A 115,343-nucleotide genomic window follows, 5' to 3' on the forward strand; every position below is an offset into this window, starting at 1 on the left:
CTTGTCAACATGGTCCTGAAAGAACCAAAGAAGAATTGGACAGCATTGTTGCTAAGGGTGGAATTGTGGTTGATGTTGAAGTTGAACATCCTGTTTATGGTATGTTAACAGCGCCGCTCGATATAAGAAGTAACGAAGATATTGCCAATTTTATGGATAAGGTTGAACATTCTAATGCGACACTTTTATCTTCGCTAACACATGGGATTCACACACATACACTTTCTTGTCATTCAAAAGATGATTTTGAAGATATCAAGGAGATGTTATTAGATAAAGGCTTACTTTTGAAGTCTAACTAAACAGTTACAGGTGTCTTGACACCTGTGCTTTTTTTATTTATAATAGGCAAGACTGATTAGTGGCTCTGGGACGGTTGTTCTTGGGGAAATTGGTCAAAATAATGTCAATAGGCTTTTTTTATCGGTAACATTTAAGAAGCTGATAGTGCCTTGGTTGGTAAATCAAGGTTTTGATAGATATCATAAAGGAGTTATTATGAGACGAAATCAGACAAAATCTCTTGCTTTTACAGCAATTTTGGTTGCGTTTGGGATTCTGATTCCAATGGTTATGCCAGTTAAAGTGGTTATTGGACCTGCTTCGTTTACACTAGCAAGTCACGTACCTATTTTTATGGCAATGTTTATTTCACCGCAAGTTGCGGTTTTAGTTGCTTTAGGAACAAGCTTAGGTTTTTTATTGGCGGGTTTTCCGATTGTCATCGTTTTGCGTGCTGTTTCTCATTTGTTATTTGCTGTTGTGGGAGCTATCTTGGTTCAAAAACGTCCAAGTTTGCTTGAGAAACCTTTATCAACATTTCTTTTGGCTTTGTTCTTGAATTTCTTGCATGGCTTGGCAGAATTCATCGTTGTTTTAGTTTTGACTGCAGGGGCACATACGGGTGCAGCTTATGTTTGGTCATTAGTTGGACTGATTGGCTTTGGTTCTCTTGTTCATGGTTGTATTGATTTTTACATTGCTTACTACCTTTGGAAATTCCTACGAGACAAAGTCGGTGTTGATTTTTCAGTCACATCAAAAGAAGATTGAGATGAACCTTGGTTCATCTTTTTCTTTATTTTCAAGGGTTTTGTGGTAGGGAATTTTTCAAAATAAAAAAGGTCAAAGTTTTACAGGTTGTGTCACTCTCTTTTAAGCAAATTGTGATAAAATATAATTCAGAGCTTTTAATTGTGAGGAAAGAATGTCATTTAAGAAGAGATTGAGCAAATTAAAATTTGCCAAAAAAACAACTAAGACAAGCAAAACAACCGAAAAAAACGAAAAAAAAGTACGTAAGTTTAAAATTGTTAAAAAGCCGACTAGTATGACGAAACGTATTTATTTGATTTTTTCAATCATCGTTGTCCTTTTTTCAATTATCATTTTGAGATTGGCTCAGATGCAAATTTTGAATAAATCGTTTTATGATGAGAAATTAAATTCGTCAACAACTTATACGGTAACAACATCAAACCCTCGTGGGGAAATTTACGATGCTGCGGGTAATTTATTAGTTTCTAATACTGTCAAGCAAGTAGTTGCTTTTACTCGTAGCAATACGATTACAGCTGAAGAGATGAAAGAATTGGCGGCGAAATTGTCAACTCTAGTGACTCTTACAGAGACAGATGTTACGACACGTCAGAAAAAAGATTATTATTTGGCGGATTCAGATACTTATGCAGCGGTAGTCAAGAGTTTGCCTGATGATGAAAAATATGATAGTTACGGTAACAATTTGACCGAATCAGAAATTTACGCAAATGCGATTAATGCGGTAACTGATGATGAAATTAATTACTCTGAAGATGAACTAAAATTGGTTTATATTTTTAGTCAAATGAATGCCGCATCAACATTTAGCACGGTTAACTTGACGACTGGCGACTTAACGGAAGAACAAATTGCTTATATCACGGCTAATCAGTCTAAATTGTCAGGAATTTCAATCGCAACTGACTGGGACCGTGAAACGCCAACAAGTTCCCTTGCTTCAATTATTGGTACGGTTTCATCGAAAGATTCTGGTCTGCCAGCAGAAGAGGCAGATGATTACTTGGCAAAAGGTTATTCTTTGAACGACCGTGTCGGAACGTCTTATCTTGAAAAAGAATATGAAGAATACCTTCAAGGAACACACACCGTTCGTGAAATCACAACTGATAAAAATGGCAATGTGGTTTCAGATGAAGTGACAAGCGAAGGAAAAGCAGGGCAAAATCTGAAATTAACGGTCAATTCAGATTTCCAAGCAGGTGTTGAAAGTATTTTAAATCAGTATTATAGTGCTGATATTGCTGACGGTTATGCAACCTATTCAGAAGGAGCTTATGCAGTTGCCTTGAATCCGCAGACAGGTGCCATTTTAGCAATGGCTGGACTCTCTCATGAAACAGGTTCGTCAACAACTACTCTTGATGCCCTTGGTACTATTAATGATATTTTTGTTCCAGGGTCAGTCGTGAAAGCAGCAACATTGACAGCTGGTTGGGAATCAGGTGCCATTTCAGGAAACCAAGTTATCGCTGACCAATCCATTAATATTGCTGGTTCCTCAGCGATTACATCATGGTTTACAGGTAGCGGCTCAACAAACATCACAGCTGTTCAAGCGCTTGAATACTCATCAAATACCTACATGGTACAAGTTGCTCTTAAAATGATGGGACAAGAATACTACTCAGGCATGTCTCTAGCAACCACAGGTATGAAAGAAGCCATGGAAGAATTGCGTGCTGCCTATGCCGAATACGGAATGGGAACAAGCACAGGAATTGACCTTCCAGAAAATACTACTGGTTACATTTCAGATGACTATTCTGCTGGTAATGTCCTAACCGAAGCATTTGGTCAGTATGACTCATACACACCAATGCAGTTGGCACAATATGCGGCGACAGTTGCTAATGGTGGTAAACGTATTGCACCACATTTGGTTGATAGTATCTATGACAATGATGGCACAGATGGCATTGGAACTTTAGCTAAAACAATTGAAACAAATGTGCTTAATGAAATCAACATTTCAGACGATGATATGGACCTTTTGCAACAAGGGTTCTATCAAGTGGTAAATAGTAGTAGTGGTTATGCAACAGGTACTTACATGAAGAGTTCAACAGTCACTATCGCTGGTAAAACAGGTACAGCCGAAACTTATGCTGTTGACGCTAACGGTAATGCTGTAACAACGGTTAACTTGAGTGTCCTTGCCTATGACTATTCAACAAGTGATGATTCAAATATCGCTGTTGCAGTTATCATTCCGCATTTGACAAGTTCAGATAATCATACCAACCAATACATTGCACGTGATATTATTAATTTGTACATGTCAACTTATGTTAATCAATAATTGATAATGAAAGCGAGTCGGCCGAGGAAGTAGTCGGCTCGTCACTTTGTTAAAGGAGAATGACAATGCTTTATCCAACACCTATCGCAAAGCTGATTGATAGTTTTACAAAATTGCCAGGAATTGGTATAAAAACAGCAACACGTTTGGCTTTCTACACGATTGGAATGTCAGATGAAGATGTGAATGAATTCGCCAAAAATTTATTGGCAGCTAAGCGTGAATTGACTTATTGTTCCGTTTGTGGGAATTTAACAGATGAAGACCCTTGTAATATCTGTACAGATGAAACTCGTGATCATTCCGTTATTTTAGTGGTTGAAGATTCAAAAGATGTATCTGCCATGGAAAAAATTCAAGAGTATCGTGGCTTGTACCATGTCTTGCATGGCTTGATTTCACCAATGAACGGTGTCGGACCAGATGATATTAATTTGAAATCATTGATTACACGTTTAATGGATAGTGAGGTCAACGAAGTGATTATTGCAACCAATGCAACCGCAGACGGTGAAGCAACATCTATGTATATCTCACGTGTCCTAAAACCAGCAGGAATCAAGGTAACACGTTTAGCACGTGGACTGGCTGTTGGATCAGACATCGAATACGCCGACGAAGTCACCCTACTTCGTGCCATAGAAAACCGAACAGAATTGTAGGATGTAAGAAAAGCAGCGTGAAGCTGCTTTTTTGCTTGTATATTTTTTAAAAACATAGTAAAATTTTGTTAAGTTGCTTAACAAAAGAGATGAGGAAAATTTTGGAAAATATTAATAAACATCTGTCTGCTTTTATTAAAAGTTATAACCGTTTAGAAAAAAGACAGCACAAAATGGAAAAGTATCCAGAACTATCTATAACTGAGGTTCATTTTTTGGTATTTATTGCTAAAGAAAAGCCAAAATATCTATCCGAGATAGCTAGAAAAAAGAAAATTTCTAGAAGTGCAGTTACTCAGATGGTTAATAAACTAAGTGAAAAAGGTTTTTTAATGAAAGAAACGAAAAATAAAACTTCCAATACTCATTCACTATATTTAACGAATACTGGGTGTGACGTCGTCCAACAACATGATTTGCAACAAAGCTACTTAGAAAAAGAAATTTATAGTATTTTAACCTCCTATTCAGCAGAATTTTTAAATGAGGTTTTAGAATTGATGAAAACTATTGAAAATGTATGGGAAAGTACAAATAATCATGATTACTGGAAGGGAGATGAGGAAGTTAGTGAAGAAAACGATCAAAATAAATTTGAAGAGTGAAAGTCTATTAGCTGATGATAAATTCGATATTATGATTAATCAATTAAAACCAAATCAGATTATTGATGTTCATATGACCTTACTGGATTATTATAATATTAATGCGCCGATGAGAATAGGTTCTGAAACACCTTGGTATGCTTGGGCAAAATATCAAGCTGACGATAATGGGGTAGTTTCTGTTAATAATTGTATATCTCTAGAAGGAGATTATGTAGGTAAAATTGATATGGGATTATTTTTTTCTTGTAGACCTTTAAAATCAAAGAAAAATCATTTGTTGGAAGACGTTAGGGATATTCCTGTTTATGACAGTTTTTATGTAAAAATTGAAATTTTTTCTAAAAGTAAAAAAATAGCTGAAAAAATCTTCAAACGCTATTATCAGTTACCAGAGATTTCGCATGAAACGATTATTTCTTCAAGATATCAAGCAAGATTATTTTATCCTAGCAATGCTCAAAATTTACCAGCAATCATTGTATTTAGTGGTAGTGATGGTCGAATAGAAAAAGCACAAAATATAGCTCAGTTGTTGGCAAGTAGAGGTTTTGTAACTTTAGCGGTTGCTTATTTTGGTCTTAGGGGAATAAGCAGGTATTTGGATCGAATACCTTTGGAAATTGTAAAGGAGAATTTAGATTATTTAGCCAATTTAGAAATTGTAGATGAAAATAGAATTGGTTTATATGGTCGTTCTAAAGGTGCGGAGTTATCTTTGGTTGCAGCAAGTCTTTTTTCACAAATTAGGTGCCTTGTTGTCAATTCCCCCTCTTGTGCCATATTAGAAGGTTTAAAAGGTAGGATAAATTCTAAACACTCTTCTTGGACATATCAGAATAAAGAACTACCTTATACAAAATTTAGTATCAGAGAATTTTTTAAAGAAAAATTTTTAGGACAAAAGTTTAGTGATTATGAACTCAGTAGCTTGATTAAGGCGAAAGAGATAGGAGCTAATGTATTAATGATAGGTGAGAAATCTGATGAAATTTGGAATACAGAGTTTTCAATAAAACTATTAGAGAAGCAGTTGCAGAAGAGAAAAAATGGATTGGTAAAGTCTATTTTATTGAACAATGGAGGTCATATGCTAACAATTGCTTATCAACCTAATCAGCGATACACTAAGATTTTAAAAGAGAATTTGTTATCAGATTCTGTTATTTCTTGGAAAGCAACAATAGATTTTTTTAAGAATTATTTGTAAAAGTATCTTATTTACATCCCCTCATCCTTTGTCATCTTTTCTTCCATCTTATGGCTGTAGGTGTTTGAAAGGAAGCTTCTTTTGTGGTATGATAGGTAGGAAATTGTAATAGAAAAGGAATTGAACTTGAGTTGGGTTTGGGGCTGTTTTTGGTTCATGCTCGGCTTGTTGAAAAATGTATTAAGTGACCTTAACTTGGTATCTTTTTTCTGTTCAGGTAATTAAAGTTTATGGCAAAAGAAACGCTTGTTTTACTTTATGGTGGACGTTCTGCGGAGCGTGAAGTATCTGTTTTATCAGCTGAGAGTGTCATGCGTGCGATTAATTATGACAAATTCTTTGTGAAAACTTACTTCATCACACAATCTGGTGATTTTATTAAGACACAAGAATTTTCAAGCAAACCAGCCGATGATGAAAAATTAATGACTAACGCTACTGTCGTTGAAAGTCAAAAAATTAAACCAAGTGATATTTATGAAGAAGGAGCGGTTGTTTTCCCTGTTCTTCATGGACCAATGGGAGAAGATGGTTCAATCCAAGGCTTCCTTGAAATTCTTAAAATGCCTTACGTTGGAACTAACATCTTGTCATCAAGTGTTGCCATGGATAAAATTTCAACAAAACACGTTCTTGAGTCTGCAGGTGTACCACTTGTTGCTTACGTGACTTATATTGAAGGGGCTGATCTTGAAAAAGCGGTTGCTGAAGTAAATGAAAAATTGACTTACCCAGTCTTTGTTAAACCAGCCAACATGGGGTCTTCAGTAGGAATTTCAAAAGCTGATGATGAAGAGGGGCTCCGCTCAGCTATTGATCTCGCCCTTAAATACGATAGCCGTATTCTTATCGAAACTGGTGTCAATGCGCGTGAAATCGAAGTTGGGATTTTGGGAAATGCTGATGTGCAAACAACATTACCTGGTGAAGTTGTTAAAGACGTTGCTTTCTATGATTACGATGCTAAATATATCGACAATAAAATTACTATGGATATTCCAGCGCATATCGATAGCAGCATTATGGAAGAAATGCGTGGCTATGCAACAACAGCTTTCCGTGCTATCGGTGGATGTGGTTTGTCACGTTGTGATTTCTTCTTGACAGAAGATGGTCATGTTTACCTTAACGAATTGAATACAATGCCAGGTTTCACACAATGGTCAATGTATCCACTTCTTTGGGAAAACATGGGACTTGCTTATTCTGATTTGATTGAAAAATTGGTTGAATTAGCTAAAGAAATGTTTGAAAAACGCGAAAGCCATTTGATTTAAAAAAGAAGTTGCACTCCAAAAGTTAGACAATAAATCTAACAATTGGGGTGCTTTTTAGATATGAATAACCTCAGAGATGGGATAACTCTCTGAGGTTTTTTAGTTATAGATTTGCAAGCTTGCGTAATTCGGGTATCTTTTGTAACCTCGGAATGACAAGCATGGTAATAATGATTCGTACTGGAATTTCAAAGATTTTTAACCAACGTCCTACCAGATATTGTGCCCAGAATGGCACACCAAAGTATATCTGAATCAGAAGTGGTGTGAGGATAAAGGTGCCAATTAGCATGATAACCACAGTTGCGATTGTTACGTGTAGCCAGTCTTTTTTGCTTGACCAGCTTAGTGGTTTACCATAAAAGAAAAGACCATAGAAAAAGCCCTGAATTGCTTCCATAAGTGTCCACCAAATGATGAAATTACCAGCACTACTTGATGATAAGGTATCAACCACATCAAGAATACCTAGGCTGATAAAGCCCCAAATAGGACCGCCAATCATTCCGATAATCGTGTTGACAATGAACGTCAAACTGATAACTAATTGTTGTGGAATGACGGGAATTGAAAATTTCCCAACGATGAAAGCAAGCGCGATTAGCATAGCTAGGCTAACCAAACGCTTAAGGGTGAGTTTGGGTGTTTTGAAAAATAAATTCATTTTCTGCTCCTTTTAAAACATAAAACTGGAGCTGTTAAAAAAATTTAACAGCGGATGCAATGATTCACCGCGCAAATTGCTTCGTTGTGTGACAACATCCCATTCACACACACTTAACGCGAATCATCTACTCTGTGCAAAACAAGCTTTGCAATTACATTGTACCATAAAAATTCCTGCATGATTGCTAAAATGTGGTATAATAAAAGGCGTTAACACTAGATTTTTAATGAAGGATTCAATATGAAATTAACATTGCATGAAGTCGCCAAGGTTGTTGGCGCTAAAAATACTATTTCGGAGTTTGATGACGTTCCCCTGCGACAAATTGAATTTGACAGTCGTAAGATTGAAAAAGGGGATTTATTTTTACCATTAAAAGGTGCGCGTGATGGGCATGATTTTATTGAAACTGCCTTTGAAAATGGTGCTGTTGCGACTTTTTCAGAACGTGAAGTAGCTGGTCATCCATACATTTGGGTTGATGATTGCCTAGAGGCTTTTCAAGCGCTAGCTAGCTATTATCTTGAGAAACAGCGTGTTGATGTTATTGCTGTGACAGGGTCAAATGGTAAAACGACAACCAAAGATATGATTGCTGCGGTTTTATCAACAGAATACAAGACTTATAAAACACAAGGCAACTACAATAACGAAATTGGTTTGCCATATACAGCACTTCATATGCCAGATGATACGGAGAAAATTGTCCTTGAAATGGGGCAAGATCATATGGGTGACATTCATCTGTTGTCAGAACTTGCAAAACCACATATCGGTGTGGTGACCTTGATTGGTGAAGCTCATTTGGAATTTTTCGGTAGTCGTGAGAAAATCGCAGAAGGTAAATTGCAAATTGTTGATGGCATGGATTCAGATGGCATTTTGATTGCGCCAGCTGACACAATCGTTGATCCTTATTTACCTGAAAGCCAAATGGTTATTCGTTTTGGTGACGGCGCAGAAATTTTTGTGAAAGATTTGCAAGAAAGTAAGGAATCGTTGACCTTTACGACAAATGTGATTGACCGTCCAATTACTCTACCTGTGCCTGGAAAATACAATGCGACTAATGCCATGGTGGCAGCTTATGTTGGTAAATTATTAGCCATTTCTGATGACGATATTGTCGAGGCTCTTGAGACAATCGAATTAACGCGCAATCGTACGGAATGGAAAAAAGCAGCCAGTGGTGCTGATATTTTGTCAGATGTTTACAATGCTAATCCAACGGCAATGCGTTTGATTTTAGAGACATTTTCTAAAATTCCTGCCAATGAGGGCGGTAAAAAAATCGCTGTGCTTGCTGACATGAAAGAATTGGGTGAGCAATCTGTTGAGCTTCATAAACGCATGATTATGAGCTTGTCACCTGAAACATTAGATACACTCATTTTCTATGGGGAAGATATTGCCGAGTTGGCACAACTTGCTAGTCAAATGTTCCCAATTGGAAAAGTTTATTATTTCAAGAAAACAGCTGACGAGGATCAATTTGATGCCATGCTTGAAACTGTTCAAAAAGTATTGCAACCAGCTGACCAAATCTTGTTGAAAGGTAGCAACTCAATGCAGTTAGCTAAAGTTGTTGAAGCACTGGAGGAATAGATTACTGTGGAGATGTTAAGGTTAAAGGAAATGTTTAGGACTGAAGAATCATTTGCAAGGTTTCTTTATCGAACCTTGTATTTTCTTGAGTTTTGTTTGCTATTTCTAGCTTGGTTCTTGAAACGTTATCCGTTTCCTCTACCGTTTTTCTTATTGATGTCAAGTCTTGCCATTATTGGCGGATTTGCCATGTATTTGTGGAGTTTTTGGCGTTCAGGTTGGTCGATAGAGAAGATTTTAGCAGGGATTTTTGCACTAGCTTTCTTGATTTTATTGCCAATGTCTAATTATCTGGAAACAAACGTTGATGATTTGTCCATGGTTACCTTGTTTTTGTTATCAGCGAGTGTTGATAAGGACGATGAGCGGTTGATGACAGCGATTTTCTACTTCAAGCTGATTGTAGCAATCTTAGTGCTCTTTGCTTACAATAGTCATATTATTTCTGATATGACCATGTATCGAGCTGACAAAGATTTGATTAGGCATTCTTATGGTTTTATGCACCCAAATTCTTTGGGAATGTATCTGGTTGGTTTGTTGTTTGATTTTTCCTTGGTTAGAAAGAGCCGTAAAGCTAGAGCAGGACTGGTCATGTTGCTTGTTTCCTTGTTGATTTTTGCGATTACCGACTCAAGGACAACATTTTTAATTGCTGGGGTCATCATTCTTTGCTATTTTTTGAAACCATTATTACTAAAGTATCAGGTTTCTGGTTCTGTGATTATTCCACTGGTGATTGTGATGTTTGGTTTGGGGCTAGGGCTTCCATACTTCTACAATGGTGATAGTACCATTTATGCAACATTGAATCATTTGTTTTCAGGAAGATTGAATATCGGACATACGTATTTGCAGCATTTCGGTGTTGATTGGTTGCCACGAAATATTCCAACTTTTACCGAAATAAATGGGCATCCGATGTACGATGATAGTTTTTATATTGATTCATTGTTACGTCAGGGAATTTTTCTATTTCTACTGTATCCAATTTTTCTCATTGCACAGTTGAGAGGGAAGAAACTGACACTATTCCATACGATGCTCTTTTTGATAACTTTCTTTATCAATATCATGGAGCACTATGGTGGCAGTCTTTGTATGTGTAGTATTCTCTTAATCAATTATTTTGCGGTTTCTGAGGAGAACACCATGGGGAAATATTGAAATAGAACCCACTTTTCGTTATAATAATAGAGTTATGAGTCCCATGACTCTATTTTTTGTATGGCAGAAAAGGAGTGGACCAATGTAGTCACTAAAGATTAGGTGATACGTTTATATAAAGAAGATAATTAAGATTAATAAGGAAATAAAATGACAATTCAAGATGACATTAAAAAACGTCGTACGTTTGCCATCATCAGTCACCCAGATGCTGGTAAAACGACAATTACAGAACAATTACTTTATTTTGGTGGAGAAATCCGTGAAGCTGGTACCGTAAAAGGGAAAAAGACAGGGAACTTTGCTAAATCTGACTGGATGGATATTGAAAAGCAACGTGGTATCTCCGTTACTTCATCAGTGATGCAATTTGATTATGCTGGAAAACGTGTCAATATCCTTGATACACCAGGGCACGAGGACTTCTCTGAAGATACTTACCGTACTCTTATGGCGGTAGATGCTGCGGTTATGGTTGTCGATTCTGCCAAAGGTATCGAAGCACAAACGAAAAAACTGTTTGAAGTTGTTAAACACCGTAATATTCCAGTATTTACTTTTATCAACAAGCTTGACCGTGATGGTCGTGAACCACTTGACCTTTTGGAAGAATTGGAAGAAGTGCTTGGTATTGCAAGTTATCCAATGAATTGGCCAATTGGGATGGGAAAATCATTTGAAGGGCTTTACGATTTGTACAACAAACGTTTGGAACTTTACAAAGGCGATGACCGTTTTGCAGCACTTGAAGCTGGTGATGAATTATTTGCTAACAACCCATTCTACCAACAAGTTTTGGAAGATGTTGAATTGTTAGAAGAAGCAGGAAATGAATTTTCAGAAGAAGCTATCTTGTCTGGTGATTTAACACCAGTATTCTTCGGTTCTGCCCTTACAAACTTTGGGGTGCAAACTTTCCTAGATACTTTCTTACAATTTGCGCCAGAACCTCATGGACATAAAACAACAGAAGGCAATGAAATCGACCCTTACGATAAAGATTTTTCAGGATTTGTCTTTAAAATCCAAGCCAATATGGACCCACGACACCGTGACCGTATTGCTTTCGTGCGTATCGTTTCAGGTGAATTTGAACGTGGCATGAGCGTGAATTTAGCACGTACGAAAAAATCAGTGAAATTGTCAAACGTGACACAATTCATGGCAGAATCACGTGAGAATGTTGAAAATGCCGTTGCAGGTGATATTATCGGGGTTTACGATACAGGAACTTACCAAGTTGGGGATACGTTGACAGTCGGTAAAAATAAATTTGAATTTGAACCGCTACCAACCTTCACGCCAGAGTTGTTCATGAAAGTAGCTGCTAAAAACGTTATGAAACAAAAATCATTCCACAAAGGGATTGAACAATTGGTGCAAGAAGGAGCTATCCAACTTTATAAAAATTATCAAACTGGCGAATACATGCTTGGTGCCGTTGGTCAATTGCAGTTTGAAGTGTTCAAACACCGTATGGAAAATGAATACAATGCCGAAGTTGTGATGACACCAATGGGTAAAAAGACTGTTCGTTGGATTAAACCAGAAGACCTTGATGAACGCATGTCATCAAGCCGAAATATCTTGGCTAAAGACCGCTTTGACCAACCTGTTTTCCTTTTTGAAAACGACTTTGCGCTTCGCTGGTTTGCGGATAAATACCCAGATGTTGAACTAGAAGAAAAAATGTAATAAAGACAGAAGGAGTTGAGAAAGTGCTCAACTTCTTTTGTCGTTCTTCATGCCAAGATAAAAATAAATAAAGGTCTGAACTTGCGCGCTCAGACCTTTTTAGGAGTTAAAATAAAAACAGCCCCGACGAATCAGGGCTATCTTTTTGAGATTATGAAAAAGAAAAGTTTTAGGATGCCTATATTCTATCGGAGAAACCTTAAAGAAACCTTAAACGACTAATAAAAATAGTCTTTTACAGAAAATTCTAACAATAGAAATTATGAAAACGTGTTATTTTAATAAATGAAACTGTTTCCTATCTTTTTAACTTGGAATGTGTTAAACTAGATAAGTTGTTAAACAACGAAATTAAAGTTTAATAAGGCAGCTTCGCACTGCCTTTTAGAAAAGAGAAAAATTTGAAATTTACAGAACTTAACTTATCGGAAAATATCCTTGCTGCCGTAGAAAAAGCAGGCTTTGTTGAGCCATCTCCAATCCAAGAATTAACGATTCCTTTGGCTTTGGAAGGTAAGGATGTTATCGGACAAGCACAAACTGGAACAGGGAAAACAGCAGCCTTTGGCTTGCCAACTTTGGACAAAATTGATACAAATCGTAATCTTGTTCAAGCCTTGGTTATCGCACCAACACGTGAATTGGCTGTTCAAGGACAAGAAGAATTGTTCCGTTTTGGTCGTGAAAAAGGTGTGAAAGTCCGTTCCGTTTACGGTGGGTCAAGCATTGAGAAACAAATTAAGGCACTTCGTTCAGGAGCTCACATTGTAGTGGGAACACCAGGGCGTTTGCTTGATTTGATTAAACGCAAAGCTTTGAAACTTGACCATGTTGAAACATTAATCCTTGATGAAGCAGATGAAATGCTTAACATGGGATTCTTAGAAGATATTGAAGCGATTATCAGTCGTGTTCCTGAAACACGTCAAACCCTTCTTTTCTCAGCAACTATGCCAGAAGCTATTAAACGTATTGGGGTGAAATTTATGCAAAACCCTGAACACGTTAAAGTTGCTGCTAAAGAATTGACTACTGATCTTGTTGACCAATACTATATTCGCGTTAAAGAACAAGATAAATTTGATACAATGACACGTCTTATGGACGTTGATCAACCTGAATTGTCAATTGTCTTTGGGCGTACAAAACGTCGTGTGGATGAATTGACACGTGGATTGAAATTACGTGGCTATCGTGCCGAAGGTATTCACGGTGACCTTGACCAAGGTAAACGTCTCCGTGTTCTTCGTGATTTCAAGAATGACAATATTGACATCTTGGTTGCGACTGACGTTGCAGCGCGTGGTCTTGATATTTCAGGGGTCACACACGTTTATAACTACGATATTCCGCAAGACCCAGAAAGCTATGTTCACCGTATTGGACGTACTGGACGTGCTGGGAAACATGGTCAATCAATCACTTTCGTAGCACCAAACGAAATGGGATATTTGTCAATCATTGAAAAATTGACGAAAAAACGCATGAAAGGGTTGAAACCAGCGACTGCTGATGAAGCTTTTAAAGCGAAGAAAAAAGTTGCGCTTAAGAAAATTGAACGTGATTTTGCGGATGAAGCGATTCGTGCAAACTTTGACAAATTCAAAGGTGATGCTGTTAAATTGGCAGCAGAATTTACACCAGAAGAATTGGCATTGTACATCTTGAACTTGACTGTTAAAGACCCAGATACGCTTCCAAAAGTGGAAATTGCGCGTGAAAAACCATTACCATTTAAACCGTCAGGTGGTGGCTTTAATAACCGCAAAGGTGGTCGTGGCAATGGTCGCGGTCGTGATAATCGCCGTGGTGGGCGTTCAGACAGAAAACGTGATGACCGAGACAATAACGGCTATCGTGATTTCAAACGCACATCATCTAAGAACAAACGTGATTTCCAAAACAAAGATAACAAACGCCCACGTCGCACATCAAGCGAAAAGAAAACAGGATTTGTTATCCGTAACAAAGGGGAAAGATAAACATAAAACGCACTCTATGATGACAGGGTGCGTTTTTGGGTTTCTATTGGTGTTCCTCTATATATTCCAGTTTTTGTTGTCGTGTTTTTTGTTTGAAGTAGCTTTCGGCGGACATGGCGGCTTCTTTGCTGTCAAAGCTTTCTTGGTAGATGAGTTTGACTGGTAGGCGGCTTCTAGTGTACTTTGCACCTTTGCCGCTATTATGCGTTTTGATACGCTTTTCAACATTGGTTGTGTAGCCTGTGTAGAGTGTGCCGTCAGCACATTCGACAACATACATATAAGCTTTTTTAGTTTTTTCTTCCGTTTTTTCCATAATAAATTTCAAAAATATCGTCCGTATAGTCACCATTTTCTTTGTGAACAAAGAGTGGTGGGAGAATTTTTAGCCCGTCAGTAGAGCCGTCTTTAATCGCTTCAATCAAAAGCATATTAGCATCTTTGCCCATTTTAGGATAAACAAATTGGATACGTTTTGGCGCTAGATTGTATTGTCTCATGGTATCAATGATGTCTAAGAAACGGTCTGGTCGATGTACCATAGCTAGTCGTCCGTTTGATTTGAGCGCGTGTCTGGCTACTTCACAAATTTCTTCTAAATTGGTAGCAATTTCATGTCTAGCAAGAAGGTAGTGTTCAGAAAGATTTTTCTTTGACGTTTCTGAAACCTTGAAATAGGGTGGGTTACACAGAATCAAATCAACACCAGAACGTGGCACGTGATTGAGCAGATTTTTCAAATCGTCATTAATCATCTGAACTTGGTTTTCTAATTGATTGAGCTGGATTGAACGCTCTGCCATATTTGCCAAACGTTCTTGCAATTCTACCTCGATAATCGGTGCTTTGGTGCGAGTGCTGGCAAAAAGTCCTACGGCACCATTTCCAGAACAAAGGTCAACAATCAAGCCACGTGAAGGGATTTTTGGAAAACGTGACAGCAAGACACTATCGATAGAATAGCTGAACACATCTTTATTTTGAATAATTTTGACATCTGTCGAAAAGAGCTGGTCAATACGTTCGCCAGCTTTTAAAATTGATTTAGCCATGACATTTATTATAGCAAATTTTAGCTTTTCTCACTAGTTAGGTAATGATTTTTCGGCTCAAGCATGGTACAATGTTAAAGAATGATTGAAGAAAAAGGAGTAAATCTGTGTTTTATACGTATTTACGAGGATTAGTGGTTTTCCTACTTTGGATTATCAATGGAAATGCTCACTATCATAATGAGGACAAAATTTTAAGCAAGGATGAGAACTATATCTTGGTTGCTCCGCACCGTACTTGGTGGGATCCAGTTTATATGGCATTTGCTGCTCGTCCGAAAGAATTTATTTTCATGGCGAAGAAAGAATTGTTTACGAATCGTATCTTTGGTTGGTGGATTCGTATGTGTGGTGCCTTTCCGATTGACCGTGAAAATCCAGGGCAAAAAGCTCTTAAATACCCTATTAACATGTTGAAGAAAAGCAATCGTTCACTTGTGATGTTCCCAAGTGGTAGCCGTCATTCAACCGATGTTAAAGGTGGGGTTGCTGTTATTGCTAAAATGGCGAAGGTTAAGATTATGCCAGTCGTTTATGCAGGACCAATGGAATTAAAAGGGCTTTTGACTGGAGAACGTGTGGATATGAACTTTGGTAATCCAATTGACATTTCTGACATCAAACGCATGAATGACGAGGGGATTGAAGAAGTGGCAAATCGTATTCAAACAGAATTTGACCGTTTGGATGCTGAAAATGCGACTTATCATACCAACAAGAAACCAAATCCATTAACTTACATTTACCGTATTCCTCTTGGACTTGTGGCGATTATCGTTGTTCTGTTGACATTGCTCTTTAGCTACATTGCAAGCTTTGTTTGGGACCCAGATAAGCACCGTAAAATGAAATAAGAACCAAAAGCTCAGCGATTTTGCTGGGCTTTTTCGAATAAATAAGTAAAGGCTCGTATGAGTCTATTTTTTATGTCAAAAGTGAGGTAGTGAGATGATTGAAGAAATAAAAGAAAAACTTTTGGAGAACAAAACGTTGGTAGCGGTGTTGGGAACAATAATTGTCATGTTAATCGGATTTTTTGCTTGGTCAAATGTGACAAAAACAACAGCGGATGCGCAAAGTGACCTACCTGCCCTAAGCACGACTTTTTCGGCAAGTAGCAGCGCAAGTGATTTAAAAACAGAACGTTCAAGTTCGCAAACTGAAACTCAAAAAGTGTTTGTAGATATCAAAGGCGCTGTGAAAAATGAGGGGGTTTATGAGCTTTCAAGTGGCAGTCGTGTGACAGATGTGGTCAAATTAGCAGGTGGTTTTACAGAAGATGCTGATAAGAAGTCGGTGAATTTGGCTGAAAAAGTAACCGATGAAGCGGTGATTTATGTGGCAAGAGTTGGTGAAAATGTTGCTCCTGCAACGACTAATTCACAAGCAAATGGCAGCGCTCAACAGGAAGAAAGTTCAGATAAAATCAATCTTAATACCGCAACTTTGGCGGAACTCCAGACGATTTCTGGCATTGGCGCCAAACGTGCCCAAGACATTATTGACTACCGTGATGCCAATGGTGGTTTTTCATCAGTTGATGACTTGGCGAATGTGTCTGGTATCGGAGAAAAAACACTAGAAAAACTAAAATCTGAGGTGACCGTTGATTAAATATTTTCCCATTAAGCCAATTCAATTGGCTTTTTTACTCACTTTGCTCTATTATTTTTGCTTTTCAAAAGTGATTGGGTGTTTGATGTTTCTCTTGCTAGCCTTGGTGTTTTTATGGCAACAGTATGGTTGGAAGGCTTGGTGTCAAGTTTGTTTGTGTTTAACCTGTTTTGCGGTATTTTTTCTGACTAAGTCTAATCAGACAGAGCAGGCTTATCAAGCAGCGCCAGCTCATTTAACAAAAATCCAGATGATTCCTGACACGATTTCGGTCAATGGGGATTTGCTGTCCTTTCGAGGTAAGGAAGCTGGGCGGACTTATCAGATTTTTTATACCTTGAAATCTGAGAAAGAACAGCATTTTTTTAAGACATTAAATCAAACGGTTGTTTTATCTGGTGATATGGACTTGGAAGAAGCAACGCCCCAGCGGAATTTTGGTGGTTTTGATTATCGTACCTACCTTAAACATGAAGGCATTTATCGTGTGGTAAATTTGTCGGCGATTAACAATGTTGAACTTGTTCATAAGATGACTTTGTGGGAGAAGCTACATGATGTTCGACGAAAGGCTATTGTTAGTATTCAGCAACATTTTCCTGCTCCTATGCAACATTATATGACTGGGCTTTTGTTTGGCTATCTGGATAAATCGTTTGATGAGATGAGTGATGTTTACACGAGTTTAGGAATTATTCACCTCTTTGCTCTTTCAGGCATGCAGGTCGGCTTTTTTGTGGGGGCATTCCGCTTTTTCTTTCTACGTCTTGGGTTACGCCGAGATTATGTGGACATACTACAAATCCCATTTTCACTCGTCTATGCGGGGCTGACTGGCTTTTCTGTTTCGGTGATTCGGAGTTTAATTCAGTCTGCTTTTGCAAATCTTGGTATTAAAAAATTAGATAACTTAGCTTTAACTTTGTTTGTTCTTTTCATAGTTATGCCAAATTTTCTGCTGACGACGGGAGGCATTCTTTCGTTTACTTACGCTTTTATTCTCAGTTTTATTAACTTTGATGACATTAGTCGCTATCAGAAAATCATTGCGGAAAGTTTGACGATTTCATTAGCCAGTTTGCCCTTGTTAATTCATTTTTTTGCTGTGTTTCAACCGTTATCTGTCTTATTGACAGCAATTTTTTCTGTGGCATTTGACACTATTATGTTGCCAATGCTATCAATCATTTTTATTTTATCGCCCTTGGTTAAACTGACTTGTTTTAATGGTTGTTTTGTTTTCTTGGAAACTGTTATCAAGAACACTAAGGCAATTTTGGGCGGTCCGATTGTTTTTGGTAAACCAAGTCTTGGTATCTTGGTGCTGCTATTTTTAACATTAGGCGTGCTTTATGATTGCTGGCGACGAAAGAAAATGGCAATTTTTCTTGTCAGCTTAGTAGGTCTGCTATTTTTTCAAATCAAGCATCCGCTAGAAAACGAGGTGACGGTGGTTGATATTGGGCAGGGAGATAGTATTTTTGTGCGTGATGTTAAGGGGCATACGCTGCTAATTGATGTGGGCGGAAAGGTGAGTTTTAGTGAGAAGAACGCGTGGCAGGAGCGGTTGACGGATAGCAATGCGGAGCGAACGTTGATTCCTTATCTCAACAGTCGCGGCGTTGGAAAAATTGACCAGTTAGTTCTGACGCACACGGATACTGACCACATGGGAGATATGCTGGAAGTGGCAAAGCAGGTGAAAATTGGTGAAATTCTGGTTAGTCAGGGAAGTTTGACAAAGCCAGATTTTGTGGCGAAATTACAAGCCATGAAAACCAAGGTGCGCGTGGTAACAGCTGGTGATGTTTTGCCGATTATGGGAAGTCACCTGCAAGTGCTTTATCCGAGCCAGACTGGTGATGGTGGTAACAATGACTCGGTGGTGCTTTATGGGAATCTTTTGGGTAAGAATTTCTTATTTACAGGAGATTTGGAAGAAGAAGGCGAGCAAGAGTTGATAGCAACTTATCCCAATCTGCCGGTTGATGTCTTAAAAGCAGGACATCATGGCTCAAAAGGGTCATCAAGCTCAGAATTTCTCGCTCACATTTCACCGCAAATTGCTTTGATTTCCGCAGGGCAAAATAACCGCTACAAACATCCTCACCAAGAAACGCTTGAACGCTTCCGAGCTCAAAACATGACCATTTACCGCACAGACGAACAAGGCGCTATCCGCTTTAGAGGATTAAACCACTGGAAAATCGAAACAGTGAGGTAGGGGGAATTGAAAAGACTTTTGCTTCAGTTTAAAACCATGAGTTTTTCTCATGGTTTTTTGTTATAATATTTCTATGATTGCAATCGAAGAAATTGATAAATTACGAAAAGAAAATCTTAGTTTGATTACGGTGGTGACAGGTGAGGATTTGGGACAATTTTCTCAGCTGAAAGAGCGTATGATGGCACGTGTTGGTTATGATAAGGATGACTTGACTTATTCTTATTTTGATATGGCTGAGGTTGATTATCAAGATGCGGAAATGGACCTTGAAAGTCTGCCATTTTTTGCTGACCAAAAGGTGGTTATTTTTGATAATTTGCTCGACATCACGACAGCTAAGAAGTCTTATTTGGATGATAAGGCACTCAAACGTTTTGAGGCATATTTGGAAAATCCCTTGGATACGACGCGCTTGATTATTTTTGCGCCAGGAAAATTAGACGGCAAACGTCGCTTGGTGAAAATTCTTAAACGTGATGCACAGATTTTTGAAGCAAGTGAATTAAAAGAAGCAGAGCTAAAAACGTATTTCCAAAAATTGGCTCACAAAGAAAATCTGACCTTTGATTCAGGTGTTTTTGAGGCTTTGCTTTTGAAATCCAATTATGATTTCAGTGAGATTTTGAAAAACATTGCTTTTTTGAAATCTTATAAAAAAGATGGTCATATCACGACAGATGATATTAATCAAGCCATTCCCAAAACACTTCAGGATAATATTTTCGACTTGACGCAGTTTGTTTTGAATGGCAAAATCGATGAGGCACGCGAGCTAATTCGTGATTTGCGTTTGCAAGGTGAGGATGAAATCAAATTAATTGCGATTATGTTAGGGCAGTTTCGCATGTTCTTGCAAGTCAGCATTTTAGCCAGTCAAGGTAAAAATGAGCAGCAAACTGTAACGGCGCTGTCAGATTATCTTGGACGTCGTGTCAATCCTTATCAAGTTAAGTTTGCTTTGCGTGACTCTCGTACGCTTTCAATGCCGTTCTTGAAAAAAGCTCTGGCGGTATTGATTGAAACGGATTATGCCATTAAAACAGGGACATATGATAAGGCTTATTTATTTGATATTGCTATCTTAAAAATCGCTCATGAACATCACTAATCATGCCTTGAAAAAAGCGGTCAAATAATTTGCTAGCTCTGCTATTTTCCTATAAAATAAGGGTACAAAAATGAAAGAGGTAATTAGCATGGCTATTATTTTACCAAAACTACCTTATGCATATGACGCTCTTGAGCCTTATATTGATACAGAAACAATGACAATTCACCATGATAAACATCACGCTACTTATGTGGCAAATGTAAATGCAGCGCTTGAAAAACATCCAGAAATTGGAGAGGATTTGGAAGCTTTGTTGGCAGATGTTGACAGTATTCCAGCAGATATCCGTCAAGCGGTGATTAATAACGGTGGTGGGCATTTGAATCACGCCCTTTTCTGGGAATTGTTATCGCCTGAAAAACAAGAACCAACAGCGCAAGTGTTGGCTGCGATTGAGGAAGATTTTGGCTCATTTGACGAATTCAAAGCTGCTTTCACGCAAGCTGCGACAACTCGCTTTGGGTCAGGGTGGGCTTGGCTTGTGGTGAATGAAAATGGCAAACTTGAAGTGCTCTCAACAGCTAATCAAGACACACCAATTTCACAAGGAAAAGCACCAATTTTGGCACTTGACGTTTGGGAACACGCTTACTATCTCAAGTATCGCAACGTTCGCCCAGATTATATCAAAGCTTTCTTTGATGTTATTAATTGGGAAAAAGTTGCTGAGCTTTACTCAAAAGCAACAAAGTGATTTCAACGTATCAAAAATCCTTTAATTAATATGGCTCTTTAATTTATAGATTATTTATCAAGCAGGACGTTAATCCGAGAAAACTCGATGATGTTCTGCTTTTTTTGTGGCGGAATGTGATATAATAGCAAGGAATAGGGAGGAATTTTGCATGTCAGGACATAATAAATGGAGCAAAATTAAAAATAAAAAAGGTGAAGCAGATGCTAAACGTGGCGCGATTTTCAATAAATTGTCACGTGAGATTTTTGTAGCTGCTAAAGCAGGGGGCGGTGACCCGTCAATGAATGCCAGCCTTCGTATGGTTTTGGATAAAGCGCGTGCGGTTAATATGCCAAAAGACAATATCAATCGTGCGATTAAAAAAGCGACAGATGTTGGCGATACGACAAACTATGATGAAATCACTTATGAAGGATATGGACCTGGTGGCGTCGCTATCCTTGTTCATACCCTCACTGACAATAAAAAACGTACAGATGCGAATATGCATACCATTTTCACGCGTAACGGTGGTAACATGGGCTCAACAGGTTCTGTTGCTTATATGTTTGACCGCAAAGGTTACATTGTCATTGACCGCGATAATTTGGAATTGGACGAAGATGCCATGCTTGAAGTGATTTTGGATGCTGGTGCGGAAGACTTGAAAACATCAGATGACGCCTTTGAAATTTTTACCGAACCAAAAGAATTTCCAGCTGTCAAAGAAGCTTTGCAAGCACAAAATTTGGAATTCGCCCAAGCACAACTTAGCATGATTCCGCAAAATTACGTTAGCCTTGATGACGAACAAGCAGACATTTTGGAAACACTCGTTGATAAACTCGAAGACGACGATGACGTCCAAGACGTTTATACCAATATGGCAGAATAAAAAGAACGGAAAATTTCCGTTCTTTTTTAGATTATTTCACAAACATGGCGTCGCCGAAGCTAAAGAAGCGGTAGCGTTCGTCAATGGCGTGTTGGTAAGCATCAAGGACAAATTCACGTCCTGCAAAGGCAGATACTAGCATGACAAGTGTTGATTTTGGCAAGTGGAAGTTTGTTGAAAAAGCATCAACCACTTTAAATTCATAGCCAGGTTTGATGAAGATATTCGTCCAGCCGCTGTCAGCTTTGATGTCGCCGTTGAATTTTGAACCGATAGTTTCAAGCGTGCGGATAGATGTTGTTCCGACAGCAACGACACGTCTGCCAGCAGCTTTCACGTCACGAAGTGTTTGAGCAGCTTCTTCAGACAGCGTATAAAATTCAGAGTGCATTTCGTGCTCTTCGATATTATCGACAGACACTGGGCGGAAAGTTCCTAGCCCAACATGAAGGGTCAGATAGACAAGTTTAACACCTTTTGCCTCGATTTTGGCAAGCAAATTTTGAGTGAAGTGAAGCCCAGCAGTAGGAGCGGCAGCAGAACCATTTTCTTTAGCATAAACGGTTTGGTAACGGTCTGGGTCATCTAATTTTTCATGAATATATGGTGGCAATGGCATTTCGCCAAGGCTTTCCAAAACTTCAAGAAAGATACCGTCATAAGCAAATTCAACGATACGTCCGCCGTGGTCCAATTCTTCAACCACAGTAGCGGTTAAACGTCCGTCACCAAATGACACCTTAGCTCCGACACGCAAGCGTTTTGCAGGTTTGGCAAGAACTTCCCATTGGTCACCTTGTGTATTTTTCAAAAGAAGCAATTCCACATGACCGTGTGTGTCTGGTTTTTCACCGTAAAGACGGGCAGGAAGCACACGCGTATTGTTCATAACAAGCGCATCCCCAGGGTTTAATTCATCTAAAATATGGTCAAAATGAGCATCAACCATTTCATGTGTCTTGTGGTCAATGACCAAAAGTTTTGAACTATCTCGTTTTTCAAGAGGAGTTTGGGCAATCAATTCCTCTGGTAAATTAAAATCAAAATCATTGGTATTCATAGTAAATCCTTAATATTTATATTCTCAACTTTACATTATAACACGAGAAGTATTTCTCGTCATCTGGTCGAGGGTAATTGTAATCGTTTTAAAGAGATGATATAATAAAGACGAAGCTATTTAGAATGATTCTAATTAAAATCAACTCATTACTCACTAATGGAAGGTAACGGATATGACAATTAGAGATTATGCAAAGTCAATTGTTTACGGTGGTATGGATGGCATTGTCACAACGTTTGCTGTGGTAGCAGGAGCTGTCGGTGGTAATTTGGGGATTAAACCGATTCTTATTTTAGGATTTTCAAATCTTTTAGCAGACGGTTTTTCGATGGCAGTTGGTGATTATTTAAGCTCTACGACAGAAGAATCTGCGGTCAAAGCAAAAGCTGTAAAAAATGCAGGAGCAACCTTTATGTCATTTATCACTTTCGGCTTAATTCCTTTACTGTCATATCTTTTGATTAATGTTTTTAGTCTCTTTAAAATACACACATTTCTGATTGCTTGTGTCTTGGTATCACTTGCCTTAGCCTTACTTGGCTTGGTGAAAGCAATCATTACAGGTAGCAGTAAGAAAAAAGAAATTTTTAGAACCCTACTTATCGGCTTAATCGCTGCGCTTTTTGCCTATTGTGTCGGCGAAGGTCTCGGAAAATTAGCAGGAACACGCTAGCAAAATTCACTCATTAATAATGAGTGGATTTTTTAAATATTGCACTTTTTACTCATTAAAAAAAGTTTTTGAAAGTTTAAACTAAGAAACAAATACCAAAAAAGGAGTTAATAAATATGGTACAATTAGAACTTAAAAATGTTTGTAAAAAATATTCTGGTCAATCTCACTATGCGTTAGACCATATTAATTTAGTAGTTGAAAAAGGCGATTTTGTAGCTATTATGGGGAGAAGTGGTAGCGGAAAGACAACGTTTTTGAATGTTTCTTCAACCATTGACAGTATTGATAGTGGTGATATTTTCTGTGGTGATAAAAATATTGGTCAGCTTTCTGATAAAGAGGCTACAGAATTTAGAAAAAATAATGTTGGATTTGTTTTTCAAGATTACATGTTGTTAGATAGTTTGACAATTCGTGAAAATATTGCGATTGCGTTATCACTTCAAAATGTAGATAAAAGTAAAATTGATGACAAAATTAATGATTATGCATCAGAGCTAAATTTGTATGAACAGCTAGAAAAATATCCTTATCAATTATCAGGAGGACAGAAGCAAAGAGCAAGTATCATTCGAGCAATTATAAAAAATCCAGAAATTGTTTTTGCTGATGAGCCAACAGGTGCGTTAGATTTAAAATCGTCAGAAGATACAATGAAATTGCTAAGTAAAATTAATCGTATGTTTAATGTGACTATATTAATGGTAACCCATGACATTCTATCAGCTTCATACGCTAATCGTGTTGTTGTTTTAAAAGATGGTCAGTTTGATAAAGAAATTCTAAAATCAGGTTGTGGTTCTACCTATCGCGATACCATTAGTCAAGCATTGTCAAAAGTAGGTGAGTAATATGATTTGGACAATAACAAAAGCAAATATTATTAAAAATTTTTCACTCTACCGAGTTTATTTTTTAGCTACAATTGGACTTTTAAGTGTTTTTACAGCATTTCTAACGTTTACTTCTGATAAGATGATTTTAGCCAAAATTGCAGAGAGCGAACAAGCTTCTGCAATAGCGAATATTTCACTTACTTTTTTGATTGTTTTTTTAACTATTTTTTTGATGTATTTCAATAACTTTTTCATCAAAAGAAGAAGTCGTGAATTAGGAGCTATGGCTATTTTGGGATTTTCTAAACAAAAGTTAGTTACATTACTAACTTTGGAGAATCTTGTTATTTTATCGGTGAGTTACCTTATTAGCCTTATTATGGGGCCAACATTATATACAGCGGTAGTCTCCCTTATTATTAATGTTTTAGGAATTGAAATATCCAATCAGTGGTTTATATCACCAGAAATGGTTATTAAATCTTTTGGAATTGTATTAATTATTTTTATTATTAATTTTTTAATTAACATTAGTATCATTAAAGGTCAGTCTTTGATTGAGTTTGTTAATTATTCTAAAAAAGCTGAAAAACAAATTAAGGTGAAAAGGGTTCGTTCAATTTTAGCGATTACTGCCTTGGGAACAGCATATTGCTTGTGCTTAACGACTATGTTTAGTATGACACAGCGTATTTGGGTAAAAATAGGGATTATGCCAATTTCACTTCTAATGATTATTCTTATTTCACTAGGAAGTATTTTTACGATTCGCTATGGTCTAGTTTTTATACTCTCTCTTTTAAAGAAAAATAGAAAAAAACTTTATCAACCAGTAGCTAATGTTGTATATCCTAAGCTTAGCTTTAGAATTGCAACAAAAAGTAGATTATTAACCATTTTAAGTGGACTTTTAACATTAACAATTGTTATCAGTGGTATGATGGTAATGCTCATTACTTATAGCGTGAATGGTATCGAACGATTAAATCCATCAGCTATTGAATATAATTTACAGGATGAAAATGGGACAGTTGATATTGATAAAATTCTTAATAAGTATCAAGTAAGTCAATTAGATATTCATCTTTTAAGACTTAATAGCAATCCTAAAGTAACCATTACAGATAGTGGGCAAACCATACCATATTTTGATTTGGTTAAATATAGTGATTACGAGCAACTAGCTAAAGTTCAAGGAAAAAAAGTATTGGCTGATGCATCAGTACCTCTGTTAATTAACTACTATCCTACCCAAAAAAGTTTGGGAAAAACGTTTAAATTTGAAAATGGGAGTGAAGTAACTGTAAAAAAAGTAACAACTGATAATATTTTTAGTTTTGCAACTAGTGTAAGTACTTTAGTTGTAAGTGATGAATTTTACGATACTTTGCAAAGAATTTATCCAAGTAAAGAAGTAGTGATTAGAACATTTAATGGAGATAATGTTCGTCATAGTAAAGCTTTTTATGAATACTTTAAAAACATAGATGATATTAAGAGTAGTTATGAACGTGAATATTTAGTTAAAACTGGAAATATTTCAACTTATATCTTTATTTCATTTTTATCAATCTTATTTGTTATTTGTACAGGAAGCATACTGTACTTTACAAGTTTGGTTGAAATCATGGAAAATAAAAATGAATATTCTTATTTAAATAAATTGGGCTATGGTAAAGAATTAATTGACAAAATTCTTAAGTATGAAATTGGAATCTTATTTGTTATTCCCGTTTTATTAGGTACTATTAATGGGGGTGCATTACTTATTTTTTATAAATATTTATTTACAGACAGTTTAGTTGCAAGTCAGATTATTTTTGTATCGATTGGAATATGTTTATTAATCTTCTTATTGCTATATTTCTTTGTTTACGTTTTAACCAATCGTTCAGCACATTCTATAGTCAATTCTTAAAATATGGTACAATGGGAGTAAATATGTTTCAGTGGGAATGAGAGATGGAAAAAACAATTAAAAACGGGAGCAAAAAATATCTATGGGTTTTTGCTATACTTTTTCAGCAATTAATTACGTTATTATTGTTATACTATGATGAAAAAATTGATGGACTAGTTTTTTCTGAAAAATTTGCTATTGTAACGATTTTAGTTGATGGTATCTTTATATGGCTAGCTTCGGTTTTACGTCAAGAAAAAGATAGTATTTTTACGAAGATTATTTTTATTGTTTCCTTGACTGTATGGCAATACTACTTTACAATGTCTAATCATGAGTTTTTGAATACAATCGGCATTCTTTTTCAACCATTATTATTATATGGGTACACAGTTGAAATTGTTAATTTTATATTGTACAACCAGAAACATTTTAAGACTAAATTTGATTTTGGATTGATTATTGTAATTTTAATAACTACTCTCTGTTATTTTATCAGTCAATCCTTATTCAATTTATTGTATTTTATTTTATTCATTTTTTTACATTTTTACCCTTTCCTATTATTAGTAATTTATCGCTCACATTTTAAGCAAGTTATTAGTTCAGTAAAAAAATCATGTGGGTACTTTGCAATACTTTTATTGCTTATACTATTTAGTGAGTTTTATGGCGACACTCATCCCATCAATCCTGCGTACAATAATTTAGGTTGGTATTTATTTCCCTCTATATTAGGAATTACTTATTATTTTAGGACCATTCATGATAAACTTCGTCTAGAGATTAGGCATTATTTGGGAACTTATCAACTAAAATTAGAAATATTATTATTGCTATTTATAATTGGATGGATAGTTGTTATTCGCTTTTTTATCACAGATTTTCTCCTGTTTTTTGTTGTAACAAGTGTTAATGTATTGTTTATTCTGATGGCATTATCATTTTTAATTTATTATATGTCTAAAATGAATGAGAGAATCATGTTGATTGATGGGCAACGTTTGTCACGCTTTATGAAAACAGAAGAAAGTGTTCGTCAAGATTTTTCAAACTATCTTCATGATGATATTTTACAAAATATTATAGCTGTAAAGAATTTATTATCTTTAGAGAATCAAAAATTAGCTAGTCAATACGTTGTTGAGGAATTGAACGACTTGGTTGTGAGTATTCGAAATGAGATTGACTCTTACCATCCAATATTATTGTCAGACAAAAATTTGAAGGATAATTATCAAATTCTTTTAACAGAACTATTGAAAAAACGCAAAAGTCGTAAAGAGATTATTTTTAACTGCTTAGAAGATTTAACTTTACTTCCTCCATATGATGTTATGGTATATCGTTTCTTAAAAGAACTGACAAATAATGCAATAAAATATGCGACAGGTAAAAATATTGATTTATCTTTGGACATTCAGTCAGATACTATAGTGATTAAAGAGTGGAACCAATGCTACGCTTGTGGAAAAGTGGCATATGGTCGAGGTCTTAAATCAATAGAAGAAACATTATCTGTTTTCGGAGGTAACATCGATATTCAGATTAATGATAATGTCTTTGTGATAAAAATTTTATTGCCAATAGATTGGAAATTATGTTATGAAAATTTTATTGATTGATGACCATAAACTTTTTGCTAAGAGTATTCAACTAATGTGTGAACAGTTTGATGAAATTGATACTTTAGATACATTAACAGCAAATTTTGATAATTTTGACATCAACCCAACATACTATGATATTGTTTTACTTGATATTAATTTAACAAATATTTCTAAAGAGAATGGTTTGGATTTAGCGGAAAAATTAATTCAAAATTATCCAGGAATAAAAGTCGCTATGTTAACGGGTTATGTGAAATCTGTTTATGAAGAACGTGCTAAAAAGATTGGCACCTACGGTTTTATTGATAAAAATATTGAACCAGATAAATTGTTGAGAATTTTAAAAATAATCTACTCTGGTAAAAAATATTTTGAGCAGTTTGGCTACCAAGATTGTTCAGAAGAATTAACCAAGCAAGAAGTTACTATTTTAGATTTGAGTCGAAAAGGACATACTATAAAAGCAATCGAAGAAACGCTTTACATAAGCCGTAGAACAGTATTTAATCATTTAAGTCATATTTATGCGAAATTATCGGTGAATAATAAACAGGAGGCAATTTATAAAGCGGAACAATTAGGTTATTTTATGGATTTTTAATCATAAAAAGAAGAAGTTTGAAATTTTTGATTTCAAACTTCTTCTTTTTTTAAACAATTCCCTTGACAAAAATTGGTATATACCATATAATAAAAATAGATAAGAGGTCTATACCAAAACAGAAGATGTTGGAGGATTTAAAAATGAAAGTAATTCGTGTTAATAATCAAGTTGAAGGTGGTCAAGTGGCATTTTCTCTTTTGAAAGATGAAATGGCTAAGGGAGCTAAAACATTGGGACTTGCAACAGGTAGCACACCGCTTAGTTTCTATGAAGAAATTAGAAAGAGCAATCTTGATTTCTCAGATATGACTAGCATTAATCTGGATGAATACGTTGGTTTGGCAGCTGACAACGAGCAAAGTTATCGTCATTTTATGCAAGAAAATCTTTTCCAATACAAACCATTTAAAGAAAGTTTTCTTCCTAACGGCTTGGCAGAAGATTTGCAAGCAGAAACACGTCGTTATGACCAAGTGATTGCTGAACACGGTATTGATTTTCAAATTTTGGGAATTGGGCGCAATGGTCATATTGGTTTTAATGAACCTGGGACACCATTTGACGTGACAACACACATTGTTGATTTAGCAAAAGACACCATTGAAGCAAATAGCCGTTTCTTTGCCAGCATGGATGATGTGCCAAAACAAGCCATTTCAATGGGTATCAAATCAATCATGGCTTCTAAAATGGTTGTTTTAATGGCTTATGGCAAAGGTAAAGCTGACGCTATCAATCAAATGATTAATGGACCTGTCACTGAAGAATTGCCAGCGAGTGTCCTTCAAAATCACCCTAATGTTGTCGTGATTGTAGATGAAGCCGCAGCAAGTCAATTAAACTAATAAACGTAAAGTCTGGGTTTTGACACTCAGACTTTTACTGTCTAAAAATCACTGATAACATGGTAAAATAGAACCATGCGTTTAGACAAATTATTAGGTCAGGCTGGTTTTGGGTCGCGAAATCAGGTTAAAAAACTAATTCGCAGTCGTCAAGTGTATGTGGACGGTCGTTTGGCTGAAGCGGATAATCTCAACGTTGAGCCCAGTCTGCAAAAAATCACAGTATCAGGAAAACAAGTCAAACAGTCATCAGAGAAATATTTTCTTCTCAATAAACCTGCTGGCGTTGTTTCAGCAGTGTCTGATAAAGAACATCAGACAGTGATTGATTTAATCAAAGAAGCAGACCGTGTTCCAAAGCTTTATCCAGTCGGACGACTTGACCGTAGTACCGAAGGCTTGCTTCTCGTTACCAATAACGGTCCGCTAGGTTACCGAATGTTACATCCCAAATATCACGTTGCCAAGACTTATTATGTCGAGGTTAATGCGTTTTTAGCTGATGATGCGCCAGCATTTTTTGAAAATGGAGTGTCCTTTGATGATGGAACGATTTGTAAGCCTGCTAAGCTTGAGATTATCACAGCAAGTCCAGAAAAAAGCTCTGCTTATGTCACGATTTCCGAAGGAAAATTTCACCAGATTAAAAAAATGTTTTTAGCCTACGGTGTAAAAGTGACCTATTTGAAACGACTAACGTTTGGAGAATTTCAACTGGGCGATTTACCAAGCGGACAATATCGTGAGTTGACTTCTACCGAAAAAGAAATCTTGAAAAATTATCTGTATTAGGTATCAGATGTTTTTCAGGATTTTTTTCGAATAAAATAGGTAGGAGGTGTGATGTGTTATCAGCGCTTGATGAAAATGGAAAATTAGTGTCTTTGTTAGACGCTATCCCAGCCAACCAAAATTTTGTTTGCCCAGCTTGCCGCTCTGCTGTGCGTTTAAAAAATGGCAAAGTTATGCGTCCGCACTTTGCTCATGTTTCTTTGGATAAGTGTGATTTTTATAGTGAAAATGAAAGCAGTGAGCATCTTCAGTTAAAAGCGGCGCTTTATCATGCTGTGTCGCGGACTGAACAAGTCGTGGTTGAAAAAGTTTTACCAGATTTACATCAGGTGGCTGATTTATTTGTCAATGATAATTTGGTTTTAGAAGTGCAATGTTCGCGCTTATCAGAACAGCGATTATTTCAACGCACAAAAGCCTATCAAAGTCATGGTATTCAAGTGCTTTGGTTGTTGGGTGAAAAGTTGTGGCTCGGCAATCGTTTATCACCTTTGCAACGTCATTTTCTTTATTTTTCGCAGAATATGGGCTTTCATTTGTGGGAGTTGGATGTCACAAAACAGCTCATTCGTTTACATTATTTAATCTATGAAGATTTGCATGGAAAGGTTCACTATCTAACCAAGACTTGTTCATTTTCAGATGATATTATGGCATTTTTTCGACTTCCTTATCGGCAGCAGAAGCTTTCAACTTACGAGGTAAACCAAGACCAAACCTTATTAACTTATATTCAAAAACAGCTATCTTCTCGCCATTCAATTTGGTTAAAAAGGCAAGAAGAAGCTTATTTACAAGGAAAAAATTTGCTAAGTTTGCCTTTATCGGCTTACTTTCCACAAGTTCGTCCTTTTGATTTTGCTGAGGGGTTCTGTCAGATTTCCCAAGATTTATCACCGTTTTACGAAAATTTTCATTGCTTTTATCAAAATCAAACAGAAAAAGAACGTCAATGGCTTTATCCGCCAGCTTATTATGATAAAATGGTAAATAAACCTCAAAAAGGAGAATGTGATGTCAGATAATCGTAGTCATATTGATGAAAAATACCAATGGGATTTAAGCACAGTTTTTGCCACAGATGATGCTTGGGAAGCGGAGCTGGCTAGTCTTGATAGTGATTTAGAAAATGCTAAAGCTTACAAAGGGCATTTGACAGCGTCAAGTAATGATTTGCTTGCTATTACGGAAAGTTACCTTGCCTTGTCGCGTCGTTTGGAGAAGCTTTATGTTTATGCTTCAATGAAAAACGACCAAGATACAACAGTAGCCAAATACCAAGAATACCAAGCTAAAGCAACAGCAATCTATGCCAAATTTAGTGAAATTTTTGCTTTTTACGAACCTGAATTAATGCAATTGTCTAAAGAATCTTTTGAGGATTTCGTGGCAGAAACACCAGCTTTATCTGCTTATGCACATTTCTTTGAGCAACTTTTCAAACGTCAACCGCATGTTTTGTCACAGGCTGAGGAAGAATTGTTAGCAGGTGCGCAAGAAATTTTTGGAGCTGCAGGAGAAACATTTGGGCTTTTGGATAATGCTGACATCATTTTTCCAATCGTTCTAGACGATGAGGGCAAAGAAATTCAGCTAACGCATGGTAATTTCATTAGCTTGTTAGAATCAAAAAATCGTGATGTCCGCAAAGAAGCTTACCAAGCTTTGTATGCAACTTATGAACAATTCCAACACACTTATGCGAAAACCTTGCAAACCAATGTCAAAGTGCATAACTATGAAGCGCGTGTTCATCATTTTAAATCAGCACGTGAGGCAGCACTTTCGGCTAATTTTATTCCAGAATCTGTTTATGATACCTTGATTGAAACGGTCAATGCTAACCTGCCTTTGCTTCATCGCTACGTGGAACTTCGCAAGAAAATCCTTAAACTGGATGATTTGAGAATGTACGATATTCATACGCCACTTTCTGAAATGGATATGAGTTTTACCTATGAAGAAGCTTTGGCAAAAGCTGAAGATGTCTTGGCTGTTTTTGGCAAAGAATATTCTGAGCGTGTTCATCGTGCTTTTACAGAACGCTGGATTGACGTCCATGTCAATAAAGGCAAACGCTCTGGTGCCTACTCTGGTGGTTCGTATGATACCAATGCTTTCATGCTGTTAAATTGGCAAGATACCTTGGATAATTTGTTTACCTTAGTTCACGAAACGGGGCACAGCTTGCATTCGACATTTACACGTGAAAATCAACCCTATGTTTATGGAGATTATAGTATTTTCTTGGCAGAAATTGCTTCAACAACTAATGAAAATATTTTGACAGAGACACTTTTGAAAGAAGTTGATGATGACAAAGCACGCTTTGCAATTTTGAATCATTATCTTGATGGCTTCAAGAGCACCATTTTCCGTCAAGCACAATTTGCGGAATTTGAAGATATCATTCATAAGGCAGACCAAGCTGGAGAAGTGTTGACGAGTGATTACCTCAACCAACTTTATGCCGACTTAAACGAGAAATATTATGGACTCAGCAAAGCAGACAACCCAGAAATCCAATACGAATGGGCACGCATTCCGCATTTCTACTACAATTACTATGTTTACCAATACGCTACAGGATTTGCGGCAGCTAGTTATTTAGCTGATAAGGTTGTTCACGGTACACAAGCGGATATTGACCGCTACCTTGATTATCTGAAAGCAGGTAATTCTGATTATCCGCTTAATGTGATCAAAAAAGCTGGTGTGGATATGACAACAAGTGCTTATCTAGACGCTGCTTTCCGAATTTTCGAGGAACGCTTGGATGAGTTGGAAGCTTTAATTGAAAAAGGAGCACATCTATAAAATTATAGCGAGGTTGGGCACATTCTAACCTCGTTTTTATGTTATAATAGAAAAAATTTTTGGAGGTGCTGGCATGGAAATTAGGAAACTAGATGTTAATGATGAAGCGGCTTACCGAGCTTATCAAACGTCTTTGGAAAATGACGACAATCCCTTTATCACGACACGTGAGATTGGTGATTTTAAGACCTTTGTGGAAAATAGCAGAGCGCAAGAAACACAAACTACTAACCCTGATTATTCAACGATGACGACCTATTATGCCTTTTTGAATGGGAAAATTGCTGCGCGTATATCTTGTCGTTGGCAGCTGGAAAAGGGTAATCTTGCGACGATTGGTGGACACATCGGCTATCAAACCTCACCAGAATTTAGACGACAAGGTATCATGACCAAACTTCTTAGCTTTGCTCTTGAGCAATATGCCAAACGTGGCATCAATCCTGTGCTTATCACAGCGCGTGAGGACAATATTGCCAGTCGTAGAACCATTGAAAAAGCTGGCGGTATTTTGGAAAATATTATCGATTTAGAAGATGGGCATCGTCTAGCGCGTTATTGGATTACCTTGGACTTGGAGAATTCAGATTAATATTGAAATGAGGAGACAGAAGTGACAACATTTATTTGGGATTTTGACGGAACTTTGGTGGATTCCTACGAAGCGATTGGGCAAGCCTTGCAAGTGACTTATGCGCATTATGGCTTGGCTTTTGATGAACAATGGATTATGGATTTTATTATCAAAGAATCGGTCAAAGCTTTGCTTTATCAAGTGGCAAAAGAGCAAGAATTAGATTTTGCGGAGCTATCAGCTTTCTTTAAAAAAGAGCAGGAAGCGCGTGATTATCTGATAAAACCCATGCCACATTTAACAGAGGTTCTTGCGGCAACCAAACAAAAAGGAGTGACACACTTTGTCTATACGCATAAAGGTATCACGGCAAATGATGTTTTAGAAAGATTGGGCGTGCGTCAGTATTTTACAGAAGTGGTGACATCAGCAAATGGCTTCGCTCGTAAGCCTGAACCTGAAGCGATTAACTACCTTCTTGAAAAATATGATTTGGATAAAACAAGCACTTATTACGTTGGTGACCGTCGTCTTGACGTTGAAGCTGCCGAAAATGCAGGCATTAAATCAATTAATCTCGGTCAACCGTCATCAAAAATCAATCAACACATTGCTGATTTATCCGATATTGTGGCACTTTTTAATGACTAAAAATCAAAGAAAACCTATTCACAACGGGTTTATTTTGCTATATAATAAGAGTTATGGTTAAATCATATTCAAAAACAGCAAATCACAATATGCGTCGTCCCGTAGTGAAAGAAGACGTTGTTCGCTATATGCGAACACATCAGAAGCAAAATGAGGGCTATCTGGCAGAATTGGAAGCATTTGCTCATCAAGAAAATATCCCTATTATTCAGCATGAGGTTGTGGCTTATTTTCGTTTTTTGATGCAAACATTGCAGCCAAAAAATATTTTAGAAATTGGCACAGCTATCGGCTTTTCAGCACTTTTAATGGCAGAAAATGCCCCAGATGCGAAGATTACGACACTTGACCGTAATCCTGAAATGATTGCCTTCGCTAAGGAAAATTTTGCCAAATATGACACTCGCAAACAAATTACTTTGGTTGAAGGAGATGCCGTTGATACTCTTTCGACACTTGAGGGGGAATTTGACTTTGTTTTTATGGATTCAGCGAAATCAAAATACATTGTCTTTCTACCAGAAGTCTTGAAACATTTGAAAGTCGGCGGAGTCATTGTCTTTGATGATGTTTTCCAAGGCGGGGATATTGTCAAGCCAATCGAAGAAGTGCGCCGCGGACAACGGACAATCTATCGTGGGCTTCAACGATTGTTTGATGCGACACTGGATAATCCAAATTTAACAGCAACCTTACTTCCGTTAAGCGACGGATTATTGATGATTCGTAAAAATACAGCAGATATATCACTGTAAAATTAAGCAATATTTAAGTTATTGTGATATACTAGTGGAGTTAAAGACAAATTAAGGAGTTTAATAACATGGCCAACAAAGAAAAAAAAGGGTTCAAGAAAGCAAAAACTGAGAAAAAACCTAAAGATTTTTCAAAAGTAAAAAAAGTTGTTCAAAGTAAAGCTTTCAAAGGTGTTTCAATTGCAGTAGCTTCAGCTCTTATCGGTGCTGGTGTAACTTACCTTGCTACTAACAGCAATTCAGAAACAAAAGCTCTTGTTACCATGAAAGGTGATACTATCACAGTATCAGATTTCTATAACGCTGCCAAAAGCACTTCTTCATCACAACAAACAATGTTGAACTTGATTTTATCACGTGTTTTTGAAGACCAATACGGTGATAAAGTATCAGACGATGATGTTTCAGAAGCATACAACACAACAGCTTCATCATATGGTTCATCATTCTCAAGCGCACTTTCAGCAGCTGGATTGACATCAGATACTTACAAACAACAAATTCGTACATCAATGTTGGTTGAATACGCTGTAAAACAAGCTGCTAAGAAAAAATTAACAACTAAAAACTATAAAGCAGCTTATGAAGATTACAATCCTGACACAACAGCTATCGTTATTGCTTTGAGCGATGAAGACACAGCAAATTCAGTTCATGACCAAGCAACAGCAGATGGTGCTGATTTTGAAACAATCGCTAAAGACAACACAACAGCAGATAAGACAGAATACACATTTGATTCAGCAGATACTGATTTGCCAGAAGACGTTATGAATGCTGCTTTTGACCAAGACGAAGGTTCTGTATCAGACGTTATTAAAGTGCTTGATACATCAACATATTCTTACACTTACTATATTGTGAAAACAACTAAGAAAACAGAAAAAGATTCTGACTGGAAAACTTACAAAAAACGTTTGAAGAAAATCATCTTAGCACAATATGAAAGTGATACTGACTTCCAAAACGAAGTTATTGCTAAAGCACTTGATAAAGCAAATGTGAAGATTAAAGACGATAGCTTTGCAAGCATCCTTTCACAATATGCAACAAGCTCATCATCTTCTTCATCATCAAGCTCAAGTTCTTCAAGCTCATCTTCAAGTTCTTCTGATGACAGCTCATCATCAAGCTCAACTGAAGAATCTTCTACAACTGAAAGTTCAGATGAATAACATACTTGACCTGAAGCTTAAAATACAGTACAATTAAAAAGATTGAGAATCGTTTTTAAAGTTTCAGATTCAGAAAAGTGGCGGATGTTGCGAGCCATGGAAGAATTTAAAAATGTGCTACTCATGTTTTCTTACCTTTAGGCTTTGAACATCATCTTCTGATGACATCAAGTAAAAGAAGAAAAAACAATTTAAGATATAAATGAAGAATGACAAGTTCATTGAATAGAGGTGGTACCGTGGCTGTTTGTCACCCTCTGTATGTGGACTTGTCGTTTTTTGATGACAAAAAAGCACAATTTTGATGGATGATTTCAATCTATGGCAAGCGTTGAAAGACCGCTTAGTAATAAGAAAAGGAAAGATGTAATGAAACAATTAACTAGTGCGCAAGTGCGCCAAATGTGGTTAGATTTTTGGAAATCAAAAGGTCATTCTGTTGAACCTTCAGCAAACTTGGTTCCTGTAAATGACCCAACATTGTTATGGATTAACTCAGGTGTTGCAACCCTTAAAAAATATTTTGACGGTTCTGTCATTCCTGAAAATCCACGTATCACAAATGCACAAAAAGCTATCCGTACAAACGACATTGAAAATGTTGGTAAGACAGCTCGTCACCACACAATGTTTGAAATGTTGGGGAATTTCTCTGTTGGTGATTATTTCCGTGATGAAGCTATCACTTGGGGATATGAATTATTAACAAGCCCAGAATGGTTTGATTTCCCTAAAGATAAACTTTACATGACTTACTATCCAGATGATAAAGATACTTACAATCGCTGGATTTCACTTGGTGTTGAGCCAAGCCACTTGATTCCAATCGAAGATAACTTCTGGGAAATCGGTGCTGGACCTTCAGGACCAGATACAGAAATCTTCTTTGACCGTGGTGAAGATTTTGACCCAGACCACGTTGGTATCAAACTTCTTGCTGAAGATATTGAAAATGACCGTTATATCGAAATCTGGAACATCGTATTGTCACAATTCAATGCCGACCCAGCTGTTCCACGTTCAGAATACAAAGAATTACCACACAAAAACATTGATACGGGTGCTGGTTTAGAACGTTTGGTTGCAGTTATGCAAGGGGCTAAAACAAACTTTGAAACTGACCTCTTCATGCCAATCATTCGCGAAATTGAAAAATTATCTGGTAAAACTTATGATCCAGATGGCGACAATATGAGCTTCAAAGTTATTGCCGACCACATCCGCTCACTTTCATTTGCTATCGGTGATGGTGCCCTTCCTGGAAATGAAGGTCGTGGTTACGTGCTTCGTCGCTTGCTTCGTCGTGCTGTTATGCACGGTCGTCGTCTTGGTATCAAGGAGACATTCTTGTACAAATTGGTTCCAACTGTTGGTAAAATCATGGAATCATACTACCCAGAGATTCTTGAAAAACAAGACTTTATCGAAAAAATCGTCAAACGTGAAGAAGAAACATTTGCTCGTACAATCGATGCTGGCTCAAGCATGCTTGATGAATTGTTGGCTGATTTGAAAGCTGCTGGCAAAGATACGGTTGAAGGTAAAGACATCTTCAAATTGTACGATACATACGGATTCCCAGTTGAATTGACAGAAGAATTGGCTGAAGATAAAGGTTTCAAGATTGACCATGCTGGCTTTGAAGCTGCTATGAAAGAACAACAAGAACGTGCTCGTGCCAATGTTGTTAAAGGCGGCTCAATGGGTATGCAAAATGAGACATTGTCAAGCATCACTGAAGAATCAGTTTTTAGCTACGAAGATGAAGTCCTTGATTCTACATTGTCAGTTATCATCGCTGATAACGAACGTACAGAAGCTGTTTCAGAAGGTCAAGCCTTGCTTGTCTTTGCTAAAACACCATTCTACGCTGAAATGGGTGGACAAGTGGCTGACCACGGTGTGATTAAAAATGATAAAGGCGATATCGTTGCGCGTGTGACTGATGTTCAAAAAGCACCAAATGGTCAAGCACTTCATACAGTTGATGTCTTGGCAAGCTTGTCAGTTGGTACAACATACACTCTTGAAATCGACAGCAAACGTCGTCACCGTGTGATTAAAAACCACACAGCAACCCACTTGCTTCACGCTGCGCTTCACAATGTTATCGGTGAACACGCTACTCAAGCTGGTTCACTTAATGAAGAAGGCTTCTTGCGCTTTGACTTTACTCACTTTGAAGCTGTAACAGCTGAAGAATTACGTCAAATTGAAGAAGAAGTTAACCAACAAATTTGGAATGCTATTCCTGTTAAGACTATTGAAACTGACATTGATACTGCGAAATCAATGGGCGCAATGGCTTTGTTTGGTGAAAAATACGGTAAAAATGTCCGTGTTGTCACAATCGGGGATTATTCAATTGAACTTTGTGGTGGTACACACGTGTCAAATACAGCAGAAATCGGAATCTTCAAGATTGTCAAAGAAGAAGGGATTGGTTCAGGAACACGTCGTATCCTTGCTGTGACAAGTAAAGAAGCCTTTGAAGCTTACCGTCAAGAAGAAGAAGACCTTAAAACAATTGCTGCTACGCTTAAAGTCCCACAATTGAAAGAAGTCACTAATAAAGTCGCAAGCTTGCAAGAGCAGTTGCACAAATTGCAAAAAGAAAATGCTGAATTGAAAGAAAAAGCAGCTGCAGCGCAAGCTGGTGATGTCTTTAAAGATGTCAAAGAAGCAAATGGTGTTCGTTACATTGCTAGCCAAGTAACCGTTTCTGACGCTGGTGCTCTTCGTACATTTGCGGACAACTGGAAACAAAAAGATTACTCTGATGTGCTTGTATTGGCGGCAGCTATTGGCGAAAAAGTCAATGTTCTTGTAGCAAGCAAATCAAAAGATGTTCATGCTGGCAATTTGATTAAAGCTTTGGCACCAATCGTATCAGGTCGCGGTGGTGGTAAACCAGACATGGCTATGGCTGGTGGTTCAGATGCCGCTAAAATTGCTGACCTTCTTGCAGCAGTGGCTGAAAATCTGTAACATCTGTTAGGCAGTCTTTGACTGATAAAGGAGTTGTTTTGTCAGATGAAATCTAAAAACACACTTTTGAAATTAGCTATCGCTTTTATCGGTATAACGCTGCTGATTCTTGCTTACATTATTATTGTAGATGCTCTGCAAGGTCACGTTAATTGGGTAACCTTACTAGTCGCTTTAGCAGAAGGCAGTCTCCTCAGCAGTCTGATAAAAATGTTACAAGATAGCGGAAAATAAACATAAGCCCACCTAAAAAGGTGGGTTTTTTAGTTATAGTTTTTAACTATCGAGTCTATTTAAAATAACTATTTTACGAGGGCTTGTTAGACTGCTATAATAGTCACTAAGATTTCAGAATATTTTCATAGAAGATAGGATTGAGGGAAAAATGAAAGTTTCACTTATTCAGATGGCTATCCGTGAAGCGGATCCTGAGCAAAATAAAAAGAAAGTATTGGAGTTATTGGAAAAAGCGGTGCATGATGCGCCAGATGTGATTGTTCTTCCTGAGATGTGGAATACTGGCTATGCCTTGAAACAGCTGGCAGATATTGCTGATATTAATGGGAAAGAAACGATAAGGGATTTAGGAAATTTTGCTAAGAAGCACCATGTTAATTTGGTGGCTGGATCGGTCGCAACGGCAAAAGAAAATCACTTTTTTAATACGACCTATGTGTTTAATCGAGAGGGGCAAGTGATTGCTGATTATGACAAGGTGCATTTGTTTGGCTTAATGGTAGAAGATGAGTACCTGCAAGCAGGCAATAAAGAAAGTGTTTTTGAACTAGATGATGTCAAAGCAGCTAGTGTGATTTGTTATGACATTCGTTTTCCAGAATGGGTGAGAACCTTGATGTCTAGCGGTGCTAAGGTTTTATTTGTGGTAGCTGAATGGCCCAAAGAACGTGTGGAGCAATGGGAGATTTTATTGCGAGCGCGTGCGGTTGAAAATCAGGCTTTTGTCGTGGCTGTCAATCGGGTTGGCGATGGCATTTCAGACCATTTTTCTGGGCATTCTCTGGTGATTGACCCATTGGGGAAAATCGTTTTACAAGTGCCAGATAATCAAGAGGGAATTTTTACGGCTGAACTTGATTTGACAGAAGTTGAAAAAATTCGGGGTTGCATTCCAGTTTTTGCTGACCGCAAGCCAGATTTGTATCATTAGGAGGAATTAAGGTGTTTTCACAATCAAAGATTTTACAAGAATTGCCAGAACAGTTTTTTGCTAGTCTTGTCGCAAAAGTTAATGTCAAAGTGGCAGAAGGCTATGATGTCATCAATCTTGGACAGGGCAATCCAGATCAGCCAACTTATGATTACATTGTTGATGCTTTAATTGAATCAGCCAAAAATCCTGCTTCTCATAAATACTCGCAATTTCGTGGAAATGCTAATTTTAAAGCGGCAGCCAGTCAATTTTATAAGGACAATTATCATGTAAATCTTGATAGCGAAAAGGAAATTTGTGTCCTTGGTGGTGCAAAGATTGGCTTGGTAGAATTTCCTCTGGCGACAATGAATCCTGATGAATTGCTCTTGTTGCCAGACCCAGGTTATCCAGATTATCTCTCAAGTGTGTCGCTTGGAAAAATCAACTATGAGACATTTCCGTTAAAAGCTGAAAATAATTTCTTACCAGACTTGCAAGCTATTCCTGAAGAAGTAGCTAAACGTGCGAAATTCATCTATGTTAATTATCCTAATAATCCGACAGGTGCGGTTGCAACTGCAGCATTTTACGAAGAACTCGTCGCTTGGGCTAAAAAATACGAGGTTGGGGTAGTTAGCGATTTTGCTTATGGTGCCTTAGGGGCAGACGGTTATGAGAATCCAAGCTTTTTGTCAACACCTGGAGCTAAAGATGTCGGCATTGAGTTATACACTTTTTCTAAGACCTTTAATATGGCGGGGTGGCGTTTGGCATTTGCGGCAGGAAATGAACAATTGATTGAAGCGCTTAATTTGCTACAAGACCACCTTTTTGTGAGTATCTTCCCTGCTATTCAAGATGCGGGAGCAGCAGCTCTTTTAGATGAAAAAGCAAAGGCAGCAATCGCAGGGTTAAATCAGAAATACGACAAGCGTCGCCATGCTTTTGTTCAAGCAGCAGAAAAAATTGGTTGGCATGCTTTTGAGTCAAAAGGGTCGTTCTATGCTTGGATGCCCGTACCAGAAGGGTATGACAGCGAAAGTTTTGCAGATTTGCTATTAAATGAAGCTCACGTTGCTGTCGCACCAGGAAAAGGTTTTGGAGAACAAGGAGACGGATACGTCAGAATCGGTTTACTCGTCGAACCAGACCGCCTTGTCGAAGCCGTCGAGCGAATTAGCAAACTGAAATTATTTGAAAAATAGTGAAAGCTTGGGTAAGTTTAACCCCAAGTTTTTTTATTAATATGATATTGTTGTGATTTCCAAATAATTAAAACTGGAATTTAAATTTACTGTTTACGACGAAAAAGTGACCTTTTACGACTTGGACATTTCATTCTAAAATTTTCTGTTAGAATAAAAATATCAATTTTGATAATTTTTAGAGGGACTGGAAGAATTTAATGGTTAGGATAAATGTACAAAATTTGTCTAAAAGTTTTAAAGATACTGTGGCTTTAGACGAGGTATCCTTTTGTGTTAATGAAGGGGAAATTTTTGGTTTTTTAGGACCTTCGGGTGCTGGTAAAACAACAACTATTAATATTTTAACGAATCAGTTAAAACAAGATAGTGGAGAGGTTGAAATTCTTGGTAAAAAGCCTGAACAATTAACTCCTGATGATTATTTAAAAATGGGAATTATGAGTGATACCGTAGGTTTTTACGAAAATATGACTGTATATAAGAATTTAGAATTTTTTGCACGTTTTCACAATCTTCCGATGAGTAAAGTAGATGATTTGTTGAAGCGTCTAGATTTATATGAAGATCGTAATAAAAAAGCGAAAAAAATTTCTACTGGTATGCGCCAACGATTATTACTCATTCGTGCAATTTTACACGATCCTGAGATTATTTTCTTAGATGAGCCAACTTCTGGCATGGATCCAACATTATCACAAAAAGTACATCAGTTATTGTTGGAATTGAAGAATAAGGGCATTTCTATTTTTTTGACAACTCATAATATGCAAGAAGCAACTAAATTGTGTGATAAATTATCTTTATTAAATAAAGGTAAAATTTTGGAATATGGAAGTCCAGAAGAGATTATTGAAAAGTATCGTGTTGACGATAATGTTCATCTTCTCTATAAAAATGGTGAGGAAAAAGTTATTTCAAGAGATGAAGTTGCCAATTACCTTAATCCTAATGTTGTCAGTATGCATACAGCAGAACCTGATTTGGAAACTATTTTTATTAAATTGACAGGAGAAAAATGGCATGGGGAATAGATTTATGAGTTTACTTTGGTTACGTTGGCAGTTCATATTAAGTAATAAACTTTTTCTTTTTACGGTTTTCTCGCCAATTCTTTACATGGCGATATTTGCTGCTTTGGGAAATCCAGAAATCAATGCTTCGCTTATCGGAACGGGAATTAATTTAGTTTATAGTTACACAGCAGGTACCTTTGCCTCGACCATGATTTCAGAGGAAAAAGAAAAGAAAAATTTAAAAGCTTTGATTTTATCAGGAGTAAGGCAGGGAGAGTACATTTTATCAGTTGTTGTTTTTCCACTCCTTTTTTCCTTGATTTCTAGTATTTTAATCCCAATTATAATGCAAATCCAAGATATGGATTGGGGAAAATTTTTAGTAGTTGTGAGCTTGACTAATCTTATTTTTGTGTTGTTGAATCTTTTAATTGCATTTTTAGCTAAAAATCAAACCCAAACAACGGTTTGTAGTCTTACATTAGTTATTATCGCAAGTTTTCTCCCTCTTTTTTCAGAATTTATTAAATCTGTTAACAAATTCATGCATTATTCTTTTATTGGTGCAAATGCCAAATATTTTAAGGAATTATCTAGTTATCAATTGACTGACCAAACAATGGTTGTTTTACTTATTTGGATTTTCTTGACTTCAATAGCGCTTTATTTTGCTTATAAGAAAAATCGAAAAATTGATTAGCAAACTGAAATTATTTGAAAAATAGTGAAAGCATAAGTGAAAATTTATGCTTTTTTTGTTTTTTATGCAAAAAATACTTGACTTATGAATAAATATACTATAAAATTGAATACATATTTATTCAAGGAGTGTATATTATGAAAGTGTCAATTGTTGGTATCACTGGATATAGTGGTCTCGAATTAGTTAAATTATTGAATAATCATAAAAATGTTACGATTGCTTCGATTCATGCAACTAAGGAAATCGGCCGACGATTGTCAGAATTATACCCTTACCTTGTTGGTGTTTGTGACTTAGTTATTGAGGCATTTAATGCTCAAGAAATCATGACAAAATCAGATTTGGTTTTCTTTGCGACACCAAGTGGGGTGGCTAGCCAGTTAGCGCAGCCATTTGTTGAAGTTGATTTCCCAGTGATTGATTTGTCAGGCGACCATCGTTTGCCAGCTGATTCTTATGAAAAATGGTATAAAAAAACACCAGCTAGTGATGATGTGTTGAATAAATTTACATATGCTTTGGCAGAATTTACAGATGTCAAAGGTAAGAAATTCATTTCAAACCCTGGTTGCTATGCGACAGCAACAGAATTAGCCTTGATTCCATTGCTAAAAGCTGGTGTGGCTGAAGAAGATTCTATCATCGTTGATGCAAAAAGTGGTTTGACGGGGGCTGGTAAAGCTTTATCAGAATCAAGTCACTTTGTCAATGTGCATGATAACTACGTGACTTACAAATTAAACCGTCATCAGCATATTCCTGAAATTGTGCAGGAATTGCGATTATTTAGCAAGAAGTTACACCACATTCAGTTTTCAACATCATTGTTGCCAGTTAACCGTGGGATTATGGCGACTTCTTATGTTAAATTGAAAAAACCATTGAGCGAAGCGGAATTATACGCCATTTACAAGGATGCTTACAAGGACAAACCTTTTGTTCGCATCCAAGATGATTTGCCAGAATTGCACAATGTTATCGGTTCAAACTTTACAGATATTGGTTTTCTTTACAATGATGTCACAAATGTGCTGACGGTCGTATCTGTTATCGATAATTTGATTAAAGGCGCTGCTGGTCAAGCCGTGCAAAATCTGAATTTGATGAATGGTTGGAACGAAACAGAAGGTTTGTTGATTTCACCAAATTATTTATAGAGTATAGAAAGGAAGTAGCACAGAAGGTTATTGGGAAGTATGAGTTCCTTACGTGTTACAGGTATAAGAAGATGAAAGTGATTGAAGGAAATGTTGCGAGCCCTCTTGGTTTTTCGGCAGACGGTTTGCATGCAGGATTTAAGAAAAGAAAACTTGATTTTGGTTGGATTGTTTCAGAAGTTCCCGCTAGTGTAGCAGGTGTTTACACGACAAATAAAGTCATTGCTGCGCCATTGATTGTGACACGAAATTCCATTAAAAAAGCGCAAAAGATGAAAGCAATCGTTGTGAATTCAGGAGTGGCAAATTCTTGTACGGGCGTGCAAGGAATGGAAGATGCCTATACTATGCAAAAATGGACAGCTGAAAAATTAGGCGTTGAGCCTGATTTGGTCGGTATTGCTTCAACGGGTGTTATTGGTGATTTGTTGCCAATGGATACTCTTAAAACTGGGCTTTCTAAGCTTGTTGTTAATGGTAATTCTGATGATTTCTCGAAAGCTATCTTAACAACAGATACTATGGTTAAAACCGTTGCTGTCACAGAAAAATTTGGTCGTGATGAAGTGACCATGGCCGGTGTAGCGAAAGGTTCAGGAATGATTCACCCAAATATGGCAACTATGCTTGCTTTTATCACTTGTGATGCGAATATTTCAAGTGAAACCTTGCAGCTTGCGCTAAGCCAAAATGTTGAAACAACATTTAACCAAATTACGGTTGACGGTGATACATCAACAAATGATATGGTCTTAGTGTTGTCAAATGGTTGTACATTGAATGAAGAAATCTTGCCAGATACACCAGAATTTGATAAGTTTTCAGCAATGCTCAATTATGTCATGCAGGAATTGGCTAAGAAAATCGCCAAAGACGGTGAAGGGGCAAGCAAACTCATTGAAGTCAATGTCAAGAATGCACCAAATGCCCTTGATGCTCGTATGATGGCAAAAAGTGTCGTTGGTTCAAGTCTTGTTAAAACAGCGATTTTTGGAGAGGACCCTAACTGGGGACGTATTTTAGCAGCGGTTGGCTATGCAGGTGTTGATGTTCCAGTTGACAACATTGACATTTACCTCGGCGACATTCCTGTCATGCTAAAATCAAGCCCAGTTGACTTTGAAGCTGAGGAAATGCAAGACATCATGCACGAGGATGAGATTACGATTACGGTTGATTTGCATTCTGGTGAAGCAGTAGGAAAAGCTTGGGGCTGTGATTTATCATACGACTACGTGAAAATTAATGCCCTTTATCGCACATAAAGAGAAGAAACATATGGAAAATATTATTGTGATTAAAATCGGAGGTGTTGCTAGTCAGCATCTTTCGCAAGACTTTATTAATCAAATCAAAAAATGGAAAGAAGCAGGCAAGCAGCTGGTTATCGTTCATGGTGGCGGCTTTGCGATTAACAAATTAATGGAAGAAGAGCACGTGCCTGTTAAGAAAATCAACGGTCTGCGTGTGACAAGCCAATCTGACATGAAGCTTGTTAGCTATGCCTTGTTAAATATCGTTGGAGAAAATTTGGTTAAAAAACTTAACCAGTCGTCTATTGATAGCATTCAACTCTTGTCTGATATTGAAAAAGTCGTTCAGGCTGATTTCTTAGACCAAGAAACTTACGGTTATGTTGGCAATGTTTCACAAATTCAGACGGAAATCTTGGAAAAAATGTTGGCAAATCAAATGTTACCTGTCCTTGCCTCAATTGGCTATTCTAAAGATGGTGATATGCTAAATATCAATGCGGATTATCTTGCAACAGCCGTTGCCGTTGCCCTCGGCGCTGAAAAATTAGTCTTGATGACTGATGTTAAAGGTGTTTTGGAAAATGGTGCGGTGCTCGATAGCCTTTCTTCGACAGAATTTCAAGATAAGATTGACCAAGGAATTATCACAGGAGGCATGATTCCTAAGATTGAATCAGCGGTAAATACCGTTTTAGCAGGTGTTGGTGAGGTATTGATTGGCGACAATCTGGTAACAGGAACTTCAATCATCTGCTAACTCTAGCATGAAAGAGGAGATAACAATGACAAAATTATTTCAAAATTATAAACGCGCAGCCGTTGAATTTGTCAAGGCAGAAGGAAATTACCTTTTTGACCAAGACGGCAAGAAATACCTTGATTTTTCAACAGGAATCGGTGTGACAAATCTTGGTTTTCATCCAGAAGTGAAAGCTGCTTTGCAAAAACAATCCGAAGAAATCTGGCACACACCAAACTTGTACCTTAATTCTTTGCAAGAAGAAGTGGCAGGCAAATTGATTGGGGATAAAGATTATCTTGCTTTCTTTGCCAATAGCGGTGCTGAAGCCAATGAAGCTGCTATTAAAATTGCACGTAAGGCGACTGGCAAGCAAGAAATCATTACTTTTGTTAATTCTTTCCATGGTCGTACTTTTGGGTCAATGTCCGCAACTGGGCAAGACAAAATCAAGGATGGTTTTGGTGATGTAGTGCCACATTTTAGCTATGCGATTTACAATGATTTAGATAGCGTGAAAAGCTTGGTGACCGATGATACTGCCGCTATTATGTTGGAATTGGTTCAAGGGGAATCAGGTGTTCGTCCAGCTGACAAGGATTTTGTGACAGCATTAAGCGCATTTTGCCAAGAAACAGGTATTTTGCTGATTGTTGATGAGGTGCAAACTGGTATGGGACGTACTGGTAAATTGTTCTCATTTGAGCATTATGGCATTGAGCCTGATATTTTCACTTTGGCAAAAGGTCTTGGAAATGGTGTACCAGTCGGTGCCATGTTAGCCAAGGAAAAACTTGGTTTTGCTTTCTCTTACGGTAGCCATGGTTCAACCTTTGGTGGTAATAAACTTGTTATGTCAGCAGCCTCAAGCGTACTCGATATTATGTTGGCTGACGGTTTCTTGCCACAAGCGTTTGACAATGGAAATTACTTGCAAGCTGAATTGAAAAAAGTTTTGACTGGCAATGCAAAAGTGACTGATGTTCGTGGTCTTGGTTACATGATTGGGATTGAAACGACTGAAAATCTTGCCGAATTGGTCGAAAAAGCACGTGACAAAGGCTTGATTGTCTTGACAGCAGGAACAAATGTTATTCGTCTCTTGCCACCATTGACCTTGACGAAGGAAGAAATCGACCAAGGCGTAGCCATTTTGGCAGAGGTTTTTGCGTAAAAGCTAGGGAAGTTGGGCAGGTTTGTCTCAACTTCTTTTTAAGTTGACAAATTGGTTGAAAATGTATATAATTTTCTGAAAATACGAGAGGTAAAAATATGTCAAAAAATATTTTAATTGTTGCAGGGCATCCCGATTTGAAAAATGATTCTTTAGCCAATAAAACGATTTTGGAAGAAGTGAAGAAAGCTTTGCCAGAGGTGGAATTGGACATTTTGAGTGATTTGTATCCTGATTATCAGATTGATGTGGCAGCAGAGCAGGATAAATTGCGAAAGGCTGATGTGATTATTTTCCAATACCCATTGTACTGGTATATGACGCCGTCTTTGCTTAATAAATGGATTGAAAAAGTCTTTGTTCACGGCTTTTCACATGGTTCAACTGGTGATGCTTTGAAAGGAAAACATTTGGTGGCTTCTTTGACAACTGGAGCAGGAGAAGCGGCTTATAGTGTAGAATCAGGCACGACGATTGACGACCTTTTGGCACCAATTCGTTTGACAGCGAAATTAACACAGTTAAACTATGCAGGTCACATTGTCACACATGGTGTTTCTTACTCACTTCGCGAGGACGCTAACAAAGCACAAGAAATGGTTGCAAAATCACAAGAACATGCCCAAAAATTGGTGGCGTTGGTGAATGGTTTGTAAGATTGAAAGCTGTTAGATAAGTTGGTTAATTTTTGAGTTAACTTATTTCAGTAGTGTCAGAGTTAGGAAAAATATTTTTTCTTAGCTCTTTTTTGTTATAATGGAGTAAAATTGACTAGAAAGTATGAGTGATTGTATGGACATCAGGGTTCTGAATTATTTTCTTGTGGTTGCTGAGGAAGGAAATATCACCAAGGCAGCTGAGCGTTTATTGATGACACAACCGACCTTGTCACGTCAGCTTAAAGCTTTGGAAGAAGAATTGGAAGTGGCACTTTTTAAACGATCTAATCACCGCATTTATTTAACTGAGGAAGGGCTACTTTTTCAACAGCGTGCGCGTGATATTGTAGAAATGACAGAGCATGCCAAAGCAGAATTACACGCAACAGAAGAAATTAAAGGAACGCTTTCGATTGGCTGTGGAGAATTGGCAGCTATGCAAGAACTGTCTCAAGCGCTAGCGATTTTTCAAGAAAAACACCCTCAAGTGAAAGTCGCTTTGCATTCTGGGGATAATGATGATATTCGCCAAGGAATTGACATGGGGCAGCTTGATTTTGGGCTTTTATTAGAACCAGTTGATGTGAGTTTGTATGATTTTGTACATCTTAGAACTAAAGAACGTTGGGGCATTTTGGCGCACAAGGAGTCTGATTTTGCAGATAAGAAAGTGATTGTGCCAGGTGAATTGTCAGGAACGCCAGTATTGACTATTCTGGATCGAACGGTTCAGCGAGAATTAATTGCTTGGTCTGGTGCGGCAGCAGCAACAATGGTTAATCGAGGGCGCTACAATACCGCTTATAATGCTGTCATGCTTGCTCGTGAGAGTAAAGGTGTTGTCATTGGACTTGATTTGAAACAATCTTATTCAGATTTTACTTTTGTGCCTTTTGAGCCAGAATTAGCTTTGTCATCTGTACTTGCATGGCGTAGCTCACGCCAACAAAGCACGTTGGTTAAAGCATTTATCACGTTTTTCAGAGAATATGAGAATACAGAGCAAGATTTGTAAAGTCATTTTCCATTCTATATTAATAAAAGAAAGAAGAAGTTTGAGATTTTCTCAAGCCTCTTTTTTGGAATATAGTTATACATAAAATGTATTTCAAACATCATAAAATAAGCATTTTACATTTCTTGCGTGCAGATTTATAATAAGACCATCAAATGAATGATATTAAACTTTTAGATGAATTGGAGGTTTGATCATGACTAAAAAAATTGTAGTGCTAACTGGAAGCCCACATAAACCAGGAACGTCTGAAATTCTTGCCGATTATTTTATAAAAGGTGCTAAAGAGGTTGGACATGATGTGTCTCGGTTTGATGCTGGTCACAGCAAAGTTGAATTTCTGCAAGTTGATGAACATCTAAATGGAATTATTCCGCAGGATGAGCTAGATACTTTCTTTCCAAATATTTTGGATGCTGATTTATTAGTTTTTGTATCGCCACTCTATTACTACGGTTTCACAGCACAATTGAAGGCAGTGATTGATCGTTTTTATCCCTATAATCATTATTTAAAAGATAAAGATGTGATGTTATTAGCGACAGGATATGGCAGCAAAGCTGATTTTCAAGCTCTAGTGCATTATTATGAAAGTTTGTCAGATTATATGCGTTGGCATGATAAAGGGCAACTTTTATTGAACGGAACTTATTTACCATCTGATGTTGGTGAAAGAGCAAATGATGCCTATCAAATGGGAAAAACTTATGGTTTGTAAAGGAGAAAACAATGGAAACTGTAACATTAGTTAATGGTGTAGAAATACCAATTATTGGCTTTGGTTCAATTATCCCAGAGGGAAGAGAAACAATTACAGCAGTAAAAAATGCAGTAAAAGCTGGTTATCGTCATTTTGATACAGCTGCTATTTATGGTAATGAAAAATCATTAGGAGAAGGTATCCGTCAAGCAATGAGTGAAGAGGGACTCAAGCGCAGCGATTTCTTTATTACAACTAAAGCATGGCATTCTGAACGTGGTTATGAAAAAACTTATAAAGCATTTGAAGAGTCATTGGAACGTTTAGGCTTAGACTACGTGGATTTGTATTTAATTCATTGGCCTGCTAATAGCACTTGGCATGATGATTGGCGTGAATTGAACTATGATACATGGCGTGCTTTGGAAGATCATTATAAAGCTGGTCGAATTAAAGCGATTGGTGTTGCTAATTTCTTAGATAATCATCTTGAAGCTTTGATTGAAGATGCTGAAATCAAACCAATGGTTGACCAAATTGAATATCACCCAGGATTTTTCCAAGATAGAACAGCAAAATTTGCACAAGAACACGGAATTGTTGTTGAAGCTTGGAGTCCACTTGGTGGAGTTGGAGCACATATTGTTGATGATCCAACAATTAATAATATTGCTAAAGAATTAGGCAAAGATGCGGGTCAGGTGGTTTTACGTTGGATTTATCAAAAAGGAATCGTATCTCTTCCAAAATCCCTTAGTCCGTCACATATGAAGAGTAATTTAGACATTTTTAATTTTTCTTTGACAGATGAGCAAATGGCACTGATTGATGCCGTACCTTATAGCGGTGGTATGCGATTTGATCCTGATACCGCAAAATCATAATCAAAAAGATTACTTATGTTAAAGAAATACATAAAATGTATTTCAAATATCACAAAATAAGTATTTTACATTTCTTGCGTGCAGATTTATAATAAGACCATCAAATGAATGAAAGAGGTATAACTAAAAAATGGCAAAAATACTTGTGATTGCTGGACATCCTTATTTGACAGATGATTCAGTTGCTAATGTTGAAATTTTAAAAGGTTTGGAAGCTGGTCTTGATGACGTTGAAGTGGTACGTTTGATTGAAGAGTATCCAGATTTTCAAATTGATATTCCAAAAGAGCAAGAACGTTTGCTTGCTGCGGATACGATTGTTTTGCAATTTCCGTATTTCTGGTATGCTATGCCGTCACTTTTGCAACGTTGGATGGAAGAAGTTTTCCAATTTGGTTTCTCACATGGAACGGATGATACGAAGTTAGTTGGTAAAAAATTATTAGTTTCTTTGACAACGGGTGCTCCCAAAGAAATGTATGCTAAGGACGGATTTGTTGGTCATGAGATTGAAGAATTTTTGGCACCAATTAAAGTCACAGCTAAAATGTGTGGCATGAATTATCTTGGTCATGTGGAAACAGCAGGTGTTTCTTATACAGCTCGAACAGATGAAACAGCTATTGCTAACATGAAAAAACGCGCACAGAAGCATGCAAAAGACGTTATTGAATTGGTGAACGCTAATTAAACTAAGGAGGTAAGCTGATGTTTACAATGGATGTTGTTATTAAAAATCATTTGATTCCAGATGATAAACGTGATGAACTTTTTGAAAAACATGCACAATGGATTCAAGAAAATTATGACAGCGGAGCTTTTCTTCTTATGGGACCTTACACGACAAAGGAAATGACTGGCTTAATCATTGGTCAAGCAGATAGTAAGGTGGCTATTGAAGCTATTACACAAGCAGATGCTTTTTACCCAGACTACGCAGATTATGTCATCAATGAATTTAACATTAATAAAATCAATCCTAAAATCGCTGAAATAAAATAAAACCTCTTTTGAAAGGAGAAAATCATGGAATATGTTACTTTAAATAATGGTGTTAAAATGCCAAAAATTGGACTTGGTGTTATGCAAATGACCGATCCTGTCGCTTCCGAAAATGCTATCGTGACAGCTCTTGAAATGGGGTATCCAATGATTGACACAGCAGCAGCTTATGGCAATGAAGCTATCGTTGGTCGTGCGATTAAACGCGCAAATGTCAACCGTGAAGATATTTTTGTCACTTCAAAGCTTTGGGTTAGTGATATGTCTTATGAGGGGGCAAAACGAGGTTTGGAAAAATCTCTCGAAAATTTGCAGTTAGATTATATTGACCTCTACGTTTTACACCAGCCGATTGGAGACCTTTATGGTGCTTGGCGTTATCTCACAGAAGCCTATAAAGAAGGCAAAATTCGAGCTATTGGTGTTGACAATTTTACACAAGCTAAGTTGGTTGAATTTATCAAATTCAATGATGTTAAACCTGCTGTCAATTTGATTCAAGCAAATCCTTATCATCAACGTCAAGATGATTTGCAAGCAATGGTTAAGCGTGATGTTCAAATGATTGCTTGGCAACCATTTGCTGGTGGGGATGGCAATTTGTTTGAAGATGCTGTTTTGAAAGCAATCGCTGATAAATACCATAAAACAGTCGGACAAGTGATTCTACGTTGGTTGATTCAACGAGACATTGTCGTTATTCCAAAATCAAGTAGTCCAGAGCGCCAAGCTGAAAATCTTGCTATTTTTGATTTTTCATTATCACAGGAAGACATGGAAATAATTAAGAAACTTGACCAAGGCGGTGGCTTTGCACTCCCAGAAAATGCTGACCAATTTGAACGTCTATTGAACATGTGGGAACAATTTTTCGGTTAATTCTAAACACTATTTTAACAATCTTTTACTTTTTATCTAATTGCAGTCATTTAAAACATTTTATCATTACACAGAAGTCTGAAGTCGTTTGATTTCAGGCTTTTTTGCGATATTTTTGTTATATTTTGGTGGCTAAATGAGGAAAAATCTCATTGGAATGACTTTTTTTGTGTTAAATCCTTGACCTCGAGTGCCCTCCAGCTTGTATAATGGTTTCATTAAAGAAATCAAAGGTTTCAGAAATGCACTTTTAGCGCTTTTTTGACCTTATTATATAGAAAAGGAGTTTATCATGACTTATACATTTTTAGAGCCTTATACCTTTAAAAATGGTGTCACGGCTAAAAATCGTATTGTGATTCCGCCGATGACAGAAGGTTCTGCTTTGTATGACGGAACAGTTTCGCAAGATGAACTTAATTTTTTTGCCAAGCGAGCAGGTGATGCGGGGATTTTCATTTCACCAGTTGCTTATGTGACAGAAAATGGAAAAGGCTTTGCGGGGCAATTGTCAATCACAGATGACAAGTATTTGTCACGTCTGTCAGAAATGGCACAAGCAATGAAAAAAGGTGGTAGCTTAGCTATTTTACAAATTTTTCATGCTGGGCGTCGTGCATTTGTAGCGCCAGAGAAATTGGAAGGTGCTAGTGCGATTGCTTCTGGTATCCCAGGGTCACAAACGCCGCGTGAATTGACTGGTGAAGAAGTTGAGGACATTATCAAGGCATTTGGTGAGGCGACTCGCCGAGCTATTCAAGCTGGTTTTGATGGTGTCGAAATTCATGATGCTAATCATTACTTGATTCATCAATTCTTTTCGGCAAAATCAAATCAACGCACGGATAAATGGGGACAAGACCGTTCACGTTTTGGTTTGGCGATTATTGAGGCTTGCCGTAAGGCAATTAAAGAAGCTGGTACTAGTCAATTCTTGCTTGGTTATCGTTTTTCACCACAAGAAAAAGGCGAAAAAGGATTTCATTTGAAAGATACTTTGGCTTTCGTTAATCAGCTAGCTGATGCGGAAATTGATTACCTGCATTTATCACAAGATGATGTTTGGGATGTGCCAAATGATGAACCAGCTGGTAGCGATAATGTGGTTAAACAAGTTCTTGCCACGATTAATCAGCGCAAGCCATTGATTATCGTTGGTGGCATTAGTACGCCGCAAGAAGCACAAGAGGCTAAGGAAACAGGCGCAGAATTTGTCGCACTTGGTATGCAATATTTACGTGAACCTCAATGGGTGGCTAAAGTTGAAGCTGGTCAAGAAGATAGGATTCGCTACACCATGCCTGATGAAGCAGCAGCGCGTGAGGTCGGCATTAATCCGTTCATGTATCGTTACATGCAAGAAGATCTAGGAAAACCAATCACACAAGCTCCAAAACAGTAAAGAAAGAGAGAAAAAATATGACAAAAGCAGTTATTGTATTAACAAACGTTGAAAAATATGATCCACTTGACCGTGCAACTGGTCTCTGGCTTAGTGAACTAACTCATTTTTATGATGTCCTTGTCGAAAATGGTGTCGAAACAGATTTCGTCAGTCCGAATGGTGGCTACATTCCACTTGATCCACCTAGTCTTTTATCAATGGATGCTACTGATTGGAAATATTATACAGATTCAGAATTCCGTAAAAATGCTCTTGCCAATACACATAAACCAAGTGAATTGAATGCTAAAGATTACGATTTCATTTATTATGCAGGTGGACACGGAACTGTTTGGGATTTTCCAAAATCTGAAGAAATTGCTGAATTAGCTCGTCAAATTTATGACAATGGTGGTATCATTTCAGCAGTTTGTCACGGAGTTGCTGGACTTTTGGCACTTAAAGATGACAAAGGAACATCATTTGTAGCTGGCAAACAATTAACTGGATTTAGCAATGCTGAAGAAGAAGCTAACGGAACAACTAAAGAAGTGCCTTTCCTTGCCGAAGATGCTTTAAAAGCAGCTGGTGCTCTTTACCAATCATCAACACCATTTTCTGACTTTGTTGTTGCTGACGGACGTTTAATCACAGGACAAAACCCACAATCAGTACGTTCATTGGCACAAAAAGTTTTGGAAACATTGGATTAAGCTAGGTTTTGCTTTTCAAGGCTAACTATTGAATTTAGGATTGTTACCATGTTAAATCTTTGATCGTTTGGTCAAAGATTTTCTTCTTTTTCAAAAATGCGCTATACTACTAAAAAAAGAGAGGAAATATTATGCAAACATATACTATTGGTGAAGTTTCAGAAATGTTGGGGATAACGATTGATACGATTCGTTATTACGATAAAGAAGGGCTTTTACCGTTTGTAAAACGTGATAAAGGTGGGCGTCGTGTGTTTACCCATGACAATATTCAGTTGATGCGTATGATTATGGATTTAAAACACGCTGGCGTACCTGTGAAAGAAATTGCTCATTTTGTTTCGTGGCGCTTAGACGGAGACGATTCGCTTGGTGAACGATATGATTTTCTTGATAAACATGAGAAAATTTTAGAGCAAAAAATTGCTGATTTGGAACAATCTTTGGCGTATTTGCGTTTTAAAAAATGGTACTACAAAACAGCGATAGAAGCAGGAACAGAGAAGATTCATATTGACGGAGCGACTAATCATGTGTGTACTGCCACCTATGATGAATACCAAGCCTTGTTAGATAGCGGACAATCTGCTATTGATTTAGGAAATTTCTAAAAAATGCTTGACATGGAGTAGCCTAGAAGTAATATAATATTTTTATATGCCTTTCTTAACAAAGGAAAATACAGTCCAAGGAGGATATTATGATTTTGTTATCATTGATTCCCATTGTAACGGGAGGTTTATTGGCAACGCAAACCGCAGTAAATTCGAGATTGCGTAGCTTTGTTGGCTCGCCATTTTTAGCTTCAACGGTTTCGTTTAGCGTTGGAGCACTATTTTTGTTAGCGCTAGCTTTTTTCACGCAAGGCAGTATTCATTTTACGACAGCTACCTTTAGTGATAATCCGTGGTGGATATGGACGGGTGGCCTACTTGGGTCAATTGTTTTGACAGTTAATATTTTACTTTTTCCAAAACTTGGTGGTGTTCAGACGGCGGTTCTACCGATTTTTGGTCAAATCATCATGGGGCTTTTGATTGACCAGTTTGGTTTGTTGAGTTCACCTTTGAATCCTTTGACCGTTCCACGTTTACTAGGTTTTGTTTTTGTTCTTATAGGGGTTTTGTTGACGGTGATTCGTAAACAGTCATCACGTGAAAATAAACAAAAGTCTGTACTTTTATGGCAGATGATTGGCGTGTTAGCTGGGATGTTGAGCGCAACACAAACCGCAGTTAATGGGTATTTGGGAACAATTTTGGGTTCTTCTTTGCAAGCAGCAGCAATTTCTTTTAGTACAGGAACAATCATCTTGCTCGTTTATTGTTTGGGAACTCAAACGACATTTGCTGACTTGGGTAAAGCCGTTTCTGCTGGAAAATCATACTGGTGGATATGGATTGGTGGATTTTTAGGCGGGCTTTATGTGTTTGGTTCTGCTTGGTTAGTTCCACAAATTGGAACTGGACAAGTCGTGGTTATGGCTTTGTTTGGTCAATTGACTTTTAGTGCAATCATTGACCAATTCGGCTTTTTCCATGCGCTAAAATCGCCAGTATCACGCCAAAAATTACTAGGACTCGTTATCATGTTTATCGGCGTGATTCTGACCAAAATGGCATAATTGCCAGTATGAATGAAGCAGTTGAAATAAAACGCAATTGCCTTTTAGCAAACATAATTTTATAAAACGAGAAGTCCGTGGATAACCTATCACGGGCTTTTTAGTTGACAAGAATTATATGCTATTTGACAAATATTTTTTTATTTTTGACAAAGATATTTGTCAAAAATAAAAAACGATGCTATAATCAAATCAACAAAAGGGAGAAGATTATATGTCGGATAAAAATTGGCTTCTTGTTTTTCTTGCTATTTTTAGTGCATATTTAACATCAGAAGCTCCAAATCCTAGGAGGAAGGAATTGTTAAAAAAACAATTTCTAAGAAGGAAGCAACTTTTGTTAGTTACTAGAACGGAGGATAATTTGGTCTTAAAAAATCGTCTTAAAGAATTGCGTGCGCGTGATGGGTTAAATCAAACTCAACTGGCGAAATTAGCCAAGGTTTCTAGGCAAACAATCAGTCTCCTAGAACGCAATGAATACACACCGTCGGTGATTATCGCTCTGCGCATTGCACACATATTCAATGAACCTGTCGAAAATGTTTTTAGTCTTGATGAGGAGGGGGAAAAAGGATGAAAGAAACAAGAAGGTGGACAACAAAACAACGTATTTTAATCTATCTCGGAATTGCTATGGTGGGTTTACTTGTAGGTGTTCTTGCTGGTTACTTAAGTATCGATTTTAATGAGAATATTTTAACGTTCAAGTTTGCCACTTTTATGATTTTGGCTTATGGACTTACTGCTATTTCAATTGTTGTTACATTATGGTTTATGTATCAAGCAAATCATTACCATGATCGTTATGAAAGCTTGGGTAATGATACTGACGAAGATGATAGTTATGAGGTTTATCGCAAGACGTTTAAAAATTTAGAATTTGCACGTATTTTTTATAATGTTTCAATGGCTTTAATTCTTTTTTCTTTATTTGGAGCTCTTTATGACTTTCAAGATAAAATTCTTAGCAATGAATCACTTAGTCTTGGAACGTATGTAATGGATATAATTTTTCTAGCTTTGCTATTCATTTTTCAAGCAGCGATATTTAAATTAACTCAGAAAATTCGCCATTATAAATTGTCAGCTTTTCCAACAATTAAAGAAGTGAAAGAATTTGCTTATTCTTACGATGAGGGTGAACTTCAAGCAAATTATGAACAAGCTTTCTTAATTGTTTTCAATCTGAATCAATTTTTACCAATTGCTTATGTGGTTCTGTACATTTTAGCAATAGTAAGTTCTATTGATGTCACTTCAGGTTTGGTCGTAACGACAGCAATCTATCTCTATATTAATCTTGCGAACATTCGCTTCGTTAATAAATATTTCAGAAAATAAGAAAAATGATTGACAGCGTTTTTAAATCGTGCTAATCTAAAAAAGAATTGAATAGTTTTCTTCGGGGTGGGGTGTGATTCCCGACCGACGGTGATTCTTTGTCGTTGATTGCTATTTGCTTTTATTCGTTGTTGACGCCTCTTGCCTAACACCAGTTATGTCTGCGAGGTGTCGCCTAGACTAAAAGCAAATCATCAATCAACTTTGTTTGATAATCAAATGAGCAAAGATAAGTCCGTGAGCGCAAGCTGATCTGGTGTGATTCCAGAACCGACAGTATAGTCTGGATGGGAGAAGAAATTGATAGAGTGTCAAAGGGCAAGTCTCTTGCTTTTTGGAATACTTTTTTAGTTGTCTTTGATTGCCTCGTAGTGTATTGCTACGAGGTTTTTGATTACAATTATTGTTTTTTGGTGTTGCTTGATGTAACGGTAAAAATGAATTATCCCGATGAAATTGCTTTGGCTAAGGTCGCTAAGCTTGTTTTCATTGGGATTTTTTTGCTAGAAAGGAGGCTTTTATGCACGAAAACTATATGGCACAGGCAATTGCAGAAGCTAAAAAAGGCTTTAGGCAGACCTATACCAATCCCTTAGTTGGTGCGGTTATCGTTAAAAAAGGTCGTGTGATTGCTCGCGGTGCGCATTTGCAGTATGGTCACGAGCATGCTGAGAAAAATGCGATTTTGCATTGTGAAGCCCCTGAAGAACTAGCCAATTCAACCCTTTATGTGACTTTGGAACCTTGTCATCATACTGGGAAGCAGCCGCCGTGTACGCAGGCGATTGTTGAAGCTGGCATTAAAAAGGTCGTTGTTGGACAACTTGACCCTAATCCTTTAGTTGCTGGAAAAGGTTTAGAATTCTTGAAAAGTCAAGGAATTGAGGTCGTCACACAAGTTTTGGAAAATGAGGCACGCGTACTTAATCCGCATTATAATTTTTACCATGAACACAAGCGCCCTTACGTGGTTTTGAAACAAGCGGTGAGCTTGGATGGGAAAATTGCGGTACTTGGCAAACGAACTGCCTTGACCGATGATGAAACCAACCGTTTTGTTCATGATGAGCGAGATGATTACCAAGCCATTTTGGTTGGTGCTGACACGGTTTTGATTGATAATCCACGATTATTGGGCGCTGGGACGACTTTGTACCCGCTAGTACGCGTGATTTTGGACGAAACAGGGCGCATTTTTGACAAACGAGAGCTAGAAATTTTTAAAGATCAATCAGCGCCAGTTTACATTTTTAGTAGGCGACAAGTTGCGAATTTGCCTGCGCATATCACGGTTATAGCCTTATCTAATTTTTCCATTGCTAACATTTTGCAGGCGCTTTATGAGAAAAAGATTCAGTCTGTTTATGTCGAGGGCGGAGCGCAGGTTCATGATGCGTTTTTAGCGAGCGATTTATGGGATGAGCTCATTTCTTACGTGACCCCTAAGGTGATTGGTGGCAATGGCAGGGCTGCTATAGCAAGTTCTCGTCAGGTTGAACAAGTCCAAGATTTGCAGGATTTTTCAGTTCAAACAATTGGCACTAATCTGCGTTTGTCAGTCAAAAGGAGGTTGTGATGTTTACAGGATTAATTCAAGAACAAGGGCGTATCAGCCGAATCGTCAAACAGCAACACAGTATCAAATTAACTTGCAAAGCTTCACGAAAATTATTAGCGGATTACAAAATCGGTGATAGTATGGCAATCAACGGTGTTTGTCTGACTTGTGTGGCTAAAACAGGTGATACGTTTACGGTGGATATTATGCCAGAGACTTTTAAGCGCACTATTTTTTCAGAATGTCGTATCGGTGATTTGGTGAATCTTGAGCTGGCTATGGCTGCTAATGCACGTTTTGAAGGGCACCTTGTGACGGGGCACGTTGATAGTGTCGCAACTCTCATCCAAAAACACAGCGATGAAAATGCCATTGTGCTCAGCTTTGCTATTTCCCAAGAACTTGCAGGGCAAATCGTGGGGCAGGGCTCAATCGCAGTCAATGGTGTTAGTCTGACGGTGGTGTCGGTGACGTCTGGGCAATTTAGCGTGTCGCTGATTCCGCATACGGCGAAAGAAACTAACTTGGCTCGACTCAAAAAAGGCGATAAGGTCAATATCGAGACAGATATTTTAGCCAAGTACATGCAAGCACAAGTTGCAAAAATGGGAGGACAATAAATGTTTAAGGATGTCGAAAAAGCTCTTGCTGATTTGAAAGCAGGAAAATTAATCGTGGTGGTTGATGATGATGACCGCGAAGCAGAAGGAGATTTGGTTGGTTTAGCCGAATTGGCTAGCGCTGACAATGTGAACTTTATGACCAAGCATGCGCGTGGTTTGATTTGTGCACCAGTATCTAAAAGCATTGCTGAGCGTTTGGAACTTGTTCCTGTGTCAGAAGAAAATACTGATGCGCATGGCACCGCCTTTACTATCAGCGTGGACCATAAAGAAACCTCAACAGGTATTTCAGCCTTTGACCGTGCTAAGACCATTCAAACCTTGGCTGCTAAGGTTAGTAAAGCTAGTGATTTTCACCGACCTGGGCATATGTTTCCTTTGGTTGGACGAAGCGGCGGTGTTTTGCAACGGCGTGGGCATACGGAAGCTAGTCTTGATTTAGCACGTTTGGCTGGTAGCACAGAAGCAGCTTATATTTGCGAAATTTTAAAAGATGATGGCACCATGGCGCGAAAGGCTGATTTGCATGAATTTGCACAGAAATGGCATTTGACCATGATTGAAGTGGGAGATATCGCACGTTATGTGAGCTTTCAAGATAGCCCAAAGGTAACGTTACCGTCGGCTTATGGTGATTTTGAGCTTCGCTTGTTTGAAGATGAGAAAAAACGTGAGCACCTCTTGTTATCAAAAGGTGACCTGACGTCTGATGAACCACTGTTAGTTCGTTTGCATTCGGAATGTTTGACAGGTGATGTTTTAGGCTCTTTACGTTGTGATTGTGGTGAGCAGCTGCACGCAGCGATGAAGAAAATTGATGAGGCTGGACGCGGAGCGATTTTATACCTTCGCCAAGAAGGACGTGGCATTGGGCTTAAAAATAAGCTCAAAGCTTATCAGTTGCAAGAAAAAGGAGTTGATACCTATGATGCCAATCTTGAGCTTGGTTTTGCGCCAGATGAGCGTGATTACCAGATTGCAACAGACATCTTGTCCTTTTTGAACATTAAGCAAATCAAGCTTTTAACTAACAATCCTGACAAGCTAGAACAGCTTGAAAAATCTGGTATCGAGATTGTCGAACGCTTGCCGTTGCAAATTCCAGCGCACGTTGAAAATCGTGCTTACTTGCAAACCAAACAAGAAAAATTTCATCATTTATTACACATCGTTTAAGGAGAAAAATCATGACAACATTTGAAGGAAAATTTATCGGAAAAGATGTCAAAATTGCTATCGTCGTTGCACGCTTTAATGAATTTATTACCTCAAAATTATTAGGCGGAGCAATGGACGGCTTGATTCGTAACGAAGTAGCTAAAGAAGCTATTGATGTTTACTGGGTTCCAGGTGCTTTTGAAATTCCATTTATGACGAAAAAAATCGTTACAAGTGGAAAATACGACGGTGTTATCACACTTGGTAGCGTTATTCGTGGGTCAACTAGTCATTACGATCTTGTTTGTAATGAAGTAGCTAAAGGTATCGGGCAAATCAATCTCACAAGTGACATTCCAGTCATGTTTGGCGTGATTACGACAGAAGATATTGAGCAAGCCATCGAACGCTCAGGCTCAAAAGCAGGAAATAAAGGTAGTGAATGCGCACAAGGTGTGCTTGAAATGATTAACCTAGCAAAACAACTCTAAACCAAACGTGATAGATAGCAAAAAGCTGAGCAAGAACGCTCAGCTTTGTTTTTACCTTAGATATAGGTTAGAGTATATAAGTTAACTAGACTATTGGACTGTTTTTCTTAATTGATTTAGTAAATTTACAGAAAATCGACGCAAATAATTTTTCTGTTTCAAATTTTAAAAGTATTGAAAAGTCATTGCCTACTGCTTAAAAATTGACTATACTGATAGCCAAGATTAAACAGTTATGTTTTTTCTGTCACATTAAAAATGTCACATGGGTTGTTTTCTACTGTTCAAAGTATGAAATCAGAGGAACTTTCAAAGGGAGAATTTTATGAAAAAAACAGTAACCTATTTAGCTTTAGCCGCAACGAGCGTTTTATTTCTAACTGCTTGTAGTAATAATAATCAAGAATCTACAAATACATCAAGTTCATCAAATGTATCGACGTCATCAAATTTATCTTCTTCTACAAGTAGTTCATCAGAGACGACAGGTGGAGGATTTGTAACTTATTCAGACGGAAGTCAGATTACAGTTGGAGATGGTGGTGCTTTTGAGGTAACTCTATCAGACGGAACGCTTATCACGTATAATACAGACGGGAGTTATGTTATCATTGAATCAGACGGTAGTAATATTTCAAAAGCCTCTGATGGTTCGTATGCAATTGTCTTGGCATCAGGAACAAATATTGCTTATCAATCATCAGGAACATATGTCATTACCGAAGCAACAGGAAATATTGAAACAGGAAATAACTCTGATACTTTAGACGACTATCTTGAAGAAAATGACTATCCTACATTGTCGGAATACGATGAGCAAGTACAAGATATTGTTGATTATGTGAATGAGAATTCGTAAATTAAACATATAGAAATAACATTTTTAATGTGGAGAGACGGCTTTTCGAAAGCTGTCTTTTTATTGTTTACATTAAATTATCTGATAAATAGAATCTCCACTGTGAGAGTGAATTTAGTATACAGGTTAACCTCTTCCTCATACGATAATTTGGCGTATCAGACCGTTTTTATGACTATAGCTAGTTAAAAAGAAACAATAAGTTTTTTACACTATACCAAAATATATCTTACCAATGGTTAGTACCTGCTTTGTTTTTATACATTTCGTCATTCTCATTTCAAATTTGCCCAAGCAGTTTGAATGGCGGCAATTTCCTCTTTGAACTGTGATTTGTTCGTTTTCAGATAGGCAAGGTAAAAATCAATCTGTGCTGTTTCGTCGGTAATCAGCATTTCTAAACGGCGATTGTGGACTTGGCTTTCGCGCGTGAGCTGCGTAATATTGGTTGTGAAATACGGCAAACTCGAATAGCGCCTAATTTCATTGAAATCATCAACTTCATCTTGGTAAATGAATTTCGCATTTGGAATATTGTCCTCGATAATTTGTTGCCAAATACCAATGTCGCGAAGAACCACGAAACTAAAACCAGCCATTTCTTGAAACGTCGTTTCGGTTTTATTAGCTGGGACAACCATGGCATCACTGTTAACACGTAAACTTTCCGTGCCGACATAAAGTGATTCGATGTCATCTGTTTGAATTTCTTGGTGCGTGAAAATGAGCTGATAATCTTGAGAAAGCAATTTAGCAATAACTTCATTTTCAGAAAGTAAATCATTATCAATGCTAATATGCTCGGATCCCACATCTTCGGCAATGTAAAGCGGACCAGGAGCTACCGAACCTAATCGTATTTTTCCTGAATGTTTCTCAAAATCTTGGATATGCTTGATGAAGGCTTGCTTGGCTTCTAGTAATTTTTCAGCTTCTTTGGCAGCTAATTGACCTGTTTCCGTTAAGCTAATGCGATTAGGAGTTCGTTTGAATAAAGTTACTCCGAGTTCGTTTTCGAGTTTTTGCATGCCTCGTGTGACCGTTGGCTGAGTGACCATGAGATGTTCTGCTGTGGCAGAGAGCGTACCATATTTGGCAAAAGCAACGAGGGCTTCTAAGAGGTAGTCATCAATCATGAATACTCTCCTTTCTGATTATCATACGTTACAAGTATGCTACCACAGAAGCTGAGCTATTTTCAAATAAAAAGTAACACTAAACCAGTATACGTAAAACGCATACTAGCTTAGCACATAAGTAATGTACTTTTGAGCCATTTAGACGTAAAATGTAGGCATAAAAAAGAACGAGGTAAAAATAATGACAGAAACAATTACTTTAAATGATGGCAATCGTATTCCAGCAGTTGGGTTTGGTGTTTTCCAAATTCCAGCAGACGGTTCGACCTATACAGCTGTTAAGGAAGCCTTAGAAGTTGGTTACCGTCATATTGACACAGCGCAAGCTTATTTTAACGAAAAAGAAGTCGGACAAGCTATCAAAGATTCAGGCATTCCACGTGATGAAATCTTTGTCACTAGTAAACTTTGGATTCAAGATTATGCTTACGAAACTGCTAAAGCAACCATTGATGCAACCTTGGAAAAAATGGGGCTTGATTACCTTGACCTCTACCTGCTTCACCAACCTTATGGCAAAGTCGAAGAAGCTTGGAAAGCTCTAGAAGAAGCCAAAGCAGCTGGTAAAATCAAATCAATCGGTGTGTCAAACTTCACGCCAAACTTTTGGAATCAATTTGTTCCACATTTCAATACGATTCCAGCTGTTAACCAAGTAGAGTTCAACCCCTATTTCCAACAAAAAGCTCTACGTGACTTGCTTGCAAAGGATGATGTTAAAATCGAAGCTTGGGCACCACTCGGACAAGGAAATAAAGACTTATTTGCCGAACCAATCATCACAGCCTTGGCTAACAAATATGGCAAAGATGCTGGGCAAATTATTTTGCGATTTGAAGTGCAAGAAGGTATCATCGTCTTGCCAAAATCAACCAAGAAAGTTCGTATGGTATCAAACAAAGAACTCTTTGATTTTGAATTGACCACTGAAGAAATGGCAGAGCTTCGTGCCCTTGACAAAGGAAAAGGTGCTCATGACCCAGACGCACCAGGTGTTGGAGACTGGCTACTTTCTAACTATGATGTTCATGCTAATGATTAATGGCTCTTTCAGCTCCCTAGCGGAGCTGTTTTTTTATTTAAAAACAATTATACGCCAACTGCATACTAGCATAGAAAAGAAGTAATTTTAAAAGAAGCAGTAGCATTTTATAATAAAATCATCAAGAAAATGATTAACCAAAGGAGAAAAAATAATGATTCAACAACCTACAATAACACTTAATAACGGCGTTAAAATGCCCATGGTCGGCTTTGGTGTTTTCCAAATTCCTGACCCAGATGTTTGTCAAAAAGCTGTCGAAGAAGCCATCAAAACAGGCTACCGTTTAATCGACACCGCAGAAGCTTATGGCAACGAAGAAGCCGTCGGCAAAGCTATCAAAGCTTCAGGTGTTCCGCGTGAAGAACTCTTTATCACAACAAAAGCTTTCATTCAACACATTAATTACGAAGGTGCCAAGGAGGCTTTTGAAGAATCGCTGCGCAAACTTGATACTGATTACATCGACCTTTATTTGCTTCACCAACCCGTGGGCGATACTTTTGGGGCATGGCGTGCGCTGGAAGAACTTTACAAAGACGGAAAAATTCGTGCCATTGGTGTATCAAATTTCGAAGATGGCCAATTAGCTAACCTTGCTATTTTCAATGATGTCATTCCTGCTGTAAATCAGATTGAACTTCATGTCTTTAATCAAAAAGATGATTCTGTCGCTTACCAAGCGTCTAAAGGTGTTCAAGTTGAAAGCTGGGGTGCTTTTGCTGAAGGACGATTTGATGTCTTTAACAACCCTGTTCTAAAAGCTATCGCTGATAAATACGGCAAAACAACAGCACAAGTGATGCTTCGCTGGCAATTACAACGTGGTATCGTTAGCTTATCAAAATCGGCCAAACCAGAACGTATCCGCCAAAATTTTGATATTTTTGACTTCGAATTATCTGACGACGACATGGCACAAATCAAAACACTCAATACGAATACAACTGTCTTTGCAGACCACCACGAAGCCGCAACGTTTGAACTCCTAGCGGGTTTTGTCGGAAAATCGTTTTAAAATAGAGGAAAATTGTTATGGTCGAAGTAGTACAAAAATTATCAGAGAAAATCTTAGCTGCAATTCAGACAGGAAATTTACAAACAGTAGATAGTCTCATCTCAAATAATGCTGTATTTGTACACATGGGTGTTTGCCTTGATAAAAAAGGTGAATTTGAAGCTATTGAGAAGGGCTTAATTGCAGTCAAAAAGATTGATGTTGCTGAAGAAAAAACGATTCTTAGCGGAGCAACAACCATTATTCTTAGAAAATTGCAATTAACAGCAGTAGTGCAAGGAAATGAAGTGACCAATCCTTTTGTTGTTGCGGAAACGTACACCAAAGACAATGTAGGAAATTGGTTGCTGATGTCAACGACCTATACTCGTATCGCTATCGACTACGACGATTATCATATTTAGTAGAAAATTCGTTATCAATCAAGAAGGTCATATTACTATGGCTTTTTCCTTTATTATAGGGTTTTTACTGCCACCTCATTTTGAAAAAATGTTATAATGATGAAGGAATTTAAGAAGAAAGGTGGGCTGCTATGGCAATTACAAAAGAAATGTTAGGCGACCGTTTGACTTGGGTGGCAATTGATTCTGATAAGATTAGTCAAACATCTAACTTGTATGCTGAATATGGCATTGATGAAGAATTGATTTCTTATGCCTTGGATAGAAATGAACGTGCGCATATGGAGTATGATTGGCAAACCGAAACCATGATTATCATTTACAATGTGCTAAATCGAACCAAAGAAGATAATCATTACGAGACAATTCCGATAACTTTTGTCGTTCGGGGTGACCAGTTAATCACGATTTTTAATTCAGATAATGCCTACATTGTTGATTTAATGCGACATTATTTACAAAGACGTCCTGATGTTTCCATTTATAAATTCCTTTTTATGAGTTTATTTCTTATCGCGGAAGCGTATTTCCCATATTTGGAAGAAATGGATAAAAGCACCAGTCAATTAAATCGTCGTTTACGTCAACGGACCACCAAGAAAGATTTGCTAGGGCTTTCTGATATTGAAACAGGAATGGTTTACCTCGTTTCTGCCTCTAATCAAAACGTCATTCTTCTTGAACAACTTAAAGGTCAAGCTTTTTATAAGCAACTAAATAATATTGAAAAAGAGCAATTGGAAGATTCGCTGATTGAAGCACGCCAATTATCCAGCATGACACAGGTCAATGCGCAAGTCTTACAACAATTATCAGGAAGCTATAACAACATTTTGAACAATAATCTAAATGATAATATGACAACATTGACGATTATATCAGTTGTTTTAGCAGTATTTGCAGTTATTACTGGATTTTTCGGAATGAATGTGCCTTTGCCATGGATAAATGATAAACACGCTTGGGTAACTATTATTGTGATTTGTATTGTCCTTTGGCTTCTCATTGTGGCACTTTTACGTTATATGATATACCGAAAATCTTAATATAAAGGGAGAAAATTTATGTCTGAAATGTCAAAAGAGCGGTTGGTTGCCTTTACGGATGCTGTTCTGGCTATCATTATGACCATTTTGGTTTTGGAATTAGAACGTCCATCAGAATTAACATGGTTAGCCTTGTGGGAGTTAAAAACCAACTTTTTTGCCTACACCATTTCCTTTTTCTGGCTGGGAACAATGTGGGTCAATATGCACAGAGCTTGGGACAATGTTGAAAAAGTCAATAACCGCTTGGTTTGGATTTCCATGCTTTTGTTGTTTTTCTCATCATTTTTCCCTTACACAACCTCTTTAGTGGCTAGTGATTTTAACAGTTCAGTAGCACAAATTGTCTATGGTGCTATTGTTATGCTCGTTTCTTTCACTAATGTTTGGATGTATTCAGAATTAACCAATGTTGCTACCACAAATGAAGCAGAAGCAGCTGCAAGAAGCCATAATAATTGGATGCGTTGGGACATTGCTATAAAAGTTATTGGTATGCTATTGAGCATGACCGTTTTTCCACAAGCCATGATGTGGGCTGTACTTTTTACCGCTGTTGTCATCGTTGTCCCAAGGTCAATTTAAAAAACACGCTACAAACGTGTTTTTTTGTTTTATCTCTTAACTAAGAAAAGTTTTCCTTGTGTCGGAATGATAATAGCTAGCGCTAAAATAACGAAAATCAAGGTTAACAGCCCAGCTGTTCCGTTAACGGTGAATGAATACCAATAAGGCGACATTCCTTTTGGCGCATAACTTCCCCAGAAAATAAAGCCAGCGACGAAATGCCAAAAATAGCGGACAAAGACAGCTAAGATAGCACCACCTGTCGCGTAAAATAAAGCACGTCCTTTATTGTCCTTGGCAAGAGCATTTTGAAAAGGAACAGTAAAAATACCAGCTAAGCCCATGGAAACAAAGGCAACGATGTATTCGATAAGCACTTGTGATAAGGCTAAATACCACACTTTACCAAGGATAAAATGTAGTAAGCCCCAAATCAGCCCAGCCAATACGCCATATTTTGTGCCACGACGTAGTGCAAAGAGGACTAAGGGAATAGCTCCAAACGACGGTGTGAACCAGCTTGCAAAATCTGGAATGTAAGATAAAGCCATGGCTAAAGCAGCTACTAAAGCTGTTTCAATCAAAGCAGACAGTTGAGAATTTTTTGATGACATAAATAAAAGCTCCTTTTGATACAAAGGAGCTTATTTTTCTGATAATATGTGCAATGATATTCAAAACAAAGTTTAAAACGGTCATGTCACAATCCCTACGCTCGTACTAACGAGATCAGGTTATCAGGATTTCGCAAATGCGATCTCAGCCAGAGGCACTCCTTTGTGAATCTAATTGCTTATAGTCTAGCATGAAAGAAAGTTTCTTGTCAAGCTTAGTTTTCATGCTTTTTGAAAATTATCACACATTTCCAAAATTGGCTCAGACTAGAGACCATAATTGTAATCATCATCTTGCATGGCTTCAACAGAACCAAGGAGATAACCATTTCCGACTTGACTAAAGAAATCGTGATTAGACGTTCCTGTTGAAATACCGTTCATGACAATAGGGTTAACGTCGTTAGCAGTATCTGGGAAAAGTGGATCTTGCCCCAGATTCATCAGGGCTTTATTGGCGTTGTAGCGCAAGAATGTCAATACTTCATCAGTCCAACCAACACCGTCATACAGCGATTTGGTATAATTTTCCTCATTTTCGTAAAGTTGATAAAGTAAATCATACATCCACTCACGAAAATTGTCTTGTTCTTCTTCAGATAATTCATTGAAACCAAGTTGGAATTTATAGCCAATGTAAGTGCCGTGAACAGATTCATCACGGATAATCAATTTGATAATTTCAGCAACGTTTGCCAATTTATTGTTGCCAAGATAATAAAGTGGTGTGAAAAATCCAGAATAGAAGAGGAAAGTTTCTAGGAAAGTAGAGGCAACTTTCTTTTGCAACGCATCCCCATTTTCATAAATATCATTGATGATTTTTGCCTTTTTTTGCAGGTAGTCATTGCTATTTGTCCATTCAAAAATGGCTTCAATTTCAGATTTTGTGTTAAGTGTTGAAAAAATAGAGGAATAAGATTTGGCATGAACTGACTCCATGAATTGAATGTTATTCAGAACAGCTTCCTCATGGGGGGTTCTGACGTCCGCACGAATCGCTTCGACGCCAGATTCAGATTGCATGGTATCTAGCAAAGTTAATCCGCCAAAGACTTTTCCGACAAGGTCTTTTTCCTCGGCTGACAATTTACGCCAATCATCAAGGTCATTTGATAACGGAATACGTGTATCAAGCCAAAATTGCTCCGTCAACTTTTCCCAAGTTGATTTATCAATGATGTCTTCAATCTCATTCCAATTAATGGCTTCATAATAAGTTTGTGACATTTATATTCTCCTAAAAGTGATTAAGAAAGCCAGCCAAACGACTGGGATTTCAGAAATAGTATTTAAATTTTTAAGATTGTTTTTTTCCATGGAGTAAGCTAACCTAGCAAGGTATTTTGTCAAGAGTGAAAGTTACCCCAATGCTAACATCTTTTTGAATTCCTAAGCGAAAGTAGTTACTGCTTTGATTTTAGTTTTTGTAGAACAAGGACAAGTTTTCTAATCATGAATTACTAACAGCCGTTTACTGCAACGTGTCAATAAGCAAGCCGATTTGTTAAAGTGAATATTGTCTTGTTCATGTTTAACAGTACACAAATCAAAGTTACGCCACGTAATTAATCGACTCGATACTAGCCGATTAATGGAGTTGTAAGTGAGTTAGCCATTTCGCTATAACGTTTGTTGTCTTGTTACTGGGTTCTGCAGAGACAAATCCAAGTGTTCGATAAATGACTCAATAATAATCATTTGGTGAAGTTAGTAAGTGAACTAGGCAAACTGCCATAGCGGTTGCCGTCTTGTTATTAGGTCCTTTAGACAAATCCAAGTGTTCGATAAGTTACGACACGAAACCAAATGACTCGATAATAGTCATTTGGTGAAGTTAGTAAGTGAACTAGGCAAACCGCCATAGCGGTTGCCGTCTTGTTATTAGGTCCTTTAGGACCAATAACAAGTGTTCAGTTAAATCACGCAGCTTTCGCATTGGTTTGAGCCGACTTCATCACCGTCATCGGTAAAGGTACGGATGTAGTAGATTGATTTAATGCCTTTATTAAAAGCGTAATGGCGCAGGATAGACAGGTCACGAGTGGTTTGTTTACTTTGCGTTTTCCATTCATAGAGACCTTGCGGAATATCGCTGCGCAAAAAGAGCGTTAGTGACAATCCTTGGTCAACGTGTTCAGTCGCCGCCGCATAAACATCAATGACTTTTCGCATATCCATATCATAAGCAGAAGTGTAATAAGGAATAGTATCTGTCGATAAACCAGCAGCTGGGTAATAAATCTTACCAATTTTCTTTTCCTGACGTTCCTCAATACGTTGCGTAATCGGGTGAAGCGACGCAGAAACATCATTAATGTAAGAAATGGAACCATTTGGAGCAACTGCTAGACGATTTTGGTGGTAAAGTCCGTCTGTTATCACAGCATCGCGGAGCTTAGCCCAATCCTCACCGCTTGGAATAAAATGTTCTGCAAAGAGTTCTTTCACACGGTCAGATTTTGGAATAAATTCACCTGTAATGTATTTATCAAAGTAGCTTCCGTCAGCGTATTTTGAGTTTTCAAAACCTACAAATGTTTGCTGACGTTCACGAGCGATATGATTTGATTCCACCAAAGTCCAATAATTCATTAACATAAAGTAAATATTGGTAAATTCAATGGATTCTGGGCTACCATAATGAATGTGGTGTTGAGCTAGGAAGGTATGAAGCCCCATAGCACCAAGTCCAAAGGTATGCGCTTGTTCGTTGCCATGCTTGATTGTTGGCACAGCTTCAATAGATGAGGTGTCTGAAACAAAAGTCAAAGCGCGTGTCATGGCTTTGATAGAACGTCCAAAATCAGGTGAAGTCATCATATTAACCACATTTGTTGAGCCCAAATTACATGAAATATCAGTTCCCATTTTGACAAATTCTTGAGCGTCGTTAATCACGCTAGGGGTTTGAACCTGAAGCACTTCTGAACAAAGATTTGACATGATAATTTTACCGTCAATTGGATTGGTACGATTAGCTGTATCAATATTGACCACATAAGGGTAACCAGATTCTTGTTGTAATTTCGAAATTTCAGTTTCCAAATCACGTGCTCTAATTTTGGTTTTGACGATATTTGGGTTAGCAACCATTTTGTCATACTCAGCCGTAATATCAACATAGCTATAAGGCACGCCGTATTCACGCTCAACACTATATGGGCTAAAGAGATACATCTCTTCGTTATTGCGAGCCAATTCGTAAAATTTATCAGGTACGGTGATACCAAGAGAGAGAGTTTTGACACGGATTTTTTCGTCAGCATTCTCTTTTTTGGTTGATAGAAATGCCATGATATCTGGGTGGAAAACATCAAGGTAAACAGCACCAGCTCCTTGACGTTGCCCCAGTTGGTTAGAATATGAAAAACTATCTTCAAAGAGCTTCATGACAGGAACAACACCAGAAGCTGCCCCTTCATAACCCTTGATAGGAGCGCCAGCCTCACGTAGATTTGAAAGGCTGATACCAACACCCCCACCGATACGGGACAATTGTAGCGCTGAATTGATAGAACGCCCAATCGAATTCATATCGTCAGTTACTGAAATGAGAAAACAAGAGACGAATTCACCACGGCGACTACGACCAGCATTTAAAAAGGAAGGTGTAGCAGGTTGATAGCGTTGATGAATCATTTCAGTTGCCAAATCACGTGCCAATTCTTCATTACCATCAGCAAAATAAAGAGCGTTAAAAAGAATACGGTCTTCGATACTTTCAAGATAATATTTACCGTCATTTGTCTTTAAAGCATATTGCTGATAAAACTTATAGGCGGCCATGAAAGATTTAAAACGAAATCCTTGCGCTTGCAAGTCCTTAGCCAAACTTTCAATAAAATCTGGCGTATATTTGCTGATAAATTCTGACTCGATATAATCATTGTCAATCAAATAGTTGATTTTATCAATAATCGTGTCAAAAGCCATTGAATTTGGAATGACATTTTCACGAAAGAAAGCTCTAAGGGCTTCTTTATCTTTATTAAGAGGAATTTGTCCATTCACAGGACGGTTAATTTCATTATTAAGGCGAAAATAAGAGACATCGCCGAGATTTTTTAGACTCATAAAGTAAGATACCAACGCTCATTAATTGAAGTGTGGTAACTCCTTTCTAATTTAATATAGAAGGTTTAGATAATTTCTTTTAATTTTGCAGGTTGAAAGCCAGAAAAAATAATGTCACCTGCTTTAACGACTGGCGCAGCAGAGAAGCCAAGGTCTTTTACGTAATCAATCATATCAGGGCGTTCGTCAATGTTGATTTCTTGGTAATCAGCTCCCTCTTTATCCAAGAGTTTTTTTGTCATTTTGCACTGCATACAGTTATTTTTTGAAAAAATTGTGATTTTATTAGCCATTAGGGCATCCTCCTAAAAAATATTTCCTTATGGGAAACTCAATGTTCATTTAGAATAACCAAAATTAGTCAAAAAAGCAAGAAATATCTCTCGAAAAAACACAATATATAGTATTTAAAAATAATATCACACACAAAATATTGTAAAACCAAGCTTTTTAGAAATGCTAAAGTTTTATATTACATTCTATGTTATAAAACCTAACATAGGATTGTGAATTATACTTGACTAAATATTCTGAAAGTTGTATAATTAAAAAACCATTATTATATTTCGGGGGTCTGTACATGACAGAATTTTTATCAAAGTTTTCCTTCAAAGATGGTGAGTATTCGTATTTTAATCTTGAAGAAGCGGTTTCTCATTATGGAGGAGATATCAAGAAAATCCCTTACACTATTCGTATATTACTTGAAAGTTTACTCAGAAAGTATGATGGTGTAGATGTTACAAAAAATCACATTGAAAATTTAGCAACTTACAATCCTAAAAAAACAAGCGGAGAAGTTCCATTCAAACCAAGTCGTGTCATCTTACAGGATTTCACAGGAGTTCCTGTTGTTGTTGACCTTGCGTCAATGCGTGATGCCATTGTTGCCAACGGTGGAGATGCTGAACTTATTAATCCAGAAATTCCAGTTGATTTGGTTATTGACCACAGTGTCCAAGTTGATTTCTTTGGCTGTGACACAGCGTTAGAAGATAATATTAACCTTGAATTTAAACGTAACAATGAACGTTATGAATTTTTGAAATGGGCAGAAAAATCATTTGATAACTACCGTGCGGTGCCACCTGCAACTGGTATCATTCACCAAGTTAACATTGAATTCCTTAGTGATGTTGTCATTGAAAAAAATGGCATGCTTTATCCAGATTCAATGTTTGGTACTGATAGCCATACAACAATGATTAATGGTATTGGTGTTCTTGGTTGGGGTGTCGGAGGTATCGAAGCAGAAGCAGCGATGCTTGGTGAAGCGTCATTCTTCCCAGTTCCAGAAGTTATCGGTGTTCGTTTGACAGGTAAACTTCCTAAAATTGCAACCGCTACCGATTTAGCCCTTAAAGTGACACAAGTTCTTCGTCAAGAAAAAGTTGTTGGTAAATTCGTTGAATACTTTGGTGACGGTTTATCAAATCTTAGCCTTGCCGAACGTGCAACTATTGCCAATATGGCACCAGAATACGGTGCAACTTGCGGCTATTTCCCAATTGATGATGAAACGCTTAATTATATGCGTTTAACAAACCGTAAAGAAGACCATATTGCTTTAACAAAAGAATACGTCAAACACAATAATCTTTTCTACGACCCAGAGCATCAAGCGGAATACACTAAAGTCGTTGAAATTGATTTATCAACAATTTCACCAAGTATTTCTGGACCAAAACGTCCACAAGATTTGATTGATTTGACACAAGCCAAACAAACTTTCCAAGAAAGCTTAGTTCGTGAAGCTGGTGTTCAAGGCTTTGGTTTGACAGCTGATGAAATCAATAAAAAAGCAACCGTTCATTTTGATGACCAAGATATTGAGATTCAAACAGGACACGTGGCTATCGCAGCTATCACATCATGTACAAATACCTCAAACCCTTACGTCTTGATGTCAGCTGGTTTGCTTGCGAAAAATGCTGTTGAACGTGGTTTGCGCGTAGCTCCAACAGTTAAAACATCACTTGCTCCAGGGTCTAAGGTGGTTACAGGTTACCTACGTAATTCTGGTTTGCAAACTTACTTAGATACACTTGGCTTTAACATTGTCGGTTATGGTTGTACGACATGTATCGGTAACTCAGGTAGCCTTCGTCCAGAAGTGGCAGAAGCTATTACAGAGACAGACTTGTTAGCATCTGCTGTTTTATCAGGTAACCGTAACTTTGAAGGACGTGTTAATCCACTTGTCAAAGCAAACTTTCTTGCTAGCCCACCACTTGTTGTGGCATATGCACTTGCTGGAAACACAAATATTGATTTAACAACAGAACCGCTTGGCTTTGACCAAAATAATGCACCTGTTTACCTTAAAGACATCATGCCAACAAATGACGAAGTGGCAGAGTATGTCAATAAATACGTAACGCGTGAATTATTCGAGCAAGAATATGAGCATGTCTTTACAGACAGCGAAAAATGGAATCAAATTCCAACAGAAGAAAGTAAGATTTACCATTGGAATGAATCGTCAACTTATATCCAAAATCCACCATATTTTGACAATCTAGGTGATGATTTAGCGATTAAACCATTGAAAAATCTTAAGCCATTAGCCAAATTTGGTGATAGCGTGACAACTGACCACATTTCACCTGCTGGTAATATTGCTAAAAATAGCCCAGCTGCTAAGTATTTAGATAATCATGGTGTTGATTACGTTGACTTCAACTCATATGGTAGCCGTCGTGGTAATCACGAAGTCATGATGCGTGGAACATTTGCCAATATTCGTATCCAAAACCAATTAGCAGACGGTAAAATTGGCGGTTACACAAAATACAACGGCGAAATCATGCCAATTTATGACGCTGCTATGCATTATAAAGAAGATAATGTCGATACTTTAGTCATTGCAGGTAAAGATTATGGTATGGGGTCTAGTCGTGACTGGGCTGCCAAAGGTTCTAACCTTCTTGGGGTTAAAGCTGTTTTGGCTGAAAGTTTTGAACGTATTCACCGCTCAAATCTTGTCATGATGGGTGTATTACCATTGCAATTTTTAGAAGGTGATACAGCAGAAAGCCTTGGTTTAACTGGTCTTGAAACATACGATATTAATCTTTCAGAAAATCCTGGTATTCACGATGTTGTTGATGTTGTAGCTCGTGATGACTCAGGTGAAAAACACTTTAAAGCCATGGTACGTTTTGATGCCGACGCTGACATTCGTTACTATAAAAACGGCGGTATCTTACCAATGGTTGTTAGAAAGAAATTGGAGGAAGCATAATCTATGACAGGAGGAAGCGGATTAAAAGATTTAATAGCTTGTAATACCCATATTAGTTCAATTATTGATGATAATTTATCTTACGCAGGTTATAATATTTCTGAATTAATGGATAACGATGCTAGTTTTGAAGAAGTGATTTACCTTCTTTGGAACTTGCACTTGCCAAATAAAGCAGAGTTTGATAGTTTTGTTAAAGAACTTCGTGAAAATTATGCTATTAGCGATGCGGTTGAACAATGTATTTTGATTCAGTCGCGCAGCCATTTACACCCAATGAGCGTGCTTCGTTCAACAGTTAGTTTGCTTGGTGTGTATAATGTCAATGCTGAAGATAATTCTGAAGAAGCAACATACGAACAATCTATTCAATTAATGGCTAAAATGCCAACGATTATTGCAACTTTTGCGCGTTTACGTGACGGAAAAACACCAGTTGCTCCACGTGAAGATTTAGGATTTGCAGCGAATTTCCTTTACATGTTAAACGGCGAAGAGCCAACACCATTGCAAGTAAAAGCTTTAAATCGTGCCTTGGTTTTACATGCTGACCATGAATTAAATGCGTCAACATTCGCAGCGCGTGTCTGTGCGTCAACATTGGCTGATATTTATTCTTGTGTGACAACTGCAATTGGTACGCTTAAAGGACCACTTCACGGGGGTGCTAATGAACGTGTCTTTGACATGTTAACTGAAATTCGTGAAATGGGTGATACCAAAGCGTATTTGAAAGAAAAATTGGATTCGCAAGAAAAAATCATGGGCTTTGGTCACCGTGTTTATAAAACACAAGACCCACGTGAAAAATATTTGCGTGAAATGGCACAAGCTCTTACCGAAGGTACTGAAAACGAAGTGTGGTTCAACTTGTCACGTGAAATTGAAGATTACATGAAACACACTAAAGGGCTTATCCCAAATGTCGATTTCTATTCGGCAACGGTTTACCATGTTCTTGGTATTGATAGTTCGATTTTTACCCTTATTTTTGCAATGAGTCGTGTATCAGGCTGGATTGCTCATATTCAAGAACAACAAAAAAATAACAAATTGATTCGACCACGTTCTCATTATACTGGAGAGCTCGGTTTGAAATACACACCACTTGAAGAACGCTAAAAAGCCTTAGAAAGGAAAAACGAGAAAAATGGCAGATAAAATCATTTTAGAAAATGGTCACTTGACTGTTTCTAACAATCCAATCATCCCTTTTATTGAAGGGGATGGCGTTGGACGTGACATTTGGAAAAATGCGCGTGCTGTCTTTGATGCAGCGATTGAAAAAGCTTACCAAGGTCAGAAAAAAGTTGAATGGCTTGAGATTTTGGCTGGTAAAAAAGCGCATGAAGCAACAGGAGAATGGTTACCAGAAGCAACTCTTGAAACGATTAAAGAAGATTTGGTCGCTATCAAAGGTCCACTAGAAACACCAGTTGGTGGTGGGATTCGTTCACTAAATGTTGCCCTTCGTCAAGAATTGGATTTATACGCTTGTGTGCGTCCTGTTCGTTATTTTAAAGGGATTGAAAGCCCACTTAAAGAACCAGAAAAAACAAGCATTACTATTTTCCGTGAAAATACGGAAGATATTTATGCAGGCATCGAGTGGAATGCTGGCACAGAAGAAGTGAAAAAAGTCATTGATTTCTTGCAAAATGAAATGTCTGTCAGCAAGATTCGTTTTCCTGAAACAAGCAGTATCGGAATCAAACCTATCTCACAAGAAGGTAGTGAACGTTTGATTCGCTCTGCGATTGAATACGCTCTTGCTAACAATTTGACTAAAGTTACTCTTGTTCACAAAGGAAATATTCAAAAATTCACAGAAGGTGGCTTCCGTAGTTGGGGTTATGACCTTGCAAAACGTGAATACGCTGATGAATTAGCCAGCGGAAAATTGGTGATTAATGACATTATTGCCGATAATTTCTTGCAACAAATTTTGCTTAATCCTGAAAAATTTGATGTTGTGGCTTTGACAAACCTCAATGGTGACTACGCTAGTGATGCCCTTGCTGCCCAAGTTGGTGGTATTGGAATCTCACCAGGTGCCAATATCAACTACTTGACAGGTCACGCTATTTTTGAAGCGACACACGGAACTGCACCAGATATTGCTGGTAAAGACATTGCCAATCCATGTTCTGTTCTTTTGTCTGGTTGCATGTTGTTTGATTACATTGGTTGGACAGAAGTGGCTAGCTTAATTACAGCAGCGATTGAAAAAACATTCGCTCAAGGTCAATTTACAGCTGATTTGGCGCAAGGAAAAGTAGCTTGCTCAACAAGTGAATTTGCAGCAAAACTCATTGAAAATTTGTAAAATAATAACCTAGAACAAGTCATGTTCTAGGTTTTTTGATATAATGAGAATAGTTTGAATTTTAGAAGGTTGGAGTTTTATGACATATTCATTGGCAGACATTGTCTTTTTGTTTTTTATTTATTCGTTTGTAGGCTGGCTTTGGGAGACGGTTTATTGTTCGATTAAGGATAAGAAGTTTGCTTATCGTGGTTTTTTAGTGGGACCGTATTGCCCCGTTTATGGCTTTGCAGTGACAACGGTTTTACTAGCGACAGAGCCGTTTCAGAGCAATATTTTATGGCTGTTCTTGAGTGGTTTGCTTGTAGCAACAGCATTTGAATACGTTGCAGGCTGGCTGTTAGAGACGGTCTTTCATATGAAATTATGGGACTACAGTCAGGAGTTTGGTAATATTCAGGGACGTATTGCACCGCGGATATCACTTTTCTGGGGATTTGGAATTGTTGTTCTCGTTGAATTTATTCAACCAGGAGTGATGTGGCTAATTAATCACCTGAATGATTGGGTAGCATTGGGTATTGTTGTTGTGATGACAGCAGATTTGATTTGGACAGTTGTTGATACGGTGAAATTCCAACAAGCTGCTATTGCTTTTGAGAAATACGTTCGTGCCGAGCAAGAAAAATTACGCGAATCAGTACGAACAGAAGTTGGTGATTTAACACAGCAAGCTGAAGTCTTTAGCAAACGTTTGGAAAATTTACGACTTCACATCAATGAAACCTTGAGAGAAAAAGGAATCGAGCCATTCCGTTTCAATCAACGTCGTATGCTTAGAAACTATAAAAATTTCCGCTTAACGACAGCCCCATTTTTGAACGAAATTCGTAAACAAACAGCTGCCTTAAAAGAAAAACGTAATGAGAAAAACAATCATTAAGATAATAAAAGCACCCTAACAGTGAGAATTCCTCTCGCCAGGGTGCTTTTTTACGTCATGTCAATGTTTTAGTTACCGTGAGGTTGGGAGCGTATTTTTTAGAATTGACAATGACTAGTCAAATAACTAACGGCATCACTGATTATGCACGACTATTATTATAAAGGTAAAGAAGCTTTTTGTAAATACTTGAAAATAAATGAAAAAAATTTCTTTTTAAAAAGGGCTTGACCTGGAACGCGTTTCATAAATTATACTTTAGTCAAATCAAACAAGCGAGGTAAAAAAGATGATTAAACGTATTTTTTCAGACATGGATGGAACGCTTCTTGACAATACTGGCGCAGTTTCAGAGGAAAATGTTTCTCTGATTAAATCAGCTGGCATTCCGATGACCTTGGTATCAGCTCGTGCTCCAATGGAAATGATGGCAGCGATTGAAAAATTAGATTTGACGGGTGCACAAGTTGGATTTAATGGTGGTTTGATTTATCGTGTTGACAATGGTCGTGTCCTTCCGATTCACAGTCAACCAATAGCAAAAAAAGATGTTCATACTCTTCTTGGTGCGATTCATGAGAAATTTCCAGAGATCAGTTTGTCATACTATGATTTGCATAAATGGTATTGTCATGAGATTGATAAGGGAATTCTTTTTGAGCAGAAAGTTACGCAACAAAAACCAACACGAACAATGTTGCTCAGCCATTTTTTAAAACCTAAAAAAGAGATTTATAAGTTAATGATGATTGTCTTTGATGAGAAAACGTTAACAAATCTGCAAGAATTTGTGCTATCATTAGGGATAGACACGGTTGCGGTGCAGCAATCAGGAAAACATTATTTGGAAATTACTCATACGGCAGCTAAGAAGTCAGCTGGTATTGATTATATCATGCAAAAAGAAGCTTTGAGCGAGGGAGAAACTGCGGCTTTTGGCGATGGGCACAATGATTTGTCAATGTTTGAACGGACGAGTTTTCCAATTGCAATGGCAAATGCTAGCCCAGATGTGATTGCTCAAGCTAAATTTATCACATTGGTTAACCAGTGCAATGGTGTTGGTTATGGAATTCATAAATTTTTGAGGAATGTTTAAATGGTAACAATCAGAGATATTGCAGAACGAACGGGTTATTCTAAAGCGACGGTGTCGCGCGTGCTTAACAATCATCCTTATGTGTCAGATGACGTGCGTCAAAAAATTCAAGCGGTGATAAAAGAGCTTAATTATACGCCAAATTTGGTCGCAAAAGAATTGAGTGCTGGAAAGACTAATAAAATTGCGGTTGTTATTCCTCACAATCGTCATCCCTATTTCACTCAGCTATTGAATGGTATGCTAGATGAAAGTAAGAAAACAAACCATAATTTGCTTTTACTACATTCGGGCTACAATGAACTTTCGGAACGTGAGTATTTAGAACAATTACGTGGTCGTGCTTTTGACGGGCTTATCTTTACGTCACGTGAATTGCCGATAGAGACCATTGCCTCTTATGCACAATACGGTCCCATTCTTTTATGTGAGCCACTTGACAATCCTCTTTTGAAATCAGTCTATGTTGACCGCTACCAAGCTTATAATGATCTTAATGCCTATTTAGTTGAAACGGGCATTAAATCACCAGCTTATCTTTTTACGAGAGCTGATGAAGCTAGTGCGACTTATCGGACAATGGTTTCTGTTTTAGAACATTTTCCGCAATATCAAAATTCAGCTGTTTTTAGTGGCATTTCTAATTTTCAAGACGGTTATAATTGGGCAAAACAGCTTACGCAGGATTTTGATGCAATTGTGACGAATGAGGACCAAATGGCATATGGCGTTATCAAGGCTTTTAAGGATAATGGCAGAGCTTTGCCGTTAATTATCGGGCAAGAAAATCAGCATATTAGTGAGTTGCTTGGGATTCCGTCAGTAGAGCATTATTCTTATGAACTGGGGAAATTAGCAGTACGTCAGATTTTAGCTGATGAAAATAATCCCCTTGCCATTCCGTCAAAATTCATTCGACGTTAGCGCCAAAAGAAATCAGAAAAATTCTCGGAGACTTGCCAATGGAAAATCAAAAAATTGCAGAAAATCTTAATATCCTTGGTCAATTTTGTGGCAAAAGAGATGTTGAGGAACTTAATCAGAAAAACTTGCATGAAAAATATGGAATAGAAAAAGCAGATGTTATGGTTCTTTTTGGTGGTAGCATTCTTGCTGGCGGTGATGTACTGGCTAAGGCTATCAAAGATGATATTGCAGAGCATTATATTATTGTTGGTGGTGAAGGACATACAACAGCTACCTTGAGAGAGCAGATTCACAAAGAATACCCTTTGATTGCTGTAAATGGCTTGACAGAAGCTGAACTTTTTCAACAATATCTTTTGACTGTTTATCAAATCCAAGCTGACTATCTTGAAACCAAATCAACAAATTGTGGCAATAATATCACGAATTTGCTCAAATTAATGAAGAACAAAGGCATTGTCCACCAGAGTATCATTTTATGCCAAGATGCAACTATGCAATATCGTATGGAAGCGACATTACGAAAATACCTTTCAAAAGATACGGTAGTGATTAATTACGCTGCTTATCGAGCTTACCTGAATTACCAAGATAAACTCACCTACGCAACAAAGATTCATGGCATGTGGGATGTTGACCGCTATATCAATTTATTAATGGGTGAGATTCCAAGATTAACAGATAATGAACAAGGTTATGGACCAAATGGAAAGAATTTTCTAGCTCATGTGGATATTCCTAATAGAGTAGTAGCTGCTTTTGAAGCTCTAAAACCTATTTATGGTAATCACATCAGAAAAGCCAATCCCAAATATTCCTCAGTTTTATAAGCTATAAAATGTTTTAATTTTCAGAATATTTTGCTATAATAGAGCTACTTAATTGAGAGAAGGAGTTTATCATGGCAAAAACAATTCACACAGATAAAGCACCAGCAGCAATTGGACCTTATGTTCAAGGAAAGGTCGTTGGTAATTTCCTATTTGCTTCAGGTCAAGTGCCTTTGTCACCTGAAACTGGTGAAATTATCGGAACAACTATTCAAGAACAAACTAAGCAAGTTCTTAAAAATATTTCTGCTATTCTTGCGGAAGCAGGCACAGATTTTGACCATGTGGTTAAGACAACTTGTTTCCTTAGCGATATGAATGATTTTGTACCGTTTAATGACGTTTACGCTACGGCATTTAAGGCTGATTTTCCAGCACGTTCAGCAGTAGAAGTCGCTCGTTTGCCAAAAGACGTCAAAGTTGAAATCGAAGTCATTGCTTATCTTGACTAATTTTATTTTGGGCTTAAGCCTGAAATGGCAGCAGTTGATTTCTGCCTAGGATAACATAAAAACTCCCGCTTAGTCAGAAGCTAAGCAGGAGTTTTTTTGTATTAATTAGCGCTTGTGAGTGTTGCTTTTTGCATTTTTTTGGCAGTTGTCATCATCAAGCGAATGCGGTTTAATTGGTTAACTTCTGATGAACCTGGGTCGTAATCGATTGGAGCAATATTAGCACCCTTGTATTGACGACGAAGTTCTTTAACCATACCTTTACCAACGATATGGTTTGGCAAACAACCGAATGGTTGGAGACAGACAATATTTTTGACATCATTGTTGAGCAATTCAATCATTTCACCTGTTAGGAACCAACCTTCACCAGTATGGTTACCAATTGAAATAATCTTAGAAGCACCTTCGGCAATGTCATAGATAGACTCAATGCCTTCAAAGCGTTCAGATTTTTCAAGGGCTTTATTCATTGGTTTTTCAAGGAGATTAATGGCATCAATACCAAGCTTAGCGAAGCGTTTAGCTTTTTGGCTCATATTAAGCTCGTCAGCTTTCCAAATTTGGTTGAAAAGTGAATAATTCATAAAGCCAATAAGGTCAGGAACAACGGCTTCACCGCCTTCATTTTCAATGATAGCAACGATGTCGTTGTTAGCTGTTGGAGCGTATTTGACAAGGATTTCTCCAACGACACCGACACGAGGTTTTTGTCCGAAATCAACGGTTTCAAGGGTATCAAACTCTTTGATGATACGTTTCATGTTATGATTAAATTCAAAATATGAACCTGATCTCACATTTTTACGAGCGATTTCAAGCCATTTATCATAAAGAGCGTTAGCAGAGCCTGAAACGGCTTCATATGGGCGAACACGATAGAGCACACGTTCGAATAAATCACCATACAAAACGCTGATGAGTAGGCGTTTGACGAATGAATAAGTGAGGCTCCAACCTGGTGTTTCTTCGGTACCTTGATTTCCCATAGAAATGGAAACCACAGGAACTTGAGGGAAGCCAGCGTCTTTCAGAGCTTTACGTAGAAGTGGAATGTAGTTAGTTGCACGGCAACCACCACCAGTTTGGGTCATCATAACGCTGGTATTATCAAGGTCATATTCGCCGCTTTGAAGAGCTTCAATCAATTGACCGATAGAAATGATAGCAGGGTAGCAGGCGTCATTATGGACGAATTTCAATCCGACATCAACGGCTTTTCTGTCCATTGCAGGTAAAATGACAACGTTGTAGCCAGCGTGTTTGAAGGCTTCTTCGATAAGACCATTTTGGTGAATTGGAGAAAGCATTGGCATAAGAAGCGTGTGTGTCTTTTTCATTTCTTTAGTAAAGACAGGTTCTTTGCGTTCTTCTTCCTCATCGAATTGGCTATCAAATTGTGGTGCTTGGTTGAAAATGTGGTCAAGATTAGCTTTCTTGAATTTTTTATCACGTTCTTCAACGGCAGCTTTGAGGGAACGAAGACGAATTCGGATAGCACCGAGGTTACTACCTTCGTCAATTTTGAGCACGGTATATAGTTTGTTGTGACCACGCATGATTTCTTCGACTTGGTCAGTTGTTACCGCGTCAAGTCCGCAACCAAAGCTGTTTAGTTGAACAAGCTCAAGGTTTGGATTCTTAGAAACCACCTTGGCAGCCGCATAAAGGCGAGAATGGTAAACCCATTGGTTCACAACACGAAGTCCTGAAACTTCTTCAAGACCAGCTACCATATCTTCTGTCAAAACATGGAAGCCTTCTTGCGTGATGATATTGGCAATACCATGGTTGATTTCAGGGTCGAGGTGATATGGACGACCTGAAAGGACAATAGCCTTTTCACCTTTGAGAGCAAGAGTAGATAAGAGCTCATCAGCTTTATCTTGCAAATCTTGTTTGAAATCAGCTAGCGCTTGATAACCATGTTCAACGGCATTTTGAATATCTTCAGCTGTAATATCTTCGTATTCGCTGAAAGCTTTAATCAATGATTTTACAACAGATTCGTGGTCAGCCAAGTTAACAAATGGATGGAAATATTTCACCTCACCATTACGGATAGGGTCCATGTTTTTTTCGATAACTTCTGGGTAACTTTGAACGATTGGGCAGTTGTAGTGATTAGGTGCTTTGCTATTTTCGATTTGTTCGTAAATAACACTTGGGTAGAAAATAGCGTCAACTTTTCGGTCAATCAAACTTTGAATGTGTCCATGTACCATTTTGGCAGGATAACAAACGGTATCACTAGGAATAGTTTCAATCCCTTTTTCAAATAATTTTTTATCAGATTTTGGTGAAAGTTGAACACGGAAACCAAGGTCTGTTAAGATAGTGTGCCAAAGTGGGTAATTTTCATACATGTTAAGCACACGAGGAACACCGATAATGCCGTGTACAGCATCTCGTTTAGCAAGTGCTTTGAATTTAAAGAGTTTTTTATATTTATAATCAACAAGATTTTCTTTTTGATTGCTGCGGTCAAATTTGATTTTAGTGACTTTTTCAGCTCCGCGTTCACAACGGTTACCAGTGACAAATTTTGAGCCATCGTTGAAAATCGTAACCGTCAATGCGCAGTTATTTTCACAAAGTCCGCAACGTGTGAATTCTTTTTGGGTTGTGAAATGATCTAGTTCGTCAAGCCCCATTAAGCTTGATTTGGCACGATTATGTTCAAGTAATGTTTCGGTCATGCTTCCCTCCTTTTACTAGACTGTTGCCATTTCAACGGCAGGTGCTTGAGCGGTTTCGTCTTCGTATTTTTCTTGGGCAATAATGGCGCAGCCGTAAGCTCCCATTAGACCAGCAATACTTGGACGAACAACTTCGCGTTCACTGACCAATTCAAAGGCACGGAGCACCGCTTCATTGTAGAAAGTACCGCCTTGGACAACAATTTTTTCACCTAAATCTTCAGGACGTTTGAGTTTAATAACCTTATAAAGCGCATTTTTGATAACAGAATAAGAAAGTCCTGCAGAAATATCAGCAACAGTAGCGCCTTCTTTTTGCACTTGTTTGACTTTTGAGTTCATGAACACTGTACATTTTGAACCGAGGTCAACAGGGTGTTCAGCTAGTAAAGCAACTTGTGCAAAGTCTTTAACGTCGTATTTAAGTGATTTGGCAAAGGTTTCGATGAAAGAACCACAACCAGATGAACAAGCTTCGTTCAATTGAATACTTGAGAGGGCGCCGTCTTGAACGCTCATAGCTTTCATATCTTGCCCACCAATATCGAGAATGAAATCAACACCAGGGTTGAAGTAATTAGCGGCTTTGAAGTGAGCAACGGTTTCGACTTCACCATAGTCAACGTGCAAGGCTGCTTTAATCAAATTTTCACCATAACCTGTTACGCAAGAGCGTGCGATAAAGGCTGTGTCTGGTAATTGGCGATAAACTTCTCTAAGAATTTCGATAACATTTTCAAGTGGTTGCCCTTGGTTGTTGCCATAGTGTTGGAATAAAATGGCACCTTCGGGATCAGTCAAGACAACCTTTGAGGTTGTTGAACCCGCATCAATTCCCAGAAAGACTGGACCAAAAGCTTTGGCAATATCTTTATATTCAACACTTGCTTCATTGTGGCGAGCGCGCCAAGCGTCTAATTCAGCTTGGTCTTTGAAAAGAACATCTAGTGTATTTTTAGGAACTAGCGATTTTGAAGTGTTATTTTCAAGGTTATGAATGATTTCTGATAGTGCTAATTGCGCTTGATCTTCATCTAAGGCAGCTCCCATGGCAACGAAAAGTTGTGGATTTTCAGGGAAAATAACATTTTCTGGTTTAATATTGAGTGTCTCAATGAAACGTTGACGAAGTTCACTCATGAAGAATAGTGGTCCGCCAAGAAAGGCAATATTTCCAGAAATTTTACGCCCTGAAGCCAAACCAGCAATGGTTTGATTAACAACGGCTTGGAAAATAGAAGCTGCAATGTCCTCTTTGCGAGCCCCTTCATTAATCAATGGTTGGACGTCTGTCTTGGCAAATACCCCACAACGGCTAGCGATTGGGTAAATTGTTTCGTAGCCTTTGGCTAATTCATTAACGCCGTTGGCATCTGTTTTCAAAAGTTCTGCCATTTGGTCAATGAAAGCACCTGTACCACCAGCACATGTTCCGTTCATGCGTTGTTCAAGGGCATCTCCAAAGAATGTCATCTTAGCATCTTCACCACCAAGTTCGATAACAACATCGGTTTGTGGAATGAATTTTTCAACGGTAGTGGTAGCGGCAATAACTTCCTGAACAAATGGAATTTTTGCTACATCTGCCAACCCCATTCCCCCTGAACCTGTGATAGCAATACTGACTGTTTGGTCGCCGATTTCTGAAATAGCTTCCTTTAAAACTTTAATTGTTGCCGTTTTAACATCTGAAAAGTGACGTTCATAACGTGAGAATAATAATTGATAGTTATCGTCGAAGATGACAACTTTAACAGTTGTCGATCCGACATCTATACCTGCTTTATACATATAATAAAATACCAAAAGTGTTAGAAGGCGGTGGAAGTGAGATGAAAATCGAATTTCTTAGAAAATTTTCCCTCTTATCCACGCAAATAGGTCTTTAACACTATTTTTTCCTTTCTTTGTTTTACCTAACACAGTGTTACCCTGCCAACAATCTGTTGCTTATTCAACAAACTGTTTGCTATAATAATATTATAGCAAACAGTTTGTCAAATTCAATCGCTAATTTTTAAAGTTGTGTTGTTTAAACAACACATGTTCAACAAAGTGTTGCTTATCTCGGAGGAAAGAACCGATGAAATTTACAGATATTCGTTATTTAAGAACTGAAAAATTGATTTTTGATGCTTTTGCCAAACTGCTCAGTGAAAAACCTTACGAAAAAATTACGGTGCAAGATATTGCTGACGAAGCGATGATTAATCGTGCTACTTTTTATGCGCACTATGCGGACAAGGATGAACTCCAAAGTGGGATTCAACAGCAAGTTTTGGACCAAATGTCTGACATGATTGACGGTGCTCAAATCACAAATGGTGACCGTGTCAAGGTGAAAAGAGCCGAAAAATTATTGACTGATTTTTACCATGGTTTGGAGAAAAATTCAGCCATTGCTAAAATTGTTCTGCGTAGCATTTCGCAAGAAGTTATGCAAGAAAAATTTGGAACGCTTCTCCATGAAAAATATGATCACCTACTTGCCAAACTGAACGTTACAGAATCTGGTGAGCAAGTTCCAACAGAGTTTATCGTCGCTTACTTAACCAGTATTTTTACAGGCACTTTGCTATGGTGGATAAAATCAGATTTTTCTATGCCAGCTAAAGAATTAGCACGCTTGGTCCTAACCCTCATCAGCAATGGACACCTAACCGTCATGGGCGTTATTATTGACCGCGAGGACTAACAAAACATTAAAAATAACCATTCAAAAGCTGAGAAATCAGCTTTTTTGTTTTAATTTTGTTATAATGAGGGAAATAGAAAGAGGGAATTTATGAGTGATGAAGAGCTAATTTATGATGGTATTGATCATCAATTGTATCCAATGGTGGAAGGTATTTTCCTTTCTGAGCTAGATGTTCGTTTGCGTGGGATTATCAAGCAAGAACATCCTGAACTATCGGATAATGATTTTATCAGTAATAAAAATTTAACGCATTATCGGATGTTATTTTTGGATGAAATGATTGATAAAGCCAATCGTAAGAATGATTTTGTCCGAGAATCGGTTTACGATGTTGCTAAGGGAAAGAATTACACAGCATTGGACGTGCAAGACCAGTTGGATAAGAAAATTACCTTTGGTCAACGAATTGCCGATGATGTGGCACGTTTTGGTGGTTCATGGACGTTTATCATTTCATTTATTGTTTTTATGGTAATTTGGATGGCGATAAATGTCATTAAACCTTTTGGAATTGCCTTTGATGAGTATCCGTTTATTTTGCTAAATTTGGCATTATCGACAATTGCTGCAATCCAAGCTCCTTTGATTATGATGAGTCAAAATCGTGCATCAGATTATGACCGTTTGCAAGCAAAAAATGATTACAATGTCAACAAAGTTTCAGAAGAAGGCATTCGGCTATTGCATACAAAACTTGACCACTTGGTGCAACAAGACCAATCAGATTTGTTAGAAATTCAAAAATTGCAAACAGAGATGTTGGCATCAATTACTGACCAAGTTGTTGAATTGCAAAAGCAAAATAAAGACTTACTTGAGGAAATGAATGCATTAAAACAAACACAGAATTAAGGCAATTTTTTAGGAGAGGGTAGGTATGAAGAAAAGTATGATGATTACTTTACTGACTATATTAGCGTTGGTTCTCTTGTTCTGTGTGGTTTATGTTGTAAAAGTTGGAAGTGTGAGGAAGCAGTTTACATATTCAAACGAGGTCGTTAGCAATCCTTTAATGGGATATGCGCCTGCGGCGACTGAAGAAACGGTGACAGATGATGTTACGCTCTTGTATGTTGATATTACTTGGCGAGAATTAGAATCGCAAGAAGGCGTTTATAATTGGGATGACATTGAATCTGAAAATCAATTTGATAGATGGCGTAGTGAGGGAAAACATCTTGTTTTACGTTTTATCTTAGATTATCCGAGTAATGAAAAGCATAAAGATATTTCAGACTGGCTTTACAATCGTCTGGATGATGCGGGGGATTGGTACGATTCGGATTATGGGAAAGGTTTTTCACCTAACTATGAAAGTAAGGTATTGATTGCTGCTTATGAAAAGGCTGTTCAAGCAATGGGAGAACGTTGGGGTGATGATGAGTTTATCAGTTTTATCGAACTAGGAGGATTAGGGCACTGGGGCGAATGGCATGTTGATAGCACGGCAGGCATTCGTCAGTTACCAGATGAATCCGTTCGTGAAGAGTATGTCACACCTTGGTTGTCAGCTTTTCCAAATGCTAATTTGCTTATGCGCCGACCGTTTACAGTAGCGAGTGAAAATGGTTTAGGGCTGTATAATGACATGGCTGGCAATCAGGAGGCTACTCAAGACTGGCTAGACTGGATTGCCTCAGGTGGTGTTTATTCGGAGACAGGGGAAAATGACTTAGTGGCAATGCCTAATGCTTGGCAAACAGCGCCAATCGGTGGTGAATTAACAAGCTCAGATAGCATGAGTAGTCTTTTAGGTGATAATCTGTCACAGACAATAGACCTGGTAGCCCAGTCACACACAACATTTTTAGGACCCAAAATCGCTGAAGATATTGGTGATGATAACGCAGGTTACGATGAGCTGCTGAAAAATATGGGCTATCGTTTGTGGGTCACATCTGCAAGTATCAAGCAGAGTTTGTCTCAAAAATTAACGCTGAAGCTAACGTTAAAAAATTCAGGTGTTGCTCCTTTTTATCGAAATTGGACAAGCTACATTTATTTAAAAAATAAAAATGATGATAGCGTCCAAGCAATCGCCTTAGACTTAGATGTGACTAAAATTCTTCCGGACGAAGAACAATCGGTGAGTGTTGAACTCCCCGTAGAAAATTTAAAAAAATTAGAGAAAAACTACAGTATTTCTTTAGGAATTGTTGATCCAATGACAAACCAAAATACGATTCATTTTGCAGTATCTGGGCAAGAAAACGCGGATACCTTGCTTTTGTTTGATTGGTAAAACTAAGAACAATTTGGAATAAGTAAAAAAGATTAGAATGACTAGTTCTAGTCTTTTTGTTTTGGACGAAAGTATTAAAAATATAGACAGAAAAGAGCAATTTTATTAAAATAAAAGAAGCTATAAATGTAATATGAAATTGATTTAAAAATTACATTATCATTAAAAGTATAAACATTGTTTGTCAAAATACCAATAAAATGATAAAATGTTGAAAATAAGTTTTTTATTCTTTAAAAAAATCAAATATTATTAAAATAAAGGGATGTAAAATGGCGATTTTAATAGCAGGAAATGTTGAAGTGTTAAAAGAAAGTGATTTGTTAAAGATGTTTCCTGAAGAAAAAGTAATAGTCTTAGGGAAAGTTAGTGAATCAAAACATAGAATCCGTAGCATTGATTGGAAAAATCAAACTGATATTGGACGACTTTTAACTGTTTATCATGTGACATCAATTTTATATTTTTCTAAGTCCGTAGAACCCTCAAAGGATCTTGATGGCGAATTATTGCAGATTAGAAAAATCCTCAATGCCTTAACTGAGGATTTTTTCGTGGAATTTTTGTATGTAACAGGACCTGATTTGCGTTTTGAAACGGAGAATAGCCGTGGCGTTATGTTATCAGCTTATGAGCAGCTTCTGCGTCGTTATTCACAGCAACAACATTTTTCATTGAAAATTTTGCAATCGCTTTATCTCTACCAATTATCAAATTCAACAGATGATTTGCGCAGTATTTTAACGTCAGATAAGGATATCACGCTACATCCAGACCAGAAAGCTTATTATATTTTTGGGCGAGATTTATTGGATTTGTGTCGTCGTATTTTTGATAATTGGACTAATACCTTTGAAAGAATAGAAGTTCCAGATAGTTTTGGCATAACTTTTCAGCAACTTTTTGAAGAGCTCAATATTCATGGTGCTACATTTTCTGAAGAAGCCCCATTGTCTGTTTTGAAGCCACAAACTTCTAATCTGAGAAAAGACTATGGTTGGTTTCCAAAAGTTTCTCTTTTAGAGGATTTGTCAACACGTGACTTGCCAACTTCTGCTAAAGAACAAAAGACTCTCTCGTTAGCGGATAGATTAAGGAAGTTAGCTAAGTTAGATAAAACATCAGTTAAAGTGATCGTTTTAATTGTTTTGTTTATTCTTGGGGAAATGTTGTCACATTTATTGAGCAATCAAATGTATTTTAAAACGGTTGACTATCGCTTGTTTGCCATTGTGATATCTGGCTTGAGCTTGGGGATGTTTTACGGTATCTGGGCAGCTGTTTTTGCATCGATTGGACTGATTATTCAAAATATTCTGGCAGGCGAGACGAATTTGCAAACGCTCTTTTTTGAACCAGCCAATTGGATTCCATATATCATCTATCTTGTTTCTGGTTTAGTGAGTGGTTATGTTAAGGAAAAAGACCAAGCTGATTTATTTAGAATTTTAGCGGAAAATGAGCATTTGGAGCAACAATTATCTGATGAAGAATCGTTTGTTGAAGATTTGTTGTCAGAGAAAGTTGAGTTAACGCATCAGATTTTGGAGCGCCAAGATAGTTATGGTCGCATTTATCGCTTTTTAGAAGATTTGGAAACACCGTATCTGGAAATTTTTATGGTCAAATTATTGGATTACATTAGCAATATTTTTGATACAGATGAGATTGCCATTTATGAAGTAAGGGATAATCAGACAAGTAAGTTGCAATTGACAACAGCACAAAATACCACTCATCTCATGTTAACCGCAGAACAGTTAAGTAAAGTTAGTCAACAGTTGGTTAACAATACGGTTTGGGTCAATCAGCATTTGCGGGATGATTATCCAATGTATTTGGCGGGAATTTTTGCAAATGGCGATCTGCGTTATTATCTATCGCTTGACCATTTACCGACAGATAAATTGAATCTTTATCATCAAAACCTGTTGAAGTCTTTAATGGGATTGGCAAGTTTGAGTTATCGACGTCTTTATCAAAAAACAACGTCAAATGTTCAGCATGAGGTTTTGGAAGAAAAAGTCTTTTGTCAAAAATTATTGGCGTTAAGGGCAGTTGATTCTCCTTATTTTGTGGGGCAAGTGTTGCACTTAGGCGTTGTGGCAGAGGAAATTCCTAAAACAACGTTGACAAGCTTGCAGGAAGAATTGTCACTTTTTGACAGCTTGGGACAAGTTGAAAGCCAGCTTTGTTTGTTAATCAATACTTACACGCAATCTTTAACAGACTGGCATGAGAAATTGTCTGATTTAAGTTTTGATGTTACTGACGAACGCAATATTGAGGAAACGATTGAGTCTATTGCATTTAGGCAAATGATGTCGTGAGGAGGAGAAGTTAATGTTATTTGCTGTGTTTTTGGGATGCCATTTAATTATTGTTGTTAGTTTTTTCTTAGTAGCGAAAATGAAAACGATTCAACTTGATTTTTATCTCAAATCACTTCTTGTCTTTTTACCGCTTATTGGTGCTATATCGGTTCTCTATATTTTAAAGGACAGAAAATCACGTTTTGTCGATGGTGAACTTGCTTTTGAAGAAGTGATTCCTTGGTTAATAGATGATACGGTTGAGCAAAATCAATTGGAGATGAAGGAAAATGTCATGCTTGACATTACAAATATTGTTCCTTTTCAAGAGGCGCTTTTGCTTAATAATTCGGGGATTAAACGTGAACTAATTATTGATGTTATTTTTGAGTCGCCAGATCAATTTGTCCCCTTATTACATCAGGCACGTTTGAACGAGGATGTCGAAGTGGTTCATTATGCCACAACGATTCTTTCTGAATTGACCGCAAAATATGATGAGCGTTTACGTCAGTTGGAGGAACGTGTTCAAAAAGAACCTGATTCGCTAGAGAAACGTCAGAAATACGCTGACTTTTTAGAGAGTTATATCAATAGTGGGATAGCAGAGGGACATTATGGTTTGACATTGAAACAAGCTTATATTGATGAGGTTGAGGATTTATTGGCAAAGGGTTTCCTTGTTGAAAAATCACGTTTGCTGACTTTGGCAGAAATCTATCAGAGTTTGGGTGATTTTGCGAGCTTGGAGCGTTTATTAACGAAGCTTTTTGAGCTTTTTCCAGATGATCAAGATATTTGGATGTTGAAACTGGATACGATTGTATTGAAGAAATCAAGTTCTGATTTGAAACGATTTTGGCAAGATTTAGAGCAAAATCATGTTTATTTTTCAGCAGAAAATAAAGCCAAATTAGCATTTTGGCAGTAAGTAAGAATGAGGAAAATAGATGTTTAAAAAAAGAACGTTTAAATTTACGCTGATTCTCCCAGTTTTTCTTATTCTTGTGGTGTTGGCAGTAGGGCTGCTAATTGAGCGTAATGGGATTAGTTACTATAGCGATACTAGTGACAGTTATTACTTGGCTGATAGTCAGGTTAAAACTAAGGCGGAAGCTTTGGCTAACGTTTCAGCGACAAATCTATTGATTTATGATTCAAGTAATGAGACATCTGCTAGTGCTATTGATAATTTTAAGCAGATTTTTGAAGATATGAAGGTTGCAACGACTTACGTTGACATTGCCAATGAAACGGTGCCTGATTTTACAACCTTTGATACGGTAGTTATTTTAACACCAGATTTAGAACCTCTCGGCGAAGCTGCTCTTCGGTTAATGGAATGGGTTGAATCAGGTGGGAATGTCATGTTTGCAATGACATTGCAAAAAGATGATGTTGTTTCAATCATTGAACATAAGCTAGGCGTGGTCAATTCGTCCTATACTTATGCTGAGGTCGCGGAAGTTTCAATTAAAAATGGTTTCATGTTGGGAGCAGGTCAAGATTACAACATTGATGAACCGTTTGAGTCTGCTTGGGCAGTTGAACTTGATGACAATGCAGAGGTTTACTTGACAACAGGAGACGACAGTAAAATTCCTCTGGTTTGGGAATATGATTTAGGAAGCGGTCGCGTTGTCGTTGATAATTTTGGTATTTATGTCAAGGCAATGCGTGGTTTTTATTCCGCATCGTATTCGTTACTAGGAGACGTTGGTGTTTATCCTGTGATAAATTCTGCGGCTTTTACCTTAGATGATTTTCCCTCACCAGTTCCAAGTGGTGATGCGAAATACATTACGCGTGATTATCAGATGACGGTGTCTGATTTTTACACGAATGTTTGGTGGCCAAATATGGTGAGCCTGGCTGATAAATATGGCATTAAATACACGGGCGTTATTATTGAAAACTATGAGGACGATACGACAGGAAGCACCGAGCGTCAGTCGGATAGTTCGCGGTTTACTTATTTTGGTAATATGCTATTGCAAATGGGCGGTGAAATTGGTTATCACGGTTACAATCATCAACCCTTGATGTTATCGGATACGGATTACGGTGATGCTTTTTCTTACAATACGTGGACGAGTGATACAGCGATTGAAAAGTCGTTAGATGAATTAATGGATTTCACGGAGAATTTGTTCCCAACGAGTGAACATTCGGTTTATGTTCCGCCTTCAAATATTTTATCGGCAGAAAGCAGAGCCTTGTTAGCGAAGGATTATCCAAATATCAAGGTGATTGCTAGTAATTACTTTTCAGAAGAGTTTGTTTATGAGCAAGAGTTTGAAGTGGCAGATGACGGTGTTATCGAAGAACCGCGGATAACGTCAGGAGCTATTATTGATGATTACACGAAATTGACGATGGTTTCTGAGTTGAATATGCATTATGTGAGTCATCATTTTGTTCACCCAGATGACCCTCTGGACGTTGACCGTGGGGCAAAATTGGGTTGGGCGCAATTGTACAAGAACTTGTCTAAGCAAATGTCGTGGTTGTACAAAACAGCACCTTCTATCCGAAACATGACAGAATCACAAATGGGTGGCGCCATTCAACGTTTTTCAAGCATTACGGTCGAAAAAGAAGAAACGGATGATTCTTATCAATTCAATCTCGGTAATTTTGTTGATGAGGCGTATTTAATGGTGCGGTTTAACAGTGATAAGCCTAGTGATGTGACAGGTGGTAGTTTGGAACATTTGACGGGCAATCTCTACCTTTTGCATGCAACGTCAAGCACGGTTACCATTGCTAAAAAATGAGAATTTGAGAATTTAGGAAGGAAAATAGGTGCGTATTTGTTTAATTTTGGAAGGGTGTTATCCTTACGTCAATGGTGGCGTGTCATCATGGATGCACAATTATATTAATGAAATGACTGAGCACGAATTTGTTCTAGTGACCATTGGAGCAAATGCTGAAAGTCGTGGTAAATTCAAATATGAACTGGCTGACAATGTGGTCGAGGTCAAGGAAGTTTTTCTGGATGATGCTTTCCAAGTTTCTGGGAATTCTGACTTCAAAGAAACATTTAACGATACGGAGAGACAAGCATTGAAAGACTTGCTATCTTGTCAATCTCCTGATTGGGAAGTGTTGTTTGACATTTTTAATCAGCGTCAGATTAATCCGACTGATTTTTTGGAAAGTCAATTGTTTTTGGAATTGCTGACGGAAATTATTGAGGAAAAACACCAAAACCAAGCTTTTGCAGATGTTTTTCACACAACACGTTCCATGTTATTAACAGTTCTTTATCTGATGACCCAAGATATGCCGAAAGCCGATGTTTATCATTCTATTGCGACAGGTTATGCAGGGTTACTGGCTTCTTTGGGAAGTTATCAGCATCAAGCACCGTTGTTGTTGACAGAGCACGGCATTTACACGCGAGAGCGTGAGGAAGAAATTTTGCGGTCAGATTGGGTGTTGCCAACAATGAAACGGCAATGGATTCAATTTTTCTATATGCTATCAAATCTTATCTATGACAAGGCGGAGCGCGTGACGAGCCTTTATACCAAAGCGAAGTTTATTCAAGAAGAGGTTGGGTGTGACATTGAAAAATGCCGAGTAATTTCAAATGGGATTCATTATGACCGATTTTCAGCAATTCCTTTGAAAGAAGAAGACGGTTGGATAGATATTGGCGCGGTTGTTCGTATCGCACCTATCAAGGACATTAAGACAATGCTTTATGTCTTTTATGAATTGTCTCGCAATTATCCCAATACGCGTTTGCATATTTTGGGTGCTGTTGATGATGAAGACTATAACAGAGAATGTCATCAATTGATTCGTCAACTAGGCATCAAAAATGTGATTTTCACGGGGCAAGTTAATGTGGTTGAATACATGGAAAATTTGGATTTTACCATTTTAACAAGTATCTCAGAAGCGCAACCATTGTCTGTCATTGAATCCATGGCGGCTAGGAGACCTTGTGTGACAACTGATGTTGGCTGTTGTCGAGAATTGTTGGAGGGAAATAAGGATGACCACCTCGGCATTGCTGGTTATTGTATTCCGCCAACTTATCGAACAGGTCTGACACATGCCATGGAAAAAATGTGCAGTTCCCGTCAGTTGCGATTGAAAATGGGTGAAATTGCTCAAAAACGTGCGAAAACTTATTATCTCTATGAGATGATGATTCAGCAATATCGTGATTTGTATTTGGAGGTGATTTGATGGCTGGAATTGGATTTGCCATTAATAAGGTTGTTAGAGAAAAACGTTTGACCTCAAAACCACGCGCCTTTGCTTATGCTTCGATTGTTACTGTCGCACCACTTTTGCTGGGTGAACTGGTTCTGCTGACGGTCTTTATTTTGTCAAATTTGGCAAAAGTAACGATTACTGACCGCAATCTGATAGTTGCCATTATCACTTATGGTTTACTTGGTTCGCTTTTGCTTAATGGATTGGTTTCCTTGGTGATTTCGCGGTATTTGTCGGATAAGATTTATTCACGAGATATTCGCCATGTGTTGACAAGTTACTGGGGAAGTCAATTTTTCACGCTAGCAATCGGTGGTAGTTTATACGGTATCTTTCTATTATTTTCACATTTGGGCTGGTTGTATGGTATTTTGGCGTGGCTGTTATTTTGTGAATTGTTGTTGTCTTGGAATGTGATTAATTATTTGACGATTATCAAAGATTATTGGGGAATTTTCAGAGCATTTCTTGCAACGATAGTAACGACTTTGGTGATGAGTGTTATTTTCTTGTTCATTCATTTGCCAGTTGTCATTGCGAGTTTAGCAGGCATTATTTTTGGATATGCTAGTTTCTTTATTTTAGCAACCAATCTTTTGTACCAACAATTTCCAAATAAACTGGATTATCATCACATGTTTGATTTTTTGAATGGCTTTGATGATTATTGGGAATTGGCGGTAATTGGCTTATGCACACAACTTGGTCTTTTGGGGCATATTGTTGTGATTTGGTTTAGTCAAATTGGGCAGCAGGTGCGTGGTTTCTTCTATATTGCTCCTTATTATGACTTAACGGTTTTCATAGCTTCTTTGACCATGTTAGCAACAACGGTACGTTTTATCGTTTCCATGGAAGTTGATTTCTTCAATACTTATCGCAAGTATTACCTTAGTTTTACGAATGGCGCGACGTTGCAGGAAATCAAAAAAGCTGAAAGAGACATGACTGACAGCTTGAGAAAAGGCTTGGGACGGACTGTTTGGGTTCAATTAATGGTTACGCTATTAGCTATTTCTGTTGGGACAACGATTCTAAATGCTTTGCCACTAGGTTTTAATACGACCATGAATGGTTATTTTAGAATCTTGTGTGTGGCATATGCGGTTTATGGCATGGCAAATGTTGTCACTTTATCTACGATTTATTTTGGTAATTTATCAGGCAGTTATCGTGCGAGTATTGCTTTTGCCTTGACTTCTATCTTAGCAACGGTTGCTAGCTTATATACTAATAGTCTGTTTTACGGTTTTGGCTTTTTGGTAGCAACAATGCTGTATTTTGTCATGTCTTGGTTAAATTTAGAAAAAATCAGTAGCAATCTAACCTATCAGATTTTAGGGCGGCAGCCATTGATTTATGGGGAAAAAGATGGTGTCTTTCACCATTTGGCAAGTTTTTTAAATCAAAAAATGCTTGCTTTGATTAGAAAGGGGAATTATGAAAAATAACAAGAGCTTTTTATTAATCATTTTACTGTTAGTGGTGACAGCTGGGCTTGTTTTGATTGTTGGGCTTTTTACCAATAATGATGACGACGATTCAAGCGACACCACAACGCAGTCAACAACGACTGTTGCAGAGGACAGTTATCATTTAACGGACAATGATGCACTTTATGAAACAGAAGATTATAAAGATGTTCAGACCATGTATTTAACCGTTTCACGTGGGAATGATAGCGATAATACTAACCATTCATGGTCAGAAGTTAATAATTTATCCGTGTATGATTATGAAAAAATGGGAGTTGACCGCTATAAGATTTCGGCTTTGTTGCAAGTGGGAGATGAAAATGGACCTGTAGCTGGAGAACTTGGCTACGGTGAAAGTACCCCTAATGCGACAGTCCAAATTCGCGGACAAAGTTCAAGTAAAAACCAACAGAAAAACTATAAAATCAAAATTAAACAAAATAAGGGGAGTTGGTACGGACAACGAACGATTAATCTGAATAAACACCAGACAGAAAGTCTTCGTTTTCGAAACATGATGTCGTATGTGTTGCTTCAAGATATTCCACAAGTGTTAAGTTTGCGCACGCAATTTGTTCATCTTTATGTCAAGGATACGACAGGAGATAACCCAGATGAATTTGTTGATTATGGTTTATATACCCAAGTTGAGCAGCTTAATAAAACAGGAATGAAATCTCATAATTTGGATAGTAGTGGTCAGCTGTACAAGGTTAACTATTTTGAATTTACTGACCCTGATAATGTCATCAAATTGGCTAGCGACCCTGATTATGACGAAGAAAAATTTGAAGAACTCCTTGAAATTAAAGGGTCAACTGACCATACAAAATTGATTGATTTAATTAAAAAAATCAATGACACGTCCATTGATTTTGAGGATGTTTTAGAAGAGAACTTTGATGTTGAGAATCTCTCCTATTGGATGGCGTTTCAGATTTTGATGGGAAATCATGACACTCAGAGTCGGAATATGTTTCTCTATAGTCCGCTTAATTCTCAGCGTTGGTATATTATCCCTTGGGATAACGACGGGTCGCTTTTTGAAACAGAATATCAAATTCGAGGCTCAAAAGGGGACGCTGAATGGGAAACTGGCGTTAGCAATTATTGGGGTAATATGCTGTTCCAACGTGCGTTAAAAACAAAAAGCTTCCGCGAAGCTTTAGATGCTGCTATTGAAGATTTGTACAATAACTATTTAACGCAAGACCGCATAACGTCGCTGTCAAATGAGCTTGCAAGTGTTGTTAAACCGTACATTTCAGAAACACCAGACAGCACTTATCTCGGAATTTCAATGGCGGATTATCAAACGGTTTTGGATGCTTTGCCGTCAGAAATCAAGGGTAATTATCAAAAATATTATGACAGTTTCAAAAAGCCAATGCCATTTTTCATTGGTGTGCCAAGTAAAACAAGCGATAACAAATTGAAGTTAACTTGGGATAATGCTTATGATTTTGATTCGGAAGATATTACTTATACGGTTGAAGTTTCTAAAAACTATGATTTTTCAAGTACTATATATAGGAAGGAAAATCTAAAATTAACTAGCACAGAAATGGATTTACCTGATGCAGGTCAATACTTTATCCGTGTCACAGCAACAAATGCTTCTGGAGAATCTCAAGTCGCCTTTGATTACTACGTAACGAGCGAAGATGGCAAAGTTTCTGGTGTGAAATCCTTCTTTGTCAATGCTGATAAGAGCATAAGTGAGGATACCTATGAAGAAGACTAAGGAAGCATTTCGTCATGAGCAAAAATACTTGATTTCGTTAAAGGATAAACACCTTATTCGTCAGCGGATAAGAAATATTATGGCTTTGGACAAACACGTCAAACAAGAAAGCTATACGATTAGAAGTCTTTATTTCGATGATTATTGGAACAGTGCTTATGAAGATAAGCAAGCGGGTGTCCTTATTCGGAAAAAATACCGCATCCGAATTTACAATTACACCGACCAAGTGATTAAATTGGAACGGAAACGTAAGCATGGGGCTTACATTTATAAAGAAGATGCGCCGTTGACAAAAGAAGAATTTTACAAAATTTTGGATGGTGATTATGGCTTTTTGCTGAAGAGCCCACACCAGCTTTGTCGTGAATTTTATGTCGAATGCATGGCTAATGTTTTACGTCCACGGACGATTGTCGATTATGAGCGTGAGCCATGGACCTTGGAAGCGGGAACTGTGCGAGTTACCTTTGATGAGAATATTCGGGCTGCTGTTGGAAGTTTTGATATTTTTGACGCTAATTTACCAACGCTTGAAGTGTTAGAACCAGAAAAATTGGTTTTAGAAGTCAAATATACGGAATTTTACCCAGATATTATCAAAGAAATTATTCCAGCAGATGCCACAGAATACACAGCGGTTTCTAAGTATGTTCTTTGCTATGACAAGACAAATTATAGCCGTAGTTTAAATGACTATTGGTACGATAATTAAGAAAAAGGGAAGAAAGAGGAAAGAAAATGAGTATTAATGATGTTTTGAAAAACTCCTTTGTGAGTTCTTATACAGGAGATGATTTAGGACAAATTCTGTTATCACTCGTCGTATCTATCATTATGGGAGCGGTGATTTATCTGATTTACCGTCAATTTTTTACAGGGGTCGTCTTTTCACGCAGTTTTGCGGTGACCTTGGTTGGAATGACTATTTTGACTTGTATGGTTACCTTAGCGATTAGTACCAACATCGTTATTTCGCTTGGTATGGTCGGTGCCTTGTCTATCGTGCGTTATCGTACGGCGATTAAAGACCCAATGGACCTTCTCTACATTTTCTGGGCAATTACGACAGGGATAACAGTCGGTGCAGGAATGTATTTACTAGCGATGGTAGCAGCAGTTGTCATGGTTGCACTGTTTTACATCTTTTACCGCAACCAACAAGCTGGAAAAGTTTATATCGCAGTTATTCATTATCACCATGATGAAACAGAAGAAAAAATCTTGCAATCTTTTGGTAAGATGAAATATTTCTTAAAAGCTAAGACAGTTCGCAAGGGATTGATTGAATTGTCTGTGGAAGTCTTCTGTAAAGATGAAAATTTGAGTTTTACAGATAAAATCCAAGCACTTGAGGATGTGGATGACGTTACACTTATCCAATACAATGGGGAATACCATGGTTAAAAATTTATAGTTAAAGGGAAAGAGGAGGAATAGAATGTCCGTTTTATTAACAGGAGGAGCAGGTTTTATCGGTAGTCATACAGCAGTTGAACTCATTTCAGCAGGTTATGATGTGGTTATTGTCGATGATTTTTCAAATAGTTCGCAAGAAGTTCTGAACCGTTTGAAAGTCATTACTGGTCAAAAAATTCCGTTCTATAAAGGTTCTATTTTAGATAAAAACTTTTTAAACAATGTTTTTTATGAAAATGATATTGAAGCGGTGATTCATTTTGCGGCGTTTAAGGCAGTCGGAGAATCGGTTGAACAGCCGTTAAGCTATTATCAAAATAATTTGACTGGGACATTGACGTTGCTTGAAGTGATGAAAAATCACCATGTCAATCATATTGTCTTTAGCTCTAGTGCAACGGTTTATGGCATGAATAATGTGTCACCGTTGACTGAGGATTTACCAACTTCAGCCACAAATCCTTACGGTTATACGAAAGTAATGATTGAACAAATTTTGACTGACGTGGCTTATGCTGACAAAGACTTGTCTGTGAGTAATTTACGTTATTTCAATCCTATCGGAGCACACGAAAGTGGCTTAATCGGTGAAGCACCAAATGGCATTCCAAATAATTTAGTGCCATACATTAGCCAAGTGGCTGTCGGTAAATTAAAAGAATTAAGCGTTTTTGGTAATGATTATGATACACCAGACGGAACTGGTGTGCGTGATTACATTCATGTTGTTGATTTGGCAAAAGGTCATGTTGCTGCGCTGAAGAAAAATCTTGCTAGCAAAGGAGTAGCGGTATATAATCTTGGAACAGGTCATGGTTACAGTGTCTTGGATTTGGTGAAGGCGTTCGAAGAAGTCAATCATGTATCCGTTCCGTACGTTATCAAAGGTCGCCGCGCTGGCGATATTGCTACTTGCTACGCAGACGCAAGCAAAGCCAAAGAAGAATTGGGCTGGACAGCACAAAAAACATTGCAAGACATGATGCGTGATTCATGGAGATGGCAAAGTCAAAATCCAAACGGTTATCAAGCTTAACAATACTATTTTGAGTAGGTGATAGAGACAGGGGCAAGCCTGTCTTTTCTTTTTTAGAGCTAGCATTTTTTAGAATATTTTACTTGAAATTTTTGTGTGAAAAGGTTTTTCTAATCAATCTTTAGGCTGAATTTTGTTATAATAAAACTAGTAGATAAAAGGGGGACAATTATGTCTGACAAAAGTATTAACTTAGTTATTGTAACTGGGATGAGTGGAGCTGGTAAAACGGTGGCAATTCAATCATTTGAAGATTTGGGTTATTTCACGATTGATAATATGCCACCAGCTTTGGTACCAAAATTTATTGAGCTAATTGAACAATCTAGCGACAATAATCGTGTGGCACTCGTAGTCGACATGCGTAGTCGCCTCTTTTTCAATGAAATCAATTCTGTTCTTGATAAAATCGATGCTAATCCAAAAGTTGATTTTAAAATTTTATTCTTGGATGCGACAGATGGTGAATTGGTTGCTCGTTATAAAGAAACACGTCGTAGTCATCCATTGGCAGCTGACGGACGTATTTTAGATGGTATCAAACTTGAGCGTGAATTGTTAGCACCGCTGAAAAATTTGAGCCAAAATGTGGTTGATACAACAGAACTCACACCACGTCAACTCCGTAAAACCATTTCAGAGCAATTTTCAAGTGAGGAAAATCAAGCATCCTTCCGTATCGAAGTGATGAGTTTTGGCTTTAAGTATGGCTTGCCGCTTGATGCTGATTTGGTATTTGATGTGCGTTTCTTGCCAAATCCCTACTACAAACCAGAACTCCGTGACCAAACAGGACTCGAACAAGAAGTCTATGATTACGTCATGAATCATGAAGAATCTGAAGATTTCTATCAACATTTGACAGGCTTGATTAAACCAATTTTGCCAGGATATCAAAAAGAAGGAAAATCTGTTTTGACGATTGCCATTGGTTGTACAGGTGGTCAACACCGTAGTGTCGCCTTTGCGCACCGTTTGGCAGAAGAATTGAAAGAAAATTGGGTTGTCAATGAAACCCACCGTGATAAAAATCGTCGTAAGGAGACTGTGAATCGTTCATGAGAAAACCTAAAATTACCGTTATCGGTGGAGGAACGGGAATTCCCGTTATTTTAAATAGCTTACGGCATGAAGAAGTTGACATCACAGCGATTGTTACGGTGGCTGATGATGGTGGTAGTTCTGGAACTTTGCGTTCCGTAACGCAGCTAACACCGCCAGGTGACCTTCGTAACGTCCTTGTGGCGATGAGTGATATGCCGAAATTCTACGAAAAAGTTTTTCAATATCGTTTCGCTGAAACGGATGGTGCTTTGGCAGGGCATCCACTTGGCAATTTGATTATTTCAGGCATTGCAGAAATGCAAGGTTCAACCTACAATGCCATGCAGTTGCTAACAAAATTTTTCCATGTCACAGGAAAGATTTACCCAGCCAGTGAAAATCCATTGACTTTGCATGCTGTTTTCAAAGACGGTCACGAAGTTATTGGCGAAAGTCATATTGCTGATTATAAAGGTATGATTGACCACGTTTATGTCACAAATACTTATAACAATGAAGAACCGACTGCTAGTCGAAAAGTTGTTGATGCGATTATGGATAGTGATATGATTGTTCTGGGACCTGGTTCGCTTTTTACCTCAATTCTGCCCAATCTTGTCATTCCAGAAATCAAGAAAGCCTTGCTTGAAACCCCAGCAGAAGTGGCTTACGTTTGTAACATCATGACCCAATATGGTGAGACTGAGCATTTTACTGATGCTGACCATGTTGAAGTGCTCAATCGTCACCTTGGCAAAGATGTGATTGACACCGTTTTGGTTAATATCCAAGAAGTACCGCAAGATTACATGAATTCTAACGAATTTGATGAGTATTTGGTTCAAGTAGAACATGATTTTGCAGGACTTCGCAAGCAGGTGAAACGTGTGATTTCATCAGATTTCTTGCGTTTGGAAAATGGCGGAGCTTTTCACAATGGCGATTTTGTCGTTGAAGAATTAATGAATTTAGTGAGGATGAGGAAGCGATGAGTTTTACAGTAAAAGTGAAAGAAGAACTGCTCAATTTGTCGCGGTTTGATGAGAGCGAATTATCAGCAATCATTAAAATGTCTGGTAGCCTCGGCTTGACAGGAGACGGACTTACCTTGTCTATCACAACGGAAAATGCTAAAATCGCTCGTCATATTTATGAATTGATTGAAAATCTTTACCATGTTCAGCCAGAAATTAAATATCACCAAAAGACAAATCTGCGTAAAAACCGTGTTTACAATGTTTTTGTGGCAGCAAACGTCAGAGAAATCTTGAATGACTTGCAGTTGGCGGATTCTTTCTTTGGCATTGAAATGGGAATTAACCCAACTATTTTAGAAGATGATGATAAGGGACGCGCTTATTTGCGCGGCGCTTTTTTGGCGACTGGAACCATTCGTGACCCAGAATCTGGAAAATATCAGCTGGAAATTTTCTCGGTTTATCAAGATCACGCCGAAGATTTGGCGAATTTGATGCGAAAATTTATCCTTGATGCCAAGGTCATCGAACATAAAAATGGTGCGGTAACCTATTTGCAAAAAGCAGAAGACATCATGGATTTTCTTTTGGTTATTGGTGCTATGGAATGTAAAGATATTTTTGAAGAAATTAAGATTATGCGTGAGACGCGCAACGACGTCAATCGTGCTAATAATGCGGAGACGGCAAACATTGCCAAAACTGTGACAGCTAGCATGAAAACAATCAATAATATCATTAAAATCATGGATACGGTTGGACTTGAAACCTTGCCAATTGAACTTCAACAAGTGGCTAAAATCCGTGTTGAAAATCCAGATTATTCCATTCAACAAATTGCCGACCATTTGGAAGGCACATTGACCAAGAGTGGTGTTAACCACAGATTACGTAAAATCAATAAAATTGCAGATGAATTATAGAAAGTAAAAGGAGAAGCATATTATGGCATGTACAACAATATTAGTAGGTAAAAAAGCATCTTATGATGGTTCAACCATTATTGCACGTACGGAAGATTCACAAAGCGGCGATTTTACGCCAAAACAATTTATCGTGGTGAAACCAGAAGACCAACCACGTCATTACAAATCAGTCTTGTCTTCATTTGAAATGGATTTACCAGATAATCCAATGCGCTACACGTCAGTGCCAGATGCCTTGCGTAAAGACGGTATCTGGGGCGAAGCTGGTATCAACGAAGCCAATGTTGCCATGAGCGAAACTGAAACCATTACGACCAATGCGCGTGTTCTAGGAGCTGACCCTTTGGTTGAATCTGGTATTGGTGAGGAAGATATGTTGACATTGGTACTTCCTTACGTTCGTACAGCACGTGAAGGGGTAGAACGTCTCGGTGCTATCCTTGAACAATATGGAACTTACGAATCAAACGGTGTTGCCTTTTCTGATGTTAATGAAATTTGGTGGTTGGAAACCATTGGTGGTCACCATTGGATTGCTCGCCGTGTCCCAGATGATTGTTACGTCACAAATCCTAATCAGCTCGGTATTGATCACTTTGAGTTCAACAACCCAGATGAGTATATGTATTCAAAAGATTTGCGTGATTTCATCGCAAGCAATAACTTGGATTTGACTTACTCAAATGAACACTTTAACCCACGCTATGCTTTTGGTAGCCAACGTGATAAAGACCGTCATTACAATACACCACGTGCTTGGGCAATGCAACGTTTCTTAAACCCAGAAATCGAACAAGACCCACGTAGTTTCTTTATTCCATGGGCACAAAAACCTTACCGCAAAATTACGATCGAAGATGTCAAATACGTTTTGAGCAATCATTACCAAGACACAGAATTTGACCCGTACGGACCAGAAGGAAATGCGGTCACACAACGTGCCTTCCGCACAATTGGTATCAACCGCACTAGTCAAACAGCCATTCTTCAATTGCGCCCAGACCAACCGCACGATACCACAGGAATTCAATGGTTGGCATACGGTTCAATGCCATTTGGAACAATGGTGCCATTCTTTACTCAAATTTCAACGACACCAGCCTATTTTGCCAATACTGGCGAAAATGTCTCGACAGACTCATTCTATTGGGCAAATCGTCTTATTGCAGCAATTGCTGACCCACATTTCCACCAACACGAAGGTGATATTGAAGATTATATCGAAAAAATAATGGCAGCAGGACATGCACGAATCAAACGTGTCGATGCCGCTTTAGCAAACGGAGAAAACATTGACTTTGATGCCGAAAACCAAGCCATGAGTGACTTTGTCCAAGAAGAAACTCAAAAACTGTTAAACAAAATCCTCTTTGACGCAAGTAATCTCATGAAAAACCGCTTCTCAGTCAGTGATTAATAGCATTATCCCCTCTTGAACTTTAAGCAAGAGGGGATTTTTTATTTAAAATTTTTAAAAGTATAGACTTAATAAAGATAGCGTGATAGAATGTGAATGATTAAAAAAACTGAAAATTATCACTTTTTCAATAAAAAAGTAGCGTAAGTTTCAATAAAGGAGATTGACAATGAAACATTTGGGAAAATTATTTAAAAAATACCGTGTATCACGAGGATTAACGTTGCGAGATATTGCTGAAGCAGGGATTTCAACATCACAATTATCACGTTTTGAGCAAGGAAAGACAGATTTAACGATAACAAGGCTTGCTTTAGTTTTAGAGGAAATGAATGTGCCAATTGCTGAGTTTATGCACGTTGCGGGAGATTCTCAGCGTAATCATTTAGAGAGATTGTTAGAAAGAATTCATTACTATCATTCAGTGCAAGATATCGCTGGTTTAGAATATTTGTTAGCAGCAGAGCGAACTGACAATACAGCAAATGAGCTATTTCAACACTTGAACACGATTTTAATCAGGATTTATCTTCATGATTTGTCAAAAGAAGATGATGACTTAGCAGACGAACTTGCTTACTTGAGTGAGTATCTGTTCAGTGTAGAAAATTGGGGTTGCTACGAATTATTGCTTTTCAAAAATGCCTTCGTTGCCTTTAATCATAGAACTTTTATACGCTTGTCAGAAGAATTAAACCAACGAACAGCAGTTTATCAGGACCTACCAGCAAATCGCCAATTGAGATTAGATATCTTGTTAAATGGCTACTTGATGTGTATTGAACGGGATGAATTATCTGATGCGCTTTATTTTGAAAAACAATTAACAGCGGCTTCATTGACTGAAACAGAACTCTATGAAAGACTGGTCTTTCACTATGGCAAATATTTTTATCAGTTTAAAAAATCGCAGAGCGAACAAGCCATTCTTGAAATGCAAAATGCCATTAAAGTGTTGACATTAGCATCTAGCGACCAACTTGCCCAAAAATACCAAAAGCATCTTGAGAGATTAATAGGGAAAGGTAAGGAGTAAAGCATGCCAGTAAATCGGTATCGAGCTTTGCTATTGATGAATGTTTTTAGTGCGAGTTTGCCTTATTATTTCGTTAGTCTTTTGCTTTTAAGGCAACTTGGATTTTCTTATACGGTTATTGGGACATTATCCGTAGTAACAGAACTGTTTGGAACAGTTTTTGATTTACCGCTAAGTATTTGTGCTCAAAAATTTGGTTATCAGCGATTACTAATATTATCGCACCTCTTTTTATTAGTTGGTTTAGGGGCGTTAATGAATGGAAAACTAGTCTTTGCTTTTCTAGCAGCCGTATTCATGGGCTTATCTGAATCATTATCTTCAGGAACATTAGTTTCCTTTAATTTTGATGTCTTAGCTAATGAAAAAGAGTATGCTAAATTCCTTAAAAATTCAAATACGATAAAGTATGTTTTTATTGCTTTGGTAACGATTATTTCGCCATTTTTACTAAAACAAAGTGTCCTATATCCATTAATATTATCCATTAGCTTTGTGATGATTAGCTTGATTTGTCTGTTGAAGCTGCCAAATAAAATCGTAAAATCAGATTCAAAGGAAGCTTCAGCATTATTGTCAGGAATTCGTTTAGCACCATGGCAGTTAATGATATTAGGGGTTAGTTTTACAACTCTTATTATGGTAAATAATTCTTATGCTAGCCTTTTATTGACAGACAAGGGAATTTCTTTAGATGTTTTAGGCATTATCTTGTTTTTGTTTAATTTAGGAATGGCATTAGGAAGCTATTTAAAAATTGAGTGGAAATATACTTTGGTTATCCCAATATTAGTCGTATTAATTTCCATGCAAACAGAAGTTCATCTGATAATCTTACTATTTTTATTGATTAGAATTTTAAATGCTAACTATAATAACCAATTGATGTTAAAAATGAATCAAACGATTAAGGAAAATCGTGCCGTAGCTTGGTCTTTGTATAATTTTGCCATTTCAATAAGTTTTATGTTAGCAGATTTTTTAGCAGGGCTTATTGCAGATCGATTTGGCTTATTAATGGTATATCGAGTTTTTGGACTATCTGCCACGTTTTATCTTATCTATTATTGCTGGAAAAAGTGTAAGTAATCCTCGAACTCTCACCTCACATAAACATCCTATGAAACCATTGATTTCATAGGGTTTCTTTGTTTTTGCATGAAAAAAATAATTTTTGTGAGAAAAAAGCTTGCAAAAAACTTAAATTGTGTTATACTTAACCAGTAAACTATTAACTAGTTAAGAAAAGGAGTTGTCATGAAGAAGAAATTTCTTTTATTGATAAATTTAGTTGCACTTTTATTTGCTTGGCAAATCAGCCATATCAAGCAAGTTTCGGCAGATGATAAGATTGATGTTGTCACAACTTTCTATCCTGTTTATGAATTTACCAAAGCTGTTACGGGAGATACCGCAGATGTAACCATGTTGATCAAAGCAGGAACTGAACCACACGACTTTGAACCATCTACCAAAAATATTGCAACGATTTCAGACGCTGATGTTTTTGTCTATATGGACGATAGTATGGAAACATGGGTTGATAGCGTTGAAAAATCCATTGATTCAGACAGTTTAACAGTTGTTAAATCAACAGGAGATATGCTATTAATGGCAGGAACAGCTGATGAAGACGACGAAGATAGCGATGACGGTCATACTCACGAATATGACCCACACGTTTGGCTCTCACCAAAACGCGCTATCACATTGGTTGAAAATATCCGTGACGCTTTTGTTGCAAAATATCCTGATAAAGCTGATACTTTCAATAGCAATGCAGCTGCTTACATTGAAAAACTAAATGATTTAGATGCCGAATACACAGAAGCATTGTCAAATGCTAAACAAACAAGCTTTGTCACACAGCACGCTGCTTTTGGTTATTTAGCACTTGATTACGGTTTGACACAAATTCCAATCACTGGTGTGTCAGCCGAATCAGAACCATCAGCAAAACGTTTAGCAAGTTTGACAAAATATATCAAAAAATACGATATTAAATACATTTACTTTGAAGAAAATGCGTCAAGTAAAGTTGCTTCAACTTTAGCAGATGAAGCAGGGGTCAAAACAGCGGTGTTAAATCCGATTGAAAGCTTAACAAGCAAACAAATCAAAGCTGGTGAAGATTATTTCTCAGTTATGGAAGAAAACTTGAAAGCTTTGCAATTGACAACAGATGTCGCTGGTAAGACTATCAAAGCTGAAACAGACACAACCAAGACTGTTCAAAATGGTTACTTCAAAGATAAAGATGTTACCGACCGTTCATTGAGCGATTGGTCTGGTAAATGGCAATCAGTTTACCCATATCTTCTTGACGGCACATTGGATCAAGTTTGGGAATACAAAGCTAAAGCTTCAAAAGGTGAAAAAACAGCCGAAGAATATAAGGAATACTACACAACAGGTTACAAGACAGACGTTGAACAAATCAATATCAGCGGTAAAAAGAATACCATTACATTTATCAAAAACGGTGAGAAATACAAGTTTACTTATAAATATGTAGGTTACAAGATTTTGACTTATGAAAAAGGTAACCGTGGTGTCCGTTATTTGTTTGAAACAGATGATGAAAATGCTGGTGAATTCAAATACGTCCAATTTAGTGACCACAACATCACAACAACAGATGCCGAGCATTTCCACATTTTCTGGGGTGGCGAAAGCCAAGACGCGCTTCTTGAAGAAATGGATAACTGGCCAACCTATTATCCAACTAGCTTAACAGGTCAAGAAATCGCACAAGAAATTGTTGCCCACTAAAAACAACCTCATCAAAAATAGCTAAAAAATCTGAAACAAAACGTTTCAGATTTTTTGTTTGAAATATGATACCTGTTACCACTTTGTTGTTCTTCGTTAGTGAAAAAATATCTTATTTTAATAAAAAAATAAGGAAGTTTCAGTAAAATGCTAAGCGTTATGTAAGCAAAGGGAAGTGATTTGGGAAATATCAAAGAAGAGGTGCTGAAAATGGTTAAAGCATTGGAGACTAGTTTTAAACGCATTGAGAAAAAGTATGTTTTGGATAAAGAAAAACTAGGAGCTATTTGGGATGATTTGAAAGAACACCTTGTAGAGGATGATTATCCGACATCAACAATTACTAATATTTATTTTGACACAGCAGATTTTCAAGTCATTCAGGACTCGATTGCAAAGAAAAATGGTCGCGAAAAGATTCGTATGCGAACTTACGTCACAAACCCGACAGAAGATAGCCAAGCCTTTTTGGAATTAAAGAAAAAAGACGCCGAAGGTATCGGTCATAAATTCCGTTTGGTTTCGGAAACAGGCGCTATTAAACAATTTATCGAAAGTGGGAAATTGACACATGCCACAAGCGAAGACCAACTTTTAATCGATGAATTGAATACACTTAAAGAACGATATGGTGACTTGAGTGCACGTATGTTGATTTATTATGAACGTTCTTCTTTTAAAGAAAAACATCATATTAAAGGGCAACCACAAACGAAAATTCGTGTGACAGTTGACCAAAATGTTACTTACCGTGATTATGATGTAGAAAAATCAATGGGAAATTACGGTAGTGAGCTAGTCGGTGACGGAAAAGTCATCATGGAAATTAAAACCCCTGGTCCCCAACCGGAATGGCTAAAAGCTATTTTGATGAAACACGGCATTGAGTCAACATCGTTTTCAAAATATGGCACAGCTTATCGTAAATCACAAGGAATAGTCTAAATTAAATTGAATAAGTTAGGAGATGATTATTGTTTTGAGTTTATTTAATAGTGTTTATACAGGTGCGAGTGCGACGGTAAATCCATTGATGGTTGCCTTATCCCTTTTGGTCAGTCTTATATTAGGTGCTGCTTTAGCGTGGGTGTATCGTTATCGGACACTTTACACAAAAGAATTTGTCATTACATTGACAATCCTTCCTAGCTTATTGTCAGTGATTATTTTCTTGGTGAACGGTAGTCTGGGAACAAGTGTTGCCGTAGCTGGAACATTTAGTTTGGTACGTTTTCGTTCAGCTGCAGGTGGTGCGCGTGAACTGTTGGCACTCTTTTTAGCAATGACTATCGGATTAAGTACAGGAATGGGTTACCTAACTTTAGCTATTTTGACCACAATTGTTTTCTTGGTGATTTGGCTTGGTTTGGAAAAAATGACCTTCTTTAGTTCAGGACAAACGGTGAGACATTTGGTGATAGATTTGCCAAAAGATCGAAAAGATGAAAAGTTAATCCGCCACATCCTACACCAATTTTGTCGAGATATTGAATTGGTATCGTTGAAAAGTAGCCATAGCGGTGAACATTTGACGTTGACCTATCAAATCGACCTAAATTCAGACGACGATGACGTTTTATTAACCGATGAATTAGTCGAACACATTGTAGATATTGACATCTCAATGACCAAATTAGCTAAGAAAAAGAAAAACTTGTAATACAAGTTAACCAGAACCTCGGTTCTGGTTTTTTTGATGAACAATTAAACAAGCTTGCAAATTCTTGCAGATTGAATTATCAGCGTGACAATAGACGATTTTTGAGTGCGTTGCCAGCTTCTGAAAACTTTGTTATAATGAACTAAGATAGCACTTACATTAAGGAGGCACCGTGAAAGAAAAGCGTATTACAAAGTTCTTTTTAACCTGCGCAACTTTGGTTACTTGTATTACCTTGGGCGTTAACCTTTGTTTTCAACATTCTACAAAAGCGGTTGTCGCAGAATCTTCGGAAACATCAGATACAGCAACAGCTGATTTTATTGCAAGCATTGGCGAAACAGCACGACAAATTGGGCAAGAGCGTAACCTCTACGCTTCTGTGATGATTGCACAAGCTGTCTTAGAATCAAGTAGTGGGCAGTCTGCGCTTAGCCAGTCTCCTTATTATAATTTCTTTGGTATCAAAGGGAGTTACAATGGCAATTCTGTGACCATGCTAACTTGGGAAGATGACGGAAATGGCAATACTTACGAAGTTGACCAAGCATTTAGGTCGTATGATAGTTTAAGCGATTCGTTGAATGATTACGCTAATTTGCTTAGTTGGGATTTGTATTCTGGAACGTGGAAGTCTAACACAACATCTTACCAAGACGCCACGGCAGCCTTGACTGGTTTGTATGCCACAGACACATCTTACGCTGATAAATTAAATGCTTTAATTGAGCAATATGGTTTGACAGTCTATGATGAACCAGCAAGCACAGAGGAAGAAACAAGTAGCGAGGACAATTCAGACCATGTCTGGAATGAATATCGTGGCTCTTACACAACAGCAGCCATTCTAGCAGAAGATGAAGCATGGCTTCGCTTTATTAGTCAATAGAATAGGAAAGAGGAATTTTCTCCTCTTTTTTACATTATTTTGAAAATAAAAAAAGCCAATTTCGATTGCTCGAAAATGGCTTTCCTGTAAAATGCGGTTTCTTATTTGAGACCGTATTTTTTGTTGAAGCGATCCACACGACCGTCTGCTTGTGTGAATTTTTGGCGTCCAGTGTAGAATGGGTGAGAATCTGATGAGATTTCCACACGTACAAGTGGATAAGTAGCGCCTTCAAATTCTACAGTTTCGTTAGAAGATTTTGTAGAACCGCTAAGGAATTTGTAACCAGTAGTTGTGTCCATGAACACTACTGGACGGTATTCTGGATGGATGTTTTGTTTCATTGTTAAAAGATTTCCTTTCTGCCATGGTGCTTTTTTGACGCACCATAGTTATTTTAACTTCTATAGTTTATCAAATAATGCGATATTTGACAAGACTTTTAAGCAAATTAATTGAATTAAAATCAAGTTGTCATTAAGTCAAGGCTATCAAGGGATTGCTTAGTTCTTTGGTACTAGCAAGTCTTTGATTTCTTGGTAAATTTCGTCGTTTTCTTCAAGGCTATAAGAATTCGCTCCGCTGGCTAATGGGTGTCCGCCTCCGCCATGACGTTTAGCGATTTCATTGATAACCTGTGATTTACTACGAAGACGCACACGGTAATGTTTATCAGCTTGTTCGACAAAAATTGCCCATGATTGGATACAATCGATTTTTCCAGGCGTTCCAACGATGGCAGATGTTTCAGCATCAGTTACGTTGAATTTTTTCATAGTATCCTGTGTCAATACCACACGAGCAGCGCCATTCTCATCAACTTCAAGATTGTCAAAAACGTAGCCTTGAAGTTTAGCAATTTTAAATGAAAACGAGTCCATTTGACGAGCTAGTGTTGAAAAATCAAAATCATATTCGCGTAGCTTGCTCGCAATTGAGAGCGTTTTGCTTGTTGTTGCAGGATAAAGGAAACGTCCAGTATCACCGACGATACCACAATAAAGCAGGCGAGCTGCCTCATTTGACAAAGCTAGATTAGTTGAAAGGGCAAAATCGGTGATGATTTCGCTAGCGCTAGAAGCAGTTGTATCAACATAAAGCAAATCACCGTAAGCATCGTCATTAGGGTGATGGTCGATTTTAATCAGAAAGTCACCTTTTGTATAGCGGTCATCGTCAACACGTGGCGTGTTTGCAGTATCGGTAACAATAACTAAAGCGCCTTGGTAATCATCATCAGAGACAGTATCCATTTTTGTCAACCAAGTAAGTGTTGGCTCGTCTTTCCCAGTCGCCAAGACTTTTTTTTCTGGAAAATTATGTCTGATAATATCACGAAGCCCGACTTGACTACCGAGAGCGTCAGGGTCGGGACGTTGATGACGGTGGATAATAATGGTATCGTAAGCTTTTATTTTTTCTAAAATTTCTTCAAAAGTGTTGTTCATCGTTTATTCTCCAATATCATATCAATATGCGGAATACCGTTCTCTAGGTATTCATCAGAAATCGTCTTGAATCCAAAAGAAGTGTAAGATGTTTGTAAGTAAGCATGAATTTCAGTATTTTCCATAAAAACAAAGAAAATGAATTAAAACTTTTATATCGCTTACCATGACATTTTTCTGATTTTCATTATACCACAGAAAAAAGAGAATTTATTTTAGAATGCTTATTTGATAGATACTTTTGTTAATTTCTATACGAAAACGCTCAAAAATACCTCTAAATCAGCTTTTTTAGTAGGTGTTGCAAATAAGCAAAATCAAAAATTATCAGAAAAGAAAGCGCGCACAAAAACGTGTAAGTATTGAAATAAAAACGGGAATATGCTATAATCATGTCTTGTAAGGGTTATCATATGATAATTCGAAAAAACACAAATAAAAAGGAGAACCATAATATGGCTTCAAAAGATTTTCACATTGTTGCAGAAACAGGAATTCACGCACGTCCAGCTACTTTGCTTGTTCAAACAGCTAGCAAATTTGCTTCAGACATCACTCTTGACTACAAAGGTAAAGCTGTAAACCTTAAATCTATCATGGGTGTTATGAGCCTTGGTGTTGGTCAAGGTGCTGACGTTACTATCTCTGCTGAAGGTGCAGACGCTGATGACGCACTTGCAGCAATCGAAGAAACAATGACTAAAGAAGGATTGGCTTAATAAAATGACAGAAATGCTTAAAGGAATTGCCGCATCTGATGGTGTTGCTGTTGCTAAAGCGTATCTACTCGTTCAACCGGATTTGTCATTTGAAACTGTTACAGTTGAAGATACAAGTGCAGAAGAAGCTCGCCTAGATGCCGCATTAAAAGCATCACAAGACGAGCTTTCTGTTATTCGTGAGAAAGCAGTAGAAACACTAGGTGAAGAAGCAGCTGCCGTGTTTGATGCACACTTGATGGTTCTTGCTGACCCAGAAATGATCAGCCAAATCAAAGAAACTATCCGTGCAAAACAAACGAATGCAGAAGCAGGTCTTAAAGAAGTGACTGACATGTTCATCACTATCTTTGAAGGAATGGAAGATAACCCATATATGCAAGAACGTGCAGCGGATATCCGCGACGTTTCAAAACGTGTATTGGCACACCTTATCGGTGCTAAACTTCCAAACCCTGCAACTATTGATGAAGAATCAATCGTTATTGCACACGACTTGACACCATCTGATACTGCTCAATTAAACAAACAATTTGTA

The 115,343-nt window shown here is 37.6% G+C and carries 109 protein-coding genes and 3 riboswitches (2 of these 112 running past the window's edge); of the genes, 95 read left to right on the forward strand and 14 right to left on the reverse strand.

Annotated elements, in window-relative coordinates; translation table 11 throughout:
• The 7 genes from BTR42_RS03860 to BTR42_RS03890 form a co-directional block, all read left to right on the forward strand.
• Positions 1-302, forward strand: partial view of a transcription repressor NadR gene (locus tag BTR42_RS03860; protein WP_009853754.1) — the 3' portion only. 220 nt of this gene lie to the left of the window's left edge; the window shows 302 of its 522 coding nt (coding positions 221-522); the start codon falls outside the window, past its left edge; it ends in the stop codon at positions 300-302.
• A gap of 196 nt (positions 303-498) precedes the next feature.
• Positions 499-1,053, forward strand: a complete 555-nt coding sequence (locus BTR42_RS03865; RefSeq protein WP_043878534.1) for a hypothetical protein — start codon at positions 499-501, stop codon at positions 1,051-1,053.
• 154 nt (positions 1,054-1,207) lie between these two features.
• Positions 1,208-3,361, forward strand: a complete 2,154-nt coding sequence (pbp2b, locus tag BTR42_RS03870; protein WP_009853756.1) for a penicillin-binding protein PBP2B — start codon at positions 1,208-1,210, stop codon at positions 3,359-3,361.
• A 65-nt stretch (positions 3,362-3,426) separates the two neighbouring features.
• The gene (gene recR, locus BTR42_RS03875) at positions 3,427-4,023 is read left to right on the forward strand and encodes a recombination mediator RecR (RefSeq protein ID WP_043878535.1); all 597 of its coding nucleotides are present in this window, start codon (positions 3,427-3,429) and stop codon (positions 4,021-4,023) included.
• Between the two features lie 101 nt (positions 4,024-4,124).
• On the forward strand, positions 4,125-4,628 hold the full coding sequence (locus BTR42_RS03880) for a MarR family winged helix-turn-helix transcriptional regulator (RefSeq protein ID WP_157769861.1): 504 nt from the start codon (positions 4,125-4,127) through the stop codon (positions 4,626-4,628).
• Complete coding sequence (locus BTR42_RS03885; protein ID WP_051764151.1) at positions 4,606-5,838, forward strand: acyl-CoA thioester hydrolase/BAAT C-terminal domain-containing protein; 1,233 nt, start codon at positions 4,606-4,608, stop codon at positions 5,836-5,838. The genes BTR42_RS03880 and BTR42_RS03885 overlap by 23 nt, the downstream gene beginning before the upstream one ends.
• A 230-nt stretch (positions 5,839-6,068) precedes the next feature.
• Positions 6,069-7,115, forward strand: coding sequence for a D-alanine--D-alanine ligase (locus BTR42_RS03890; protein WP_077496486.1), 1,047 nt, complete (start codon positions 6,069-6,071; stop codon positions 7,113-7,115).
• A 103-nt stretch (positions 7,116-7,218) separates the two neighbouring features.
• Here BTR42_RS03890 and BTR42_RS03895 read toward each other — a convergent pair whose 3' ends face one another.
• Positions 7,219-7,779 carry a folate family ECF transporter S component gene (locus tag BTR42_RS03895; RefSeq protein WP_077496488.1) on the reverse strand — a complete coding sequence of 187 codons (561 nt, stop codon included), beginning with the start codon at positions 7,777-7,779 and terminating at the stop codon, positions 7,219-7,221.
• 46 nt (positions 7,780-7,825) lie between these two features.
• Positions 7,826-7,916: riboswitch (THF riboswitch) on the reverse strand.
• Between the two features lie 106 nt (positions 7,917-8,022).
• On the opposite strand from BTR42_RS03895, the gene BTR42_RS03900 reads away from it, so the two are divergent.
• From BTR42_RS03900 to cshA, 4 genes are all read left to right on the forward strand, one after another.
• Positions 8,023-9,387 carry a UDP-N-acetylmuramoyl-tripeptide--D-alanyl-D-alanine ligase gene (locus BTR42_RS03900; protein WP_077496490.1) on the forward strand — a complete coding sequence of 455 codons (1,365 nt, stop codon included), beginning with the start codon at positions 8,023-8,025 and terminating at the stop codon, positions 9,385-9,387.
• Between the two features lie 30 nt (positions 9,388-9,417).
• Positions 9,418-10,554, forward strand: coding sequence for a polymerase (locus BTR42_RS03905; protein ID WP_077496492.1), 1,137 nt, complete (start codon positions 9,418-9,420; stop codon positions 10,552-10,554).
• Between the two features lie 150 nt (positions 10,555-10,704).
• A complete protein-coding gene (locus tag BTR42_RS03910; protein ID WP_061458974.1) occupies positions 10,705-12,249 on the forward strand; it encodes a peptide chain release factor 3 in 1,545 nt (514 codons plus the stop codon).
• A gap of 401 nt (positions 12,250-12,650) precedes the next feature.
• Positions 12,651-14,231, forward strand: a complete 1,581-nt coding sequence (cshA, locus tag BTR42_RS03920; protein WP_077496496.1) for a degradosome RNA helicase CshA — start codon at positions 12,651-12,653, stop codon at positions 14,229-14,231.
• Between the two features lie 43 nt (positions 14,232-14,274).
• On the opposite strand, the gene BTR42_RS03925 is transcribed toward cshA, so the two are convergent.
• Together BTR42_RS03925 and BTR42_RS03930 are read right to left on the reverse strand one after the other, a co-directional pair.
• Complete coding sequence (locus BTR42_RS03925) at positions 14,275-14,547, reverse strand: GIY-YIG nuclease family protein (protein WP_009853764.1); 273 nt, start codon at positions 14,545-14,547, stop codon at positions 14,275-14,277.
• The gene (locus BTR42_RS03930; protein WP_077496498.1) at positions 14,522-15,283 is read right to left on the reverse strand and encodes a tRNA1(Val) (adenine(37)-N6)-methyltransferase; all 762 of its coding nucleotides are present in this window, start codon (positions 15,281-15,283) and stop codon (positions 14,522-14,524) included. Before BTR42_RS03930 ends, BTR42_RS03925 begins: the two co-directional genes overlap by 26 nt.
• Before the next feature lie 107 nt (positions 15,284-15,390).
• Here BTR42_RS03930 and BTR42_RS03935 point away from each other — a divergent pair, with 107 nt between their 5' ends.
• The 6 genes from BTR42_RS03935 to BTR42_RS03960 all read left to right on the forward strand — a co-directional run bounded on the left by BTR42_RS03935 (position 15,391) and on the right by BTR42_RS03960 (position 21,806).
• Positions 15,391-16,137: a lysophospholipid acyltransferase family protein gene (locus BTR42_RS03935; RefSeq protein WP_009853766.1), complete on the forward strand. Its 747-nt coding sequence runs from the start codon at positions 15,391-15,393 to the stop codon at positions 16,135-16,137.
• A gap of 94 nt (positions 16,138-16,231) precedes the next feature.
• Positions 16,232-16,897 carry a helix-hairpin-helix domain-containing protein gene (locus BTR42_RS03940; RefSeq protein WP_077496500.1) on the forward strand — a complete coding sequence of 222 codons (666 nt, stop codon included), beginning with the start codon at positions 16,232-16,234 and terminating at the stop codon, positions 16,895-16,897.
• Positions 16,890-19,121, forward strand: coding sequence for a DNA internalization-related competence protein ComEC/Rec2 (locus tag BTR42_RS03945; RefSeq protein WP_077496502.1), 2,232 nt, complete (start codon positions 16,890-16,892; stop codon positions 19,119-19,121). Before BTR42_RS03940 ends, BTR42_RS03945 begins: the two co-directional genes overlap by 8 nt.
• A gap of 73 nt (positions 19,122-19,194) precedes the next feature.
• Positions 19,195-20,232 carry a DNA polymerase III subunit delta gene (gene holA, locus BTR42_RS03950; RefSeq protein WP_077498002.1) on the forward strand — a complete coding sequence of 346 codons (1,038 nt, stop codon included), beginning with the start codon at positions 19,195-19,197 and terminating at the stop codon, positions 20,230-20,232.
• Between the two features lie 88 nt (positions 20,233-20,320).
• Positions 20,321-20,929, forward strand: a complete 609-nt coding sequence (sodA, locus tag BTR42_RS03955) for a superoxide dismutase SodA (protein WP_061458979.1) — start codon at positions 20,321-20,323, stop codon at positions 20,927-20,929.
• Positions 20,930-21,080: 151 nt separating this feature from the next.
• Positions 21,081-21,806: a YebC/PmpR family DNA-binding transcriptional regulator gene (locus BTR42_RS03960; RefSeq protein ID WP_077496504.1), complete on the forward strand. Its 726-nt coding sequence runs from the start codon at positions 21,081-21,083 to the stop codon at positions 21,804-21,806.
• 31 nt (positions 21,807-21,837) lie between these two features.
• Here BTR42_RS03960 and queA read toward each other — a convergent pair whose 3' ends face one another.
• Positions 21,838-22,866, reverse strand: a complete 1,029-nt coding sequence (gene queA / locus BTR42_RS03965) for a tRNA preQ1(34) S-adenosylmethionine ribosyltransferase-isomerase QueA (protein WP_077496506.1) — start codon at positions 22,864-22,866, stop codon at positions 21,838-21,840.
• Positions 22,867-23,041: 175 nt separating this feature from the next.
• On the opposite strand from queA, the gene BTR42_RS03970 reads away from it, so the two are divergent.
• From BTR42_RS03970 to BTR42_RS04170, 41 genes are all read left to right on the forward strand, one after another.
• Entirely contained in the window at positions 23,042-23,542 is a 501-nt protein-coding gene (locus BTR42_RS03970; protein WP_012961668.1) for a VIT1/CCC1 transporter family protein, read from the forward strand.
• A gap of 116 nt (positions 23,543-23,658) precedes the next feature.
• Entirely contained in the window at positions 23,659-24,396 is a 738-nt protein-coding gene (locus BTR42_RS03975; RefSeq protein WP_061460391.1) for an ABC transporter ATP-binding protein, read from the forward strand.
• Between the two features lies 1 nt (position 24,397).
• Positions 24,398-26,299: an FtsX-like permease family protein gene (locus BTR42_RS03980; protein ID WP_077496508.1), complete on the forward strand. Its 1,902-nt coding sequence runs from the start codon at positions 24,398-24,400 to the stop codon at positions 26,297-26,299.
• Positions 26,300-26,343: 44 nt separating this feature from the next.
• On the forward strand, positions 26,344-27,906 hold the full coding sequence (locus BTR42_RS03985) for a sensor histidine kinase (RefSeq protein WP_099046284.1): 1,563 nt from the start codon (positions 26,344-26,346) through the stop codon (positions 27,904-27,906).
• Positions 27,887-28,492 (forward strand): response regulator transcription factor, encoded by a 606-nt coding sequence (locus BTR42_RS03990; protein WP_077496510.1) that lies wholly within the window; start codon positions 27,887-27,889, stop codon positions 28,490-28,492. The genes BTR42_RS03985 and BTR42_RS03990 overlap by 20 nt, the downstream gene beginning before the upstream one ends.
• Positions 28,493-28,635: 143 nt before the next feature.
• On the forward strand, positions 28,636-29,340 hold the full coding sequence (gene nagB, locus BTR42_RS03995; RefSeq protein WP_077496512.1) for a glucosamine-6-phosphate deaminase: 705 nt from the start codon (positions 28,636-28,638) through the stop codon (positions 29,338-29,340).
• Between the two features lie 75 nt (positions 29,341-29,415).
• The gene (locus BTR42_RS04000; RefSeq protein WP_061458983.1) at positions 29,416-30,132 is read left to right on the forward strand and encodes a pseudouridine synthase; all 717 of its coding nucleotides are present in this window, start codon (positions 29,416-29,418) and stop codon (positions 30,130-30,132) included.
• Positions 30,133-30,185: 53 nt separating this feature from the next.
• Positions 30,186-31,157 (forward strand): competence protein CoiA, encoded by a 972-nt coding sequence (locus BTR42_RS04005; RefSeq protein WP_077496514.1) that lies wholly within the window; start codon positions 30,186-30,188, stop codon positions 31,155-31,157.
• Entirely contained in the window at positions 31,147-32,949 is a 1,803-nt protein-coding gene (pepF, locus tag BTR42_RS04010) for an oligoendopeptidase F (RefSeq protein ID WP_077496516.1), read from the forward strand. Before BTR42_RS04005 ends, pepF begins: the two co-directional genes overlap by 11 nt.
• 73 nt (positions 32,950-33,022) lie before the next feature.
• A complete protein-coding gene (locus tag BTR42_RS04015) occupies positions 33,023-33,541 on the forward strand; it encodes a GNAT family N-acetyltransferase (RefSeq protein WP_009853778.1) in 519 nt (172 codons plus the stop codon).
• 21 nt (positions 33,542-33,562) lie between these two features.
• Positions 33,563-34,174: an HAD-IA family hydrolase gene (locus tag BTR42_RS04020; RefSeq protein ID WP_013642868.1), complete on the forward strand. Its 612-nt coding sequence runs from the start codon at positions 33,563-33,565 to the stop codon at positions 34,172-34,174.
• Positions 34,175-34,227: 53 nt separating this feature from the next.
• Complete coding sequence (locus BTR42_RS04025; RefSeq protein ID WP_009853780.1) at positions 34,228-34,929, forward strand: O-methyltransferase; 702 nt, start codon at positions 34,228-34,230, stop codon at positions 34,927-34,929.
• Between the two features lie 68 nt (positions 34,930-34,997).
• Positions 34,998-36,104, forward strand: a complete 1,107-nt coding sequence (locus BTR42_RS04030; RefSeq protein ID WP_009853781.1) for a peptidyl-prolyl cis-trans isomerase — start codon at positions 34,998-35,000, stop codon at positions 36,102-36,104.
• Between the two features lie 369 nt (positions 36,105-36,473).
• Positions 36,474-39,092, forward strand: coding sequence for an alanine--tRNA ligase (alaS, locus tag BTR42_RS04035; protein WP_074656445.1), 2,619 nt, complete (start codon positions 36,474-36,476; stop codon positions 39,090-39,092).
• Between the two features lie 45 nt (positions 39,093-39,137).
• Entirely contained in the window at positions 39,138-39,326 is a 189-nt protein-coding gene (locus tag BTR42_RS04040) for a hypothetical protein (RefSeq protein WP_009853783.1), read from the forward strand.
• Between the two features lie 151 nt (positions 39,327-39,477).
• A complete protein-coding gene (locus BTR42_RS04045) occupies positions 39,478-40,260 on the forward strand; it encodes a carbon-nitrogen family hydrolase (protein WP_074656450.1) in 783 nt (260 codons plus the stop codon).
• 11 nt (positions 40,261-40,271) lie between these two features.
• Positions 40,272-41,450, forward strand: a complete 1,179-nt coding sequence (locus BTR42_RS04050; protein ID WP_077496518.1) for a pyridoxal phosphate-dependent aminotransferase — start codon at positions 40,272-40,274, stop codon at positions 41,448-41,450.
• Between the two features lie 200 nt (positions 41,451-41,650).
• Complete coding sequence (locus tag BTR42_RS04055; RefSeq protein ID WP_009853787.1) at positions 41,651-42,484, forward strand: ABC transporter ATP-binding protein; 834 nt, start codon at positions 41,651-41,653, stop codon at positions 42,482-42,484.
• Positions 42,474-43,166 (forward strand): Rv2686c family ABC transporter permease subunit, encoded by a 693-nt coding sequence (locus tag BTR42_RS04060; protein WP_077496520.1) that lies wholly within the window; start codon positions 42,474-42,476, stop codon positions 43,164-43,166. Before BTR42_RS04055 ends, BTR42_RS04060 begins: the two co-directional genes overlap by 11 nt.
• Positions 43,167-43,303: 137 nt before the next feature.
• A complete protein-coding gene (gene argC / locus BTR42_RS04065; RefSeq protein WP_077496522.1) occupies positions 43,304-44,326 on the forward strand; it encodes an N-acetyl-gamma-glutamyl-phosphate reductase in 1,023 nt (340 codons plus the stop codon).
• 71 nt (positions 44,327-44,397) lie between these two features.
• Positions 44,398-45,591, forward strand: a complete 1,194-nt coding sequence (gene argJ, locus BTR42_RS04070) for a bifunctional ornithine acetyltransferase/N-acetylglutamate synthase (protein ID WP_012961682.1) — start codon at positions 44,398-44,400, stop codon at positions 45,589-45,591.
• 13 nt (positions 45,592-45,604) lie between these two features.
• Positions 45,605-46,339 carry an acetylglutamate kinase gene (gene argB, locus BTR42_RS04075; RefSeq protein WP_039694916.1) on the forward strand — a complete coding sequence of 245 codons (735 nt, stop codon included), beginning with the start codon at positions 45,605-45,607 and terminating at the stop codon, positions 46,337-46,339.
• Positions 46,340-46,364: 25 nt separating this feature from the next.
• Positions 46,365-47,495: an acetylornithine transaminase gene (locus BTR42_RS04080; RefSeq protein WP_077496524.1), complete on the forward strand. Its 1,131-nt coding sequence runs from the start codon at positions 46,365-46,367 to the stop codon at positions 47,493-47,495.
• Between the two features lie 98 nt (positions 47,496-47,593).
• Positions 47,594-48,151: an NAD(P)H-dependent oxidoreductase gene (locus BTR42_RS04085; protein ID WP_074656469.1), complete on the forward strand. Its 558-nt coding sequence runs from the start codon at positions 47,594-47,596 to the stop codon at positions 48,149-48,151.
• 136 nt (positions 48,152-48,287) lie between these two features.
• Entirely contained in the window at positions 48,288-49,169 is an 882-nt protein-coding gene (locus BTR42_RS04090; protein WP_167367608.1) for a LysR family transcriptional regulator, read from the forward strand.
• Positions 49,170-49,365: 196 nt separating this feature from the next.
• Complete coding sequence (locus BTR42_RS04095) at positions 49,366-49,887, forward strand: flavodoxin family protein (RefSeq protein ID WP_077496528.1); 522 nt, start codon at positions 49,366-49,368, stop codon at positions 49,885-49,887.
• Between the two features lie 11 nt (positions 49,888-49,898).
• Complete coding sequence (locus BTR42_RS04100) at positions 49,899-50,753, forward strand: aldo/keto reductase (RefSeq protein ID WP_077496530.1); 855 nt, start codon at positions 49,899-49,901, stop codon at positions 50,751-50,753.
• Between the two features lie 130 nt (positions 50,754-50,883).
• Complete coding sequence (locus BTR42_RS04105) at positions 50,884-51,444, forward strand: NAD(P)H-dependent oxidoreductase (protein WP_077496532.1); 561 nt, start codon at positions 50,884-50,886, stop codon at positions 51,442-51,444.
• 17 nt (positions 51,445-51,461) lie between these two features.
• Entirely contained in the window at positions 51,462-51,755 is a 294-nt protein-coding gene (locus BTR42_RS04110; RefSeq protein WP_077496534.1) for a YciI family protein, read from the forward strand.
• Positions 51,756-51,779: 24 nt separating this feature from the next.
• Positions 51,780-52,634, forward strand: a complete 855-nt coding sequence (locus BTR42_RS04115; RefSeq protein ID WP_077496536.1) for an aldo/keto reductase — start codon at positions 51,780-51,782, stop codon at positions 52,632-52,634.
• A gap of 292 nt (positions 52,635-52,926) precedes the next feature.
• Positions 52,927-54,036: an NADH-dependent flavin oxidoreductase gene (locus BTR42_RS04120; RefSeq protein WP_077496538.1), complete on the forward strand. Its 1,110-nt coding sequence runs from the start codon at positions 52,927-52,929 to the stop codon at positions 54,034-54,036.
• Between the two features lie 17 nt (positions 54,037-54,053).
• A complete protein-coding gene (locus BTR42_RS04125) occupies positions 54,054-54,731 on the forward strand; it encodes a type 1 glutamine amidotransferase domain-containing protein (RefSeq protein WP_009853799.1) in 678 nt (225 codons plus the stop codon).
• Positions 54,732-54,862: 131 nt separating this feature from the next.
• A complete protein-coding gene (locus BTR42_RS04130) occupies positions 54,863-55,342 on the forward strand; it encodes a MerR family transcriptional regulator (RefSeq protein ID WP_009853800.1) in 480 nt (159 codons plus the stop codon).
• A gap of 89 nt (positions 55,343-55,431) precedes the next feature.
• The gene (locus tag BTR42_RS04135) at positions 55,432-56,355 is read left to right on the forward strand and encodes a DMT family transporter (protein ID WP_061458532.1); all 924 of its coding nucleotides are present in this window, start codon (positions 55,432-55,434) and stop codon (positions 56,353-56,355) included.
• Positions 56,356-56,569: 214 nt separating this feature from the next.
• Positions 56,570-56,935: a helix-turn-helix transcriptional regulator gene (locus BTR42_RS12840; protein WP_009853802.1), complete on the forward strand. Its 366-nt coding sequence runs from the start codon at positions 56,570-56,572 to the stop codon at positions 56,933-56,935.
• Positions 56,932-57,699 (forward strand): DUF3169 family protein, encoded by a 768-nt coding sequence (locus tag BTR42_RS04145; RefSeq protein WP_009853803.1) that lies wholly within the window; start codon positions 56,932-56,934, stop codon positions 57,697-57,699. The genes BTR42_RS12840 and BTR42_RS04145 overlap by 4 nt, the downstream gene beginning before the upstream one ends.
• A gap of 53 nt (positions 57,700-57,752) precedes the next feature.
• Positions 57,753-58,002: riboswitch (FMN riboswitch) on the forward strand.
• A 217-nt stretch (positions 58,003-58,219) separates the two neighbouring features.
• Positions 58,220-59,275: a bifunctional diaminohydroxyphosphoribosylaminopyrimidine deaminase/5-amino-6-(5-phosphoribosylamino)uracil reductase RibD gene (ribD, locus tag BTR42_RS04150; protein WP_077496539.1), complete on the forward strand. Its 1,056-nt coding sequence runs from the start codon at positions 58,220-58,222 to the stop codon at positions 59,273-59,275.
• Positions 59,275-59,877, forward strand: coding sequence for a riboflavin synthase (locus BTR42_RS04155; protein ID WP_077496541.1), 603 nt, complete (start codon positions 59,275-59,277; stop codon positions 59,875-59,877). Before ribD ends, BTR42_RS04155 begins: the two co-directional genes overlap by 1 nt.
• Positions 59,878-61,056 (forward strand): bifunctional 3,4-dihydroxy-2-butanone-4-phosphate synthase/GTP cyclohydrolase II, encoded by a 1,179-nt coding sequence (locus tag BTR42_RS04160; RefSeq protein ID WP_077496543.1) that lies wholly within the window; start codon positions 59,878-59,880, stop codon positions 61,054-61,056.
• A gap of 11 nt (positions 61,057-61,067) precedes the next feature.
• Positions 61,068-61,529, forward strand: a complete 462-nt coding sequence (ribH, locus tag BTR42_RS04165; protein ID WP_077496545.1) for a 6,7-dimethyl-8-ribityllumazine synthase — start codon at positions 61,068-61,070, stop codon at positions 61,527-61,529.
• Between the two features lie 325 nt (positions 61,530-61,854).
• Positions 61,855-62,388 (forward strand): hypothetical protein, encoded by a 534-nt coding sequence (locus BTR42_RS04170; protein WP_077496547.1) that lies wholly within the window; start codon positions 61,855-61,857, stop codon positions 62,386-62,388.
• A 275-nt stretch (positions 62,389-62,663) separates the two neighbouring features.
• Here the strand turns inward: BTR42_RS04170 and BTR42_RS04175 are convergent, their stop codons facing one another.
• Positions 62,664-63,524, reverse strand: coding sequence for a LysR family transcriptional regulator (locus BTR42_RS04175; protein WP_013642880.1), 861 nt, complete (start codon positions 63,522-63,524; stop codon positions 62,664-62,666).
• A 184-nt stretch (positions 63,525-63,708) separates the two neighbouring features.
• Between BTR42_RS04175 and BTR42_RS04180 the strand changes: the two genes are divergently transcribed.
• The 5 genes from BTR42_RS04180 (at position 63,709) to BTR42_RS04200 (ending at position 67,622) form a co-directional block, all read left to right on the forward strand.
• Positions 63,709-64,569, forward strand: coding sequence for an aldo/keto reductase (locus BTR42_RS04180; RefSeq protein WP_077496549.1), 861 nt, complete (start codon positions 63,709-63,711; stop codon positions 64,567-64,569).
• Between the two features lie 154 nt (positions 64,570-64,723).
• The gene (locus BTR42_RS04185) at positions 64,724-65,587 is read left to right on the forward strand and encodes an aldo/keto reductase (protein ID WP_077496551.1); all 864 of its coding nucleotides are present in this window, start codon (positions 64,724-64,726) and stop codon (positions 65,585-65,587) included.
• Between the two features lie 17 nt (positions 65,588-65,604).
• Positions 65,605-65,991, forward strand: a complete 387-nt coding sequence (locus BTR42_RS04190) for a nuclear transport factor 2 family protein (RefSeq protein WP_077496553.1) — start codon at positions 65,605-65,607, stop codon at positions 65,989-65,991.
• 131 nt (positions 65,992-66,122) lie between these two features.
• Positions 66,123-67,037 carry a magnesium transporter CorA family protein gene (locus BTR42_RS04195; RefSeq protein WP_009853812.1) on the forward strand — a complete coding sequence of 305 codons (915 nt, stop codon included), beginning with the start codon at positions 66,123-66,125 and terminating at the stop codon, positions 67,035-67,037.
• A gap of 27 nt (positions 67,038-67,064) precedes the next feature.
• Complete coding sequence (locus tag BTR42_RS04200) at positions 67,065-67,622, forward strand: TMEM175 family protein (protein WP_174564814.1); 558 nt, start codon at positions 67,065-67,067, stop codon at positions 67,620-67,622.
• A 29-nt stretch (positions 67,623-67,651) separates the two neighbouring features.
• Here BTR42_RS04200 and thiT read toward each other — a convergent pair whose 3' ends face one another.
• From thiT to nrdH, 4 genes are all read right to left on the reverse strand, one after another.
• Entirely contained in the window at positions 67,652-68,218 is a 567-nt protein-coding gene (gene thiT, locus BTR42_RS04205; RefSeq protein ID WP_009853814.1) for an energy-coupled thiamine transporter ThiT, read from the reverse strand.
• Between the two features lie 75 nt (positions 68,219-68,293).
• A riboswitch (TPP riboswitch) is annotated at positions 68,294-68,391 on the reverse strand.
• Between the two features lie 94 nt (positions 68,392-68,485).
• Positions 68,486-69,448, reverse strand: coding sequence for a class 1b ribonucleoside-diphosphate reductase subunit beta (gene nrdF, locus BTR42_RS04210; RefSeq protein ID WP_009853815.1), 963 nt, complete (start codon positions 69,446-69,448; stop codon positions 68,486-68,488).
• 687 nt (positions 69,449-70,135) lie between these two features.
• Positions 70,136-72,295 carry a class 1b ribonucleoside-diphosphate reductase subunit alpha gene (gene nrdE, locus BTR42_RS04215; protein ID WP_077498004.1) on the reverse strand — a complete coding sequence of 720 codons (2,160 nt, stop codon included), beginning with the start codon at positions 72,293-72,295 and terminating at the stop codon, positions 70,136-70,138.
• Positions 72,296-72,360: 65 nt separating this feature from the next.
• Entirely contained in the window at positions 72,361-72,588 is a 228-nt protein-coding gene (nrdH, locus tag BTR42_RS04220; protein WP_009853817.1) for a glutaredoxin-like protein NrdH, read from the reverse strand.
• A 287-nt stretch (positions 72,589-72,875) separates the two neighbouring features.
• Here nrdH and acnA point away from each other — a divergent pair, with 287 nt between their 5' ends.
• The 8 genes from acnA (at position 72,876) to BTR42_RS04260 (ending at position 82,056) form a co-directional block, all read left to right on the forward strand.
• A complete protein-coding gene (acnA, locus tag BTR42_RS04225) occupies positions 72,876-75,539 on the forward strand; it encodes an aconitate hydratase AcnA (protein WP_013642889.1) in 2,664 nt (887 codons plus the stop codon).
• A 3-nt stretch (positions 75,540-75,542) separates the two neighbouring features.
• A complete protein-coding gene (locus BTR42_RS04230; protein WP_074656500.1) occupies positions 75,543-76,661 on the forward strand; it encodes a citrate synthase in 1,119 nt (372 codons plus the stop codon).
• A 28-nt stretch (positions 76,662-76,689) separates the two neighbouring features.
• On the forward strand, positions 76,690-77,865 hold the full coding sequence (icd, locus tag BTR42_RS04235; RefSeq protein ID WP_074656503.1) for an NADP-dependent isocitrate dehydrogenase: 1,176 nt from the start codon (positions 76,690-76,692) through the stop codon (positions 77,863-77,865).
• Positions 77,866-77,944: 79 nt separating this feature from the next.
• Complete coding sequence (locus BTR42_RS04240; RefSeq protein ID WP_009853821.1) at positions 77,945-78,748, forward strand: putative ABC transporter permease; 804 nt, start codon at positions 77,945-77,947, stop codon at positions 78,746-78,748.
• Positions 78,749-79,037: 289 nt separating this feature from the next.
• Positions 79,038-79,847 (forward strand): HAD family hydrolase, encoded by an 810-nt coding sequence (locus BTR42_RS04245; RefSeq protein WP_061458524.1) that lies wholly within the window; start codon positions 79,038-79,040, stop codon positions 79,845-79,847.
• Positions 79,848-80,771, forward strand: coding sequence for a LacI family DNA-binding transcriptional regulator (locus BTR42_RS04250; protein ID WP_012961707.1), 924 nt, complete (start codon positions 79,848-79,850; stop codon positions 80,769-80,771).
• Positions 80,772-80,809: 38 nt separating this feature from the next.
• Positions 80,810-81,604: an ElyC/SanA/YdcF family protein gene (locus BTR42_RS04255; RefSeq protein WP_074656507.1), complete on the forward strand. Its 795-nt coding sequence runs from the start codon at positions 80,810-80,812 to the stop codon at positions 81,602-81,604.
• Between the two features lie 71 nt (positions 81,605-81,675).
• The gene (locus tag BTR42_RS04260; protein ID WP_003063919.1) at positions 81,676-82,056 is read left to right on the forward strand and encodes a RidA family protein; all 381 of its coding nucleotides are present in this window, start codon (positions 81,676-81,678) and stop codon (positions 82,054-82,056) included.
• A 101-nt stretch (positions 82,057-82,157) separates the two neighbouring features.
• On the opposite strand, the gene BTR42_RS12845 is transcribed toward BTR42_RS04260, so the two are convergent.
• Positions 82,158-84,755 carry an acyl-CoA dehydratase activase-related protein gene (locus BTR42_RS12845; RefSeq protein ID WP_231873069.1) on the reverse strand — a complete coding sequence of 866 codons (2,598 nt, stop codon included), beginning with the start codon at positions 84,753-84,755 and terminating at the stop codon, positions 82,158-82,160.
• Positions 84,756-84,770: 15 nt separating this feature from the next.
• Complete coding sequence (locus BTR42_RS12850; RefSeq protein WP_231873070.1) at positions 84,771-86,546, reverse strand: acyl-CoA dehydratase activase; 1,776 nt, start codon at positions 86,544-86,546, stop codon at positions 84,771-84,773.
• A 292-nt stretch (positions 86,547-86,838) separates the two neighbouring features.
• Between BTR42_RS12850 and BTR42_RS04270 the strand changes: the two genes are divergently transcribed.
• The 22 genes from BTR42_RS04270 to BTR42_RS04375 all read left to right on the forward strand — a co-directional run bounded on the left by BTR42_RS04270 (position 86,839) and on the right by BTR42_RS04375 (position 112,638).
• The gene (locus tag BTR42_RS04270) at positions 86,839-87,450 is read left to right on the forward strand and encodes a TetR/AcrR family transcriptional regulator (protein WP_009853827.1); all 612 of its coding nucleotides are present in this window, start codon (positions 86,839-86,841) and stop codon (positions 87,448-87,450) included.
• Positions 87,451-87,540: 90 nt separating this feature from the next.
• Positions 87,541-88,305, forward strand: coding sequence for a DUF1003 domain-containing protein (locus tag BTR42_RS04275; protein ID WP_077496557.1), 765 nt, complete (start codon positions 87,541-87,543; stop codon positions 88,303-88,305).
• A gap of 25 nt (positions 88,306-88,330) precedes the next feature.
• Entirely contained in the window at positions 88,331-89,695 is a 1,365-nt protein-coding gene (locus BTR42_RS04280) for a DUF4832 domain-containing protein (protein ID WP_077496559.1), read from the forward strand.
• A 272-nt stretch (positions 89,696-89,967) separates the two neighbouring features.
• Positions 89,968-92,025 (forward strand): hypothetical protein, encoded by a 2,058-nt coding sequence (locus tag BTR42_RS04285; protein WP_077496561.1) that lies wholly within the window; start codon positions 89,968-89,970, stop codon positions 92,023-92,025.
• A gap of 13 nt (positions 92,026-92,038) precedes the next feature.
• Positions 92,039-92,938 (forward strand): tetratricopeptide repeat protein, encoded by a 900-nt coding sequence (locus BTR42_RS04290; protein WP_077496563.1) that lies wholly within the window; start codon positions 92,039-92,041, stop codon positions 92,936-92,938.
• A 19-nt stretch (positions 92,939-92,957) separates the two neighbouring features.
• On the forward strand, positions 92,958-94,784 hold the full coding sequence (locus tag BTR42_RS04295) for a DUF2194 domain-containing protein (RefSeq protein ID WP_077496565.1): 1,827 nt from the start codon (positions 92,958-92,960) through the stop codon (positions 94,782-94,784).
• Positions 94,785-94,812: 28 nt separating this feature from the next.
• Positions 94,813-96,213, forward strand: a complete 1,401-nt coding sequence (gene pelF, locus BTR42_RS04300; protein WP_077496567.1) for a GT4 family glycosyltransferase PelF — start codon at positions 94,813-94,815, stop codon at positions 96,211-96,213.
• A complete protein-coding gene (pelG, locus tag BTR42_RS04305; RefSeq protein WP_077496569.1) occupies positions 96,213-97,694 on the forward strand; it encodes an exopolysaccharide Pel transporter PelG in 1,482 nt (493 codons plus the stop codon). The genes pelF and pelG overlap by 1 nt, the downstream gene beginning before the upstream one ends.
• Positions 97,684-99,462: a CotH kinase family protein gene (locus BTR42_RS04310; RefSeq protein ID WP_077496571.1), complete on the forward strand. Its 1,779-nt coding sequence runs from the start codon at positions 97,684-97,686 to the stop codon at positions 99,460-99,462. Before pelG ends, BTR42_RS04310 begins: the two co-directional genes overlap by 11 nt.
• On the forward strand, positions 99,449-100,177 hold the full coding sequence (locus BTR42_RS04315) for a polyphosphate polymerase domain-containing protein (protein ID WP_009853841.1): 729 nt from the start codon (positions 99,449-99,451) through the stop codon (positions 100,175-100,177). Before BTR42_RS04310 ends, BTR42_RS04315 begins: the two co-directional genes overlap by 14 nt.
• Before the next feature lie 26 nt (positions 100,178-100,203).
• Positions 100,204-100,869 (forward strand): DUF4956 domain-containing protein, encoded by a 666-nt coding sequence (locus tag BTR42_RS04320; protein ID WP_009853842.1) that lies wholly within the window; start codon positions 100,204-100,206, stop codon positions 100,867-100,869.
• Positions 100,870-100,903: 34 nt separating this feature from the next.
• On the forward strand, positions 100,904-101,917 hold the full coding sequence (galE, locus tag BTR42_RS04325) for a UDP-glucose 4-epimerase GalE (protein WP_012961719.1): 1,014 nt from the start codon (positions 100,904-100,906) through the stop codon (positions 101,915-101,917).
• Positions 101,918-102,088: 171 nt separating this feature from the next.
• Positions 102,089-102,979, forward strand: a complete 891-nt coding sequence (rapZ, locus tag BTR42_RS04330; protein WP_014294246.1) for an RNase adapter RapZ — start codon at positions 102,089-102,091, stop codon at positions 102,977-102,979.
• A complete protein-coding gene (locus BTR42_RS04335; RefSeq protein ID WP_009853845.1) occupies positions 102,976-103,953 on the forward strand; it encodes a YvcK family protein in 978 nt (325 codons plus the stop codon). Before rapZ ends, BTR42_RS04335 begins: the two co-directional genes overlap by 4 nt.
• Positions 103,950-104,861, forward strand: a complete 912-nt coding sequence (gene whiA / locus BTR42_RS04340; RefSeq protein ID WP_077496573.1) for a DNA-binding protein WhiA — start codon at positions 103,950-103,952, stop codon at positions 104,859-104,861. Before BTR42_RS04335 ends, whiA begins: the two co-directional genes overlap by 4 nt.
• Positions 104,862-104,883: 22 nt before the next feature.
• Positions 104,884-106,281, forward strand: coding sequence for a C69 family dipeptidase (locus BTR42_RS04345; protein WP_077496575.1), 1,398 nt, complete (start codon positions 104,884-104,886; stop codon positions 106,279-106,281).
• 169 nt (positions 106,282-106,450) lie between these two features.
• Entirely contained in the window at positions 106,451-107,317 is an 867-nt protein-coding gene (locus BTR42_RS04350) for a helix-turn-helix domain-containing protein (RefSeq protein WP_174564800.1), read from the forward strand.
• 3 nt (positions 107,318-107,320) lie between these two features.
• Positions 107,321-108,406, forward strand: a complete 1,086-nt coding sequence (locus tag BTR42_RS04355) for an MFS transporter (RefSeq protein WP_074656541.1) — start codon at positions 107,321-107,323, stop codon at positions 108,404-108,406.
• A 168-nt stretch (positions 108,407-108,574) separates the two neighbouring features.
• Complete coding sequence (locus tag BTR42_RS04360) at positions 108,575-110,089, forward strand: zinc ABC transporter substrate-binding protein AdcA (protein WP_039694961.1); 1,515 nt, start codon at positions 108,575-108,577, stop codon at positions 110,087-110,089.
• A gap of 210 nt (positions 110,090-110,299) precedes the next feature.
• Positions 110,300-111,034 (forward strand): polyphosphate polymerase domain-containing protein, encoded by a 735-nt coding sequence (locus BTR42_RS04365; RefSeq protein WP_043878540.1) that lies wholly within the window; start codon positions 110,300-110,302, stop codon positions 111,032-111,034.
• A gap of 22 nt (positions 111,035-111,056) precedes the next feature.
• Entirely contained in the window at positions 111,057-111,749 is a 693-nt protein-coding gene (locus tag BTR42_RS04370) for a DUF4956 domain-containing protein (protein ID WP_009853852.1), read from the forward strand.
• A 172-nt stretch (positions 111,750-111,921) separates the two neighbouring features.
• Positions 111,922-112,638, forward strand: coding sequence for a glycoside hydrolase family 73 protein (locus BTR42_RS04375; RefSeq protein WP_009853856.1), 717 nt, complete (start codon positions 111,922-111,924; stop codon positions 112,636-112,638).
• Between the two features lie 101 nt (positions 112,639-112,739).
• Here BTR42_RS04375 and BTR42_RS04380 read toward each other — a convergent pair whose 3' ends face one another.
• The 3 genes from BTR42_RS04380 to BTR42_RS04390 all read right to left on the reverse strand — a co-directional run bounded on the left by BTR42_RS04380 (position 112,740) and on the right by BTR42_RS04390 (position 114,211).
• Entirely contained in the window at positions 112,740-112,982 is a 243-nt protein-coding gene (locus BTR42_RS04380; protein ID WP_003064003.1) for a type B 50S ribosomal protein L31, read from the reverse strand.
• A 159-nt stretch (positions 112,983-113,141) separates the two neighbouring features.
• The gene (locus BTR42_RS04385; protein WP_077496579.1) at positions 113,142-114,086 is read right to left on the reverse strand and encodes a DHH family phosphoesterase; all 945 of its coding nucleotides are present in this window, start codon (positions 114,084-114,086) and stop codon (positions 113,142-113,144) included.
• Positions 114,083-114,211, reverse strand: a complete 129-nt coding sequence (locus BTR42_RS04390; RefSeq protein ID WP_074580719.1) for a GNAT family N-acetyltransferase — start codon at positions 114,209-114,211, stop codon at positions 114,083-114,085. Before BTR42_RS04390 ends, BTR42_RS04385 begins: the two co-directional genes overlap by 4 nt.
• Before the next feature lie 330 nt (positions 114,212-114,541).
• Between BTR42_RS04390 and BTR42_RS04395 the strand changes: the two genes are divergently transcribed.
• Positions 114,542-114,805 (forward strand): phosphocarrier protein HPr, encoded by a 264-nt coding sequence (locus tag BTR42_RS04395; protein WP_003064009.1) that lies wholly within the window; start codon positions 114,542-114,544, stop codon positions 114,803-114,805.
• 4 nt (positions 114,806-114,809) lie between these two features.
• Positions 114,810-115,343 carry the 5' portion of a phosphoenolpyruvate--protein phosphotransferase gene (gene ptsP / locus BTR42_RS04400; protein WP_003064012.1) on the forward strand. The gene runs 1,200 nt beyond the window's last position, so 534 of the gene's 1,734 nt are visible here — the first part of the coding sequence; its start codon is at positions 114,810-114,812; its stop codon lies beyond the right edge, outside the window.

Source organism: Streptococcus gallolyticus subsp. gallolyticus DSM 16831, assembly GCF_002000985.1.
In the GTDB taxonomy this organism is placed as follows: domain Bacteria; phylum Bacillota; class Bacilli; order Lactobacillales; family Streptococcaceae; genus Streptococcus; species Streptococcus gallolyticus.

Bases quoted from the DNA above. Each gene is read 5' to 3' on its own strand.
- BTR42_RS03910 (WP_061458974.1), top strand. From the start codon at position 10,705: ATGACAATTCAAGATGACATTAAAAAACGTCGTACGTTTGCCATCATC.
- ribH (WP_077496545.1), top strand. From the start codon at position 61,068: ATGACAACATTTGAAGGAAAATTTATCGGAAAAGATGTCAAAATTGCT.
- BTR42_RS04060 (WP_077496520.1), top strand. From the start codon at position 42,474: ATGGGGAATAGATTTATGAGTTTACTTTGGTTACGTTGGCAGTTCATA.
- BTR42_RS04195 (WP_009853812.1), top strand. From the start codon at position 66,123: ATGGCAATTACAAAAGAAATGTTAGGCGACCGTTTGACTTGGGTGGCA.
- BTR42_RS04000 (WP_061458983.1), top strand. From the start codon at position 29,416: ATGCGTTTAGACAAATTATTAGGTCAGGCTGGTTTTGGGTCGCGAAAT.
- pepF (WP_077496516.1), top strand. From the start codon at position 31,147: ATGTCAGATAATCGTAGTCATATTGATGAAAAATACCAATGGGATTTA.
- BTR42_RS03985 (WP_099046284.1), top strand. From the start codon at position 26,344: ATGGAAAAAACAATTAAAAACGGGAGCAAAAAATATCTATGGGTTTTT.
- BTR42_RS04130 (WP_009853800.1), top strand. From the start codon at position 54,863: ATGCAAACATATACTATTGGTGAAGTTTCAGAAATGTTGGGGATAACG.
- BTR42_RS04280 (WP_077496559.1), top strand. From the start codon at position 88,331: ATGAAGAAAAGTATGATGATTACTTTACTGACTATATTAGCGTTGGTT.
- icd (WP_074656503.1), top strand. From the start codon at position 76,690: ATGGCAGATAAAATCATTTTAGAAAATGGTCACTTGACTGTTTCTAAC.
- sodA (WP_061458979.1), top strand. From the start codon at position 20,321: ATGGCTATTATTTTACCAAAACTACCTTATGCATATGACGCTCTTGAG.
- BTR42_RS04380 (WP_003064003.1), bottom strand. From the start codon at position 112,982: ATGAAACAAAACATCCATCCAGAATACCGTCCAGTAGTGTTCATGGAC.
- BTR42_RS04055 (WP_009853787.1), top strand. From the start codon at position 41,651: ATGGTTAGGATAAATGTACAAAATTTGTCTAAAAGTTTTAAAGATACT.
- BTR42_RS04175 (WP_013642880.1), bottom strand. From the start codon at position 63,524: ATGATTGATGACTACCTCTTAGAAGCCCTCGTTGCTTTTGCCAAATAT.
- BTR42_RS04155 (WP_077496541.1), top strand. From the start codon at position 59,275: ATGTTTACAGGATTAATTCAAGAACAAGGGCGTATCAGCCGAATCGTC.
- BTR42_RS04335 (WP_009853845.1), top strand. From the start codon at position 102,976: ATGAGAAAACCTAAAATTACCGTTATCGGTGGAGGAACGGGAATTCCC.
- BTR42_RS04030 (WP_009853781.1), top strand. From the start codon at position 34,998: ATGGCCAACAAAGAAAAAAAAGGGTTCAAGAAAGCAAAAACTGAGAAA.
- galE (WP_012961719.1), top strand. From the start codon at position 100,904: ATGTCCGTTTTATTAACAGGAGGAGCAGGTTTTATCGGTAGTCATACA.
- BTR42_RS12845 (WP_231873069.1), bottom strand. From the start codon at position 84,755: ATGACCGAAACATTACTTGAACATAATCGTGCCAAATCAAGCTTAATG.
- BTR42_RS04115 (WP_077496536.1), top strand. From the start codon at position 51,780: ATGGAATATGTTACTTTAAATAATGGTGTTAAAATGCCAAAAATTGGA.
- BTR42_RS03895 (WP_077496488.1), bottom strand. From the start codon at position 7,779: ATGAATTTATTTTTCAAAACACCCAAACTCACCCTTAAGCGTTTGGTT.
- BTR42_RS04230 (WP_074656500.1), top strand. From the start codon at position 75,543: ATGACAGGAGGAAGCGGATTAAAAGATTTAATAGCTTGTAATACCCAT.
- pbp2b (WP_009853756.1), top strand. From the start codon at position 1,208: ATGTCATTTAAGAAGAGATTGAGCAAATTAAAATTTGCCAAAAAAACA.
- BTR42_RS04135 (WP_061458532.1), top strand. From the start codon at position 55,432: ATGATTTTGTTATCATTGATTCCCATTGTAACGGGAGGTTTATTGGCA.
- argC (WP_077496522.1), top strand. From the start codon at position 43,304: ATGAAAGTGTCAATTGTTGGTATCACTGGATATAGTGGTCTCGAATTA.
- nagB (WP_077496512.1), top strand. From the start codon at position 28,636: ATGAAAGTAATTCGTGTTAATAATCAAGTTGAAGGTGGTCAAGTGGCA.
- alaS (WP_074656445.1), top strand. From the start codon at position 36,474: ATGAAACAATTAACTAGTGCGCAAGTGCGCCAAATGTGGTTAGATTTT.
- BTR42_RS04345 (WP_077496575.1), top strand. From the start codon at position 104,884: ATGGCATGTACAACAATATTAGTAGGTAAAAAAGCATCTTATGATGGT.
- BTR42_RS04105 (WP_077496532.1), top strand. From the start codon at position 50,884: ATGGCAAAAATACTTGTGATTGCTGGACATCCTTATTTGACAGATGAT.
- BTR42_RS04255 (WP_074656507.1), top strand. From the start codon at position 80,810: ATGGAAAATCAAAAAATTGCAGAAAATCTTAATATCCTTGGTCAATTT.
- acnA (WP_013642889.1), top strand. From the start codon at position 72,876: ATGACAGAATTTTTATCAAAGTTTTCCTTCAAAGATGGTGAGTATTCG.
- BTR42_RS04370 (WP_009853852.1), top strand. From the start codon at position 111,057: ATGATTATTGTTTTGAGTTTATTTAATAGTGTTTATACAGGTGCGAGT.
- BTR42_RS04290 (WP_077496563.1), top strand. From the start codon at position 92,039: ATGTTATTTGCTGTGTTTTTGGGATGCCATTTAATTATTGTTGTTAGT.
- BTR42_RS04160 (WP_077496543.1), top strand. From the start codon at position 59,878: ATGTTTAAGGATGTCGAAAAAGCTCTTGCTGATTTGAAAGCAGGAAAA.
- BTR42_RS03900 (WP_077496490.1), top strand. From the start codon at position 8,023: ATGAAATTAACATTGCATGAAGTCGCCAAGGTTGTTGGCGCTAAAAAT.
- whiA (WP_077496573.1), top strand. From the start codon at position 103,950: ATGAGTTTTACAGTAAAAGTGAAAGAAGAACTGCTCAATTTGTCGCGG.
- BTR42_RS03975 (WP_061460391.1), top strand. From the start codon at position 23,659: ATGGTACAATTAGAACTTAAAAATGTTTGTAAAAAATATTCTGGTCAA.
- BTR42_RS03960 (WP_077496504.1), top strand. From the start codon at position 21,081: ATGTCAGGACATAATAAATGGAGCAAAATTAAAAATAAAAAAGGTGAA.
- BTR42_RS04180 (WP_077496549.1), top strand. From the start codon at position 63,709: ATGACAGAAACAATTACTTTAAATGATGGCAATCGTATTCCAGCAGTT.
- BTR42_RS03990 (WP_077496510.1), top strand. From the start codon at position 27,887: ATGAAAATTTTATTGATTGATGACCATAAACTTTTTGCTAAGAGTATT.
- BTR42_RS04360 (WP_039694961.1), top strand. From the start codon at position 108,575: ATGAAGAAGAAATTTCTTTTATTGATAAATTTAGTTGCACTTTTATTT.
- recR (WP_043878535.1), top strand. From the start codon at position 3,427: ATGCTTTATCCAACACCTATCGCAAAGCTGATTGATAGTTTTACAAAA.
- BTR42_RS04350 (WP_174564800.1), top strand. From the start codon at position 106,451: ATGAAACATTTGGGAAAATTATTTAAAAAATACCGTGTATCACGAGGA.
- BTR42_RS04085 (WP_074656469.1), top strand. From the start codon at position 47,594: ATGTCAAAAAATATTTTAATTGTTGCAGGGCATCCCGATTTGAAAAAT.
- BTR42_RS04395 (WP_003064009.1), top strand. From the start codon at position 114,542: ATGGCTTCAAAAGATTTTCACATTGTTGCAGAAACAGGAATTCACGCA.
- thiT (WP_009853814.1), bottom strand. From the start codon at position 68,218: ATGTCATCAAAAAATTCTCAACTGTCTGCTTTGATTGAAACAGCTTTA.
- argJ (WP_012961682.1), top strand. From the start codon at position 44,398: ATGAAAGTGATTGAAGGAAATGTTGCGAGCCCTCTTGGTTTTTCGGCA.
- BTR42_RS04045 (WP_074656450.1), top strand. From the start codon at position 39,478: ATGAAAGTTTCACTTATTCAGATGGCTATCCGTGAAGCGGATCCTGAG.
- BTR42_RS04365 (WP_043878540.1), top strand. From the start codon at position 110,300: ATGGTTAAAGCATTGGAGACTAGTTTTAAACGCATTGAGAAAAAGTAT.
- holA (WP_077498002.1), top strand. From the start codon at position 19,195: ATGATTGCAATCGAAGAAATTGATAAATTACGAAAAGAAAATCTTAGT.
- BTR42_RS04015 (WP_009853778.1), top strand. From the start codon at position 33,023: ATGGAAATTAGGAAACTAGATGTTAATGATGAAGCGGCTTACCGAGCT.
- queA (WP_077496506.1), bottom strand. From the start codon at position 22,866: ATGAATACCAATGATTTTGATTTTAATTTACCAGAGGAATTGATTGCC.
- BTR42_RS03930 (WP_077496498.1), bottom strand. From the start codon at position 15,283: ATGGCTAAATCAATTTTAAAAGCTGGCGAACGTATTGACCAGCTCTTT.
- nrdF (WP_009853815.1), bottom strand. From the start codon at position 69,448: ATGTCACAAACTTATTATGAAGCCATTAATTGGAATGAGATTGAAGAC.
- BTR42_RS04240 (WP_009853821.1), top strand. From the start codon at position 77,945: ATGACATATTCATTGGCAGACATTGTCTTTTTGTTTTTTATTTATTCG.
- BTR42_RS04090 (WP_167367608.1), top strand. From the start codon at position 48,288: ATGGACATCAGGGTTCTGAATTATTTTCTTGTGGTTGCTGAGGAAGGA.
- BTR42_RS04110 (WP_077496534.1), top strand. From the start codon at position 51,462: ATGTTTACAATGGATGTTGTTATTAAAAATCATTTGATTCCAGATGAT.
- BTR42_RS04260 (WP_003063919.1), top strand. From the start codon at position 81,676: ATGGCAAAAACAATTCACACAGATAAAGCACCAGCAGCAATTGGACCT.
- BTR42_RS03865 (WP_043878534.1), top strand. From the start codon at position 499: ATGAGACGAAATCAGACAAAATCTCTTGCTTTTACAGCAATTTTGGTT.
- BTR42_RS04270 (WP_009853827.1), top strand. From the start codon at position 86,839: ATGAAATTTACAGATATTCGTTATTTAAGAACTGAAAAATTGATTTTT.
- BTR42_RS04355 (WP_074656541.1), top strand. From the start codon at position 107,321: ATGCCAGTAAATCGGTATCGAGCTTTGCTATTGATGAATGTTTTTAGT.
- BTR42_RS03940 (WP_077496500.1), top strand. From the start codon at position 16,232: ATGATTGAAGAAATAAAAGAAAAACTTTTGGAGAACAAAACGTTGGTA.
- BTR42_RS12840 (WP_009853802.1), top strand. From the start codon at position 56,570: ATGTCGGATAAAAATTGGCTTCTTGTTTTTCTTGCTATTTTTAGTGCA.
- BTR42_RS04040 (WP_009853783.1), top strand. From the start codon at position 39,138: ATGAAATCTAAAAACACACTTTTGAAATTAGCTATCGCTTTTATCGGT.
- BTR42_RS03890 (WP_077496486.1), top strand. From the start codon at position 6,069: ATGGCAAAAGAAACGCTTGTTTTACTTTATGGTGGACGTTCTGCGGAG.
- BTR42_RS04125 (WP_009853799.1), top strand. From the start codon at position 54,054: ATGACAAAAGCAGTTATTGTATTAACAAACGTTGAAAAATATGATCCA.
- BTR42_RS04095 (WP_077496528.1), top strand. From the start codon at position 49,366: ATGACTAAAAAAATTGTAGTGCTAACTGGAAGCCCACATAAACCAGGA.
- BTR42_RS03980 (WP_077496508.1), top strand. From the start codon at position 24,398: ATGATTTGGACAATAACAAAAGCAAATATTATTAAAAATTTTTCACTC.
- BTR42_RS12850 (WP_231873070.1), bottom strand. From the start codon at position 86,546: ATGTATAAAGCAGGTATAGATGTCGGATCGACAACTGTTAAAGTTGTC.
- rapZ (WP_014294246.1), top strand. From the start codon at position 102,089: ATGTCTGACAAAAGTATTAACTTAGTTATTGTAACTGGGATGAGTGGA.
- BTR42_RS04170 (WP_077496547.1), top strand. From the start codon at position 61,855: ATGAAAAAAACAGTAACCTATTTAGCTTTAGCCGCAACGAGCGTTTTA.
- pelG (WP_077496569.1), top strand. From the start codon at position 96,213: ATGGCTGGAATTGGATTTGCCATTAATAAGGTTGTTAGAGAAAAACGT.
- BTR42_RS03905 (WP_077496492.1), top strand. From the start codon at position 9,418: ATGTTTAGGACTGAAGAATCATTTGCAAGGTTTCTTTATCGAACCTTG.
- ribD (WP_077496539.1), top strand. From the start codon at position 58,220: ATGCACGAAAACTATATGGCACAGGCAATTGCAGAAGCTAAAAAAGGC.
- BTR42_RS04145 (WP_009853803.1), top strand. From the start codon at position 56,932: ATGAAAGAAACAAGAAGGTGGACAACAAAACAACGTATTTTAATCTAT.
- BTR42_RS04025 (WP_009853780.1), top strand. From the start codon at position 34,228: ATGGTTAAATCATATTCAAAAACAGCAAATCACAATATGCGTCGTCCC.
- BTR42_RS03970 (WP_012961668.1), top strand. From the start codon at position 23,042: ATGACAATTAGAGATTATGCAAAGTCAATTGTTTACGGTGGTATGGAT.
- BTR42_RS03925 (WP_009853764.1), bottom strand. From the start codon at position 14,547: ATGGAAAAAACGGAAGAAAAAACTAAAAAAGCTTATATGTATGTTGTC.
- BTR42_RS04295 (WP_077496565.1), top strand. From the start codon at position 92,958: ATGTTTAAAAAAAGAACGTTTAAATTTACGCTGATTCTCCCAGTTTTT.
- BTR42_RS04275 (WP_077496557.1), top strand. From the start codon at position 87,541: ATGAGTGATGAAGAGCTAATTTATGATGGTATTGATCATCAATTGTAT.
- nrdE (WP_077498004.1), bottom strand. From the start codon at position 72,295: ATGAGTCTAAAAAATCTCGGCGATGTCTCTTATTTTCGCCTTAATAAT.
- BTR42_RS04320 (WP_009853842.1), top strand. From the start codon at position 100,204: ATGAGTATTAATGATGTTTTGAAAAACTCCTTTGTGAGTTCTTATACA.
- BTR42_RS04185 (WP_077496551.1), top strand. From the start codon at position 64,724: ATGATTCAACAACCTACAATAACACTTAATAACGGCGTTAAAATGCCC.
- BTR42_RS04200 (WP_174564814.1), top strand. From the start codon at position 67,065: ATGTCAAAAGAGCGGTTGGTTGCCTTTACGGATGCTGTTCTGGCTATC.
- nrdH (WP_009853817.1), bottom strand. From the start codon at position 72,588: ATGGCTAATAAAATCACAATTTTTTCAAAAAATAACTGTATGCAGTGC.
- BTR42_RS04385 (WP_077496579.1), bottom strand. From the start codon at position 114,086: ATGAACAACACTTTTGAAGAAATTTTAGAAAAAATAAAAGCTTACGAT.
- BTR42_RS04315 (WP_009853841.1), top strand. From the start codon at position 99,449: ATGAAGAAGACTAAGGAAGCATTTCGTCATGAGCAAAAATACTTGATT.
- BTR42_RS04190 (WP_077496553.1), top strand. From the start codon at position 65,605: ATGGTCGAAGTAGTACAAAAATTATCAGAGAAAATCTTAGCTGCAATT.
- argB (WP_039694916.1), top strand. From the start codon at position 45,605: ATGGAAAATATTATTGTGATTAAAATCGGAGGTGTTGCTAGTCAGCAT.
- BTR42_RS04080 (WP_077496524.1), top strand. From the start codon at position 46,365: ATGACAAAATTATTTCAAAATTATAAACGCGCAGCCGTTGAATTTGTC.
- BTR42_RS04250 (WP_012961707.1), top strand. From the start codon at position 79,848: ATGGTAACAATCAGAGATATTGCAGAACGAACGGGTTATTCTAAAGCG.
- BTR42_RS04100 (WP_077496530.1), top strand. From the start codon at position 49,899: ATGGAAACTGTAACATTAGTTAATGGTGTAGAAATACCAATTATTGGC.
- BTR42_RS04120 (WP_077496538.1), top strand. From the start codon at position 52,927: ATGACTTATACATTTTTAGAGCCTTATACCTTTAAAAATGGTGTCACG.
- BTR42_RS04285 (WP_077496561.1), top strand. From the start codon at position 89,968: ATGGCGATTTTAATAGCAGGAAATGTTGAAGTGTTAAAAGAAAGTGAT.
- BTR42_RS04390 (WP_074580719.1), bottom strand. From the start codon at position 114,211: ATGGAAAATACTGAAATTCATGCTTACTTACAAACATCTTACACTTCT.
- BTR42_RS04245 (WP_061458524.1), top strand. From the start codon at position 79,038: ATGATTAAACGTATTTTTTCAGACATGGATGGAACGCTTCTTGACAAT.
- BTR42_RS04310 (WP_077496571.1), top strand. From the start codon at position 97,684: ATGAAAAATAACAAGAGCTTTTTATTAATCATTTTACTGTTAGTGGTG.